Source organism: Bacteroides salyersiae WAL 10018 = DSM 18765 = JCM 12988, assembly GCF_000381365.1.
GTDB classification, from domain to species: Bacteria; Bacteroidota; Bacteroidia; order Bacteroidales; family Bacteroidaceae; genus Bacteroides; species Bacteroides salyersiae.
Genome location: NZ_KB905467.1, coordinates 989,667 through 1,105,009 on the forward strand (window position 1 = coordinate 989,667; position 115,343 = coordinate 1,105,009).

Below are 115,343 nucleotides of genomic sequence, written 5' to 3' on the forward strand. Positions count from 1 at the left end.
TATTAATTGTACCGTTATGGAATTGAAACAATTGACCTAAGGTTATAAATATACCTAGTAATGTAGTATTAATTGTACCGTTATGGAATTGAAACTAATAATTGGCAGCAGTACCCATTGCACAGGCATCGTATTAATTGTATCGTTATGAAATTGAATCATGTGAACCGTAATTTTGTTGGAACAGAGTGTTGTATGTTAATAGCACTACCATGAAATGAGATTTTATAGATATTAAATGAAAGGGTGATCTACATCACATTGTGAGCGCTTTAAATACCGGTTCTGCCTTTTGTATTTCTGATTCAAATCCAAACCAGTATCCTGCTTGTCCTTCTTGATTGGCGGGCAGGAAACATAAGCGTAATGTCTCTTTGTACTTGCCATAAATGGTTATCCACGTTTCGGGAGGGATTTGTCGTTTCGTTTTTACTTTTTCTGCCGGAAGTTTCTTTAGTGACATGCCCGCTTCTATCCAAGCAATGCTGACCTGTGTCTGATAGGCCGGATAATTTTGCTTACAGAATTCATACAAAATCAATCCTCTTTTTTCCAAGCTCAGTGGTTGGTCTATCAAGCCGATTTGCATAAGGTGATCCAGAAAATGATGCAAGAAATGTTCGTTTTCCAACATCAGTGTCCGAGTGATGTTTTGCCAGGTAGGAGTATTATAAAAGCCATCCAGTAAGCGCGAGAGCACACGGGCTGTTTGTAATTCGTCTACACTGATTTCTCTTGTTTGTAGGACTTCGTAGGGAGGAAGAGGAGCATATTGAATGCCGAGTTCTTCGGCTCTTCGCCGCATTTCCGTTCCGGGAAGCAATTTCAATGATTCCAGTTGAATCTCTCCTGCACCGTATTCAGCCAGAGTATGTATGTCTTCGAAAATTTCAGAAAGATGATATAGAGGCAATCCGGCAATGAGATCGGCATGAGTCTCCATATTGTGCAAAGAACATAGATATTTCAATCCGTCTAAAGCATCGGATAAGCGTCCCATTCTACGGCTCTGTTCCAGTACTGGTTCGCGCAAACTTTGGATACCGGCTTCCAAGTGTAGCAAACCTTTAGGAAGTCCGGCCAGTTCTTTTTTCAATTCTTCGGAAAGTAAAGCGGGATGTATTTCCAGATGAAAACAGATATCCGGTGAAAACTCAAGAAACAGGTTTAGTAGTTCTTTGGCCCGCTTGTTGTTGTAGTTGAACGTACGGTCGAGTACACGGACATTCTTTATTCCATGTCGGTGAATTTCCATCAAGCGTTCACGGATTGTTTCTATTGGAAGTGTTCGTACCGGCTTCTCTCCACCGCTTACACAGAAAGCACAAGTGTTGAAACATCCTCGTGTTGTCTCTAATTGTACGAATGGTTTGCTCCAGTTAAAGAAACTGCTCTTTTCCGGCGGGATGAGATGAACAAAGTTCATTACACGGGCAATACCGTTGTCGTGATACAGATTTTTCTTGTCGAGGTAGCATAGTCCAGTGACTGTATCCCATTGTTCCGGTTGATTTTGATATTGTAACCATTGAGGAAATACTTCTTCACCTTCTCCCCGGAATACACAATCGACAAAAGGATTTTTACGTAGAAAGTCTTCATTGTCTCCTAAAAATTCCGGACCTCCCAGAGCGATGCGGCAATAAGGTAGTAATGCTTTGGCCCTTGAGAGAATGTGTAACAGTTGCTCATGATTGAATAACCAGTTGGTTGCTGCTATAATATCCGGATGGTGATGATAGATACTGTTTGTCACCATTCCTACGTTTTCATTGATGGTAGCTGAAACGATTTCCCATTCGAAGGAGTCGTTGGTAGCCATCTGTGCATGTAGTGCCGGTAGCGCCAATGAGGAGTGAGCATAAGAACTGTTTAAGTCGAGCCAAAGAATTTTCATGTAAAAAGTTTAACGTTTATGGCTGCAAAGATAAGAAAAAGCAAGCTTTATTTACATACAGTAGATTAAAAACGCTATATTTGTCGATGTATTATTAACAAAAAAGTATAAGAATATGAAAAGATTAAACTGTACAAGATTGGCATTGTTATTATTGATATTAGTGCTTGGCTTAGGAGCTTGCGGTGACGATATTTATTACACGGACGATTATTTGCGTAACAGCGATGAAAAGTTATGTAATAAAATATGGACGGAAAAGTATGAAACTGATAATGATACGGAGTACTGTGTGCATCAATTGGAATTTACTCCAGACAGAAGTGGACAGGAAAGATTTGAATATTATCGGTTGGGGGAGTCGCTTCCTGCGCGTACTCTGACTTATACTCTTAGTTGGGAATGGATAGATCAGGAAATGGAAGGGATTAAGCTTAACTATGGTGCAGGCAAAGTACATTATTTTGAGAATGTTTGGGTGCGCCAGAATTATCTTTCCGGTAAATTGGATGGAGTTGAGGTGACATTTAGAAAGGAATAGGAAAAGAATATGAAAGTATTGAATCACATAAAACTGTTACTGGTATTGACGGTGGCTATTTTGAGTTTCTCGTCTTGTGAGCAAGATGACGAATCTATTTATTACTATATTGTAGATCGTACTTGGGTGGGCGATCTGGGTTTCGCGGTAGGCCCTTATAATGTGGAAAGCGGCATTACTTTCAAAGGAAACGATTATGCCATCGATGAGCAGTATTATTATGCCGATGGTGGTGGAGGAAGAGCGGCTACTTTACCTGTTCGCTGGTGGATAGACATGGGAACTTTGTATCTGGATTATGGACGGGATCATCCTATGTTGGAAATAAGAGGTGTATATGTCAGCGGCCGATTCCTGAACGGGGAACTTTATGCCGATGGTACATATGAGTTCAGTGTCTCCTTAGAAATGGATAATTAAAATCGTGTGAGTATGCCAATAGGTATCTTGCCATATATAATGATAATGCCCCGTAACACGTTTTGCTACGGGGCATTATCATTATATATATGGGTATTTCATTTACCGCTTCTTATTTTTTCAGAAACAGTTTCTTGAATGCCGGCGGATATGTAGTTTCGAATTCCATCAATTCGTTGGTCACCGGATGATAGAAGCAGAGTTTGAATGCATGAAGGGCAAGGCGTCCGATAGGATTCGGAGTGTTTTCTCCGCCGTATCTACCGTCACCAATGATAGGATGTCCTAAGTCTTGCATGTGTACACGAATCTGATTCTTGCGTCCTGTTTCCAGATCCAATTCCATCAATGAATATCCGTTAGCACGTTTGATTGTGTGATAATGAGTGACTGATTTCGAACCGCCATCATCATATTTGCTGGAGCTTACGTAGAGTGTACGATCGGTCAACCAAGAGGTTACCGTTCCATGATCTTTTTCCATTTCACCAGCAACTACTGCTACGTAGCGACGGTCTGTCACGATATCATGCCAATATTCACGTAAGGTATGCTGTGTCTTTTCATCTTTGGCAAACATCATCAATCCCGAAGTGTCTCTGTCCAGACGATGTACGATATATATACGGTGGTGCTTTCCCGAACGTTGCACATACTCGTTGAGAATGGTATATGCCGTACGTTCTTTCTGTCTTTCCGTATTGACGGACAATAGTCCTTCCATTTTCTCCACCACGATGATATAGGCATCCTCGTAGACGATCTTTAGCAAGCGGTTACTGAATTCTTTCCGGCCTTTGTCCTTGCTGATTTCTATTTTCATGCCCGGTTGCAACGGAAAATTGAATTGTGTGGTGATAACCTTATCAACGTATACGATACGTTTACTCAACAATGATTTCAACTTAGTGCGGCTGGCATCCGGCATTTTGCTGGCGAGGAACTCCATCAGTTCCATAGGCTCTTTTACCGTATATCCCGTATATTGTGCTTTGGCTTTTTCGGCTGCACTTCTTTTTGTTTTTTTCTCTTTAGCCATATTTTCTCTTTTATCTGAGTTCGAGTAAAACGACATTCTCAACATGGTGTGTATGTGGGAACATATCGACTGGTTGTACTGCTTTTACTTTATATTTCACGTCCAACAACTGTAAGTCACGTGCTTGTGTAGCCGGATTACAACTAACATATACAATTCGTTTTGGTTCGGCAAAAAGGATAACATCTACTACATCCTGATGCATTCCGGCACGTGGAGGGTCAGTAATGATAACATCCGGACGACCATATTCATTGATGAACTCTTGGGTCAGCATGTCTTTCATATCTCCGGCAAAGAACAAGGTATTGTCTATCCCATTGATTTCGGCATTCACTTTGGCGTCTTCTATGGCTTCGGGTACATACTCGATACCGATCACTTGGCGAGCTTGGCGGGACACGAAGTTGGCAATGGTTCCCGTACCCGTATAAAGGTCGTACACCAATTCGTTTCCTGTCAGTCCGGCAAAATCACGGGCTATCTTATACAGATTGTATGCTTGTTCGGAGTTGGTCTGGTAGAATGATTTCGGACCGACTTTGAAGCGCAATCCTTCCATTTCTTCGAAAATGTGGTCATTACCTTTAAAAACGTAGACATCCAGATCATTGATGGTGTCATTGCATTTATTATTAATAATATATAGCAGAGAAGTAATTTCCGGGAATGTGTCTGCCACGTATTGCAGCAGTTGCTTAAAGAGCGTCATTTCACTGTCTTCTACGATCTTGCAGATAATAATAACCATTAGCTCACCCGTAGAAGAGGTGCGGATAATCATATTGCGAAGCATGCCTTCTTGCGAGCGCAGATTGATGAAAGAGTAGTTGTGCTCGTAAGCATAATCACGTACCGCATTACGGATACGGTTGGATATATCATTCTGTAACCAGCATTTCTCAATAGCCAGCACCTTGTCGAATGCTCCGGGAATGTGGAATCCTACAGCATTCATCTGGTCGTATTTCACTTCTTGTTTTACTTCTTCGTATGTGAGCCAGCGTTTGTCCGAGAAGGTAAATTCCAATTTATTCCGATAGAATTCGGTTTTGGCGGAACCCAATATCGGAGAAATTTCCGGCAGTTCGATTTTTCCGATTCTTCTCAGGTTATCTTCCACTTGTTTCTGCTTGTATTTGATTTGCTCTGCATAGGGAAGCACTTGCCACTTACAACCACCGCATATGCCATAGTGCTGGCAGAAAGGAACGGCACGTGTTGAAGAATATTCGTGGAAATTCACAGCTTCTGCTTCGGCATATTTATTCTTTTTGCGTTTGATTTGCAGATCTACCACATCACCCGGTACTACATAAGGAACAAAAATCACCAGGTCGTTTACTTTTGCTATGGCTTTTCCTTCGGCAGCCACATCCGTAATTGTTACCTTCTCTAATAAGGGAAGTTCTTTTTTCTTTCTTGCCACTTTTACACCAATCTAATAAATTATTTCGCAAAAATAGGTATTTTTTCGGGATTTCTCTCTATCAGATGAAATAATAAAGATTGCAATGTCGAAATTGCATTTTAATAGAAACTTTTTTCATGAAAAGTTTTCTGGTTTGTGAAATATACTTAGATTTGCGAACAGAAAAAATCACAATTAGATAACTTTAAATACGTATTATGGACAAAAAAAGAGTTTATACCTTTGGAAATGGCCAGGCGGAAGGCAAGGCCGGTATGAGAAATCTATTGGGTGGTAAAGGTGCCAATCTTGCAGAAATGAATCTTATCGGGGTTCCTGTTCCTCCCGGATTTACAATCACAACAGACGTTTGTACCGAATATTATGAATTGGGACAAGATAAAGTCGTAGCTCTCCTAAAAGACGAAGTAGAAAAAGCCATTGCAAATGTAGAAGTACTGATGAAGTCGAAATTCGGCGATATCGAAAATCCTCTGCTCGTTTCGGTCCGTTCCGGAGCGCGTGCTTCTATGCCGGGTATGATGGATACTATTTTGAATTTGGGCTTAAATGATGAGGTGGTGGAAGGATTGACCCGCAAAACCGGTAATGCCCGTTTTGCATGGGACTCTTATCGTCGTTTCGTGCAAATGTATGGCGATGTGGTATTGGGCATGAAACCTGTGAATAAGGAGGATGTCGATCCGTTCGAAGCTATCATTGAAGAGGTGAAACATGCTAAAGGTGTGAAATTGGACAATCAGCTTGAAGTAGAAGACCTCAAGGAACTGGTGAAGCGCTTTAAGGCTGCTGTAAAAGAACAGACAGGAAAAGATTTTCCGACATGTGCCTATGAACAACTTTGGGGAGCTATTTGTGCCGTATTTAATTCATGGATGAACGAGCGTGCCATCCTTTATCGTAAAATGGAAGGTATTCCTGATGAATGGGGGACTGCCGTTTCTGTACAGGCAATGGTATTTGGTAATATGGGCGATACTTCTGCTACCGGTGTTTGCTTCTCACGCGATGCTGCTACGGGTGAAGACCTGTTCAATGGCGAATATCTGATTAATGCACAGGGCGAAGATGTGGTGGCCGGTATCCGTACTCCGCAACAGATTACTAAAATAGGGTCTCAGCGTTGGGCTGTATTGGCCGGTGTGACAGAAGAAGTACGCGCCGCTCAATTTCCTTCTATGGAAGAGGCTATGCCCGAAATCTACAAACAACTGGATGCATTACAGACTAAACTTGAAAATCATTACCGCGACATGCAGGATATGGAGTTTACTGTACAGGAAGGTAAATTGTGGTTCCTGCAAACCCGTAACGGCAAACGTACCGGTGCGGCTATGGTGAAAATTGCCATGGATTTGCTCCATCAGGGAATGATTGACGAAAAGACCGCTCTAATGCGTGTTGAACCCAATAAGCTGGATGAGCTTCTTCACCCGGTATTCGATAAAAATGCTTTGAAACAGGCGAAAGTGCTGACTCGCGGACTTCCTGCTTCTCCGGGTGCTGCAACCGGACAGATTGTATTCTTTGCTGATGATGCTGCCGAATGGGCTGCCGGAGGTAAGAAAGTAGTAATGGTACGTGTGGAGACTTCTCCCGAAGACCTTGCCGGTATGGCTGTTGCACAGGGTATCTTGACTGCTCGCGGTGGTATGACTTCTCACGCTGCCGTAGTAGCACGTGGTATGGGTAAATGTTGTGTTTCCGGTGCCGGTGCTTTGAATATCGATTATAAGGCACGCACGGTAGAAGTAGACGGTGTTCTGTTAAAAGAAGGCGATTATATCTCGTTGAACGGTAGTACGGGTGAAGTTTATCAAGGTAAAGTAGAAACGAAAGCTGCCGAGCTTTCCGGTGATTTTGCCGAATTGATGGCTTTGGCCGATAAATATACGAAACTTCAGGTACGTACTAATGCCGATACTCCGCATGATGCAAAAGTAGCCCGTGATTTTGGTGCTGTGGGAATCGGTCTTTGTCGTACGGAACATATGTTCTTCGAAGGTGAGAAGATTAAAGCAATGCGTGAGATGATTCTGGCTGAGAACGCGGATGGACGTCGTAAAGCGTTGGCTAAAATTCTTCCGTACCAGCAAGCGGATTTTAAAGGAATCTTTAAGGCAATGGCTGGTTGTCCGGTGACTGTTCGTCTGCTCGATCCTCCTTTGCACGAGTTCGTTCCGCACGATTTGAAAGGACAACAGGAAATGGCAGATACAATGGGGGTAAGCTTGCAATATATCCAACAGCGTGTAGAATCGCTTTGCGAACATAATCCGATGTTGGGTCACCGCGGTTGTCGTTTGGGTAATACTTATCCGGAAATCACTCAGATGCAGACTCGTGCCATTCTTGGTGCTGCTCTCGAATTAAAGAAAGAAGGTGTCGAGACACATCCGGAAATCATGGTACCGTTGACCGGTATCCTTTATGAATTCAAGCAGCAGGAAGACGTGATTCGTGCTGAGGCTGAAAAACTCTTTGCAGAGGTTGGTGATCGTATTGATTATAAGGTAGGTACGATGATTGAGATTCCACGTGCTGCTTTGACAGCCGATCGCATTGCTTCTTCAGCCGAGTTCTTCTCATTTGGTACGAATGACTTAACACAGATGACATTCGGTTATTCTCGTGATGACATTGCTTCTTTCCTTCCGGTTTATCTGGAAAAGAAGATTCTGAAAGTAGACCCATTCCAAGTGCTCGACCAAAACGGTGTAGGCCAGTTGGTTCGTATGGCTACGGAAAAGGGGCGTGCGGTTCGTCCGGATTTGAAATGTGGCATTTGCGGTGAACATGGTGGTGAACCTTCATCTGTGAAGTTCTGCCATAGAGTAGGATTGAACTATGTAAGTTGTTCTCCATTCCGTGTACCCATTGCGAGACTTGCAGCGGCGCAGGCCGCATTGGAAGACTGATAATTATCGTTTATAATTATATCTTGGAGAGGGAAGCCATTAAAAACGGCTTCCCTTTTTTATTTATCTATTTCGAAGTTTTATAAAAAACTAACTAAAATATTGTTTAGTCAAAACTCTTGTTATATCTTTGCGCCCCGAAATAAATAGACACATGAACTTGCCTATTTTATGTTTAATTTAAAACAAAAGAAAAATGAAAAAACTGTTAGTGTCTTTGTTTGTAATGGTGGCAGCCTTGTCTGTGAATGCTCAAGATCTTTACATGGGTGGTGTATTTAATTTATGGCGTAATGGTGATGCCAATAGAACTAATTTTACAATTGCCCCCGAAGTCGGTTATAACCTTAATGAACAGTGGGCGGTAGGAGTTACGTTCTCTTATTCACACGATTATTTTGAGAAAATGAAAAGAAATAGCGTTGCTATTGCACCTTATGCACGTTTTTCTTATTATGAGAATAAGATTGTCAGACTGTTTATTGACGGTGGTCTGGGATTTTCAACCAATCGTATAAAAGGTGCTGATAAAGCTACCAATGGTTATGAAATCGGTTTGAAGCCGGGGATTGCTTTAAAGTTGAATAAGAATTTTAGTCTTATTGCTAAATGTGGCTTCGTGGGCTTCAGGGATGATTATTCGGTGACTGAAGACGGTTTTGGTATCAGTTTGCAGAGTGAAGACTTGAGCTTTGGTTTTCATTATGAATTTTAACAGACCGGTTTTGAAAGATTAAAGCGAAGATCCTTTATTTTCAAATCAGAAATAGGGAAGGGAGTTCCAATAAATAGGGAATTCCCTTTTCTTGTATGTAATATCTATTTGTTGTATAATTATTAACAATATGTTTGTTTTTAATGTATTTAAATAATATATTTGTAACATTGTTAACACAGAAAATGACTTTATATTAATTAAAAACATTAAAATTATGAAGAAAGGTATTTTATTAGTGATGTTCGCTTTATTGTCTTTAGCGGGTTTTTCACAAGTTTCCTGGAATGCTAAAGTCGGTATGAATATCAGTAACTTTACGGGTGATTTGGATGTGAGTGCTAAGGTTGGTGTTAAATTGGGGGTAGGGATGGAATATGCCTTTAACGATACGTGGTTGTTACAGCCTTCTTTGTTTTTGTCCCAAAAGGGGGCTAAGTTCAGTGCAACTGTTTCCGGTAATGAAGCTGAAGTAAAGTTCAATGCAATGTATTTTGAATTGCCGATTATGGCGGCAGCGCGTTTCAATGTGGCCAATAATACGAATATTGTGGTAAGCGCTGGTCCATATTTAGCTTGTGGAGTAGGAGGAAAAACTAGAACCAAAATGAGTATAAGTGGATCGAAGACGGATATCAAGGAAAAAACTTTCGGAAGTGACGCCTTTGATCGTTTTGATGCCGGTTTGGGAGTGGGTGTTGCAGCCGAGTTCGGTCGGATTATTGTAGGTATTGATGGTCAGTTTGGTTTAGTGAAACTGGCAGATCTGAACCTTGACTCTAACCCTAAAAATATAAACTGTGCTATTACTTTAGGATATAAATTCTAAATGGCCTAACTGCCTTGCTGACGCAACAAACTCCCGCTTCATTCATTAAGAGTAAAGTGGGAGTTCTTATATCGAATTGCTATAAATATCAATCAGCCAGCTTTTTCAACTTTTTAAAGTGTTCTATTACTGCCAGATAATCACGGTCACAACAAGCATCGAATTTATTCCAAACGTCTCCGAGTACTACGGCACCACCGAAACCAAAATCTTTTATTTCTAATATATTTTCTTCATTAATGCCACCGAGCGCCATTACTTTACAGTCGATAATTTTATCTTTCTGTGCTTGGCGTAGTTCTTCGGCTGTGTAAGTGGAGTAATAATTCACCTTCGAGATACTGTCGTAGATGGGACTCATGAATACATAATCGTAGAAGTGCTTTTTATTTTTCACCTCTTCTACCGAATGACACGAACAACTTACGTGCCCTGCATAGTCATGGGGCTCTTTAGGGTTTCTACTGTTTAAGTGGATTCCCATCAGATTGAATTCCTCTTTTAAGTAGAAATGTTCGTGCGTAACGATACGGTGATGAAATTTCTCCGGTATCAGCGTCAGCAGACGTTCTGAGTACATAGCAGGTGTTTCCGGTTTTCTAAGGTGTAGAATGTCCAGACCCTCTTCGAAAAGAGCAGTAATTATTTTGTCTTCTTCAACGAAGAAGGTGGGGGTGGTAACTACAATGAGCTTCATTTCTTTTGTTAAACAATTTGTTTAGCAAAGTTAGCAATTAACTATATCCGATGCCAACGTTTATAGTGAAAATATGTTAGATTGCCATGTCCGCAGGTCAATTGTCCATAATTTACCTGCCAAAACTTCTCCAAAACCACAGATTATTTTCAATACTTCGGTGGCTTCTACACTGCCTGTGATAGCAGGAGTAACCCCTAATACTCCTTTGGGCGGGGGAGGCATGCGTAGCATTTCTTCTTCATCGGGATAAAGGTCTCTGTATGTTTTGGGAGTATTTCCGTAGTTGAAAACGGATACTTGGCCTTCAAAGCCACAGATGGCTCCGTAGACGTAGGGTTTTCCCTGTTCTATGCAGATGTCATTGATCAGATAACGCGTGGCAAAATTGTCACACCCATCCACAACTATATCATAATCACTGATAAGTTCGCTTGCATTGTCTTTATTTAGGCGTCCCGGGCAGGAGTTCACAGTAATTTCGCTGTTGAGTGCGGTAAGATGCATAGCAGCACATACGGCTTTGAAATCTCCAAGTTCCTCTTCGGTGTATAGCACTTGCCGTTGCAGGTTACTGATACTTACTTCGTCATTGTCTACCAGTCCGATAGTACCTACTCCGGCACCTGTTAGGTAGAGAGCGATGGGTGATCCCAACCCGCCGACACCCACTATCAATACTTTGGCCGCTTTCAGCTTGGCTTGTCCTTCGTTTCCTATTTCGGGAAGCATGATTTGACGGTTATAACGCATATTCAAATGTTTTTATAGTTGATAATGATGTTGCATAGCTTAGATGAAAAGCTGTTGTAGTTTAAATGAAAAGTTACCGTAGTAGTTATCTTTTCTCAATTGTGATACGAGCGTCTCACAATTGAGCGACACGCGTATCATAGATGTGAGACGCTCGTATCACAATTGAGAAACAACTACTGTTCAAGCTTCTTTTGAGGTAAATGTAGAATGAATAGTGTTGATGTTACTATACTCTTTTCAGATTGTCGAAACTTTGATCCCAGTCTTTCCATACAGGCTCGCGACCGAGTTTTCTCAGATCTCTTTCCACTTCCACGGCTTTGCGGTCATCATTTATGTGAAACTGTTCCAGGGTTTGCGGATAGCTGTAATATCCGCCCGGCTCTGTTTTGCTCTCAGCACTCATGGTAGTTACACCTAATGTTGCCATATGATTACGTATCTCGGCACTTTCGCGGGTGGAGTAGGAGATATCTACATCGTGATCGAAGATGCGCATAGCAAAGGTCAACTGTGCTAATTCGCGGTCGTTCATGATGATGTTGGGTTGGAAACCGCCATTTTCCGAAGGACGCATCCGTGGGAAATTGACACTATATTTGGTTTTCCAATAATGTTTTTGAAGATAACGCAGGTGGTAAGCCATCATTGTAACATCCGTACGCCACTCTTCCAGGCCGATGAGCACTCCCATGCCGATTTTGTGTACGCCGGCTTGTCCCATGCGGTCGAAACCGTTGACGCGCCATTCGAATTTGGACTTCATGCCGCGTGGATGATAGGTTTTATAATTAGCCTTGTTGTATGTCTCCTGAAAACAGATGACACCGTTCAGTCCGTGATAGGTCAGTTCTTCATATTCTTCCGCTTTGAGAGGCATCACTTCTATCTGAAGGTTGCTGAAGTAAGGTTTAGCCAAATCTAAAGCGCGTGCTATGTAGGGCACTCCGGCGGCTGCCGGATTCTCTCCTGTTACCAGCAGCAGGTTCTCGAAAGGAGCGAGCCGTTTGATAGCTTTGTATTCGTTTATGATTTCTTCATCAGTCAATATGGTGCGTTTCATAGGATTGCTAATGTGAAAACCACAATAAACGCATGAATTGGTACATGAGTTGGTGAGGTACAAGGGAACAAACATGGAGATCGTCTTTCCGAAACGTTCCATTGTGTACTTTTGACTGAGTCGCGCCATTACTTCCAGATAAGGGGTGGCGGCAGGTGATATGAGTGCCATGAAATCGTTCACATCACAGTGTTCTTTGCCTAATGCACGACGTACGTCAGCATCTGTTTTGGAATAGATGGCTTTCGTCGTCTCCTCCCATGATATTTTTTCTAATTCTTCTGAAAACATATTGATTCTACTACTTAACTACTTAATTATTTGATCATTCAACTACTTATCTACTTGACTACTAAATTCTTCCCCTGACTACTTCCTCCCCATTTTTTTCAATGTGTTTCGGATAGCAGTAGTTACTCCTTTTGTGAAGAATTCCGTTTCGGCATTTTCCAGTATGATGCGTAGTTCACCCATTAGCTCCGGTTCTTTTTCGCAGAGTCGATAGGCCATCTTGATACATAAGGCTTGCACACCGATGCTTTCGGCAGGTGAAAACATACGGTCGAAACAGAAATTCAGCAGGGGAACCGATATTGGTTCTTGTATCGGAAGATTGAAAAGTATGGAAAGATATAGGCGTTTCGAACCGTCGTGTTTGCAAGTCAGCAATCGGTCGGTCAGTTCTCCGTATAGCGGAATGAACCATTCCGGATGTATCTCACTCAGTTTTTCACACACCCATAAGGCGCGCCATGATACCAGTGGCTTACTGTCGGAAGTCAGTTGGTATATGTCGGGGAAATATTCCGGATGGTAGTTGATTTCCTTTACCAATGGCTTTATATCTAATTCGGAAATATGCACCAACAGCATATTACGGAATTCGTCTATTCTCTCCATATTTGCTTTATTCTTCTTTTTTAGTATTTCTGAGTTCACGGCTCAGACGCATGGCACAGAAGTTGGGGCCGCACATGGTGCAATACTCTCCGTCTGTGTGACGTCCGGCATGAAAATAAGAAAAAGCACGTTCCGGGTCGAGTGAAAGGTCGAATTGATCTTTCCAACGGAATTCATAACGGGCTTTGCTCAATGCATTGTCGCGAACTTGTGCCCCGGGATGTCCTTTGGCAAGGTCGGCGGCATGGGCGGCTATCTTGTAAGTGATGACCCCTACACGTACGTCTTCCTTATCCGGAAGCGCCAGATGTTCTTTCGGAGTGACATAGCAGAGCATGGCTGTACCTAACCATCCTATTTGGGCTGCACCGATGGCCGATGTGATATGGTCGTATCCCGGAGCGATGTCCGTGACCAACGGACCGAGCGTGTAGAACGGTGCATTATGGCATTTTTCGATCTGACGTTCCATATTCTCTTTTATTTTGTGCATGGGCACGTGTCCCGGACCTTCGATGAATGCTTGCACATTCTTTTCCCAAGCACGTACAACGAGTTCTCCCATGGTGTCGAGTTCGGCAAACTGTGCTTCATCGTTGGCATCGTGGATAGAGCCGGGACGCAGTCCGTCGCCCAGTGAAACGGCTACATCATATTGTGCTAAGATGTCGCAGATGTCATCAAAGTGCTCGTAGAGAAAACTCTCGCGATCGTGCACCAGACACCATTTGCTCATGATGCTTCCGCCACGGCTTACGATACCGCAAAGACGTTTGTCGGCCAAATGCACATTATGGCGACGGATACCCGCATGAATGGTAAAATAATCCACTCCCTGCTCACATTGCTCGATCAAGGTATCGCGGTAAAGTTCCCAAGTGAGGTCTTCTACCTTACCGTTCACTTTCTCCAATGCTTGATAGATGGGCACGGTGCCTACCGGTACAGGGCAGTTACGGATAATCCATTCGCGCGTTTCGTGAATATTTTCTCCGGTGGAAAGATCCATAAGTGTATCTCCACCCCATTTACAACTCCATACGGCTTTTTCTACTTCCTCGTCAATACCGGAAGTAGTGGCCGAGTTACCGATGTTCGTATTAATCTTCACAAGGAAATTACGGCCGATGATCATTGGTTCCGCTTCAGGATGATTGATGTTGGCGGGTAGCACGGCACGGCCTTCGGCTATTTCCCGGCGGACAAATTCGGGTGTGATATAGGTTTCGATGCCCAATTCTTCGCAGTTCATGTTTTCACGGATGGCTACATATTCCATTTCCGGAGTGATAATTCCCCGTTTGGCATATGCCATTTGGGTGATGTGCTCTCCTTCCTTAGCCCGGTATGGCAGGGCGATATGTTCGAAACGGAGATGATCCAGACTTTTATCATCACGACGCATACGGCCGTATTCGGAAGTGATTTCGGGCAGTTGCTCCACATCACCACGTTTCAGAATCCATTCTTCACGCATACGGGGTAACCCCTTTTTCAAATCCACGGATATTTCGGGGTCGCTGAAAGGCCCACTGGTATCGTATACATATATTTTCGGGTTAGGGGTTATAATCTTTTCGTCGCCATTGAAAGTCGTACTGGGCACTTGCTCCACTTTACGCATGGCTACCCGTATATCGGGAAACAGTTTTCCCGATATATATACTTTCTCTGAACGGGGAAATTTTATCTTTTGTTCCATGTTATAAGCAATTGTTAATTAGTGATAAGTGATAGTATGTTATGATATCTTTTTAGCATGGAAGCCTATGAGTTAAGAAAAGCAGTTAATGGCGAACTGGCTTCGGCCATCAGGTTGTCGATTTGCATTCCCAATCCGGCTTCATAAGCCATGCGGCCCGCTTCAACTGCCTGTTTGAAGGCTTTAGCCATCTCTATCGGGTTACCGGCTACGGCAATGGCTGTGTTTACCAAACAAGCTGCTGCGCCCAGTTCCATTGCTTCGGCGGCATGGCTTGGTGCACCGATTCCGGCATCTATCACTACCGGAATATTAGCTTGTTCAATGATGATTTTCAGAAATTCTTTGGTTTGCAGACCTTTGTTTGTTCCGATGGGTGCACCGAGGGGCATTACAGTTGCCGCACCGGCTTCTTCCAATTGTTTGCATAATACAGGATCGGCCTGGCAGTAGGGAAGTACGACAAATCCCAGTTTTACCAATTCTTCGGTAGCCTTCAATGTTTCTACCGAATCCGGAAGCAGATAGCGCGGGTCGGGATGAATCTCTAACTTCAACCAGTTCGTTCCGAAAGCTTCGCGTGCCATTTGTGCGGCAAATACGGCCTCTTCCGCATTTCGTACACCCGATGTATTGGGTAACAACTGGATGTGCGGATGAATGATGTGTTTTAACATGTCATCCTCTTTATTATCCATATCTATGCGTTTCATGGCCACCGTTACCATTTCAGTACCCGATGCAAGTAAAGATTGTTCCATCAGCTCGTTTGAGTTGAATTTTCCTGTACCAAGGAATAGCCGGGAGTTGAATTCACGTCCCGCAATAATAAGCTGTTTCATGATTTATAATTTATGAATGATGATTTATAATAGGGAGGGAGATTAAAGGGGGATTGACAAGATCCGGGTGGTCTCTTCTACAGGGTTTTCGGCCTGCAGTATGGTACCGGATAAAGCAATACCGTTGACTCCTGTTCTCATGATATCCGGAATATCCTGATAAGTGATACCGCCGATGGCTACTACCGGAAGTTGTATTCCGGCCTGTTGCATCTGTGAAATGATGGAAGTGTATCCTTCTATTCCCAAGACAGGACTCAGGTTCTTTTTGGTAGTAGTGAAACGGAATGGACCTATACCTACATAGTCTGCTCCTGCACGATAGTGCATTTCTACATCCTCAAATGTATTGGCTGTTCCGCCAATGATGAACGCTTCGCCCAGCAGTTGGCGGGCTTCGGCTACCGGCATGTCTGTTTTACCCAAATGTACTCCGTCCACTTCCAGCTTTTGGGCCAATTCCACGTGGTCGTCCAGTATCAGAATGGCGTCATGTTCCTTACACATTGGTTTCAATTGTAGGGCAACGGCTTCCACTTCTTCCAGTGGCGCTTCCTTCATACGCAATTGTATCCATTTGCACCCGCCTTCAAGTGCCATGCGGGCAGAATCCAGATAAGAATATTTCTCGGTATGGTGAGTAATAAATTGCAGGCTGATCATAGTCTATCCTCCGCAAGCAGCTTTAATTATAACCAGATTGTCATTCTCGTGGAGTGTGAAACTGTCCCAGTCCGTACGCGGAATCATTTTGTTATTCGCTGCAATGGCAATGCCCTGAGTAGGAAGTTCCAATTGTACGGTGAGTTGCGTAATGGTAGAAGTATCGGCTATTTCCACTTCTTTGTTGTTAACTTGTACTTTCATCGCTACAAAATTAGGTTTATTGATGATAACGAAAGTAAATACAAAGAGAGTGCTATTAATATGGAGAGCGGTAATGAAGTAACACAATCCCTACGTCAGTACTAACTGCATCAGGTTCCAGGGTATGATCTCAGCCCGTCTTGCCGGGCACCCCTTTGTCTTTACGGCGGCAAAGTAAATGAAAAAGAAGCAGAAAAAAAATAAAACGAATACTTTTTTATTGTATTTCTGTGTTTTCCTCTTCCCGTTTTTTTATTGGATGCGAGAATACGAAGCGGGTTCCGTTTTTATAATTGCGGTCTATCCAAATGTCTCCACCCATCTGCTGGATGGTCAGTTTGCAGATAGAAAGCCCCAGTCCGGTACCTTGTACAAATTCGTTTAACTTCACAAAACGGTTGAATACGAGCTCTTGTTTATCGTCCGGTATGCCACATCCGGTATCTGTGACCGAAAAGAGGACGTAGCCGTCTGTCTCGTCTATTTCGAAACTCAGTATGATGCTTCCGCCTTCGGGAGTAAATTTCAGTGCATTGTTCAACAAGTTGATAATGACTTGCTGAAGACGGAGCGGGGCGGTATAAAGCGTATATGATTCGAGGGGAGAATCGAAACGGACTTCTGTATTTACTGCCTTGTTCTGGTTGGTTAACATTACCATATTTTGGCAATGACCGATGAGATCATACCATTCATAATCGAACTGTAGCTTGCCGGATTCCAAGCGGGAGACATCCAGCACATCATTAATGAGTTGGAGTAACAGATCCGAATTGGTCTGAATAATCGAGATGTATGTTTTTTGCTCTTCGGATGCTTCTATCGTACTTGTCAGCAGACTGGAGAAACCTACGATCGCATTGAGGGGAGTACGGATTTCATGACTCATGTTCGAAACAAAGGCGCTTTTCATCCGATTGGCTTCTTCTGCGCGTTCTTTGGCATGACGCAGTTCGATTTCATTGTCTTCCAATTTTTTCTTGTCTGTTTCCAGTTGTTTTGCCGATTCTTCCAAGTTATTTTTTAGAATTCTGGTTTTGAAGTAATAGTACAAAGAAACGAACAATCCGAGTAATAGGGTACAAAAGATGCCGGTAACAACCCTTACTCCGTTTTTATAAGTTTCAAAGAAAGTAGGTTCTTTATTAATGATAACAGCCCCTTCCGGTAGCTCTTTGTTTTCAAATCCCAATTCTTTTAATACTTTTGCATCGAACACATACCGGCATGGTAATGTGTTCAATTCCGGTTCGGGGTTTTCTTTCAAATCTAATATCCGATAAGCCTTTTCACCCATTTTCAGACCGATGTCCTCGTAATCGGGGACGTATCCTCCGATGGCCCAGTATCCTATTCCGGTAGCTGTCAGACTGAATACCGGCAGTGTCGGATTGGTATGTGAGAAAGCATACACCGAATTGTTGATGTAGGTCATCTTTTGCATATCTACCCGCCATATACCGAGTAGGGCGACAGAGTTGTCCGGCAGATTGTGTACCTTTTGTGCCGCCATGTCTAAGGTGAGTCTTCGTCCGTCGATGAAAGTGGTACCTATTTCCGGATATTTCTCCAATTCCTGTTTGACGTAAATCAATTGAGCTAGTCCGTTGTAGGTGTTATCGGAGATAAAGGCAAGATGTGCCATTTCCGGATAGAAATTCCTTATCAGGTGTATGTCACGGTCTACATGATATTTATAAGCGTAACATGCTTTCACGTTAAAACCTTTCATGCGTTCCAGCAAGTCGATACTGGCGGGGAGATAGGTACTGGCATTCGTTTCTTTGGAAGGCAGGTCGAAACTATGGCGGGGAGCCATGGCGCATAACACCGGTATTTTTTTATATTCTTCTTCCTCCAATGAAAAATAGCCGCTCCATGCTTCTCCGCCAAGCAGTATGATCAAGCTTACCTTGGGATGCTTGTCTATGATGTTTTTTACTATTTTCGGCCATCTCCAGGCATGTTCCAAACTGATGGCATTCATGTTCTCCACTACAGCCGGACAGGTACCTCCCAATTTTTGATAAGTCGTGATACAAGAGTTTATGTTATCATAAGTGTGCTTGCTGTCCGAATTGTAGGAAGTAATGAACAATATTTCCTCTTTGGAATTGATAATTTCCTGTGCATGGCTGTAGGGCGAATGTAGAGGAAGAATAATTCCAATGATAGCAAAAGTACATAGTAATTTTTTTCTATTCTTGTTCAAAGGAAGATGGTCTAATTTAGTTAGTCGATACAAATATATAATTTATATTTGTAAAAATGAGTTAGCGGATGAGTATTTCAGTGTGTCCGCATATCAATTATTTAATAATGAATACTCTTATTGTCTGGCAGAACAGCATTGAAACATAGATTAGATAAAAAAAACGCCATCTTAAACAAGACGGCGTTCTCTAATGAATTAAATAAAAAAGGGTTTATTACATTCGTTTGTCAACTACTTCCCAATCTATGATATCCCATAAAGCGTTTACATGATCTGCACGGCGATTCTGGAAATCAAGGTAATAAGCATGTTCCCACACATCAAAGCCCAATAGCGGTTTCAAGCCTGCACGTACCGGATTACTTCCATTAGCTTCTTTGGTGATATGTAACTTGCCGTTTTTGTCAACAGACAGCCAAGCCCATCCCGAACCGAATAAGCCTACTGCGGCGGCATTAAATTCCTTCTTGAAATTTTCAAAACTTCCGAAGTCACGTTTGATCGCTTCTGCCAACTTACCCGATGGCTCTTTCTTTGAAGGCTTCGGTGCAAATTGTAAGAAATATAATGTATGGTTCAGTACTTGTCCGGCATTGTTGAAGATAGCTCCATCCGGAGCTTTCGCTACAATTTCTTCTACTGTTTTGCCTTCAAATTCCGTTCCGGGTACCAGGCTATTGAGGTTGTTTACGTAGGTTTGTAGATGTTTACCATAATGATAATCTATAGTTTGCTGACTGATTACAGGTTCCAGCGCATTGTTTGCGTATGGAAGTTTAGGCATTTCGTAAGTCATGGTCATAAATATTAAAGACATTAATAATGTATTCATAATGTTTGGTTATTATGTATATATCCTATTAACATATGAAAAGCCGTAAATGTTTAGAGCCTGCTTAATTTTTGCTCACATTGTTTTGAGAAAAAATTAGGCAGGCTCTTCTAATCGTGATTAAAAACGGGCGTTCTTTATTTGACTACTTTCTGTTCTGTTATTTCCGGATTGTTTTTTGCTGTTTTACGTATCCATTGTCCGGTTTGGTCATATTCATAATACATGTCACTATCTATTTGATTGCCATATTCGTCGTACATAAAATACTGCGAGCAGATTCTTTTTTCATTATTGACCAATATTTGTGTGGAGACAATTTTTGTCAGATAGCCGTATTTGTCGTATTCATATACATCTGTTCGCGAACTGATTTGTGTAGGCAACGGATTCTTGGGGAGTGGCAATACGTATTGTGATTTTACTTTTTCTCCTTTGCTATCATACTGATGTACCGTCGATGAGAGCATTACGTCTTTATGATATTCTTTCTCTTCTATCAGTTTTCCTTGCCGGTTGTAACTTCTCAATATCAGTTTACCATCTGTGTATTTCAATGAATCGCTTTGCACCGTCCCTCCGGCATTGAATGTCCGCTCTCTTTTGTATATCTCTTTTTTGGTTTTCGTATTTATCTGTATTTCTTGTGCACATCTGTCTTGTGCATCGTAAAAAAATGATGTGTGAAATTGCATATTGCCACTGGTAATATCGATACCGGCAGGTTTCCCGTTTGGCAAGTAGGAATATACTTCCGTAGTAATTTTATTATTCAGCTTTGCTTCCGATTTCATCAACATCCCTTTTTTATAATATTTCGTAGAGGAAGGAGTAATCCATACTACCGAGTCTTCGAATTGACTGCGCAGTTCATGTGCTTTGTCACGAAATTCTCTATACTTATGGGTCAGGAGAAATCCTTGGATTAGTTCCAGTTTACTACTACTGTTTATCTCCGGTTTCATCAATTCGTAATCCACACTGTCTTTGGTATATTCCAATTCTACAGTGTGTTTTCGCTTGCCTTCCTCCAGATAGACGGCATTCTCATACTCGTCAATACATTGTTTTTTAGATGCGAGTGCTCCCGCCTGTTGTATCATGGAAAAAAGATAATCATCATACAGCGCACGTACTTCCGGAGTATATTTACGGTTGGACATTCCGTTGTAGTAACGGTTTAAGGTTATATTATCGAAGAAGTTTTTAAAATTGGCATGGGTCGGTGCACGTTTCACGCTGTTGTATAGTAATTGGTTATACTCACTCATGAATTGCACTTTATACTTACCTTCCGGAAATTCATTGAAGTAGTTTTCACATTTGGCTGTGCTGCTTTTCTCCTCCAGATCCTTCATTAATGCATCTTCTCTTGTTTTATAGAAAATATCCATTTGCGCCTGTGGAATCGGATATTTACCATTTTTGGCCCCTTCTATCAGTTGTTTACTCAATGAAAGCTTATCATTTGAAGCGTCCAGAATTTCTGTTATTACACTGTTTGTCCGGTCTCGCAGAGGGCCAAAATCAATTTCTGTCTCGTTGCAAATAGCCGGCAGACTTCCTTTGACGGCTTTAGCATAAGCAGGATAGTAATCAATGGCGCTTTTACTGTCCGGTTGAGTCCATAGGCGAGTCATGATATCCATTAGTTCTACCTCGGCGGCAAATGTCTGGGCTGTTTTCTCGTCCAGTTTCTCGCGGCCTTTTTGAAATTTTTCGATTTCATTATCACTCAAGAACTTCAGGAGTTTTCCAACGCGGTCCTGTTTTTGTGCCATGAGTTGTGATGTTCCTATTGTCATGCTTATGATGAAGATGGCAACTAAAGAGAGACTCTTTTTTATCATACTTGTTTTCTTTGAGGTTAAGTCACAAAAGTATATAAAATTCTATATATTGTCAAATGAATGTTATAAATTTGCCGCTATGGAAAGAAACTACCTCGAAGAACTGAACGAAAGTCAGCGTAATGCGGTGCTTTACAATGACGGGCCATCACTTGTGATAGCAGGTGCAGGTTCCGGTAAGACACGTGTACTGACCTATAAAATAGCCCATTTGTTAGAGAATGGATATAATCCATGGAATATTTTGGCACTTACCTTTACTAATAAAGCTGCACGTGAAATGAAAGAACGTATCGCCCGTCAGGTAGGCGAGCAGCGTGCCCGTTATCTTTGGATGGGAACGTTCCATTCTGTTTTTTCGCGGATTCTTCGTGCCGAAGCCCAGCATGTCGGATTTACTTCACAGTTTACTATTTATGATTCGGCTGATAGCAAGAGCCTTTTACGTTCTATCATCAAAGAGATGGGGTTGGATGAAAAGACCTATAAGCCCGGTATGGTGCAGGCGCGTATCTCTAATGCCAAGAACCATCTGGTTTCTCCTTCCGGTTATGCAGCGAATAAGGAAGCCTTTACAGAAGATCAGGCAGCCAAGGTTCCTGCACTTCGCGATATCTATCGTCGTTATTGGGAACGTTGCCGCCAGGCAGGAGCTATGGATTTCGATGATTTGCTTGTGTATACCTATATATTATTCCGTGATTTTCCGGAGGTACTGGCACGTTATCGTGAGCAATTTCGCTATGTGTTGGTAGATGAGTATCAAGATACGAATTATGCCCAGCACAGTATCGTGCTCCAGCTTACCAAAGAGAGTCAGCGTGTATGTGTGGTAGGCGACGATGCTCAGAGTATTTACTCTTTCCGGGGAGCGGATATTGATAATATTTTGTATTTTACGAAGATTTATCCGAATACGAAAGTGTTCAAGCTGGAACAGAATTACCGTTCCACTCAAACCATTGTTTGTGCTGCCAATAGCTTGATTGCGAAGAATGAGCGGCAGATACGTAAGGAGGTGTTTTCCGAAAAGGAAAAGGGAGAGGCTATTGGTGTGTTTCAGGCTTACAGTGATGTGGAAGAGGGGGATATTGTGACGAATCAAATAGCGGCTTTGCGTCGTGAGCACGACTATTCTTATTCCGATTTTGCTATTTTGTATCGTACGAATGCCCAAAGCCGTATTTTTGAAGAAGCTTTGCGTAAACGGGGAATGCCTTATAAAATTTATGGCGGACTTTCATTTTATCAGCGTAAAGAGATCAAGGATGTGATTGCTTATTTTCGTTTGGTGGTAAATCCTAATGATGAGGAAGCTTTCAAGCGTATCATTAATTATCCTGCCCGTGGTATTGGTGACACTACGGTAGGAAAAATCATAGCGGCTGCTACGGAGAATAATGTCAGCTTATGGGCTGTTCTTTGCGAACCTTTGACTTATGGTCTTACTATTAATAAAGGTACACACAATAAATTACAAGATTTTCGTGGACTTATAGAAGAGTTCATCTCTACACAAAGCGAGAAGAATGCTTATGAAATAGGTACGGAAATTATTCGTCAATCCGGCATTATCAATGATGTCTGTCAGGATAATCTGCCCGAAAATTTAAGTCGCAAGGAGAACATAGAGGAATTGGTTAACGGTATTAATGACTTTTGTGCTGTCCGGCAGGAAGAAGGGAATCCCAATGTGTCTTTAACCGATTTTCTTTCGGAGGTTTCTTTACTTACCGATCAAGATTCCGATAAGGAGGGAGACGGTGAAAAAATAACTCTTATGACCGTTCATTCTGCTAAAGGACTTGAATTTGGCAATGTGTTTGTGGTGGGAATGGAGGAAAATCTTTTTCCAAGTGGGATGGCCGGAGATTCTCCCCGTGCGATGGAGGAGGAGAGACGACTGTTTTATGTAGCCATTACCCGTGCCGAAGAGCATTGTTTTCTTTCATTCGCCAAAACCCGTTTCCGTTATGGAAAGATGGAATTCGGTACCCCGAGTCGTTTCCTTAGGGATATCGATACTCGTTTTCTAAAATTGCCGCATGAAGCCGGATTGGGAAGGCAGATAGATGAAAGTGCCGAACGTTTCCGTCGCGAACGTCCCAAAGTACAACTTATTAATCCAACGTTGTCTCCGCGTAATTTGAAGAAGATAGACCCGACAGTTTCTTCTGCGGCTGGTACTGTGTCATCTGTCCGTTCATCCGGAACGCCGGCTGCTGTTGGTGGAGCTTTGCCTGTATCTGTGCAGCCGGGACAACAAATCGAGCATGAACGTTTCGGGTTGGGAGAGGTGCTGCAAGTAGAAGGAAACGGTGATAATGCCAAAGCTACTATTCGCTTTAAAAATGCAGGTGAGAAGCAACTATTATTGCGCTTTGCACGTTTTAAAGTTATAGGGTGATATTTCATAATTACCGCTTGCCGTACTTTTTTTGCGGGAAGCACAAAATAAGTGAGCCATGAAGAAGCTAATTGTTTGGATGATTTTGTCCACTTTTTTATTGAGTGGTTGTGTTAGCGGACGTATGTCCGGAAATCCCGGAGCCGTTGTGGCGGGAGCTTCTATTGGAGGTTCGGTGGGAAGTGCTATCGGTGGTCTTATCGGTGAGAATAATCATGGATGGAGAGGTGGTTATCGCGGTTCGGCTATCGGTACTATTGTAGGAACCGTTGCCGGTGCTGCTATCGGGAATGCCGTATCGACACCTCGTAACAGGGAAGAGGGTTATGTGGAAATAACGGAGAAACGATATAATTCCAAACCTCAGTCTCAGCGTCCGGCACAGATACCGGATTTGAGGATACGGAATATCCGTTTTATCGATACGAACCGTAATCATGTGATTGATGCCGGTGAAAATAGTAAGGTGATTTTCGAAGTGGTGAACGAAGGACGTACTCCCGTCTATGATATCGTACCTACGGTTGAAGAGATAACCGGGATGAAGAATATTTATATTTCTCCGTCAGTGATGATAGAAAAGATAGCTCCCGGTGAGGGGATACGTTATACTGCTACCGTATATGGTGGCGAGAAATTGAAAAATGGTGAAGTAGTGCTGCGTGTTACGGTAGCTGCCGGAGATTATTCCGAATGTGATTGGCAGGAATTTTCATTGCCGACTCAGAAAAGGGGGAGATAAATAGTGCTTGTTTTTGCTTTATTGTACTGTTTTGGAATTGAAATAGCGATTATGAGAAATATTGGAACTTCGTTCAGCACATTTTAATTGTACCGGATGGGAATCCGGACATTCTTATAAATGCAGATGGATGTACATGATCATAAGTGTTCAATTTGACCTTTGTATTCATCTGCATTTATAAGAATTTTAGTGTAATGGCTATTTTATTAGCTTTTATCAGGAGTACTTACCAATTGTTTCCGGAATTTTCCGTTCCAATGAGTCTTTCTACTTTTTGTCTATATAGATTTGCTCCTTCCGCTATGTTTTTTGCAGCATCGGTTGTTCCCATGCCGTAGGCTATAATCGGTGTCTGCCACACCATACCTGCGTGTATAGCACCTACTTGATAAGGTCGTAGTAATTCGTCTACGGTAAAGCGATTTCTTCCTCCACTCCGGTATGCTTCAAACTCTGAACCGGTAGTGGTTACTACCATTAATGGTTTTCCTGCTACTGCAGGTGTTTTTGCCAGATAGGTAAATACCTCATCTTGCCATTTCTTCAGTAGCGACGGTGCGGACATCCAATAAAATGGGAATTGATAGATAACAGCAGCAGCGTGTGAAATGATTTTACTCCATTCGTCCACATTGAAAGTACTTTCATTGTGCAGTTCGTACAGATTATATACAGCCACTTCGTCCATGTCCTTTACAGCATCCGTTAATGCCTTGTTTGCTTGTGACTCTTTCATGTTGGGATGCGCCAGGAGAATCACTACTTTCTTTAAATCTTTATCCATAACGTTTTCTTAATTTTTTGTGAAGAATCAAATCATTTCGTAAAGGTAGGAAATATTGGAAAACATTACGTACTTTTGCATCATTATTCTATCTACTAACTACTAAATTTTATATTCCGATATGATAGACTTTACCCGATTTCCTTCTCCTTGTTATATCATGGAAGAAAAGTTGTTGAGAAAGAATCTGAATCTGATAAAAAGTGTGGCCGATAGAGCAGGAGTAGAAATCATCCTTGCTTTCAAATCTTTTGCTATGTGGCGTTCTTTTTCTATATTCCGTGAGTATATCGCACATTCTACGGCGAGTTCTGTATACGAGGCCCGGTTGGCTTTAGAAGAGTTTGGAAGTAAAGCACACACTTATTCACCGGCATATACTGAGTCGGATTTTCCCGAGATCATGCGTTGTAGCAGTCATATTACTTTTAATTCTCTGTCACAGTTTCGGTGTTTTTATCCCTTGGTTGTAGCTGAGGGAAAGAATATCTCTTGCGGCATTCGTATTAATCCCGAATATTCTGAGGTTGAAACGGAATTATATAACCCTTGTGCTCCCGGTACCCGTTTCGGCATTACTGCCGATTTGTTGCCTGATATTCTTCCGGAAGGGGTTGAAGGTTTTCATTGTCATTGCCATTGTGAATCTTCTTCTTTCGAACTGGAACGTACTTTGCAGCATCTTGAAGCGAAGTTTTCCCGTTGGTTTCCGCAGATAAAGTGGCTGAATTTAGGGGGAGGGCATCTCATGACCCGTAAAGATTATGATACGGAACATCTTATTCGTTTGCTTCAAGGGCTGAAATCCCGTTATCCTCATATGCGTATCATTCTTGAGCCCGGTTCGGCCTTTACTTGGCAGACGGGGGTATTGACTTCCGAGGTTGTGGACATTGTAAAGAGTCGTGGTATTAAAACTGCCATACTGAACGTCAGCTTTACTTGCCACATGCCCGACTGTCTTGAAATGCCTTATCAACCTGCGGTGCGCGGAGCGGAAATGGGAAATGAGGGGCCTTATGTTTACCGTCTCGGCGGTAATTCCTGTTTAAGCGGCGATTATATGGGATTGTGGAGTTTTGATCATGAATTGCACATCGGTGAACGGATTGTATTTGAAGATATGATACATTACACGATGGTCAAGACAAACATGTTCAATGGCATTCATCATCCTGCCATTGCATTGTGGACAAAAGAAGAAACAGCCGAAATATACAAAGAGTTTTCTTATGAAGATTACCGTGACAGAATGAGTTGATAATCAAATAAATTATTTTTCGGAGTGGGTAAAGAATATATTTTCTTGCGAAAAAAGTATGCAGAATGTTTGCACGTTTAGAGAAAATCCCTACCTTTGCAACCGCAAACGAAAAATGCGGAAATAGCTCAGTTGGTAGAGCATAACCTTGCCAAGGTTAGGGTCGCGAGTTCGAGTCTCGTTTTCCGCTCTCTTTGAAATATTGGAAATCCTTTCTTTGCCCAGGTGGCGGAATTGGTAGACGCGCACGTTTCAGGTGCGTGTGTCGAGAGGCATGCAGGTTCGAGTCCTGTTCTGGGCACAAAGAAGTGGAGAAGTTCAGAAATAAATAGATTTGGAGAGGTGGCGGAATTGGTAGACGCGCTACTTTGAGGGGGTAGTGACAGTTATGTCGTGGGAGTTCGAGTCTCCTTCTCTTCACATATATTGAAAAATGCGGAAATAGCTCAGTTGGTAGAGCATAACCTTGCCAAGGTTAGGGTCGCGAGTTCGAGTCTCGTTTTCCGCTCACGTTCTTTGAACTACAAGATATAAGAAAGGCCCAGGTGGCGGAATTGGTAGACGCGCACGTTTCAGGTGCGTGTGTCGAGAGGCATGCAGGTTCGAGTCCTGTTCTGGGCACAGTCTTTTGGAGATGATGAATTGATGAGAGACTTTAATTGCGGAAATAGCTCAGTTGGTAGAGCATAACCTTGCCAAGGTTAGGGTCGCGAGTTCGAGTCTCGTTTTCCGCTCAAAAGCAAGCGAGGACATTTCGGTTTAATCGAAGTGTCCTCGCTTTTTTGTTCACCCAGACATGGGGGGAATATCGGATCAACGTAATAACGAGTCATAAATTAGAGTGCTAATTTGTTATTGTTTTGTATAAGTTGTATTTATAGTGTCTTTTCTGAGATTTTGCTGATAGAAATATAGATAATATTGATAATTGATTTTGTTACCTTTCCTTACATTTGTCTTTATGAAAAAAGAGGTGATAGAAAAGTTATGATTAAGTGGTGGGTAGCTATGATAGAAATGCCAATCTTTAATAAACCCTAAAAACTAACCTTTAGTTTTAACTTTATAATGACTCTTTACTCTAATCTTTAAATAGCGCAAATCATCTGATAAAAATATCTAATACGAATTCATTGAATATAAATAGGTATATAGGTTGCTTTCAGGCTCTTTTAATTTATTGCATATTGCAAATGGCATATGCGACGATGGAGGTTAAGGCACAGTCCGGTAAGTTGGTATTTGCCGGACGTGTTCTTGACGAAGAAACTCAGGAACCGATACCTTATGCCGCTGTTCAGATCTATGCAATGCCCGATAGTACGTTTATCACCGGAGGAGCAACCGGAGAAGACGGGTGTTTTTCTCTTACTGCTTCTGTTCGTAGGTCGGGAAAGATATCCGTTCATGTGTCCTATATCGGTTATGCAGCCGTTAATCGTGTATTTGATAATAAGGATTGGAAATTGGGTGATATTTGTCTGGCTCCCGATGGTTTCATGTTAGAGGAAACTGTTGTAACGGGCAAAGCGCCAATGGCAGTTACCGAGAATGATACTACTGTGTATAACTCTTCCGCATTTCGTACTCCTGAAGGTTCCATGCTCGAAGAACTTGTGAAGCAACTGCCGGGTGGAGAGATCACTTCGGATGGAAAATTAATGATTCAGGGTAAAGAGGTGAAAAAGATATTGGTAGATGGTAAAGAGTTCTTTTCAGATGATCCGCAGGCTGCTTTGAAGAATCTCCCTGTGGAGATGGTGGAGAAATTGAAAGCCTATGAGCGTAAGTCCGATCTGGCACGCCTTACGGGGATTGATGACGGCGAAGAGGAGATGATTCTTGATCTCTCTGTAAAAAAGGATATGAAGAAGGGTTGGATGAACAATTTTCTTGGCGGCATGGGAAGCAAGAGCCGCTATGAAATAGCTAATACCATGAATCGTATCCGGGAAACTTCACAACTCACCGTCATTGCAAATTGGAATAATACTAACAATCAAGGCTTTTCGGAATTACAACAGGAATCCTCCAATGCCACGGGCAATACACGCAGCAGGGCCGGCTTGACGACTTCTCGTTCGTTGGGAGTTAACTTTAGTAAAGATTTTGGGAGTGTGAAGTTTCGTTCGAATGTGCAATATGCCGGTACGGACCGAAAGGAAGAAAGTAGTACGATGACCGATAATTTTATGAAAAAGGAAAAGTCGATCACGAATAGTACGAATAGTACGCGAAATAAAAACGACGGAATTACGGGGAATGCATATTTGGAATGGAAAATAGATACAGTGACTAATCTGATCTTTCGTCCAACTTTCCGTTATTCTGCGGCGGAGCGTCAGGGGGCCGGTTATCAAAAGAGTTGGGCGGATGAGGAGGAACTGAATGAAAAAGAATCCTCCAACTGGTCGGAAAGTTCACAATACAATCTGGCACTGATGTTGCAAATAAGCCGTAAATTAAACCGTAGAGGACGTAATGTCGCCTTGAAACTTGATTACGGGGTCAATACTTCCTCATCTGACCGGCTTAACTATGCCACTACACGCTATTTTAAAAACGGGACAGAAAAGGTGCTGAACCAGAAGATAGAAAATCAAACAGACGGTGATAACTATCGTATTCAGCTTGTATACGTGGAGCCGTTGCCATGGGCACATTTTCTTCAATTTCGTTACAGTTATCAACATCGGACGTCCAATTCCGATCGTAAAGCTTACAATTGGAATAAAGAATTAGAAGATTTTACAGAAGACCCTGATACACTTAACAGTAACTGTTTTGAAAACCAATATTCCAATCATCTGGTGAATCTGTCTGTACGTACTTCACAGAAAAAATATAATTATAATGTCGGAGTTGATCTCGAACCACAAAAATCGGTCAGTGACAATTTTCTGTTGGATGAACTTAAGTATAGCCTTCCCCGGAGTGTTCTCAACTTTTCACCGACAGTGAGTTTCCGATATAAGTTTTCCAAACGTACCCGTTTGCAGATTACTTATCGCGGTAAGAGTCGTCAACCTTCCGTTCGTGATCTCCAACCTGTTGCCGATCAGACTAATCCGTTGAATATCCGTATGGGTAATCCGTCGTTGAAACCATCGTATACCAACACTTTTAATCTCAATTATAACACTTACAATGTAAAACACCAACGAAACATGGTGTTGCAACTGACTGCCGAGAATACATTAAACAGTGTGACCAATCAGGTGACTTATGACAGTGAGACCGGAGGACGGACGACTCTACCCGTCAACATGAATGGTAACTGGCAAACACAGGGCTCTTTTTCATTAAGTACCCCGTTTAAGAATAAACACTGGCTGATACGTACGTATTCGATGCTCCGCTATAGTAATAAGAATGGTTATACTACGCTTAATAAAGAAGAACCTCAGAAAAGCTCTGTCCGTCATTTAACAGCTCGTGAAAGACTTACTCTGACCTATCGTACGGAACAGTTCGAGGTGGGGGTGCGAGGTTCCGTACTTTATAATAACTCTTATAATAATGTAAGAAGTATCCGTACAAAGACATTTGATTATCAGACCGGAATGAATGTTCAGTGGTATTTTCCTCTCGGTTTTGAGTTGTATAGCGATGCGGTTTGGAATTTGCGTGCCGGATATGGTACAGATGAGGGGAATGATTATCTGATGTGGAATATGCAAATTTCCAAGTCTTTCTTTAAGCGAAAACAGTTGCTGCTGAGATTTAAAATCTATGATATTTTGCAGCAGGAGAATGCATTGATGCGTACCATTACAGCAACTGCTATACGGGATACGGAATCGAATGTATTGGGAAGCTATTTCATGTTTCATGCTATTGTCAGAATAAATAAGATGGGAGGGAAGGCGAAACGCCGATGAGTCAGTTCCTTCTTTTTCCGTTTCAGTCTCCGATTTTCCACTTCAGTATTTTTTTTCCTTCTATTTTGAAAATGACCTTGTATGTTTGCCGTAAAAATATGTAGGTAATGAATATGGAGGTAAAGAAATTTGTTTGTCTTTTTCTTGTTGCCACTTTGGGTATTTCATGCAGTATGGGTGAAAAAGACAAGAAGGAAGAAAGGATGTCGGTCAGGGTTTTCTGTGCCGAGAAAGCTGTCAGCGAAGGAGAAAGGGAATTCACTTTCTTGTCGCAACCTTTTAAGTCTACGGAGTTATCTTTTCGGGTAGGCGGCCCGATATTGGATTTTGATGTCCGATCGGGGCAGTTTTTTCGTAAAGGTGAGTTGATTGCAGCGATTGACGATCGCGATTTCAAAGTTCGTAAGGAGAAAGCGGAAGCTGTATACCATCAGGCAGAGACTGAGTTTAAGCGTGTTGCAACATTATATGCAAAAGAGAATATTTCTGCCAGCACATATGAGAAAGCAAAGGCGGATTGTGCTATTGCCCGGGCTGCTTATGAGACGGCTGCCAATGAGTTGGCAGACACCCGCTTATTGGCACCTTTTGACGGATATGTGCAAGAGGTGAATATAGAGCGTTATCAAGATGTACGTGCATCCCAATCTGTTGTCAGTTTTATTGACCTATCGCGTTTGAAGATAGAAACGTATATTCCCGAAAATATGGCTGTGGCATTGCAACGGCAACCGGACGGCCTTTTCGGATATAAACTGAAATTTCGTTTTGATGCTTTGGGAGATAAAGTGTATGCTACCGATGATGTACAGGTGTCCAAGACTACTACTACGAATAATCTATCCTTTATTCTGACTGCCATTCTTGACAATCGGGACGATAAGCTACCGGGAGGTATGAGTGGCACGATGTCAATCACTTTTCCGGAAGATTCGATACAGGAAGAAAGTCCGGTTTTTATCCCTCAACTGGCTGTGTGTCATCGTCCTGCGACGGGCACCTTTGTATGGAGATTGACAGAAAGCAATCGTGTAGAGGCTATCCCTGTGACGATTGGCAATCTGAAGAGAGACAATAAAATAGAAATCCTGTCAGGGCTTACTACGGGAGATAAAGTTGTGCTGAGCGGACATAGTTTTCTTTCCGAAGGACAGGAAGTAAATATTATCAAATAGGCAGGCAATATGAAGAAGATGGTAGCATTCTTTTTAAAGAACCGGGCTTTTGCTATGTTGATTTTATTTTTGGTGTTGGCGGGCGGTCTTTATTCGTACTTTAAAATGGGAAAACTCGAAGACGCTCCTTTTACTATCAAGCAGGCACTCGTAACTACTGCATATCCCGGTGCGTCACCGCACGAAGTGCAGACCCAAGTGACCGATGTATTGGAGGAAGCGATTCAATCAATCGGTGAGGTGTATTATTTGAAGACGGACAATCGGGCAGGACTTTCAAAAATTACAGTCTATGTGAAAAAGGAGATTCGTGCAGACGAGATGCAGCAGTTATGGGATAAACTACGGCGTAAAGTAGGTGATGCACAGTCTAAATTGCCTGCAGGGGCAGCCACTTCGGTGGTAAATGATGATTTTGGCGATGTACTTGGCGTGTTCTATGGTTTGTGTAGTGATAAACATTCGTATCGCGAACTGGAAGATCAAGCTAAAAATATAAAGAACGAATTGCTTAAAATCAAGGATGTGGCCAAAGTAGAGATATTCGGTATCCAGAATCCGGTGATCGAAGTGTTGTTGCAGCCCTCGCTTATGGTTCAAACCGGAATTACCACAGCCGATATAGCCCGTGCATTCGAGAAACAGAATAAAGTAGTGGATGCCGGTGCTGTTGAGAATGGAGATAACCGTCTTCGTATCGAAGCACGTGGTAGTTTTACCAATCTGGAAGAAATCGAAAATCTGACTATTGTTTCAAAAACCGGTGAGTATTTCCGGCTCAAAGAGATAGCGATGATAAGCGAGAGTTATGCACGTCCTGCCCGTAATCTGATGAAGGTCAACAATACCCCGGCTTTAGGTATTGCCATTTCTACCGTTTCGGACGGTAATGTGGTGAATATGGCTGCTCTTGTGAAAGAGACAGTGGAGCGTACGAACGTGGAGATGCCCGATGGCTTCGAATTGCTGACAATCTATGATCAAGGTTATGAATCGGCTGTCGCCAATGACGGATTTATACTTAATCTGATCATTTCCGTTCTCACTGTCGTGGCGGTATTGCTCTTCTTTATAGGATTTAAAAATGGTATTCTGATAGGGAGCGGACTGGTATTTTCTATTTTTGCCACTCTCATCTATATGCATGCCAACGGAATTGCCTTACAACGCATGTCCCTGGCGGCAATCATTATTGCTATGGGAATGCTTGTAGATAATGCCATAGTGATATTCGACTCGGCTCTGATGAATATGGAGCGTGGAATGCGTAAACGCAACGCCATTATGAAAGCGGTATCCGGTACGGCAATACCTCTGCTTGCTGCTACAGTCATTGCTATCCTTACATTTATGCCGGTTTATCTTTCTCCCGATATCACAGGCGAACTGCTTTCGTCTCTTTTTATTGTGATAGCCGTTTCTTTGTTGTTCAGTTGGATATTTGCCATTACACAGAATGCATTGTTCATTGAATTGTTTGTAAGGCGTCCACGTCCGGAAGAATTAAAAAGTGAACTCTATCAAGGGAAGATGTACAACTGGTTTCGAAAAATGTTGGAACATGCCATCCGTCGGAAATATATTTTACTGGGGGTAATGGTTGGTTTGTTACTTCTTTCGGGGTGGGGATTCCGTTTTATCCCGAAACGTTTTACGCCGCAACTCAATAAGCAATATTTTACCATTGACATGTGGATGCCCGAAGGTACAAAGATAGAGCGTATGGAAGCGGCTACGAGAGAGGTGTCTGATTTTCTGGAAAGTTTTGAGAACACCCGGCAGGTATCTACTTTTATCGGACAGACACCGCCGCGTTTTTATCTGGCCAATGCTGCTTTCGGCCCTCAGCCTAACTATGCACAATGCCTCGTAGAAGCCTATTCGCCCGAAAAAGCCCGTGAATTACAGGCTATACTTCGTGATACGGTAGGGAAGCAGTTTCCGGATATCTTTATGCGGGTAAACCGCTTTGAATTGAACACCGTACCACAGGCTTTGATAGAAGCCCGTTTCTGCGGACCAGATGAGGCGGTATTGGACTCCTTGACGGAATTGGCACTTAGCGTGATGCGTCGTAATCCGAAAGTTGCTAATGCCCGTAATGAATGGGGGAACATGGCGATGATGGTGCAGGCAGACTACGAACCGGTGAAGGCCGGGCGGTTGAGCATCGGTAAAGATGATATGATAGAGGCAACCAAAGCGGTTGGTGATGGTATTTCGGTAGGTATTTACCGTGACAATGAGAAGAAGGTACCGGTACTTTTGAAATCGGATGTATCCGGCGAGATGAATCTCGATCGTTTGGGCGATCTTGCCGTGTGGAACGGAGCACATTCGGCACCATTGGCACAGGTGACAAAGGATATATGTATCGGGTGGGAATTTCCATTGGTTCGTACCTATAACCGGCAATTGTCTATGGCTGCCATGTGTGATGTAAAACCAGGGCATACAATGGCGGAAGTACATTCCGAAATAAAAGAAGAAGTAGAGGCTATACAGCTTCCCGAAGGATATACTTTTTTCTGGGATGCACAGTATAAGACGCAGAAGGAAGGAATGGCGGCATTGACAAAATACTTTCCGTTGGCGCTATTGCTATTGGTACTTATTCTTGTAGCTCTGTTCCGTAATTATCGCCAACCGTTGATAACGTTTCTTGTATTACCTCTGTCGGTGACCGGGGTTGTGTTCGGTCAGTTGGTTACAGGTACTGAGTTCGGGTTCTTCAGTATTGCCGGTTGGCTGGGGTTGTTGGGGATGATTATAAAAAATGTTATTGTGTTGCTGGATGAAGTAAACGTACAACTTCGCGCAGGAATAAAACCTTATACGGCTATTATTGAATCTACCGTTTCACGTGTACGTCCGGTGCTGATGGCTGCGGTAACTACCATATTAGGTATGGTTCCTCTTTTGTTCGATGTTGTATTTGCCGGGATGGCTGCGGCAATCGTGTTTGGTTTGACGTTTGCCACGCTGCTTACTTTGTTTGTAACCCCGGCACTATATGCTGTGTTTTATAAAATAAAGAAAGAGTCATGAGAAGAGAGAATAATAGGGTATTTTTGTTAGCCATGTGGATGATGTTTTTCGCTGTTTCTGCCTTCGGGCAGGATAGCGGCTTGCTGAATCGTTACCGTAGCCGTGCATTGGAGTATAACCAAGATGTGAAGGCTGCCGAAAAAAATATTGCATTGAGTAAAGAATACGAAAAATCAGCCAAAGCAGATTATAAACCGAAACTTTCTGCCGGTGCCAATTTTGATTATACAGGCAATCCCATAGAGTTGTCTTTGGATTTACCTTCATCGGATAATCCAGTACGGTTTGAGGGTAGGCATTTGAAGTATGGAGCTTCGGTTTCACTGACCCAGCCCTTGTATACGGGTGGACGTATTCGTGAAGGAGTGAAAAAGGCACAGGCGGAAGGTCGTTTTGCCCTTAACCAAGCCGAAATGATAAAGGCGGATATCAGTTATGAAGCCGATCTGCGTTATTGGAATACAGTAGCGCGCGGAGAGATAGTAGATATTGCCTGTCGGTTTGCCCGGTCGGTAGAAAAATTGGTTAAAGTGGTGCGCGAGCGGGTAGAGGTGCAGTTGGTAGATCGCAATGATTTGTTGATGGCAGAGGTAAAATTGAACGATGCCCGTTATCAATTGATGCAGGCGGAGAATGGTTACGAGGTGGCTCGTATGTCGCTCAATTCTTTTGTCGGTGAGGATTTCGAATCGGTGCTTCCGGTCGATACGCTGGTGGTTCCTATCTATTCGGTAGGTACTTTGCCGGGCTATATGGAACAGGCAACGGGCAATCGTCCGGAATTGCGTATGGCACAGGATAAAATCTCAATACAGGAGTCGGTACGCAAGCTGAATCAGGCACAATTTCTGCCACAGTTTTATGTCGGGTTGGATGGCAGTTATAGTTCTCCGGGGTATAATTTCAAGGCGGATCTCGATCCGAATTATGCTGTGTATGCAAAGGTCAGTATCCCATTGTTCGAATGGGGAAAACGCCGTAATGAAAAACGGGCGGGAGATTACAAAGTAGCTATTGCGAGAGATAATTATAATAAAGTGAAAGATGCCGTGAGTCTTGAGGTGCAATCAGCCTATTATAACTATGTGCAAGCCGTAGAACGTGTCACTCTCACCGAAAACTCTCTGGCAAAGGCATGTGAAAATGAGGAAATGGCATTGGAACGCTATCGCGAAGGTAAAATTTCAATTGATGGGGTATTGGATGCACAGATGTTTCATCAAACGGCGCAGATGAACTTTGTACAATCACGTTTGACAGCTCAGATAAGCTATTCGAATTTTGTCCGGGTGTTAGGGGTGGACTCTGTTAAGGAATAAAATATGATACTGATAAAAGCTTGGATAATCTGTTGAATGGGATCTCCCGGTTTGTAACAAAGGCCGGGAGAATGCCGTTTTATCAAGTTGCGGCGGATAATCTTTTGTAGGTACTGGCTTTTATTGGATAGATTAATTATCTTTGTTGATGAAAAACGTGCGACAGGTAAAAATGGTCAAAACTTCTCACTCTCGATACATCCGATTGCTGAATGTCCTCCTCTTTTCCGGATTGGGATGTTTTTCATATTTGTTGTTGGCACTTTATTCCGATCTGCCTAAACGCGATGATTTGGATTTCTCTTCATTGAGCTTTATGATCGGAGTAATGTTGGTTTTCAATGCGATGGGTTTTTGTCTTATTCTGATAGACTCTTGGTTGAAACGTGGTTTTCTTTTCTTTGTGGAGAGACGCAGGAGGGTGTTCTTGTATTATGCCGGTTTGGGGATATCGCTGTTGCTGATGAATTATCTGTTATTTGTAGGATTGAAGTGGATGGCGGATGTAGATCGGTTGTTTTATATTCGCTGGTCGGGAATACGGCTTCTTTTACTCGTTTGGTTGGTGGAGATGGTGATTGTAGGATTGACGGCTGCGAATAATTTCTATCGGCATACTATCGTGCTTTACAAGCGGAATATATATCTGAAAGAGAGTTCTGTCGAAGCGCAATATCAGGCTTTGCAAAGCCAGTTGAATCCGCATTTTCTGTTTAATAGTCTTAATACGCTGATATCGGAGATAGGGTACAATCCGGAGAATGCCATCTTGTTTACACAAAATCTATCGGATGTATACCGATATATTCTTCAATGCCAGCAACAGCGTTTGGTTACGCTGGGCAGTGAACTGGAGTTTCTCGATTCGTATGTATTTCTGCACCGCGTCCGGTTAGGTGATTGCATTACGGTAGATTGCCGGTTGGATGAGTCGTTGTTGGAATATAGACTTCCTCCGTTAACGCTTCAATTGCTTGCAGAGAATGTGATAAAACACAATATCATATCCCTAAGGCAACCCATGGTTCTGTCCCTTTCTTCGGAGGATGAAAATTGGTTGGTAGTGAGTAATAGTGTTCGTCCGAAGAAGTCGGTACAACCTTCGGGGATGGGATTGAAGAATCTTGCTTCCCGTTATCGTTTGGTGTGCGGGCAAGAAATTATTATAGAAAAGACTACTGAATTATTTACCGTTAAAATCCCTCTGCTGTATGAATAATAATCCTGTTGTCATCCGCGCAGCTATCATTGAAGATGAGATACCTGCCGCTCGTCTGCTCAATCATATGTTGGCAGAACTTCGTCCGGAATGGGAGATACTTTTGTTACCCGGAAATATAGAAGAAGCTGCGGAGTGGTTTAGTGAAAATACGCATCCTGACCTTCTCTTTCTGGATATCCAATTGACGGATGGCAATTCGTTTCTTTTGATAGAGAAGGCTTGTCCGAAAAGCATGATTGTGTTTACAACGGCTTTTGATACTTATGCTGTTCGTGCTTTTACAGTCAACAGCATCGATTATTTATTGAAACCGATTCATCGGGAACGGTTGGCGGAAACATTGGATAAATTTGATCGACTGCATACCCGATATTCCGTGGATGGATTACCTCATCAGGAGGAAATGCTGGAGGTGTTGCGTTCGCTTTCCAATCCGATAAAACGTTATCGTACTCGTTTTCTGGTTTCCGTAGGGGAACGATTGGTAACATTGCCGGTAGGAGATGTGGCCTATTTTTATTCGGAGAACCGGGTAACATTTGCCGTAACCAAACAGGGAAGAGAACATATTGTTGATTTTTCTTTGGATAAATTGAGTGAGCAGCTAAATCCGGATTACTTCTTTCGTACCAACCGGCAGACACTGGTCGGGATAGATGCCATCCGAAAAATCGAACCATATTTTCAGAATAAAGTAGTAGTGGATGTAATACCACCATTCAAAGATAAAATATTGGTTAGTAAGGAGAAAATAGCTTCATTTAAAGTATGGCTTAACTATTGATGCTTGTTTTGCCATTTCTGATATAATATTTAAAGCCTTTGCGACAACACTGCAAAGGCTCTTTTATTTTTTCGGTTAGCTTTGCTGCTGTGACAACATCAATGAAAAATAAACCGTTTAGACAATTTGAATGATGAAATCTATTACACGAAAAACACCTATATTTTGGTTCGTTTTATGTTGTTTGGGGATAAATGTGCAGGTTACTTCTGGCCTGCTTCCCTGGGTACAGAAACCAGACTCTTTATTGTTGCCTTCCGGAACGACGTACCGCTATACTATGGATACTCCCGAAGGAGAAGGATTGGTTCCCACTCTGTTTTCCGTTAATGAGCTATTGGAATGTTTTGCAGAGACAAACGGAGTCCCTTGTCGTTTGGTGGATTCCCGTGGGATGCAAAGGTATGGCGGGTTACCACAAGACGGTGATCGTATGGAATTGCTTTCTCCGGAAGGGAAGATCATCCGCCGATGGGCGATAGGGGTGAAACGTGCGGCTTTACCGGCACGATTACATTTAGACCGGACACGAGCGACAGTGAATGTACCGGGAATACTGACGCTTGATTTATCATAGGCGATACCAATTGTAATCTGTTCCAGATAGGATCGGAAACTGCTGATGATATTCAGGATTTATATATAGATAACATCTATGTACTCGGAACATTGGAATAAATAGAATAATTTACATTATATTTGGATATTCAAATAGGATAACTACAGTAGGCCTAACAAACAGAAATGTAAACCTATTCAGTTATTGAAAATTGTTGAGTGAACTAATACAGTAATAACAACCGAAGCTGCCAACTAAATCCAGTACACATCACTCTTTTATTAGATAAATATATTATTACTGCAAAATCTTATTCTGTAATTGAAAACATCCGGATGTTTTAACTGATAACATCCGGATGTTTTGCATAACAACACCCGGATGTTTTGTATCTAAGAAATTAATCTTTAATAGTGTACACTACACTCTATGATGTGTAGATGTATAATGATAGCAGAATGTAAACTTACAGATATTACTTTTTATCTTTTATTGATAAGTTACTGCATACGGTCACTTTATAGCTTTATGATTAATTTACCAATAGGATGAGGTTATTGGAGGCAATCCCATTTTGTAAAAAGGCAAAAGATGGTTATTACAAAAAATGATAATGTGGTAATATATGTAATATTAATAAAAATAACATAGATGATTATGGTTATGGTGCCTTATAAAGAGAAGGATACAAATGCTGTTTCAATATGGAAAGATCCCGGAATATTTTCAAAATAGGGTATATGTGACATCTGATTTTGAAAAAGTCGGGTTGTTTTGAACAGATGTTTCTCTGTTAATATCATTAAATTGATTAATATGTATCTGTATAATATCATTTGCAGACTATTTTCAGAAGGTTATACATCTGATATTATATATAAAATTCTTTATCCTAACTTATTCTCTAATAAGAACATCTTTTGAATGATGGATTTTATTTTTTCAACTAATATGTTAAATAACAAGAAATATTCATTTAAGTATGTAGAATATCTTTTTTTAAAAAGAATGAGATTTTATTATAATAAACTGATTCTTATTATATTAATAATATAACAAATTTTATATTAAGGATTTATTTTTATGATACAAAAGCATATACTTTCTTTTTCCTTTTTTTTATTGTAGTTTTTAACTACTTTTGCCTGTCTTGATTAATTTTAGTAACATTCTAAACTATTATTTGTATAAACCATGAAAAAGAATTTACGTCTTTGCTTTTCTCTTTTATCGTTTTTATTGATGGGAGGAGGTATGCATGCTCAAAATGCGCATAAACCTTTTGATGTTGATTTATGGCAAGGAGGAATGCCTAATACTAACGGTAGAGACAGTGCGCCTTTTGACGAATCGAAAGGCAATTTTAAACCGTCGATTCGTGTATTTCTTCCTGCTCCGGAATTATCTACCGGTCGTGTGATTGTAGTTTGTCCGGGTGGGGGATACAGTGGTCTTGCATATCATCATGAAGGTTACGATTGGGCACCTTATTTTAATAAGCAAGGTATCGCTTTAGTAGTTTTGAAATACCGTATGCCGAAAGGCGGATATAAAGAAGTACCTTTTTCTGATGCTGAGGAAGCTTTAAGGGTAGTAAGGGATAGTGCTGACATCTGGAATATAAATCCGAATGATGTTGGTATAATGGGATTTTCTGCCGGTGGACATCTTGCTTCCACTATAGCAACGCATTCTGCGTTTGACGTACGTCCTAATTTCCAGATTTTATTTTATCCGGTTATTACGATGGATAAAAAGTATACCCATATGGGCTCGCATAATAACCTTTTAGGAAGCGATGCTTCTGCTGAGCTGGAAGAACGATATTCTAATGAAAAACAGGTAACAAAGGATACGCCACGGGCATTTATTGTATATAGTGATGATGATAAGTCAGTGCCTCCGGCAAACGGAGTGAATTATTATTTGGCTTTGAATGCGAACGGTGTGCCAACTACATTGCATGTATATCCTTCCGGTGGTCATGGATGGGGAATACGAGAGAGTTTTCTATACAAAAATTTAATGTTGGATGAGCTTTCTGCTTGGCTGAATACTTTCAAGTCTGAGTATAAGACTGTAAAATAATTAAATAAATGCACAATTATGATACAAATAATGAAGTTGAACGGAACGGATAAGCAATTGTATAAGCTTGTAGCCCCGTTGGTTATGGATCCGGAAGTACTGAAAATGAATAATAATTATCCTTTTAAAACAACGGATAAGTTTGTCTGGTTTGTTGCTGTAAGCGGGAAAAAAGTGGTTGGTTTTATCCCGATAGAACAAAGAGGAAATGTTGCTATAATCAATAATTATTATATAGATAAAGACCAGGAAGAGGCTTTTTCTTTTTTACTTATCGATGTGGTTTCTGCTTTTGCCGGTGAAAAGTCCCTTGCGGCTGTTGTTCAGACCGAGCACCAAGAGACGTTTGAGAAACAGGGATTCACTGTTGAGAAAGTTTGGAAACGCTATGTAAAGATGTGGAGGGATGAATGAAAAAGGAAATTGTTACTAAAAATGTGTATGACTTGGCGCAAGAGCGTTTGCGTATGATTTTTAATGAATTCGATAATGTGTATATTTCTTTTTCGGGAGGAAAGGATAGCGGTGTACTTTTGAATTTATGTATTGACTATATAAGGCGTAATAATTTGAATATACGCTTAGGTGTGTTTCATATGGATTATGAGATACAGTATAAGATGACTATCGACTATGTAGACCGCATGCTTGAAGCCAATAAGGATATTCTTGATGTGTATCGTGTGTGCGTTCCTTTCCGTGTGGCAACTTGTACCTCCATGTACCAATCTTTTTGGCGTCCATGGGAGAAGGGAAAGAAAAATCTTTGGGTACGTCCTATGCCCAAAGATGCTATGACTGAAGAACATTTTCCTTTTTATAATGCTCAAATGTGGGATTATGAATTTCAGATGCGTTTTGCCAAATGGATACACGATAAGAAAGACGCAGTACGTACTTGTTGTCTTATCGGCATACGAACTCAGGAAAGTTTTAACCGTTGGAGGTGTATTTATCTGAATCGTAAATATCAGATGTACCATACCTATCGATGGACTTCAAAGGTGGCAAACGATGTTTATAATGCTTATCCCATTTTTGATTGGAAAACGACGGATGTATGGACAGCTAATGGCAAATTCCGTTGGGATTACAATATATTGTATGATCTGTATTACAGGGCGGGCGTAAATTTGGAACGTCAGCGTGTAGCGAGCCCTTTTATTGGGGAGGCCATCGAAAGTTTATCTCTTTACCGGGCTATCGATCCTAATACTTGGGGGAAGATGGTAGGACGTGTAAATGGAGTTAACTTTACAGGTATGTATGGTGGAACGCATGCTATGGGCTGGCAATCTATTAAATTGCCTGAAGGATACACTTGGAGAGAGTTCATGTATTTCCTGTTATCTACATTACCGGAACGTGCGCGGAAAGGATATCTTAGAAAATTGTCTGTCAGTGTTAACTTCTGGCGGACGAAAGGCGGTTGTTTAAATGATAATACAATACAGAAACTGATTGCTGCAAAGGTACCTATAATTGTGATGGATAATAGCAATTATAAAACATCGAAGAAGCCTGTGCGTATGGAGTATCAGGATGATATCAATATTGCTGAATTTAAAGAAATACCGACTTATAAGCGTATGTGCATTTGTATTCTTAAAAATGATCATGCGTGCAAGTATATGGGATTTTCGCCGACGAAGGAAGAGATAAGTAAGAGGAGTCAAATAATGGAACAATATAAAAATATTCTGCAATGAGTAATAAAAAGAGTCCGGTGTACGATGTGAAGGCTGTACCTGTAGAGAAGGTGGTGGCCAATGATTATAATCCAAATATAGTTGCTCCTCCTGAAATGAAATTGTTGGAGTTGTCAATTTGGGAAGATGGATTTACGATGCCTTGCGTGTGCTATTATGATAAGGAGAAAGATTTGTATATCTTGGTGGACGGTTTTCACCGGTATTCGGTATTGAAAACTTCCAAGCGTATTTATCAGCGTGAAAATGGCTTATTGCCAATTGTAGTTATTGATAAAGATTTGTCCAACCGAATGAGCTCCACTATCCGTCACAACCGTGCGCGTGGAACCCACAACATTGAATTGATGTGCCATATTGTTGCTGAATTAGATAAGGCCGGTATGTCCGATCAATGGATAATGAAGAATATAGGGATGGATAGGGATGAATTGTTGCGTCTGAAACAGATTTCGGGATTAGCGGATTTATTTGCGAATCGCGAATTTAGTATTCCGGAAAAGGAATCGCCAGTTGATGCCAAGGCAACTACGGTTGTGTAGGATTTCGTATAAATAATAGTTTGAGCGGAGCCCTGTATTGTCAAAAATGCGGGGCTTTGTTTTGAATAATGAAATTTGATATTGTTTTTTTTATCTGTGTGCTGCTTTTTATCATTGAATTCTGTTTTTTGTTCGTAATTAGCGCATCACTTTCTCGTTTTTCCTCGATGAAAGAACAAGAACAGGTTTTAAAGTTCAACGGAATATTCGATATTTGTAATACATAAATATTAGTAACATAAAGAAACACGAATGTCCTAAACAAGTGTACTGTTTTGAGTGTTATGGGCATATTGATTATAGACAACCAGTTAATAGTTATATAGAGGCCCGACAGAGGTTTTGTATTCTGATCGGCAAAAGTATGAGACAGTCGTTTGATGCTGTTTTGTTTTAGATGCAGATTCCGCAGGCTATATGGATTTTGATAGAAAAATTAATATAGTCTGTGGATTTTGTTGTTTATACCACACATATGTAATATAATAATATCGGATAAAATTTACACACGAATTGGAGAGGGTATGAAAAAAAAGAGGAAGAGAGTTGCATCACTGCACCTCTCTTCCTACATCACTGAATAGAGAATTACGGAGAATTATAATTGTTCAATAATATTTTTTTGTTCTTCCATGAACGTGATACGCTGTACTTCTCCGCTTTCGGAGATAAGGGTTGAATGTCGTTTTAGCGATTGTATCCAGTTTTTTTGCAAAGTACATATTTGTGAATTTTGCGAGTCCATTGAGTTGATTGAATATACTCTAAATAGACTGATTTGGAAATCTCCTTTTTCAATGTAAGTATATGTTGCTTCAAAATTGATATTCGACAGATAGATGGCTACCTTATTGCCGTTGCTAAACTCACCTTTTACCGACATTTGCTCAAATTCGTGAAGCAGTGAGAGAAGCTCGTTCTTTAATTCTTTTACATCGTCTGCAGAAATCAAATTTAGCCCGGCAAAGTATCTTATTTCTTTTATAAAAGAAGAAAATATGTTGCTATCCCATATGAAACAAGTCTTTTTACACTGTTTTACTGTTTCATTCAACTTCTTGTGTACGGTTACCACTTTTTCCGGAACTTGCATTTCGGCCAAGGAATGGGGCGTTTTTATTTTCCCGTTTTGATATACCCATCGGCATAAGCGGAACTTGGACAGATGTTCATATGAAGAATAAAGAGTGAAAGGAATAACATTAGCGGCCGTATATATGTTGGTACTGTCATCGTTTTTTACATAATTGAAAATTCTCAGATAGCGTTCCAGTATTTCGTAATAACTATCTATCGGATCCGGTGAATTCTGTAGATTCAAATCGAATGTTGCCCGGTTGGATAAATGGTTACCTACTATCTGGTCAATGGATATGCCTAATTTATGAGAAATCAATGCTACTTCGTCAAAAGTGAAGGCGACTTCTCCGCGAAGCCTGCGATATACGGCTTCTTTTCCCATACATAGTGTGTTGGTCAAGAAATTGGCAAGTGTTTCTTTGGGAGCGATACGCTCTCTCATTTCATTGATGAGTTCCGTTACTATACTGTTCTTCATGTGTTCCTTTCTTATTCGTTATATTACGTTTGTAGTATAAAATATAGAGTGATCTATTATTTTATGCAAATATAAAGCTTCCTATCAAGAATTTAGTACGGTATGCAATGTAATGGAGTAGTGATTTATTTCTGATTCAGTGGTTTATGGAAATGTTATTTGTTGAAAATGAAATAAATCCGATAGGTATATTTGAAGTTTTCGTTTTCTGCAAATACACATACCGGACCTTTTAAAAATCATTGATTTACTGTATATTATAATGTGTCGATAATCTCTCTTTGTTCTTTGAAAAATTGTATGCGTTGCATTTCTCCACTTTCAGAAATCAGGGTAGAGAACTTTTTCAACGACTGAATCCATTCTTTCAGACTTTTGTGCATTTCCACATCTTGGGATGTGATGGAATTGATAGCATAAATTCTGATCATGCTCAATTGGAGATTACTGCTTTCAATATAGCTGTATGTTGTCTCAAAATTAATATTAGAGATGTATATATTGACTTTATTTCCACTATCGAATTTACCTTTTCTGGCCAATGATTCCAATTCGTTCAGTAGGAGTAGCAGATCTTCTTTGATTTTTTGTTTGTCTTCATCGGTTAAAAGATGGATACTTGAGAAATACTCCACATCGTTCACCATATGTGCAAAAATACGGTTATCCCATATATAGCTTGTGGTATGGATGTGCTCTGCGGCATTCACGAATTCTTTTTGAATATCTTGAAGTTTGGCAGGAATTTCCAGTTCATCAAAATGTTTGCATTTAATGTTCTCGTTCTGATACATCCATTTGAATAAACGGAATTTTGATAATATGTCATGTTTCAGATATAATGTTTGAGGAAGCATGTTAGAAGATGTAGCCAGTTCGGATGTCACGTCGTCTCCCATGTTTTTCAATAAACCGATGTATTTGTTGATAATCTCGTAATATGTTTCGAATGGATCGTCATGGTGTACTACATTCATGTCGAATACTGCATTGTCTTTGAAACTGATACCTACTATCTTATCGAGTGATACTCCCAATTTTCTGGAGATAATTGCGGCTTCTGTCAATGTGAATGGTACTTCTCCGCGCAATCGCCGGTATACTGCTTCTCTTCCGATGAACAAAATATCTATTAGCACGTTTGCTAAATTGCTGTTTGCCGGTATTTTCTCTTTAATGGCTTCTATGAGACCTGTATTTAATTCGTTTGTTATCATAATCATGTCCTTTTTCTTATATAAACAAATAAAAGAGGGGGATGTTTCTGAAATCGCAACTATTTTCATTTTCAAGATTGCTTAAAGGTGGATATTTACTTGTTTAGGGAGGTGATTTTCATTTAGTGTGCCAAGTGAAAGTAAGGAATAAATTTGGAGCCATAATCTTATCTGCAATAGTTTTGATTACGTGTGAAATGCTACCGGATTATTCATTAAAAATAATATGTATATATATTTGCATAATTTAGGTAAATCGCATACTTTTGTCAGAATATAAAGCGGAACTTAATAATATATGAAAAGAATATTGGTTAGTGGAGGTGCCGGGTTCATCGGATCACATCTTTGTACTCGGTTAATTAATGAAGGGCACGACGTTATTTGTCTGGACAATCTTTTTACCGGATCTAAGAATAATATCCTGCATCTGATGAATAATCATCATTTTGAATTTGTTCGTCACGACATAACCCTTCCTTATTATGCGGAGGTTGATGAGATTTATAATTTGGCTTGTCCTGCGTCTCCCATACACTATCAGCACGATGCCATTCAGACGATGAAAACATCTGTGATGGGGGCTATGAATATGTTGGGATTGGCAATGAGGGTGAATGCCAAGATTATGCAAGCCTCTACCAGTGAGGTGTACGGTGATCCGATAGTACATCCGCAGCCGGAAACTTATTGGGGAAATGTGAATCCTATCGGATTCCGTTCTTGCTATGATGAAGGAAAACGATGTGCAGAAACTCTCTTCATGGACTATCACCGCCAGAATAATGTTCGCATAAAGATCATCCGTATCTTCAATACATACGGGCCGCATATGCTTCCTAATGACGGACGTGTTGTTTCCAATTTCGTTGTGCAGGCTTTACAAAACAATGATCTTACTATTTATGGTTCGGGTGAACAGTCACGAAGTTTTCAATATGTAGACGATTTGATTGAAGGGATGATCCGGATGATGGATACGGATGATGACTTTACCGGACCGATAAATCTTGGAAACCCTAATGAATTTTCTATCCTTGAACTGGCGGAGAAGGTAATCGCAATGTCCGGTTCGAAATCTAAGATTGTATTTAAGCCTTTGCCGCACGATGATCCCAAACAACGTCAGCCGGATATAACTTTGGCTAAAGAGAAACTCGGTTGGGCTCCTACGATAGAACTTGATGAGGGGCTTAGGCATATGATCGAGTATTTTAAAGATTATAAAATATAAAACCAGATAAAGCATATAAAGATGAACATGGAAATAAACCCTTCAGAATATAAAATTCTCATTGTGGATGATGTAATGTCGAATGTATTGTTGCTGAAGGTGCTTCTTACCAATGAGAAGTTTCAGATTGCCACAGCCAGTAATGGCCGCCAGGCGATAGATCAGGTAGAAAAGGAAAAACCCGACCTTGTTTTATTGGATGTGATGATGCCTGATATGAGCGGGTTTGAGGTTTCTCAGCAACTGAAAGCCAATCCGGAAACTTCGGAGATTCCTATCATCTTTCTGACTGCCTTGAACAGTACAGCCGATATTGTGAAAGGCTTTCAAGTAGGAGGCAATGATTTTATCTCGAAGCCTTTTAACAAGGAAGAGCTTATCATTCGTGTTACTCACCAGATTTCGCTGATTGCTGCCAAACGAATCATTGTGGCACAAACCGAAGAGTTGCGGAAAACAATCACTGGGCGTGACAAGCTTTATTCGGTGATAGCTCATGATCTCCGCTCGCCGATGGGATCTATTAAGATGGTACTGAATATGCTTATACTCAATCTGCCGAGCGAAAGCATCGGAGAAGAGATGTATGAGTTGCTCACAATGGCCAATCAGACAACAGAAGATGTGTTTTCTTTGCTCGACAATTTGCTGAAATGGACTAAGAGTCAGATCGGTAAGTTGAAGGTGGTTTATCAGGATGTAGATATGGTGGAGGTTACGGAAGGGGTAATCGAAATTTTTTCTATGGTAGCAGGACTGAAGAAAATAGGAATTCGTCTGGAAGCTCCCGAACGTTTGGGAGTATATGCCGATATTGATATGATTAAAACCGTCATCCGTAATTTGATCAGTAATGCCATTAAGTTCAGTAACGAAGGGACGGAGATATTGGTGATTGTCCAGGAACAAGATGATATGGCTGTGGTTAGTGTGAAGGATAGCGGTTGTGGTATCGATGAAGAGAACCAGAAGAAACTATTGCATACAGATACTCATTTCAGTACATTCGGAACCAATAATGAAGAGGGGTCCGGACTGGGGTTGCTTCTTTGCCAGGATTTCGTGATAAAGAATGGAGGTAAGTTGTGGTTTACGTCTGTAAAAGGCGAGGGGTCTACATTCAGTTTTTCTATTCCGTTGAAGAAGTAATAAAAGGATTTACACCTTATTAATATATGGATAAATACCCCGAAGTGTGCATTAAGTGCGCTTCGGGATTATTTTTATATAATGCATTTGTATGAAACGCAGGCTTTGTTATCTGATATTGTGGATATTTATGGTGGCTTTGGGGTTGGGCTCACGTTCGTTTGGTAGCCATTTGCCCACTTTTGTGGCGGAGTATGCAGGAGATACCCTTTGGGCTGCGATGGTTTATTTTGGCATTGGCTTTCTGTTTCCTTCCGTCCGTTTATTACGGAAAGCATTGGCTGCTTTGCTGTTTTCTTATTGTATTGAGATAAGCCAGCTCTATCAGGCCGGTTGGATAAATGCCATCAGAGGGACTACTTTGGGAGCATTGGTTCTGGGGCATGGTTTCCTTTGGTCGGATATGGTCTGCTATACGGTGGGTGTCGGTTTGGCTGTGTTGATAGATTTTTATACTTTTGCGCCCGGTTTTAACGCACGGAGAAAATAAGAAATTATGGATATCTTTTGGAGTACGATTGCAGGGTATAATTCTTCTACCTGGTTCTTGCAGTTAATTATTGTCATTGCCGGTGTTTTCCTGACAGGATTACTGTTGAAGAAACCGACGCCCCGGGTGAAACTTGCAATGAAACTTTATCTTCTGTTTCTATATCTGTGGATTGCAGTAGTATATTATTATATTTATTGTGCAGAGCGTAGTTATAACGGTACAATGGCTCTTTTTTGGGGAACGATGGCTGTTATATGGATATGGGATACGGTAACAGGCTATACCACGTTGGAGCGTAGTCGGAAGTATGATGTTTTAGCTTATATCCTGTTGGCCATGCCTTTCGTTTATCCGTTGCTTTCGTTGGCGCGCGGACTGACTTTTCCGGGTATTACCTCTCCTGTGATGCCTTGTTCGGTGGTAGTATTTACTATCGGACTTCTGTTGCTGTTTGCCCGTAAAGTGAATATGTTTCTGGTGCTGTTTCTCTGTCATTGGTCACTTATCGGATTGTCTAAAACGTATTTTTTTCATATCCCGGAAGATTTTCTGTTGGCCAGCGCTTCCGTGCCTGCATTATATCTATTCTTCAAGGAATACTTTCTCAATAATCTGCACAAGGATACCGAACCTAAGGCAAAATTGATCAACCTGTTGCTTGTCTCTGTCTGCATTGCGCTGGGAGTGTTGTTGACTGTGACCATGTTTTTGGAACTGACTCCACTGGAGAAATAAACCTTTTTTGTCAAGAGCAGATTTACGTATTCTTAACTGAAAAGGAAACTTTTCTTACTGAATGTTCTGTTACATCTCCACATGCCGGTATTTGCACTGCAACAAATAATGAAATGCATCGCAACATTACTTGGTATTCATCGTGACATGCCGTGTTATTTTCCATAAGTACCGTTCTGAAGTGTCGTAAGCATGCTGTTGAGAGACTTTATGAACCGGGAGAATATAAAAAAAGGAGAAAACTTCTGCTTTCTCCTACTTGTGTAGTCTGCCTGAAACTACTTTATGATTACAGCTACAAATATAGCCTTTTCCCCGGTCGAAGCCAAGCAAAAGATCATTTCTTTTTGAAGAATCGTGTTGTTTCGGTGCAGTCTCTTTATTTTATCTCGTAAAAAGAGCGTAATGCATATCGAATGACTTTGCCCGGTATCCATCCTTTGAATCGTGCAAATGCTACTTGCGTCCACGGCCCGGTCAATGTACGGAAAGGCGGGTTCTTTTTTTCTATTAATTTGCAGATAGCTGCTGCCAGTTTCGATGGCGGACATCCGTTTGTTTCGGCTTCTTCTATGATTTTTAAAGTCCGCTTGAAGCGTTCTCCATAATCAGGGCATGCCAATGTAGCAGGAGAGATGTTCCGGCTGGCTGTAAATCCGGTATTGAAATCTCCGGGTTCCACTACGCATACTTTGATGCCGAATGGATATACCTCCATAGACAATGCTTCACTATATCCTTCTATGGCGAATTTTGATGCCGAATAGAAACCCTGATAGGGTACGGCTATCCTTCCGGCAATAGAACTGATATTGATAATTTTCCCCTGCCGTTGTTTTCGCATAATGGGTAACACTGCTCTACACATGCGTACCATACCCATGAAGTTTGTATCCATCTGCGAAGAGATCTCTTCATCGGTAGCCATTTCCAGTGCACCGCCAATTCCCATACCGGCATTATTTATCAATACGTCGATATGTCCCTGTTCCTCCATGATACGGTTCACTGCACTGCGAACAGAATTTTCATCGGTAACATCTGCTATAAGCATTCTTATCTGTCCGATATTTCCGTTGGCTATTCTCCGGCTTGTACCATAAACTACGTACCCTTTTCCGGCAAGTGCTTGTGCCGTTACCTTTCCGAAGCCTGAAGAAGCGCCGGTGATGAGTATTACTTGTGTTCTCTCCATGAATTAATCTGATTTTCCAGAGAGCAAAGATAAGGATATTCTACACAAGTGGGCGGATATATTTAAGCTTTTAGAGGGATACTTCGTAAGAGTTTCTTTCGGTATACCCATACTGCAAGTGCGAAGTAGACAGTTGTCTGTATCCATAATGTGATGTATTCCGGTCGGATATCCGCCATGTCGCCTCCCATTGAGTTCAGTTTCACAAAAGCGAGTGTGCCCGGAGCGGCCGGTAAGATGTAATGTGCTGCCCGCCAATACCAGGGCATCAGTTCCATCGGATAGGATACACCGGAGAGGAAAATTAAGCCTACCGAAAAGAAGGCGATCATTAACAAGGGAGCTTCCGAATCGGTGAAATACCATGAAGCGGCCAGCCCGAAAAAACTGGTTGCTAACAGATAGGGGATAAGCATGATAAGGATATCCCTGCCGCTGCCGATATTCGGGATGCTGAAAAAATGTGGTAACAAGCCTAATAGAAAAAAGGCAAAGACGGCATACAGGCTGCAATAAACAAACGTTTTTCCGGCAACGATGCGTGTTGCCGTTCCCCAACTGTGACCGAAAGGAAGATAGGCACGGACACCTTTGTTCTGGTATTCGTCTCCCGTCACCATGCCGATAACCATTAGCAGCGTTTGGAAGATGATGACCATCATTACTGCCGGAATAAGGTAAGAGCCATATCCTTCGGTGTAGTTGTATAGTGCCGTACCGGATACATTGACAGGCTTTGCCAGAGCTACCGCTATCAATCCTTGCGGAGGAAGGAATACGGCACCGTCCGGACGATAGGCATCGTTTATGGCAAGCATGACTCTTGATGACGCTTCCTGCAAAGCTTCGAAATAGAGAAAAGCGTCTGTTGTGGCGTATAAGGAGAATACAGCTTCCTCTCCTTGAAAAACGCGGTCTTCAAAGTTATGTGGGAGGTAGAGTATTCCTTGTACTTTTCCTTGTTTCATCCATTCTTGCGCTTCGTGATAATCCATGGCTTGGGCATAGATTTCTACTTGTGGAGTGGCACTCAGCCAACGGATATATTGCCGGCTTAGACTGCTGTGAGAGTTATCTACTACGGCGACAGGGGCTTTGGTTACGATGTTGGGCGCATACATATAGTTGTAAAGCAGTCCGTACACGAAAATACCCCCCATCAACACCAGCAATACGGCATAGCTGGTGCTGATAGCGCGGAATTCGCGTGTAATAATGAATGCTATTTGTGAGAGTTTATTGGATGTTTTCATATTTGTGACTGATTATAGCTCGTTTCAAATGGGGAATCATTGCCAATGCCAACAGGGGGAAGACGCAGAGGATCACTGCCGAAGGCCATAGATAGACAAAGCCGCCTCCGGAATAGAGCATGGTTTGTGTGATCTCTGTGAAGTGTCGTACCGGAAAGAGATATGACGCGTCGCGTACCAACGGATACATATTGGGCACAGGGAAGGTGACACCGGACAGGGTTGCCCCTAATGAACCTACCATAGACACAATGCTGATAATGAGTGCTACGGCCGGGAAAAGGGAAAAGATGAAAAGTGCCAATGCCTGTGTGGCGATGACAAAGAGAACGGTCATTGCATTCATCAACAGCCAACTGCCATGAAAAGGAATATGCAGCATGCCGAACATGACGTAATTGCCGAGCAGGGCAATAAGGCTGAAAATAACAGTATAAGGCAGGAGCTTGCCTGCTATGGCGGTAACCATATTCCCGCCGGCAGTTTCCAGCCAGTTGTCTCCTGTGCGGAATTTAATTTCGCTACCTACGGAATAGACTGTAACGAGTAGTATCAGTACCTGAAACAGCACAAAAAAGAAAGGCTGGCTCAGGTAAACCGAGTAGTCCAGCGAGGGATTGTAAATCGGATGATCACTGGCCTGTACGGGCAAAAGGAATGTCTCTATCTGCTGTTCGCTTACTCCTAATGCCACTGCCTGCATGGCTATGGGCGATAAAGCGACCGGTGCCAGTGAAGTTTCGAAAGCTGCCATCAGTTCGCCGCCTACCGAGAGTAGTGCATAGTGATAATAGTAGGAGAGGGTGGCATCTTTACCTGTTATGGCATCCTGTTCAAAGCGGGGAGGGATGGAGAGGTATCCGTATATCTCTTTACGTTGTACAGCTTCCCGGGCGGCAGCTTCGTTGACAAAATGACGGGTTACTTTAAAAGTAGGAACGGCAGACAGATTTCTCACTATGGTTCGTGAAGTCGCCGTATTATCTTGGTCTACAATGCCGATGGGGATATTCTCCATTTGCCCGTTTCCGAAGATGGTGGCCATGAAGAAGAGGGTGAACAACGGAAGTACGATGCAAGTACCGAAGTAAAGGCGTCGTGAAGTCATCCGCGTCCACTCACGAAGCAGAACGGCAGTTAGCCGGGAGTGGGAAGCAGGAAGTCGGAAGTCGTTTGCCATACCGGTCCTCCTTATTCCAATGTTAATAATACCGACATTCCCGGGCGTAATCCGTCTATTGTCTGGGTAGGGCGCGCGTGTATTTCGAAAGTTTGCAGGTCATAGCTGCCTGTCTGCTTGGTCGATTTCCAGGTGGCGAAGCTGCCCAACGGGCTGATGTAATATACCTCAAACTCTACATTTTTCCGGGCGATTGCAGGAACATCGGCTACGAACTTTCCACCGATACGGAAGTTCGGCATCAAATCCTCGCGGACGTTCAATACGGCATGTACGTCGCTCATCACTACCAGATTCATGATCGGCGTTCCCGGAGCTACCAGTTCGCCACGTTTGGGAAAGATGGTAGCTATCTGCCCGTCTTCCGGTGCTGTGAGCCGTGCGTCCATTAATAGGGAGGTAACTTCGTCTACTGTGCTTCGTGCCGCATTTACCAAGCTTCGTGCCGATGCTTTATCTTCGCTCTGTGCACCATCTACGGCCATCTGATACTGTTCATAGGCAGCGCGCTCGGCGGCAACGGCGGCTTTGTACATTGCTTCTACTTCATCTTTTCGTTGTGAAGTAACCACACTGTCTTTATATAGGGTAAGTATCCGGTCGTAGGTCGTTTTGGCCAGCGTCAGGTCACTCTTTGTTTTATTCCAGAGTTGCTGTGCCGTGGCAATGATCTGTCGGCGGGTTCCTGCGTCTATCTTTTTGTTTTGTTGCACTGCTACCTGCTCCAAAGCGTCTACTTGGCGGTATTTGGCTTCTATCGTAGGGCTGTTTATTACCACAAGAGTATCGCCCTGTTTCACCCAGTCGCCTTCGCGCACCAGGAATGTGTCGATACGTCCCGGTAACTTTCCACTGATACGTATTTCTGTTGTTTCCACTTGACCTTGCAGTACAAGCGGTTGTTTACGCATCAGTATCATGCCAATGGCCGTGAACAGCAGGACAGCTACGAGAACAATAATAAAAGCGATGCTCAGGCTTTTTCTGTTTGAGTGTTCTCCGTTTTCTTTAGGGGGGAAAGCAGAAGGAGTCATCTCCTTTTTAGTATCTTCTGTATTCATATTTTCAGGATGGGTTATATTGTTTTTATTCATATGGATTATTTTTATTTCATATCTTCCGGAAGCGGAAGGGAAGTTGGAATAGTAGAGGCATAGCGGCTGAATTGTTCCGGCGTTCCGCACAGCGCCAACAGGTTCATTAGTGCTACATCATATTCGTAATAGGCGGCAAGTCTTGCCACTTTCACTTTAGATAACATTGTTTCTGCATCGATCACTTCGGTAGAAGTAGCCATTCCTTCCGTAAATGCTTTTTTACGCATCCGTACCAGTTCCTCACTCAGTTCGATGGTAGTATTCAAGGCCCGTACATTATCTTGGGCCTGTTGCATCTGGCTGTATAGTTTGTCTACTCCTATGGCAAGGTCGTCTTTGGCCTTTGCCTGTCCCAATGCCAATGTCTGGCTTGTCAGTTTCGACTGCCGGATTCGTTTTTCACGTTCCAGTCCGTCGAAGAGATTCCATGTGAAACCGACTCCTACCATCGTACGGGGCAGGAGATTACTCTGAATCCCGTGCGAGTATAATGTCTGTTTGCCGAAAAGGGCGATATTGGGCATATATCCGCTTCGGTCGATCTTCACTTGTTGTTTCGCTATATGCTCCTGAAGATTTAGCTGGTTGACGAGATAGTTACTGGTGTTTACTGCAAGTATGAATTCCATTTTGGGTGGAAGTGAGTCGTTGATGAACAGGGGAGAAGAAGGTGCGATGTTACCGTTTTCTCCTTCCATGTTGAGCAGTGTTTTCAAAGTGTTCTGCACTACGGTTTCTTCTTTTCGTGCGGCTTCCAGTTCCCGCTTTGCTTCATCCATATTGACTTGTGCGAAGAGTCGTGCCGCCTTGTCGATCATTCCGGTGGCTTCTAATTTTAGGGCATTCTCATAATGTTTAGTTAACCCGTTGTACGTCTCTTCGCGTACGGCAACGACTTGTTGCGCCAATCTTAGTCCATAATAACTTTCGGCGAGCAGTGTACGTTGGGCGGCATCCACCTGTCCGCGAGTTTCGCGTGCCAAGTCTACCATTGTATTACCGATCTTGCTGGCATGAAACCGTTTTCCACCGGCAAAGAAAACCCATTCGGCAGTAACATCGACCGTTGTCAGGTTACGCGGAGCCAAAGGGAAGATTAGCGTATTGGCTCCTATCTGATCGAGAATGCCACTGATGATCTGATCATCAGGAATGATGCTGTGCACAAAATCTTTTGCCGGATCTGTAAATTGTGATAGCGGTTGTTTGACCTCTATCTTTTCCGACATATGTACAAATGCCCCGGTAGATTGTACACTCGGATACCAGAAAGCATTCAGCTTTCCTTTCTCGCTTTTAGCTATTTCCACTCCTTTATCTGCAATCTTTAAGCTTTGGTTGCCGGTATGTAACAACTCCAGTGCTTCTTCAAAACTAAGAGATTGCTTTCTATCCGGGATGGCCTTTTGGGTAGTGTTGTAAGCACCCTGCGCCATCATTACCGGCATAGACAAACTAACTGATAATAAAATAAAGAGGATTCGTTGGTTTAGGTTCATATCATTATTCGTTTATTCCATTTGATTATTTCGTGAAGATTCTAACAGATGAGGAAGAGGATTGTTCGCAAAAAAAGAAGACTTCATCTATCGGTCTCATAGAAAGTAATTTAATCCACGGTCTTATATGTAGAGATTTATTTCCGACTTTTTTCTTTTATTTTTTTTCCGTATATGTATTGCTTTTTACAAAACAATGTTTACCTTTGTCACCGTTTTAAGAATGATAATTAAAACATATTGCGGCAGTAGCTCAGTTGGTAGAGCATCAGCTTCCCAAGCTGAGGGTCACGAGTTCGAGTCTCGCTTGCCGCTCCAAAAAGCAATAAGCCATAGATCGTATCTGATTTATGGCTTTTATTATATCTACAACAATCATGAATACAGAGTTGAAAGAACGGCTTATGCTATTGGCGGAACGTTATGAAACGCCTGCTTTTATCGTAGAAGACCCTATCCGGATACCCCATCGTTATCACTCTCAGACAGACGTTGAGATTTCAGCACTTGTCACCTCCTGGATAGCTACCGGAAACCGGAAAGCGATTATTAGAAGTGCCGACCGGATAGATTGTGCAATCTTCAAGAATGCTCCTTATCAATATATAATGAGTAAAGAATGGAGAATGTATGCCGGACAGAAAAGAAGTTTCTATCGTTACTATTCTTTCGATGACTTTTATCTGTTGTGCGATACACTGTATACTGTTTACTCACGAAAGCTGACATTGGAAGACTACCTTTATGAATCGTTTGATACACTTTCTCCTTTACAGAGATTACAGTCTGTTTTCGGACATATCAATGGTATGCCCGAGATGTCCAGTACTTCCGAAGCTAAAAAGATGTGCATGTTCCTGCGGTGGATGATCCGTCGGGATTCTTGTGTCGACTTTGGTCTTTGGCAAAGGTTTCATCCCTGTGAACTGATTGTTCCGCTCGATACACATGTTCACCGTATAGCGATGGATTTAGGATTGACTCAGAAACGCAAATGTATCCGGACAGCTTGTGATATTACTGATATTTTGGCACAAATCTGGCCCGATGATCCCGTAAAAGGAGATTTTGCTTTGTTCGGTTTCGGTATAAACGAATCTGTAAAGTGATAGAAGTACGGTTATATAATAGTTTTTCACTGACAAAAATAATGCAGAACAATAGGTAGAGTTCTGTCTATTTCGTATTTTTGCACCCTGTTTTAACGAATCAAGAAAACTTTAAATAAAAATATAATGGCAAAAGAACTGAAAGACCTTACCAAACGCAGCGAGAATTATTCGCAGTGGTACAATGATTTGGTGGTAAAAGCGGATTTGGCAGAGCAGTCTGCTGTGCGCGGATGTATGGTGATTAAGCCTTACGGATACGCTATTTGGGAAAAAATGCAACGTCAGCTGGATGATATGTTTAAAGAGACCGGTCATGTGAATGCTTATTTCCCGTTATTGATCCCGAAATCTTTCCTTAGCCGCGAAGCTGAACATGTGGAAGGCTTTGCCAAAGAGTGTGCGGTGGTTACTCACTATCGTCTGAAAAATGCGGAGGATGGATCGGGCGTTGTGGTTGATCCGGCTGCTAAGCTTGAAGAAGAGCTGATTATCCGTCCTACTTCGGAAACAATCATCTGGAATACTTATAAGAACTGGATACAGTCTTATCGCGACCTGCCTATCTTGTGCAACCAGTGGGCAAACGTATTCCGTTGGGAAATGCGTACGCGTCTTTTCCTTCGCACGGCTGAATTCTTATGGCAGGAGGGGCATACGGCACATGCCACTCGTGAAGAAGCCGAAGAGGAAGCAGTAAGAATGTTGAATGTATATGCCGACTTCGCCGAGAAGTACATGGCGGTTCCTGTTGTGAAAGGTGTGAAATCGGCTAACGAGCGTTTTGCCGGTGCACTCGATACATATACCATCGAAGCGATGATGCAGGATGGAAAAGCCTTGCAGAGCGGTACCTCTCACTTCTTAGGACAAAACTTTGCCAAAGCATTCGATGTTCAGTTTGTTAATAAAGAGAATAAATTGGAATATGTTTGGGCTACTTCATGGGGTGTTTCCACTCGATTGATGGGTGCGCTTATCATGACTCATTCTGACGACAACGGATTAGTGTTACCTCCACATTTGGCACCTATACAGGTAGTTATTGTTCCTATCTATAAGAATGAAGAACAACTGAAACAGATTGATGCTAAGGTGGCAGGTATTGTTGCTGCATTGAAATCATTGGGCATTTCGGTGAAATATGACAATGCCGACAATAAGCGTCCGGGCTTCAAGTTTGCCGATTATGAACTGAAAGGTGTGCCGGTACGTCTTGTGATGGGTGGCCGTGACTTGGAAAACAACACGATGGAGGTAATGCGCCGCGATACTCTTGAGAAAGAAACCATCTCTTGTGAAGGTATCGAAACTTATGTAAAGAACCTTCTTGAAGAGATTCAGGCAAACGTTTATCAGAAAGCTTTAAAACATCGTGAGGCGATGACGAGAACCGTAGAGACTTATGATGAATTCAAGACCGAAATAGAAAAAGGCGGCTTTATCTTGGCTCATTGGGACGGTACTACTGAAACAGAAGAAAAGATCAAGGAAGATACGAAAGCAACTATCCGTTGTATTCCGTTTGACGGTGATAAGACTCCGGGTAAATGTATGGTTACCGGTAAGCCTTCGGCATGCCGCGTGATCTTTGCACGTTCTTATTAAAAGATATTTTATTTCAATTGAGTGCCGGTCGCAGACGAATGGATGCGACCGGCATTTTCTATTTGTATATGTTTTGATTTCGTTTTATGTTTTTGCTTGAAGCAATACTTGAACTTTAAGAATAAAAATTCTGTAATTTCAGCTTTATTTCAGAAACTTCCTTTTTCTTTGTACATAGATCTATAAATATGAAGTAGCCTTATGAAGATATTAATAGTTGAAGACGAGCCTGCATTGCGTGAACTCATTCAACGTTCGTTGGAGAAAGAGCGTTATGTGGTGGAAGTCGCTGCCGATTTTAATTCTGCTTTATGCAAGATAGAAGATTATGACTATGATTGTGTTTTACTCGACATTATGCTTCCGGATGGTAGCGGACTCGACCTGCTTGAAAAGCTGAAAGCTATGCATAAGCGCGAGAATGTGATCATCATCTCAGCGAAAGATTCTTTGGAAGATAAAGTGTTGGGACTGGAATTGGGGGCGGACGATTATCTGCCTAAACCTTTCCATCTGGCAGAATTGAATGCACGTATTAAAAGCGTTATCCGCCGCCAGCATCACGATGGAGAGATTGATATCTGTTTAGGAAATATCCGTATTCTTCCGGATAAGTATCAGGTACTTATCAATGACAGGGAGGTGGAACTGAATAGGAAAGAGTATGATATCCTGCTGTATTTTATCAATCGTCCCGGCAGATTGGTCAATAAGAATACGCTTGCCGAATCTGTTTGGGGAGATCATATCGATCAGGTGGACAATTTCGATTTTATCTATGCGCAAATAAAAAATCTTCGCAAGAAACTGAAAGACGCCGGGGCTACTGCCGAAATAAAAGCGGTTTACGGATTCGGCTATAAAATGATTGTAGAATAATTATGAAACTGATTTATCGCATCGTAATTCGTATCTCCTTGCTCCTGATACTTGTATTAGGTGTTTGGGCTGTGTTTTTTTATATGGCCATGATGGACGAGGTGAACGATGAAGTGGATGATTCGCTGGAAGATTATTCGGAAGTTATCATTATCCGTACGCTTGCCGGAGAGGAATTGCCTTCGCAAAATACCGGCTCGAATAACCAATATTACCTCAGAGAAGTTACTGAGGAATATGCAGATAGTCGTGAAGATATTACCTATAAGGATTCTATGGTTTATATTGTAGAAAAGGGTGAAACCGAACCGGCGCGTATTCTTACTACCATCTTTAAAGATGATGAAAGCCGGTTTTATGAATTGACGGTATCTACTCCAAGCATTGAAAAAGAGGATTTGACTGCTGCGATACGTAATTGGATGATTTTTCTTTATGTAGCCTTGCTGCTTGTCATAATCGTAGTGAATGTCTGGGTGTTCCAGCAAAGTATGCGACCTTTATACGTCTTGTTGCATTGGCTGGACGGCTACCGGATAGGAAGTAAGAATAAACCTCTGGAGAATGACACACAGATCACTGAATTTCGTAAACTTAACGAAGCGGCTATCCGGAATGCAGAACGTAGCGAGCAGTTGTTCGAACAGCAGAAGCAATTCATCGGCAATGCTTCTCATGAGATACAGACTCCGCTTGCCATCTGCCGGAATCGTTTGGAGATGATGATGGAAGATGAATCGCTTTCCGAATCTCAGTTGGAAGAACTAATGAAGACTCACCAGACTTTGGAACATATCACAAAGTTGAACAAATCACTGTTATTGCTTTCGAAAATAGACAACGGACAGTTTACGGAAACCGTAGAACTGGAACTGAACGAGCTTTTAAAGCAATATTTGGATGATTATAAAGAGGTATACGCCTATCGGGAGATTCAGACGGAGGTAGTGGAAAAGGGCGTTTTCCGTGTACAAATGAACGAGTCCCTTGCTACTATTCTTGTAACGAACCTTTTGAAGAATGCTTTTGTACACAATGTAGATGGCGGTCATATCCGGATAGAAATCACATCGCATCGTTTTACATTCTGCAATAGTGGGGTAGAACATCCTTTGGATAGTACGCATATTTTTGAACGTTTTTATCAAGGTACCAAGAAAGAGGGTTCCACAGGGCTCGGGCTGGCTATCGTCGATTCTATTTGCCGACTGCAGAACATAGGATTGAAGTATTATTTTCAGAACGGTGAACACTGCTTTGAGATTTCGGAAGAACAGATTTAAATATATGAAGTAGATTATGATAATGTCGACAAGCTGGAATCCGTGGCATGGTTGCTTTCTGTTTTCACCAAACCGGTGCCAAGTTACTGAAAGATGGAAAACTATATCGTATAAAACGATACTATCAGATATCGCAGGCATGGAAAGCGGGCATAAACTACAGGATAGGAAGAGATGGTAAGCCGGAAGGGGGTATAAAATAAACTGATAGAAAATTCTAAGAAGAAAATTTTAAAAAAGCCCTTGGATTTCAAAATCTTTTCAGTTTCTCATCTCATCTTTGTATCATAATTAAATATTTAAAGAAAAACAATATTAAAAAAGACGATTATGAAAAAGTTACTTCTTTTATTAGTGTGCCTGTTCACCTTTCAGGCTGTTGTGAAGGCAAATGATGATAAACCGATTAAGGTAGCACAGTTGCCACAATCGGCTCAACAGTTTATTAAATCGCATTTTGGTAATAGTAAGGTTGCCATTGCTAAGATGGAAACGGATTGGCTTGACAAGAGTTATGATGTTATTTTTACGGATGGCAATAAGCTGGAGTTCGATAAACAGGGGAACTGGAAAGAGATTAACTGTAAATACAGTGCTGTCCCGGCAGGTGTAATTCCGGCTCAAATTCTTAAATATGTGTCTGAGAACTATCCGGATGCCAAAGTATTGAAGATAGAACGGGACAAAAAAGATTATGAGGTGAAACTGTCCAATAGATGGGAATTGAAATTTGACCTGCAATTTAACCTGATCGATATTGACGATTGAATTCCGGAAACGATGAAGATGAAAGTGATATTCGATTCGACAGGAAACATTGTTTGACCTCTGTAATTAAAGAATATAAAGAAAGGGGATGTGTCTATTGGGCATATCCCCTTTCTTGTAATAAAAACTGCGACAATAATCTGCTTTCATTAACAGAAAACAGGTAGTTATCAGATTTATTTTTTTTACTTTTGTAGAAAACATTGTTCGTTGCATTTCCTGGAATTTCAAGAACAGGATTATGTTATTACGAACACAAAAAATAATTTTATGGAACAAAAAACAAACACTCTATCTGTGCCGTACAGCTATGCCCGTTGTTATAACGAGCAATGTCGGCAAGCCGAAAACTGCTTGCGGCGTATGGCAGCTTTGTATGATACGGCCGATTATCCGTTTATCACCATTCTCAATCCGGTTCGCTTTCCGAAAGCGGATGGGAATTGTTCTTATTTTCAAAAAGCGGAGAAGGTGCGTATGGCATGGGGAGTCAAAGGATTACTTGATAAGATCCCCTATGAAGATGCAGTCAGTATTAAACAACAATTGATCGGACATTTCGGCAAAACCAAATATTATCGTTTTTATCGGGAGGAACGGTATCTCACTCCTAAAGAACAGGCTTATATCCGGCAGGTGTTTTGTAATAAAGGGATTACCGAAGAACCGCCTTTTACCCGTTACACGGATGAATATATGTGGTAGATAATGCTCATGACATTCCGGATAAGTAAGAAAAAGTAGTAGATACGATCACTTGATTGGTTTCAACGTGTTGAAACCGTTCGTTCCATATGGATGAAACTAATTGTTCCATCTATATGGAACCAAGCGTTTCATTATTATGAAACAAGTCGTTTCAACGTATTGAAACCGACCTTTTCAGTAGACCGAAACGATCGTTGCTTTATTTGAAACGAAAACTCATGTATATGCAGAAAGAAATGTACGTAGTACAAGCCCCGTGAGTATGGCAATTGTAAAACTGGCCAATGTTCCTATTAAAACATATTCTGTTGTTTTTATTTCCTGTCCTTTACTTAATTCCCCAAAACGGAAGATCGATTTTGCAGCCAATAGAAAACCGATCGCTTCGTTAAATCCTACTAAAATAAAGGTTAAGATAAGGCAGCGTTCCAGATATCCAATCCACTGTCCGGCATTCTGAAGACTGGTAGAGTTCATACCGGGTTCTCTCCATTGCCGGGTGAAAAGGGCCAATAACAAGGAAGTGGGTTTTAATATAAGGAGATAAACTGTCAGTATCGCCCACCATTTGGGAGAAGCGAATAGAATATCCGACACCTCTGCCATTTCGCTCCATATGCTATAAACACCCATCCACAAAATACAGATAACGAGCAGATGGAGTATTTGGTCGATAATAAATGCGTGAAGACGGTCATTGAAATAGCGGATTTTAATATAGTCTATGATGAGATGGGTGACAAAGATTACTAAAGGGATCATCCAGTTACTCCACATCCCTGCGAATAGATACGCCGTTATGGCTTGCACTAAGCTGTGAGAGAGATGATATGTCCACTTGTGAACAGTACTAAGCCGTCTTTTCTTTTTCTTTATTATTTGGAAACCTCGTTTGCCATTTGCCATTCCTTTGCTTTGCAGTATAAAATCTGCTAAGAAATGTGCAAAAATCAGGCGAAACAAAAGACCTAAACTACTTAATTCCATCTGTTTGAATTTTGGCTGTTATTATTTGTTTGCACCTGTCCAGATAAGGCCTGATAAGATATTCTTTACCGGCAATGATACGTTTGCTGATATTTTGTGGAGAGGTATTCAGGTCGGCAGCTATCTCTTTTTGCGTTTTTGAATGAATTAATGAAGCATAGATTGCCTGTGCCTGTGCCACACTCCATTCAGAAACAATATCATCGGCAAATGCCGTACTTACTTTTAATTCGTCATTCATGTTTTGCCAAGGAGTACGTATGGCAAGCTTTCGTTTCCCTAATTCGTCAAATTCCCATCCCGAATTGCGGAAAGCTTCACCATCGGATTCGGTGACGCTCTCTTCTTGTGAGAAGTTCACACTTCCTAATCCTAAGGCCAGGCGTGCATCCCATTTTATTTCACTGCCTTCCGGAGTACTTTTTTGTAGTCCGGCGCGGATAAGTATAGCTATTCTTACTGCTTCATAGGGATTGTCAATAACAATCTGGAAACTGTCCCCACGGAAAATCTCCAGTTTCATTTTACTCCATTTCTCCATTTCGTATACTGTGTTACGAATGGTATCTAAAACCAGTTGTTTGTTTTCCGGCTTTATTCGGGTGGACTGGATAATGTCTCCGGTAATGACTCCTTTTATTTTCATAGGTTTATGATTTTATTCTTCCGGAGCAAAGATAAGACTATTTCTGAGAAAACAACCAAAAACGGTTGATTTTATAAAAACAACCAAAAACGGTTGATTCTTAAAAAACAACCGGAGATGATTGATTCTTTAGTGCATCTGTATGTGGGTAAAAACTTTTAAAAGGAAAATTTAAAGAGGCTCTTAATATTACTGCACTCAATTAGGAATTTTTGTTATCCATAAAATCAGCATGTTAAATATACCGGAATTCATTCATTATATTTTATCTTTGTGCCCTTAGAGAATTAAAATATTGAAAGTATGAATTTGTTTATGAATCTCTTGTGGCTCCTGCTTGGAGGCATATTTACGGCTGTTGAGTATTTGATATCCAGTCTTTTGATGATGATAACGATTATCGGTATCCCTTTTGGTCTGCAAACCCTCAAAATGTCTTTGCTGGCATTGTGTCCATTTGGAAAAGAGGTTAGGAGTTGTCCCGATTCGGGAGGTTGCCTTAGTATATTGATGAATATTCTTTGGATATTTTTGGGAGGTATATGGATAAGCCTTTCGCATCTTGCCTTTGGCATCTTGCTGAGTATTACGATTATAGGATTGCCTTTTGGCATACAGCATTTCAAACTGGCCGGATTGGCACTGACCCCATTTGGAAAAGAGATCGTGGATAAATATAAATAATCATGGATGAATGTGGCAGCTAATGGCACTTACATTCATCCATGATTTATTGAATAGACAGAATAACGTAACTTTTGATATTCTGCCATCATTTTGAACCAATATCCTTTTTCTTACTTAAGGGCTTCGATTACTTTAGGCATCATTGTCCAGATGGTGTTTTCATCTTGTGCCGTGAAGAAATTACCGTCAATTTCTGATTTCTCATCTGTTGCTTTACCGTTTTGGATGGCCGGCTTTGCCAGTGGGTGTACAGATAGTTTTTTACCATTGGTAATTCCTGTGAAATCAAACATCATTGCTGCCGCACAATGTCCTATCATTAGTTTTCCTTTATCTCCGAATGCTTTGATAACTTCCATCAGATCGATATTGTATGGTTTGTTTGCATTTTCCTGAAATACGGGAACAGCGTCACCACAAGAAAACACGAGTGCATCATATTCGTCTTCATGGCCTTTTAGATTGGCTATAACATCGTCTGCCCACAAACTGATACCGGAGTTACTCTTTATCTCTTTGGTTTCTGCTACTGCATACACTCTGTACGGAATTTCATTCTCAAAAAATGCTTCCAGATACTGAAACAAACCGAATCCGTTTACCGGATTTACTGCTAATACTGCAACTTTCTTTGCCATAACGTAAAATATTAAGTGAAACAATAGTTATTTTTAGTAAGTTTATTACTTTTGTGTTGCAAATATAGCTTTACTTGTTTATGTAAACAAGAACGTATCTCAGAATAAGGAACTTACATGGAAGTAACCATTGCTGAGCATCAGAAGAATAGAAAAGATTAAAAAAATGAAAAATTTTCATCCTACGGGAAATTGTCCGGTGCGTGACGTACTGAGCAGGCTGGGCGATAAATGGTCGATACTTGTTCTTGTTACTTTGAATGCAAATGGGACAATGCGGTTTAGTGATATTCATAAGACAATTGAAGACATTTCACAACGCATGCTTACCGTTACTCTCAGAACATTGGAAAGCGATGGACTGGTGGAAAGGAGGATTTATGCGGAAGTACCGCCACGTGTAGAATACAACCTTACGGATACCGGACGTAGCTTGATTCCACATGTAGAGGCTTTGGTGGACTGGGCATTGGAACATATGGCTGTTATATTACAAAATAGGGAGAGCAAAGAACCTTTTCGTGTTGTGGAACGATAATAGTCCAATCATCCGGCACAAATATATGGCTTATAAATGCACCGGATGCCGGGTTATTTACAATTACTCTATTGTTACGCGCTGAAACTGGTCTTCAATATAGATTGTAGCTTGGTTGCTTCGGAATTTTAACAGAATATATTCCGGATCTTTCACTCCTTGCGGGAAAAATTTGATAAACCAGTTTTGCCAGTACTTTTCTTTTGATTCCGCATCGTCAATGACTTCCACTTCTCCGGTCAGGACAACACTGTCACCGTCGGAATAATAACATAGTCCTGCTTTCGCGTTTGCACGGAATTCCGTTGTTTTCAGTGATGAAGCACCGGTAGACATCCAGATAGTGGATAATCCTTCTGATGCTATCCGGACAATGGGGACAGGGCGTGGATAACCTTCTGCATTCATTGACGACAAAACTACAACCTCACACTTTTGCAATAAAGAAGCTGCTTTCTCTTTGATCTTTTCCATTTCTTTTAAGTATTTGTTGATTTACATATTGGTTATTGTTCTTCGCGTAATCTCTTTATTTTGGATAGTGCATCGTTATCTGTGTCGATGGAATCGCTTTTTTGAACTTCTTCTTGTTTCCTTTCCATTCTTTTTTTCCGGTTACGGAGTTTCCATTTATTCCAGAAGAATAGCTCATTCCATTTATTGAAATCTTTCTTATACATTACTCCGACACCTTGTGTCGTCAAGTTTGTTTTGGTGTAGTAGTGGTCGTTGGTTTCATTGTATGCTTTCAGACGTACATCTCCCGAACGTGTCAACAACCATTCTGCTTCGAAGTCACCTACAAAGTTTGTATTTGCCATTGGGTTATCTCGATATCCGAAATTTCCATTGATAATCAATCGGTTGTTAAGCAACTGTCCGGAAAGAATTCCTTCCACTTCCATATCCGTCCAGCCTTTTTCTCCGGTACTGAGATTGGTTCCGATATTCCAGTTGTTATTATCGATAATTTGCGATAGCATATTGTTCAACTGTCCCGACAGGGTAGAGGACAGTACGGATGACATCATATCGGAACTTTGCCGTTCGCCGGTATTGTTTTCCATATAGAATTTGCCAATACCCAATAGGTAAAGTATTTGCATGTTCATTTGCTCGTCTGTACTGAGGTAGTTACGCACCAATGCCTGTACTTCATCACGTTCGTTTGGTAACTCGATTCCTAATTTTATGGTAGGGCGTAGAAGAATGCCATTCAGATTCATCATGCAATTTACGCGGACATTGGGCTGTTGGATGATGGTAGAGGCATCCGGTATTAAGTCGTTCAGCGAAGCCGATGGCACAGTGTATGAAGCCTGTATATCTAATGTTGCATCGAGTGGGGGGCCATTGAAAGTGATTGTGCTTCCTTCTTTGATAATGAAGTCTTTGCGTATCACTTCTTGAAGACTGAACTTATAGATACCCTGTTGGATATGATAATTACCGAACATTTTCATGTCTCCTTTATTATAAAACTCCATACGGATGTTACCTGAGCCGCGCCCGCTGATATAATCTCCTGCTACAGGATCCATAATAATTTTCATAGTTGCGTCCGGAGTTGCGTCGACCAAAATGTTGAGACGTATATCGGTTTGTGACTCTTTTTTCTCTATTTTCTGTTGTACCTGCTCATAGAAAGAGACAAGCTGAACAGAATCTTGTATACTGCGTCGTGGTGTTTTATCTACAAATTTAATAAACTGGTTGTTTGTAGCCGAAGCAACGGTTCCTGTACTATATGTAAAGTTTGTATTCCGATTGGTAGTCATGGCTATATTGGCATCCAATCCGTCTTGTGCATTGCCTGTGAGAAGCGCGTTACCGGTTGCGTATACCGTTCCGTAAAAAGGAAAATCGGGTGACTCTTGCGTATTCATCACCAGCATGTTATTGACTTGGATATCGAATTGATATTTTATGTTTTTGAAATGTTCGTAATGAAGATATCCGTTTAATTTTCCCTGATGTCCTTCCATGTCGGCGATATGTATATTATCAAATGTAATGCCTTCCGGAGCCAAACGTATCGTGTCTTTAAGGGCAAATGACGTGTTGAGTATATCGAATTTCATAGAAGCGTCTGTCATCACTGCACCATCCAATGTCAAACTTTTGAATTTGCCATAAAAATGGACTTTACCGCTGGCACGTCCCCGGACATCTTGCGCTATTGATCGCATATAATGCTCCAGGAATTTGATATTCAGGTTGTTTGCGTCAATATTGAGATCCAGTCCGCTTGTCGGTTTGATGGGATAAATGAATCCGTTTACATGAGTCTTGGAAATATCTTTTTCTTGGATGTGTGCATCGAGATAAATACCTTTCTTCTCATTATCCCAGGCGCCATAGATATCCAGGTCACCCAATAATCCTCCGTTTAGGGTAAAGTTCATAATGGATAGACGTGTGTCGAGCACCGGTTTTTTCAATACGCCGCTGGCATAAGCCATACCTGTGGCATCTCCTTCGAAATTCACATCGTCCGAGATGCGTGCGATATCAAATACATAACCGATATTAATATCTTTCAAGTTTACTTTTACCGTGTCTTCCGGGTTGTCTGAGATGTGTCCGTCAACGCGTATATAACGGTCGGCATGGCTGAAGTAGAAGTCATTGATATCGATTTTACCCGAATCCACCACTACTTGTGAGGGGTGTACCTGCCAAATGGTATCATTTAAAATTACATCTGTCGGTTTTATGTCTACCAAGGCTTTCAATAAAGGCTTTTCACCTTCTGTACGCAGGAATTGTGCCATAGCAGCCAGTTGCCCGCTATAGGTGACGGCGGCATTGTTTCCCCAATTTATGGTTGTGTTAACTTGATCATCTTTGGCTTGTGCTTCTAAAGAGATATTGACAGCTCCGTTCTTTTTTTGGCTGGTAAAACGTACTTTTCCCATGAACTGATCGGATGGGTTCTCGCAAAGCAGTAATCCTGATTCCAAGAAATTGTTTTTGTATTGTAAACGTGGGAAATATCCTTCTACCCGAATACGCCGCATCCGGTCATTGACATATCCCTTTATAGTGGAATGGGTATATATCTTTAAAGGAATATCAAAAATGCTCGATAAAATATCTACATTGAAAATATGAATGTCGAAACTGAAATTGTTATCTGTTTCGATCTGTTTTTTAGGAGGCAGAATGAGTGAGGGGATGTAACTGCGCATGATATTCATAATACTTACCGGCAATGTAGGATATAGAAAACGCCCCTCTACATTGGCCGTCATAAACTCCGAGGTCAGTGCGAGTTTATTGATACCTGCTTCCTGCGTTGCTGCTACATGAAGGTTTTTCATGAAATACTCTTTCTCCGGAGCGGTAAACTGTAAACTGTCTATGTCGATATCTCCATTCATCTGATCGATGGAACCGCCTTTGAAATTTGCTGTGACTTTTACAGAGAATTCGGTATCCTCATATTTTTGTGTCAGATTCAGTTCGTGTGGGCGAAGATTCTTAATGGAAGCTTGAAAGTCGAAAGTCGGAATTTTCTCCACCAAATTGATACTGCCATTTACTGCCACTGAACCGTTTTCGTCATTTAGTTCCGCTTTCCCATTGAATCCGCCATGTTTGTACTCTCCGTCGAGTGTTATATTTTCATATTTATAGTTACTGTATTCGATGGCTGCTATCAGTCCTTTCAGTATGATGGATGGCCGTTGTCTGTCATAATGAGCACCTTTTACATCAAGATTGAATGTAACTTCTCCCAATTTGTTGTTATTAAGCAGTTTGCCCAGCTTGAAATCAATCGTCTTAATGGCTCCCGAATATGCGAACAGACCTTTCTCTTTATCCGAACTGAGTTTAAGGTCGGTCTTGACTGTCCCTATGTCTGTATGAAATAAGCCGTATGTAACAAGGTCAGTGAAGTATCCGGATATTTCACCTCGGAAAGATAGGTTGCCCAAGCGTTCTAATATAGGAGGGACCCCGTTATATTCTTTGTTTAAGTTGCGTACGAGGAATCCGATACCGTTGCTGTTGGCCGACAGTTTGGAGAGGTTACCGAAAATGAAAGCGTCTTGCGGATGTGACAGATCTTGCAAAGAAACATCTCCTTCTACTTGAAACTGATTTCCGGCATTAATGGCCAGTTTGGAGCAGTTTAACTGATTGATTGTGCCGTTTACATCCAAATCCAACTCTATTTTCTCTTTGAAATTGGATAATGCAGGAACAAATGGTGAAATATCTTTTAGTGTGACATAAGAAGGTAGTGTTCGGAAAGTGAACCGGACATTATCGGTGAATTGTTTAAATGCTCCTAAGCTATCATAATCGAGGTGTATGGTATCCATTTTTAAAGAAGTACCGGGCAGGTCGATAGAAAAATTGTCTATAGACATTTTTTGGGCGTTGGCTACCAGCTTTAAACTTAACTTCTTGAGCTCAAATCCGGATTGCTCATCCACGCTTAATCGTTTAATGGAGGCATTGATCGAATCGTTTTGTAACGCTTTCAGCGAAATATTAGCTATGATATTTTGTAATCGTACATGTTTGGAGTTGAATTTTCCCGGAGTTTCTTTTTCGGAAAATACATCATATGCCAATTTGCCGCGTCGAATCAATATGGAATTAATGCGCAGGTCGATATTTTTCTCTTTTTTAATTGTATCCTGCGATGCAAATGCATCAAGAACGAATTTAAAGTTAGGAGGTGAGTCTGGTGTTTTTTTGTTCAGGTTGATATTGAAGCCGAATAGTTGTACACTGCTGATTGTGATTTTTCCCTTGAAAAGGGGAAGTATTTCAAATTTGGCAGAAAGACGGGCAACTTTCAACATTTCTTTTCCCGATTGGTCATCGAGCAATACGTCATCTATGATGATACGGTTCAGTAGTCCCATATCTATTCTTCCAATGGTCAACTCGGTACCCATAACATGAGAGAGCTCTTTTGCTACAAATACAGCAGACTTTTGCTGAACAAATGGTATGTTCAACAAAAGAATTACTCCGATATATACTCCCAGTACGATACCGAGCACCCAACGTACAGTCTTTTTCAGCGTTCTGATAAGCGGTTACTTTTATTTAGCGAACAAAAATATAAAATAGTTCGTTATGAATCCTACTTTTATCATTACTTTTGCACCGTTTAAATATCAAAAAACTATGAGTACGATAATATTGGGAATCGAGTCTTCTTGTGATGATACGTCGGCAGCCGTTATCAAGGATGGATATTTGCTGTCGAATGTAGTCTCCAGCCAGGCCGTTCATGAAGCGTATGGCGGTGTGGTACCCGAACTTGCTTCACGTGCGCATCAGCAAAATATTGTTCCGGTTGTACATGAGGCATTGAAGCGGGCAGGGGTGACAAAGGAGGAATTGAGTGCTGTGGCCTTTACTCGTGGTCCGGGATTAATGGGATCACTGCTTGTGGGAGTTTCTTTCGCAAAAGGGTTTGCACGTTCGTTAGATATACCGATGATTGATGTTAATCATCTGACAGGTCATGTATTAGCTCATTTTATTAAAGTGGAGGGTGAAGAAAATAAACAACCAGGTTTCCCTTTTCTTTGTCTGCTGGTTTCGGGTGGAAATTCTCAGATTGTGTTAGTGAAAGCCTACAATGATATGGAGATTTTGGGGCAGACAATCGATGATGCAGCCGGTGAAGCCATTGATAAATGTTCGAAAGTAATGGGGCTTGGTTATCCGGGAGGTCCGATTATCGATAAGTTGGCTCGTCAGGGAAATCCCAAAGCATTTACTTTTAGCAAACCTCATATTCCGGGATTGGACTATAGCTTTAGTGGATTGAAAACTTCGTTTCTCTATTCGCTCCGTGATTGGATGAAGGACGATCCGGACTTTATTGAACATCATAAAGTTGATCTTGCCGCTTCGCTGGAGGCAACCATTGTGGATATTCTAATGGATAAACTTCGCAAGGCTGCAAAACAATATAAAATAAACGAAGTGGCTGTAGCCGGTGGCGTGTCTGCTAACAATGGATTGAGGAATGCTTTTCGTGAACATGCTGAAAAGTACGGTTGGAAGATATTCATTCCGAAATTCAGTTATACTACCGATAATGCGGCTATGATTGCAATTACCGGATATATGAAGTATCTGGATAAGGATTTCTGTTCAATGGAACTACCGGCATATTCGCGCGTTACCTTATAATATATAGTGAAGTATGTTTGCAGAAATTATCACAATCGGTGATGAGCTTCTTATAGGGCAAGTTACGGATACAAATTCCGCATGGATGGGGCGTGAGTTGAATAAAGCCGGTATTGAGGTAATTCGGGTTGTTTCGGTCCGTGATCGTGCGGAAGAAATAACCGAAGCCGTAGACGATGCGATGAAAAGGGTTGATATCGTACTTGTGACCGGTGGTTTGGGACCTACTAAAGACGATATAACCAAACAGACGTTGTGCACTTATTTTGGAACGGAACTGGTTTTTAGCGAAGAAGTATTTGAAAATGTGAAGCGGGTATTGGCAGGAAGAATCCCGATGAATGCATTGAATAGGAGCCAGGCAATGGTTCCAAAAGATTGCATTGTGATAAATAATAGGGTAGGCAGTGCTTCTGTCAGCTGGTTTGAAAGAGATGATAAAGTATTGGTTTCTATGCCGGGAGTGCCACAGGAAATGACTACTGTAATGAGTGAAGAAATTATTCCCCGTTTGCGCGAGAAGTTTGACACGGATATAATTATACATAAGACATTTACCGTAAAGAATTATCCGGAATCGGTTTTGGCAGAAAAGCTGGAATCGTGGGAAGTGGCTTTACCGGAATGTATAAAGTTGGCCTATTTACCGAAACCCGGCATCATCCGGTTACGATTGACAGGACGTGGAAAACAGAAAGAGGAAGTACGGATGTTGATGGATATGGAAGCAGGTAAATTGGAGGAGCTTTTAGGGGATGATATCTTTGATGAAGACGATACGCCTTTAGAAATCCTTGTAGGAAACTTGCTGAAAAAGAAGAATCTGACCGTATCCACCGCAGAAAGCTGTACCGGAGGAAGTATTGCTGCACGATTAACTTCTATCCCGGGAAGCTCCGAATATTTTAAAGGTGCTGTTGTGGCCTATTCCAATGAAATTAAAGAGGCATTGCTACATGTGTCGACTAAAACTCTTGAGAAAAGAGGTGCTGTAAGCGAAGAAACAGTAGTCGAAATGGTAAAAGGGGCGATGGAAACGCTAAAAACAGACTGTGCGGTTTCAACTTCGGGAATAGCAGGTCCCGGGGGTGGAACAAGGGAAAAACCGGTAGGCACTGTTTGGATTGCTGCTGCTTATAAAAATAAAATTCGAACAATGAAGCAAGAGACCGATCGGGGAAGAGAAATGAATGTGGAAAGAGCAGGAAATAATGCCCTTTTGTTACTTTTAGAGCTTCTGAAATGAAGAAAATATGTATTGTATAACGAATTATTTTCGGATTTACTTGTTTTATATCTATAAAAGTGCTTACTTTGCGCTCTGTTTGAAATAAGTATAGATAAAAACTATAAAAATAAGATAGAAATGTCGAAGATTTGTCAAATTACCGGAAAGAAAGCCATGATTGGCAACAATGTTTCACACTCAAAGAGAAGAACTAAGAGAACCTTTGATTTGAACTTGTTTAACAAGAAGTTCTATTATGTAGAACAGGACTGCTGGATCAGCTTGAGCCTTTGTGCTGCTGGTTTGCGCATTATTAACAAAAAAGGATTGGACGCTGCACTGAATGATGCAGTAGCTAAAGGGTATTGTGATTGGAAAACCATTAAAGTGATTGGCTAAACGTAGAGGAGAAAACTGATTATGGCAAAGAAAGCAAAAGGTAATAGAGTACAAGTGATTCTGGAATGTACAGAACACAAGGATAGCGGTATGCCGGGAACATCTCGTTATATCACAACGAAAAATAGAAAAAATACCACAGAAAGACTTGAGTTGAAGAAATACAACCCGATTTTGAAGAGAGTAACAGTTCATAAAGAAATTAAATAATATAGAGAATAACCCATGGCAAAGAAGACAGTAGCAAGTTTGCACGAAGGATCTAAAGAAGGTCGTTCTTATACTAAGGTTATCAAAATGGTTAAGTCTCCGAAAACTGGTGCTTACATTTTTGATGAACAGATGGTTCCTAACGAAAAAGTACAAGACTTTTTCAAGAAATAAGATAAAGTTGCAGTTTACTGCATAAAAAATCCTCTCATGAATTCATTGAGAGGATTTTTTTATGCGTTATTGGGTAGATTTTTTAGTTTTTCATTACTTTATTATATCTTTGTAGCATAATGTATTATACAAATAGTAAGTATCATGGGATTTTTTAGTTTTTTCTCGAAGGAAAAGAAGGAAACTTTAGATAAAGGATTATCTAAAACCAAGGAAAGTGTGTTCAGTAAGATAGCTCGTGCAGTAGCAGGGAAATCTAAAGTGGACGACGAAGTGTTGGATAATCTTGAAGAGGTGCTCATCACTTCCGATGTAGGTGTAGAGACTACACTGAACATTATTAAACGTATCGAAAAGCGTGCTGCAAGTGATAAATATGTAAATACTCAGGAACTCAATACAATTCTTCGTGATGAAATTGCTGCATTGTTGACAGAGAATAATTCAGAAGATGTTGCTGATTTTGATGTCCCTATTGAAAAGAAACCATATGTGATTATGGTAGTGGGAGTTAATGGTGTTGGGAAGACGACTACCATAGGTAAATTGGCTTATCAATTCAAAAAAGCCGGCAAGTCGGTCTATTTGGGGGCTGCTGATACGTTCCGTGCTGCTGCGGTAGAACAGTTGGTTATTTGGGGTGAAAGGGTAGGTGTGCCCGTAATTAAACAAAAGATGGGCTCGGATCCGGCTTCTGTGGCTTTTGATACATTAAGTTCGGCTGTTTCCAATAATGCTGATGTTGTAATTATTGATACGGCAGGACGTTTGCATAATAAAGTGGGATTGATGAACGAGCTGACTAAGATTAAGAATGTAATGAAGAAAGTCGTTCCGGATGCGCCGAATGAGGTATTGCTTGTGTTGGATGGTTCTACAGGGCAAAATGCTTTTGAACAGGCAAAACAGTTTACATTGGCTACTGAAGTAACGGCTATGGCAATAACCAAGTTGGACGGAACGGCCAAAGGAGGAGTTGTAATCGGCATTTCCGATCAGTTTAAGATTCCGGTGAAATACATCGGATTAGGTGAAGGTATGGAAGATCTGCAAGTATTTCGTAAAAAAGAATTTGTTGATTCCTTGTTTGGAGAGAATGCATGAAAAGAAAAACAATAGATATAATCACTTTAGGGTGTTCTAAAAATTTGGTAGATTCGGAGCAGTTGATGCGTCAATTGGAAGAAGCCGGATATAATGTGACTCATGACGCTGAGAAGCCGGAAGGAGAAATAGCAGTAATCAATACTTGTGGTTTCATTGGTGATGCAAAGGAAGAATCTATTAATATGATTTTGGAATTTGCCCAGGAGAAAGAGGAAGGAAACTTGGAAAAACTTTTTGTGATGGGCTGTCTTTCAGAACGTTATTTGCAAGAGTTGGCGATCGAGATTCCGCAAGTTGATAAGTTTTATGGGAAATTTAATTGGAAAGAGCTTTTACAAGATCTCGGTAAGGCCTATCATGATGAATTGTATATCGAACGTACGCTGACCACTCCTGAGCATTATGCTTATTTGAAGATATCGGAGGGTTGTGACCGGAAATGTTCATATTGTGCCATTCCTATCATAACCGGACGTCATGTTTCACGTCCGATGGAAGAAATTCTGGAAGAAGTGAAGTATTTGGTTTCCAGAGGGGTAAAAGAGTTTCAGGTAATAGCTCAAGAATTGACCTATTATGGGGTCGATTTATATAAAAAGCAGATGCTTCCGGAATTGATAGAGTGTATTTCGGATATTCCGGGAGTAGAGTGGATTCGTTTGCATTATGCTTATCCGGCACATTTTCCCACTGATTTATTCCGCGTGATGCGTGAACGTGATAATGTGTGTAAATATATGGATATTGCTTTGCAGCATATCAGTGATAACATGCTGGAACGGATGCGTCGGCATGTGACGAAAGAGGACACTTATCGATTGATAGAGCAATTCCGCAGGGAAGTTCCCGGTATTCATCTGCGCACGACTTTAATGGTCGGACATCCGGGAGAAACAGAAGTTGATTTTGAAGAACTGAAGGAATTTGTTCGTAAGGTTCGTTTCGATAGAATGGGGGCTTTTGCCTATTCGGAAGAAGAGGGGACTTATGCCGCAAAGCATTATGAAGATTCTGTTCCTGCCGAGATTAAGCAGGCTCGTCTGGATGAACTGATGGATATTCAGCAGGGGATTTCGGCTGAGCTAAGCGCTGCAAAAGTCGGTAAGCAGATGAGGGTTATTATCGATCGTGTCGAGGGAGATTATTATATAGGTCGTACGGAGTTTGATTCGCCGGAAGTTGATCCGGAAGTGTTGATTGACCGTTTGGATGGAACGCCGCTTATTATTGGTAACTTTTATCAGATTGAGGTGGTTGATTCCGATGATTTCGATCTTTTTGGTAAGGTCGTTTGAAAGAAAAATCCCGAAGAATTTGTATTTTTGCTCAAAAATGACTAATATAGCGTCGAACTTTTAAAACTTCAAGATTTGAATAATAAAGATTTTACTTCGGAATTGTCGCGCAGGTTAGGGTATACAATAAAGGATACGTCTGAATTGATGTCCTCTTTGTTGTCGGATATGACTCAGGAATTGCAAGAAGGGAATGTAGTAACGATACAGGGCTTTGGAACTTTTGAAGTAAAAAAGAAAGCAGAGCGTATAACGGTTAATCCGACAACCAAGCAACGTATGCTCGTTCCTCCCAAATTAGTGTTAGCATATAGGCCGAGTGGTCAGCTAAAAGAAAAGTTTAAATAAAAAAGACTCTCTCTTATGAACGAAAGACTATATCTGCAGAATTTTGTCGACCTGTTATCAGAAAAGCATGGCATGAATAAGAAAGATGCCGAAAAATTCGTCAAAGAGTTTTTTCTTTTGATAGAAGAAGCTTTGGAGAGAGAGCGGTCTGTGAAGATCAAGGGTCTGGGGACTTTTAAATTGGTAGAGGTAGAAAGCAGGGAAAGTGTTAAGGTTAATACAGGTGAACGGTTTCAAATAGAGGGATATACCAAAGTGTCATTTGTTCCGGATACTTCATTACGTGATATTATTAATAAGCCTTTTGCTCATTTTGAAACAGTGGTTTTGAATGAAAATACAATTTTGGAAGATACTCCGATCGCTGAGTCTGATGATGAAGATGTAATAGAAGAAACTGTATTGCTGAAAGAGGAAGAGGGAGAAGAAGAGATGGTTATGGCAGAGGGTGAAGGTAATCCGTCTGTGGAATCGGTAAGGTATGTTGATTTATCGTCAGAGACAGTTGCGTTAGCGGAAGAGGAAACTTCATTGACCGAAGAGGTGAATGGAAGGGAGGAAATATCTTCGGAAGAAACGAAAGCTGACGAAGTTCCTGTAGGAGAAATGTTGACGGAAGCCCCCCCTGCACAGGAGATGCCGACTGTGGAAAGTGCATTGCCTGTAGAATCGATGAGGAAGGAAATCTTTTCTAATGATATTGAAGAAGGGGTTGTAGTGCTTATGAATCGGCCTTCGGAACCGTTGAGAGAGAAAGCGGATACAGTAGACTCTTCTCAGCCGATGGAATCTCCTCAGCCGACAGAATCTAAATTATCTGCAGAAGAGATTATTGCACGTGAATTGGCTACTTCGACACCCGTTTCGGCTCATGAAAGACAGATAAAAAAACATAGTAAATCCAAACATAAAAAAGGAGAAAAGTCACCTGTCCCTTATTTGATAGCGATAATTGTTATTGTTTTATTGCTGTGCGGAGGTGCTTTGCTTTTTATTTATTATCCTGATTTGTTTGAATCTGCCGATAGAATAGAAAAACTGGAAAAGCCTGTTAATGCCGTTAAACCTGTTCCTGTAGTGGCGATTCCTCAAGATACGATAATTGAGAAAGACACTGTTGGCGAAGTTGTTTCTCCTCCTACGGTAAAAGAAGAACCGGTAGTTGTTCCGGAACCTAAAAAAGAAGTGGAAGTGGTGAAAAAAGAAGATAAATCGGTTACTAAACCGGCACCTTTCAATCCCGATTCTGTAAATTATATAATTACGGGAACAAAAGCCACATATACAATAAAAGAAGGGGAAACACTTACCAGGGTTGCTCTACGCTTTTATGGAACTAAAGCTCTGTGGCCATATATAGTAAAATATAATCCGGATATTATAAAAAATCCGAATCATGTCCCATATGGCACAACGATTAAGATTCCAGAATTGGTTAAAAAATAAATAGATCGAATCATTTGCACCCGGATGCGGTATTACGCTGATTATCCGGGTGTTTTTATATATGTATATGAAATGTTATGAAACCAATAAACCGTATAAAAGTACCTTAATCTAAAGGTTTCGCATTGTTTTTTAATAAAAATTAGTTGCAATGGTTAATTATATAGCGTACTTTTGGAATCGAATTAAAAAGCCTTACAGAAACTAAGGACTTTATTATGATTTTGTGGTAATTAAACAATAAAATATTAAGTATTTATGGCTGAATCAATTGATATCCGCGAATTGAACGAACGGATTGAAAGACAAAGTGCTTTCGTTACCAATCTTACAACAGGCATGGACCAGATTATAGTTGGTCAGAAACATTTGGTGGAATCGCTTCTGATCGGACTGTTGTCTGACGGACATGTGTTGTTGGAAGGTGTGCCGGGTTTGGCAAAGACATTAGCAATTAAAACATTGGCGTCTCTGATTGATGCACAATACAGTCGTGTACAGTTTACGCCGGATTTGTTGCCTGCCGACGTTATCGGTACAATGGTTTACAGTCAGAAAGATGAATCATTTCAAGTAAAGAAAGGACCTATTTTTGCAAATTTTGTATTGGCGGACGAAATTAATCGTGCACCGGCAAAAGTACAGAGTGCCCTGCTTGAAGCAATGCAGGAACGTCAGGTGACAATCGGTAAACAGACTTTTCCTCTGCCGGAACCTTTCTTGGTATTAGCTACTCAGAACCCGATCGAACAAGAAGGTACTTATCCGCTTCCGGAAGCACAAGTCGACCGTTTTATGTTGAAGGTTGTGATTGATTATCCGAAATTGGAAGAAGAAAAATTGATTATCCGCCAGAATATTAATGGCGAGAAATTCAATGTGAAGCCTATCCTTAAGGCTGACGAGATTCTTGAGGCGCGTAAAGTGGTCCGTCAGGTTTATTTGGATGAGAAAATAGAACGTTATATTGTTGATATTGTGTTTGCAACCCGTTATCCGGAGAAGTATGATCTGAAAGAATTGAAAGACATGATTGGTTTTGGTGGTTCACCCCGTGCTTCTATCAACTTGGCTTTGGCTGCCCGTACATATGCATTTATCAAACGTCGTGGATATGTGATCCCCGAAGATGTGCGTGCGGTAGCTCATGATGTGCTTCGTCACCGTATCGGTTTGACGTATGAAGCGGAAGCAAGCAATATGACTTCTGATGAAATAATCAGTAAGATACTGAATAAGGTTGAAGTACCTTGATTTTAATTGAGTGATGAATAACTCCCGATTTTCAAATCTCAATTTTAAATAGATGGAAACAAGTGAAATATTAAAAAAAGTTCGTCAAATTGAAATAAAGACACGCGGATTGTCTAACAATATTTTTGCAGGCCAATATCATTCGGCTTTCAAGGGTAGGGGTATGGCATTTTCCGAAGTGCGTGAATATCAGTTTGGTGATGATATTCGCGACATCGACTGGAACGTAACGGCGCGTTTCAACAAACCTTATGTTAAGGTATTTGAGGAAGAACGTGAACTGACAGTGATGTTGATGGTAGATGTTTCCGGTAGTTTGGAGTTTGGTACTGTTAAGCAGATGAAAAAGGATATGGTGACCGAGATTGCTGCAACATTGGCATTCTCGGCCATTCAGAACAATGATAAGATAGGTGTTATTTTTTTCTCTGATCGAATAGAGAAATTTATACCTCCGAAAAAAGGTCGTAAACATATTCTTTATATTATTCGCGAATTGATTGATTTCAAACCTGAAAGTCGTCGTACGAATATCCGTTTGGCATTGGAATATCTGACGAATGTAATGAAAAGGCGATGTACAGCTTTTATCTTGTCTGATTTTATAGATCAGGAGAGTTTCAAAAATGCAATGACGATTGCTAATCGGAAGCATGATGTAGTAGCTGTTCAAGTCTATGACCGACGTGTCTCAGAGCTTCCTCCAATAGGATTGATGAAGATAAAAGATGCTGAAACCGGACATGAACAGTGGATTGATACGTCATCTAAGGCTGTGCGTCAGGCACATCATAATTGGTGGATAAATAAACAGAGTGAATTGAGTGAGACATTTACGAAAAGTAATGTGGATTCTGTTTCTGTGCGTACTGATCAGGATTATGTAAAAGCACTACTCAATTTGTTTGCCAAACGAAATTAACGGAAGAAGATGAATAGAAATAGTTTTCTAATAATATTGTTGTTTTTAATATCGGGCAGAGTTGCTGCGCAATCTGTTACGGTGGAAGCCAAGATTGATTCTTTGCAAATTCTTATTGGAGAGCAAGCTAAGATACAATTGCAAGTGGCAATGGATGCTAAGCAACGGGCTGTTTTTCCTGTCTATTCCGATACGTTGATAAGTGGAGTAGAAGTGATTGAGACGGCTAAACCGGATACACAGTATTTAAATGACAGACAGAGGTTGCTGATAACACAGGAATATACTGTTACTTCATTTGATTCGGCCCTTTATTATCTGCCCCCTATGGTTGTGACAGTTGACAATAAAGAGTATAAATCAAGGGCATTAGCATTAAAAGTTTACTCGATGCCTGTCGATACTTTGCATCCGGAAATGTTTTTTGGGCAAAAAGCTGTAATGAAAGCTCCTTTTGCTTGGGAAGATTGGTATGGATTGATCGGATGTTCGTTTCTTGCTTTACCTTTGTTGGCATTGCTTATTTATTTTATCATACGTATTCGCGACAATAAGCCGATTATTCGTAAGATAAAGGTAGAACCTAAACTACCGCCACATCAGGCTGCCATGCAAGAGATAGAGCGTATTAAGGCGGAGAAGGTATGGCAGAAAGGAAGGTCGAAGGAATATTATACAGAATTGACAGATGCTATTCGTACATATATAAAAGATCGTTTTGGTTTTAATGCATTAGAAATGACTTCTTCTGAAATTATAGATAAGCTGTTGGAAATGAATGATAAGGAGGCAATCTCTGATTTGAAAGAATTGTTTCAAACGGCCGATTTGGTAAAGTTTGCCAAGCATGATCCGCAGATGAATGAAAATGATGCGAATTTAATTAATGCTATCGACTTTATTAATGAAACAAAACAGCCGGAAGAAGAAAATCAAAAGCCGCAACCAACGGAAATCACTATTATAGAGAAGCGTTCTTTGCGTGCTAAGATATTGCTTATATGTGGAATTGTATTACTATCAGTTGCTCTTGTAGCTACTTTTGTATATATTGGAACACAGCTCTATGATCTTTTTGCATAAGTGGAGTAATTTCAATTGTAAATAGTAAATCGTAAAATCGTAAATAGAATGGTTTTTGCCAATATTGAATATTTATTTTTGCTACTGTTGCTTATACCTTATATCGTATGGTATATTCTAAAGTGGAAAAAGAGTCAGGCGACGCTTCAGATTTCGGATGCCCGAGTATATGCGCATACACCCAAAAGTTATAAAAACTATTTGCTTCATGCACCGTTCGGACTTCGTATCATAGCGTTAATATTGATCATTCTGGTACTTGCCAGACCTCAAACAACAGATAACTGGCAGAACAGCGAGATTGAGGGGATCGATATTATGCTTGCTATTGACGTATCTACCAGTATGCTGGCAGAGGACCTAAAACCGAATCGGTTGGAAGCTGCTAAAGATGTAGCTGCCGAGTTTATAAATGGTCGTCCGAATGATAATATTGGTTTGACATTATTTGCCGGTGAAAGTTTCACACAATGTCCTTTAACAGTAGATCATGCTGTATTGCTGAATTTGTTTCAAAGTATTAAGTGTGGAATTGTAACCGATGGGACGGCGATTGGTATGGGTATTGCTAATGCTGTGACACGTTTGAAAGATAGTAAAGCTAAATCAAAGGTCATCATTTTGTTGACTGATGGTACGAATAATAAAGGGGATATTTCTCCTTTGACTGCTGCTGAGATCGCTAAGAGTTTTGGTATTCGTGTCTATACGATCGGTGTTGGTACGAATGGTATGGCCCCTTATCCATATCCGATAGGAAATACAGTGCAATATGTAAATATGCCGGTGGAAATAGATGAAAAGACATTGACTCAAATTGCGGGAACTACAGATGGAAATTATTTCCGTGCTACCAGCAACTCTAAATTGAAAGAGGTTTATGAAGAAATTGATAAACTGGAGAAAACCAAATTGAGTGTCAAAGAATACAGTAAGCGTCAGGAAGAATATCGTTGGTTTGCATTAGCAGCTTTTCTGTGTATATTACTCGAGGTATTGCTGCGCAACTCAATACTTAAGAAGATTCCATAACATAATATAATGTGATTTCAAGCATAAATTGTAAATCGTAAAATAGTAAATAAAAAGAGATGTTTCGATTTGAAGAGCCTACATATTTATATCTGTTGCTGCTATTACCGTTGTTAGCTGCTTTTTACTTGTATTCTAATTATAGGAAGCGGAAAGCGATTCGCCGGTTTGGTGATCCGATGTTAATGGCACAACTTATGCCTGACGTCTCTAAATATCGTCCGGATGTAAAATTTTGGTTAGTTTTTGTTGCAGTTGGGCTGTTTGCAGTGTTATTGGCACGTCCTCAGTTTGGTTCCAAGCTGGAAACGGTGAAACGTAAAGGGGTTGAAGTAATCATTGCACTCGATATATCAAACTCTATGTTGGCACAAGATGTTCAACCGAGTCGTTTAGAGAAGGCTAAGCGATTAATATCCAGATTGGTAGATGAAATGGAGAATGATAAGGTGGGAATGATAGTTTTTGCTGGTGATGCTTTTACACAGCTTCCTATTACAAGCGATTATATTTCTGCCAAGATGTTTTTAGAGTCAATTAATCCTTCTTTGATATCTAAGCAAGGAACGGCCATTGGCGCTGCTATAAATTTGGCTGCCCGTAGTTTTACTCCTCAAGAGGGAGTAGGGCGTGCTATTGTTGTCATTACTGATGGTGAAAACCATGAAGGAGGGGCAGTAGAAGCAGCGAAGGCGGCAGCAGAAAAGGGGATTCAAGTTAGTGTTTTGGGAGTAGGACTTCCAGACGGTGCTCCGATTCCTGTTGAAGGTACAAATGATTATCGCCGTGATCGAGATGGAAATGTAGTTGTTACTCGTCTCAATGAGGCTATGTGTCAGGAGATAGCTAAAGACGGTAAAGGTATTTATGTACGTGTTGACAATTCGAATTCTGCGCAGAAAGCTATAAACCAAGAGATCAATAAAATGGCGAAATCTGATGTCGAATCAAAAGTGTATACTCAATTCAATGAGCAGTTTCAGGCTGTTGCATGGATTATATTGCTTTTATTGTTAGCCGAAATGTTGATATTGGAACGTAAGAATCCGTTGTTTAAGAACATTCATTTGTTCTCTAATAAGAAGTAATTATGCTTATGTCAAGAAGTAAATATATTCTGTTTGCCGTGTTTGCGTTATTGGCGGCTGGTGCATCTGCACAAAAGGCAGAGAGAGATTATATCCGTAAGGGAAACCGTTTCTTTAATGATAGTGTTTTTGTAGATGCTGAGGTGAATTACCGGAAGGCATTGGAGGCAAATCCTAAATCTACTGTCTCTATGTATAATTTAGGAAATACGTTGTCTCAACAACAGAAGTTTAAAGAAGCTATGGAACAATACGTAGCTGCTGGTAAAATTGAAAAGGATAAGATGAAGCTGGCGCATATTTATCATAATATGGGAGTTTTGTTTCAAGCTGGAAAAGATTACGGACAGGCGGTAGAAGCCTATAAAATGTCATTGCGGAATAATCCGAAAGATGATGAGACGCGTTACAATCTTGCTTTGGCACAGAAATTGTTGAAAGATCAACAACAAAATCAGCAAAACCAAGATCAAAATCAGGATCAGAACAAAGATAATCAGGAAAATAAGCAAGATCAAAAGCAAGACCAGAATAAACAGAATAATGATCAAAAGCAAGATGATCAGCAACAACAGCAACCTCCGAAGCCGGAAAAGAAAGAGAATGAGATGTCGAAGGAGAATGCTGAGCAGTTACTTAATTCGGTGATGCAGGATGAGAAAGAGACCCAGGATAAGGTTAAGAAGCAACAACAGGTAATTCAGGGAGGGCGTCTCGAGAAAGATTGGTAATAATAGAATAAGATAATAAAAACTTCAAAGGAAATGAGAAAACTGATTTTCTTATTGATAACATTGGTAACAGTGAACACTAATGTGTTTGCCGATAGCAAAGTGTCGTTTGCCGCATCTGCACCTGATGTAGTGGTGGTAGGAGACCAGTTTAGGCTGACCTATACAGTGACAACACAGAAAGTGAGAGATTTTCGTGCACCCTCTATCAAAGGGTTTGATGTACTGATGGGCCCTACCCGGAGTACATTCAGTAATACCCAGATCATCAATGGTGCAATGTCTTCAGAAAGTGGGATAACTTTTACTTACATTTTGATGGCAACAACAGAAGGAGATTATTCGATTCCCGGTGCTACGATTACAGCAGATGGAGATCAGATGGTCTCCAATTCGGTAAAAATAAAAGTGCTTCCGCCTGATCAAAACACGGGTGCTGCAGGGGCAACTCAAGGAAATGCTGCTTCGGGTAGATCGGCATCTTCTTCAACAAGTGTATCCAATCAGGATCTTTTTGTTACGGCAACGGCCAGTAAAACTACAGTTTATGAGCAAGAGGCTTTGTTACTGACTTATAAGATCTATACGCGTGAATCACAATTGGGATTTGATAATGTTAAGTTGCCGGATTTTAAAGGATTTCATTCTCAAGAGATAGAACGTCCTGCCAATGCTAAATGGTCTCAGGAACATTATAAGGGAAGAAACTATTATACTACTGTATATCGTCAGTTTGTGTTATTTCCTCAACAGTCTGGAAAATTGGTTATTGAGCCAGCACGTTTTGACGCTTCAATAGCAAAAGCTGTTAGGAGTGCAGATCCTTTCGATGCATTTTTTAATGGAGGAAGTAATGTAGTAGAGGTAAAGAAGACACTTACTACACCTGCTATAACAATTAATGTAAATGCACTTCCTTCAGGGAAACCTGCCGACTTTTCCGGTGGTGTAGGAGAGTTTAATATAACTTCTTCTATCAAAAGTAAGGAAGTAAAAACTAATGACGCAATAACCTTGAAACTGGTTATTTCGGGGATAGGAAATCTTAAATTACTTTCTAATCCGGAAGTTAAGTTCCCGGAAGATTTTGAGGTATATGCTCCTAAAGTAGATAGTCAGGTTCGTTTAACACCTAATGGATTATCAGGTAACCGTGTAATTGAATATTTGGCAATTCCCCGTCATGCTGGTGATTATAAAATTCCTGCCGTGACGTTCTCTTATTTTGATATTAAATCAAAATCTTATAAAACATTGAGAACGGAGGATTATGAAATAAAAGTGGAAAAAGGAGCAGGTAATGCAGACCAAGTGATTGCAAACTTTACAAATAAAGAAGATCTGAAAGTTTTAGGTGAGGATATTCGTTATATAAAGTTGAAAGATGTAACATTGCAACCTAAGGGCAGTTTCTTTTATGGTTCATTTGTATATTGGCTGTTTTATATAATTCCTGCTATAATTTTCATCGTATTGTTTATTGTTTATCGTAAACAGGCTGCAGAAAATGCCAATGTGGCTAAGATGCGCACGAAGAAAGCTAATAAAGTTGCTACAAAACGCATGAAGTTGGCAGGTAAATTGCTTGCGGAGAATAAAAAGGATGCGTTCTATGACGAGGTATTGAAAGCTTTGTGGGGATATATCAGCGATAAACTGAATATTCCGGTATCACGTTTGTCTAAAGATAATGTGGAAGAGAAGCTAAGAAACTATGGGGTGAGCGACGAATTGATTAAGGAATTCCTGGATGCTTTGAATGAATGCGAGTTCGCACGTTTTGCTCCTGGAGATGAAAATCAGGCTATGGACAAAGTTTACACCTCCTCTTTGGCGGTGATGAGTAAAATGGAAAATTCAATAAAACATTAAATTAGAAGAGATTAACATCATGAAAAAAATATTGTTTTTTGCATTTGGGGTATGGATATCGATTGTCTCTTTCGGACAAGGGCAGGCTGTGAAAGATAGTTTGCAGGCCATAGTAGGAGATTCTATCGGTAACAGTTTACAGCAGATTTCTTCCAGTTTAGAAGATGCCACAAAGGCCGAAGGAGACAGTGCATATATGAAGAACGATTATGCTTCTGCTATTCAGATTTATGAAGCATTGTTGAATCGGGGGGAGGCAGCTGATATATATTATAATCTTGGAAATAGTTATTATAAGGCTGGTGATATTGCTAAAGCTATATTGAATTACGAACGTGCGCTGTTGCTTCAGCCGGGTAATGGTGATATTCGCGCGAATTTAGAGATTGCCCGTTCAAAGACGGTTGATAAAGTGGAGCCGGTTCCGGAAATATTTTTTGTATCTTGGACTAAATCATTGATTAATAGTATGAGCGTTGATTCTTGGGCTGTTTGTGGAGTTGTTTGTTTCATATTATTGATTGTATCTCTTTATCTTTTTATCTTCTCTAAGCAAATTGTGCTAAAGAAAGCAGGTTTTATAAGTGGCATTGTTTTTCTGGCTGTAACAATACTGGCAAATGTGTTTGCAAATCAGCAGAAAGATGAGTTGACGAATCGTAATAGTGCCATTGTGATAAATCCCAGTGTAACAGTACGTAGTACTCCAAGCGAAAGTGGAACAAGTTTGTTTATACTTCACGAAGGTCATAAAGTGGGTGTAAAAGACGGTTCAATGAAAGATTGGAAGGAGATACGTCTGGAAGATGGAAAAGTAGGTTGGGTACCAGCTTCTGCTATTGAAATTATTTGAAAATATTGATTTTGTTATATTGATAAAAATCCTCGCATAGATATCTTGTGCGGGGATTTTTTTATTTATCAGTCGCTAAATGCCCCCATTTTTCTAAATTAAGAAAAAAAACAAGTAAATAGTTTGTTTTATCTTTTTTTTTCCTTAAGTTTATAGCGTGATACTGATTCACACTATTATTAACCATTAAATTTATGTGACATGAGGACAATAACATTCAATGAACTTCGTAAGATTAAAGATTCATTGCCCAGCGGTAGCATGCATAGAATAGCTGATGAACTTGGTTTGCACGTCGATACAGTGCGAAACTTTTTCGGAGGACATAATTTTAAAGAGGGTAAGAGTGTCGGAATACATTTAGAGCCCGGTCCGGACGGTGGCTTAGTGATGATTGATGATACTACCGTACTTGACCGGGCTCTTCGCATTCTTGATGAATTGAATATGAGTATGCAAAAGGAAGAGGCTACCGAATCTGTACAGGCATGATGAAATGATATATACTTGTAGAATCCCAATTGAATTAAAAACAATTGGGATTTCTTATTTGTTAAATTCACATATACAATGAAATTTTATGGAAGACAAATTAGTAACTTTGGCCATTCTGACTTACACAAAAGCTCAGATATTGAAGAATGTTCTTGAAAACGAGGGCATAGAGACTTATATCCATAATGTGAATCAAATTCAGCCTGTCGTTTCATCCGGGGTAAGATTACGCATTAAGGAAAGTGATTTACCACGGGCGCTTAAGATAACCGAGAGTTCTGTATGGCTTGCTGAAAGTATAGTAGGAGAGAAGACTCCTAAAGTGGAAGATGATAACGATAGTAGAAAGATTCTGATTCCTGTGGATTTTTCTAATTATTCGATAAAGGCTTGTGAATTCGGTTTTAATTTCGCTAAAGCATATGGAGCTGAAGTATTGTTATTACATGTCTATTTTACGCCTATATATGCGTCGTCATTGCCTTATGGCGATGTGTTTAACTATCAGATCAGTGATGAAGAAACGGTAAAAACTATTTTGCAGAAAGTACATTCGGATTTGAATGCTTTGGCAGATAAAATAAAGGAGAAAATAGCGTCTGGTGAATTTCCTGATGTAAAATATACTTGTGTATTACGCGAAGGAATACCTGAGGAGGAAATTCTGAGATATTCTAAAGAACAACGTCCACGTATCATTATAATGGGTACTCGTGGTAAGAGTCAAAAAGATATTGATTTGATTGGTAGTGTTACTGCCGAAGTAATAGAACGTAGTCGTACAGCTGTATTGGCTATTCCGGAAAATACACCGTTTAAAGAGTTCGGTGCTGTAAAAGAAGTTGCTTTTATAACCAATTTTGATCAAAGAGATTTAATTGCCTTTGATTCCTTTATAAGCGCTTGGAAACCTTTTAATTTCGTTGTTTCTTTGATCTACTTAGCTGATGCAAAAGAAGTCAAAGATACTTGGAATGAAATAAAACTTGCCGGTATTAAAGAATATTTTCAAAAACAATATCCGGAACTTGAAATCCATTATGATGTGGTGAAGAATGACGATTTTCTTAAAAGTTTTGATGAATATATCAAAACGAACAAAATCGATATCATTACATTGACTTCTTACAAACGGAATATATTTGCTCGTTTGTTTAATCCAAGTATTGCTCGAAAGATGATTTTTCATTCTGATACACCATTACTTGTTATTAACGGATGATCGGAAGAATAAAAATAGCTCATCTATAATTATGGAATAATCGTAATTATGTTTAATATATAAAGGCAACTTATTCTTTTCAAATAAGTTGCCTTTATAATTTATGTAGATTGATACTTTATCAAATACTCCTGTTATAGAAAGTTATGAGTAATTTTGAATGAAGATGACCAAAAAAGGCCAATGCAAAATCAGTTGCATCGGCCTTTCTTTTTATTTTGAAGAAATCTTTTTGAAACTGTTATTTGTCATTCATTATTTTTTCAATTTCATCAAATTCCGTTCCCATGTTTAAGTTGTAGTAAACTCTATAAAGCCCCGGTGCCCATAAATCTTTTTGATCGGGTTTTAAGTCTCTTGCTTTTTCATAATAAGGTTTAGCTTCTTCATAGAATTTCTTGATAGTAGCTTGTGCCTCTGCGTACTTAGGATCGTTTACATCAGTAGTAGACTGGTCAGCAAAATCCTGAGCTTTCATTAAAAGCACCAAACCTAAATTAGAATAAGCTTCTGCATATTGAGGATCTACTTCAATTGTCTTTTTATAGAAGTCAATAGCTTGATCATATTCTTTCATATTGTGATACAAGTATGCTTTTACATACAGATATAGCTTGTTGTTAGGGTCTTTAGTCAACATGTCATCAGCAAATTGCATTGCTTTTTCAGGCTGATTTGAACTACTGTAATAGTCAACAAGATTTGCGAAGAAATATTGGTTTTCGGGGAATTTTAAGATACCTTCTTTCAAAGATTCTACCCATTTTGCTGTATCACCTTTGGCTTTCAAAGCGTCTGCCCATAACTGCATGGCAACTGAACCATTGTCTTTGTCCTTAATAGCAATTGGAGCATATTTCAAGATAGCGTCTCTATCCTCTACCCCATTAGCCGCCAATGTAGCATAATAAGCAATCTGTGGTAATAAAGTATCTGTAACTGCCAGATTTTCTTTTTCCAACATAGGATAAGATGCTGATTCTACGTAAGTTCCGAAGAATTTCAAAGCTTCTCCACTTTTGTTAAGGTTAAAGTACTGGATACCGCCATTGATCAGATTCGGACGTTCTACCATCATAGAAGCGGCGTTTGCTTTTCTGTATTTGTTTTTAACCTTACCTTTTTCATTGGGGATTTCAGCCAATTCGTCACATTTCAAAAAGTACTCATACATTTTCAGGATACTGTTGTATGCTTTTAATGTATCATAAGGTTTTCTTAAATAGGCATTTTCCATCTCCTTTTCATTGATTCTCTTTTGGATTAAGCCTGCTACATCCCATGTAGCTGCATCGTCCTTAGTTTCAGGATTAGTCAATGCTCCATTAATCAGCTCTTCGGCTTTCTTAAAATCCGGTTTTACTTCGTTAGCTATGCTTTTGGCTTCTTTTACGCTCTTTTGTTGCGCGAATACAAAACTCACAGCCATTAGTAGAACCATTGAAAATAATACTCTTTTCATGATTGTTGTTTGATTAATTATTAATATTACGTCTATTCTTTATTTTCATCATTTTCTGTATTATCGGGAGTGTCGGGTATCTCTGTATCTGGGATATCCGCAGGATCAACTGCTATTTGTCCTTCTACCTCCTCAGTAGGAACTTCATCCTCAAGACTTTCTGTGGTAACTTTACATACCGATCCGATTTGGTCATTACGCTTTTCCAGATTTATCAGACGAACTCCCTGGGTTGCACGCCCCATAATGCGTACGTCGGCAACTTTTAGACGGATGGTGATACCGGACTTATTTATAATCATCAAATCATTCTCATCTGTTACGGACTTGATAGTTACCAATTTACCTGTTTTTTCGGTAATATTCATCGTTTTCACACCCTTACCACCACGATTTGTTTTGCGGTAGTCTTCTATTTCGGAACGTTTACCATATCCTTGTTCTGAAACTACCATCACTGACTCTGTCTCAAGGTCTTTGATACAAATCATACCTACTACTTCGTCTTGTCCGTCATTATCAAGCGTAATACCACGAACACCGGTTGCTGTACGTCCCATAACGCGAACTGCTGCTTCGTGGAAGCGAATAGCACGTCCGTTGCGGTTGGCTATGATAATTTCATTATTACCGTTTGTCATACGGACTTCGATTACACGGTCGTCTTCACGGATCGTGATGGCATTTACACCATTCTGACGAGGACGAGAGTATTGTTCGAGCAGTGTTTTTTTAATCACGCCATTCTTTGTACAGAACAGTACATAATGACTGTTAATATATTCTTGATCGCTCAAGCTCTTTACACGCAGGTATGCATTTACGGCATCGTCAGAATCGATATTCAGCAGATTTTGGATGGCGCGTCCTTTTGAGTTCTTCGTTCCTTCGGGGATTTCATATACTTTTAGCCAGTAACATTTACCTTTTTGAGTAAAGAACATCATTGTATTGTGCATTGTTGCCGGATAAATATGCTCGATGAAGTCTTCGTCACGGGTTTCCGTACCTTTTGAACCTACTCCACCACGATTTTGAGCACGGAATTCAGTAAGCGGGGTACGTTTTATATATCCCATATGAGAAATGGTGATAATCATTTCATCATCGGCATAGAAATCTTCCGGATTGAACTCTTCGGATGAGTAGACAATTTCTGAACGACGTCCGTCACCGTATTTAGCTTTTACTTCAATCAGTTCATCCTTAATAACTTTGCGACATACTTCATCATCAGCAAGAATACTTTCCAAATATGCAATTTGATTCATAATCTCTTCATATTCGGCATGTAACTGATCTTGCATCAGTCCGGTAAGTTGGCGTAAACGCATTTCTACGATAGCACGTGCCTGTATTTCCGTTAGTTCGAAGCGGCTCATTAACCCGGCAATGGCATCATTCGGAGTTTTTGCAGCACGAATGATACGGATTACTTCATCGATGTTATCTGAAGCAATGATCAGGCCTTCAAGAATATGGGCACGTTCTTTTGCCTTACGCAAATCGAACTGTGTACGACGGATGACAACATCACGTCTATGCTCTACGAAGTATTTAATTAAATCTCTTAAATTCAAAGTCTTAGGACGTCCGTGTACCAATGCTACGTTGTTAACTCCAAAAGATGTTTGCAATGCTGTCATCTTATAGAGTTTATTTAATACTACACTGGCATTGGCATCTCGTTTGATATCGATAACGATACGCATACCGTCACGGTCAGATTCGTCATTTGCGTTCGAGATGCCTTCTATCTTCTTATCGTTTACAAGATCAGCGATGTATTTTATCAGCTCGGCTTTATTTACATTGTATGGAATTTCGGTAACAACGATTTTATCATGTGTTTGTCCTGTTTCGATTTCGGCTTTAGCACGCATTATAACGCGACCACGTCCTGTCAGATAGGCTTCACGAACGCCGCTTATGCCATATATATATCCGCCTGTCGGGAAGTCGGGTGCTTTAACGTAGTTCATGAGTTCTTCTACCGTGATTTCCGGATTATCAATGTAAGCATCGCAGGCATCGATAATCTCAGACAGGTTGTGTGGAGGCATGTTTGTAGCCATACCTACAGCAATACCGGAAGCACCGTTAATGAGAAGATTTGGGATACGTGTCGGCATTACAGTCGGTTCATCCAATGTGTTATCGAAATTTCGATCAAAGTCGACAGTTTCCTTGTAAAGGTCTTCCATCATGGCTTCTCCCAACTTGTTCAGTCGTGCTTCTGTATAACGCATGGCAGCAGGGCTGTCACCGTCAACGGAACCGAAGTTTCCCTGACCATCTACTAACGGATAACGCATTGCCCACTCTTGTGCCATACGTACCATGGCCAAATATACGGAAGAATCTCCGTGTGGATGATACTTACCGAGTACTTCACCCACGATTCTGGCGGATTTCTTATAAGGTTTATCTGACGTATTACCCAATTCCATCATACCGTAAAGTATTCTACGGTGAACGGGCTTAAATCCATCTCTAACATCCGGAAGGGCACGCGAAACAATGACCGACATGGAGTAGTCAATGTAAGATGACTTCATTTCCTCCTCGATGTTAATCTTTATAATTCTGTCTTGTTCAAGCATTTAAAAAGATTATTAATTATACATTTATGGCTTATGAAAAACCACGCTAAAGTACTACTTTTTCGTGATATACAAAAGTTTTCCAGCATAAACTTTTTGGCGATCCTTATATCTTGCTCAAGCTTAGAGATATGTAGGATTATTGTTTTGTCATACAAACAGATTTATCTTCTTAATAGTTCACTAAATATATATCTAATGTTTATTATATCAATACTTTAGATTTCTCAAATCTTATTCTGTGATTGAAAACATCCGGATGTTGTTGTACAAAACATGGGGATGTTGTTGGATAAAACATGGGGATGTTGTTGAGCAAAACATGGGGATGTTTTTATTCTATGTTTTATTAATTAATAGAGATGATAAAATGAATTGTTCTATCCGGCTCTTGAAGATTATACATCTACAATATATAAATAAGGTATATAAGGATGCATCTTTTTTGGCACGGCATTTGTTATTATAATAAATAAAGCAAATATTGTGTATAAAATCGTGTGTTATGCGTATATTTGCGAGTGATTAACACCTTAAGAAGGAAGGAATAAAGTATGAATAATCAATTCTCACAAAGAGTTTCCGACATTATCGTCTTTAGTAAAGAAGAAGCGAACCGTTTGAGAAGCAGGTATATAGGTCCTGAACATCTGCTATTGGGAATGCTTCGTGACGGTGAAGGGAAAGCTATCGAGATATTGTCCAAACTCAAAACAAATCTGACCGACATAAAAAAGCAGATTGAAACAATACTGAAAGCGGATGCAGATGATTTTCTGTTGCCCGATGCGGAAGTGCCATTGTCTAACGGAGCGGCAAAGATACTTAAAATGTGTATTCTCGAAGCTCGTTTGATGAAGAGTAATGTAGCTGATACGGAGCACGTTTTGCTGGCTATCTTGAAAGATCGTAATAATGTGGCTGCTTCTGTGCTTGAAGCTAACCAGGTAGATTATAAAAAAGTGTTTGAACAATTATCGTTACAACCGGATATTAATGCCGGTATGGGATTTACCGAGGATGACGACGATGATGAAGAAATGGGGGCATCCCGTTCGGGGGATACTCGTGGTTCGGAAGAACGTCAGCAACAGGCACAGACTGCATCCAGAAAGCCTGCCAATGATACTCCTGTGCTTGATAATTTTGGTACGGACATGACAAAAGCGGCAGAAGAAGGCCGTTTAGACCCGGTTGTAGGACGTGAACGGGAAATTGAACGTTTGGCGCAGATTTTGAGCCGGCGTAAAAAGAATAATCCAATATTGATTGGTGAACCGGGTGTCGGTAAATCAGCCATAGTAGAAGGTCTGGCACTTCGTATCATACAGAAGAAAGTGTCACGTATCTTGTTTGATAAGCGTGTGGTAGCATTGGATATGACATCGGTTGTTGCCGGCACTAAATATCGTGGACAGTTTGAAGAGCGTATTCGTTCTATTCTCAATGAATTGCAGAAGAATCCGAATGTAATTCTGTTCATTGATGAAATACATACCATTGTGGGGGCCGGTTCTGCAGCGGGTTCCATGGATGCTGCCAATATGCTGAAACCGGCTCTTGCCCGTGGTGAGATTCAGTGTATAGGTGCCACTACTCTTGATGAATATCGTAAGAATATAGAGAAAGACGGTGCGTTGGAGCGTCGTTTTCAGAAAGTTATGGTAGAGCCTACGACAGCCGAGGAAACACTTCAGATTCTTCGGAATATCAAGAGTAAATACGAAGATCATCATAACGTGAATTATACGGATGAAGCATTGGAGGCGTGTGTCAACTTGACAGACCGCTATATCACAGATCGTAATTTTCCGGATAAAGCTATCGATGCTCTTGATGAAGCCGGTTCACGCGTACATCTTACTAATATAAGTGTTCCGAAAGAAATTGAGGAGCAAGAGAAACTGATTGAAGAAGCGAAGAGCAAGAAGAATGAGGCGGTGAAATCGCAGAATTTTGAACTTGCTGCCAGTTTCCGTGATAAGGAAAAGGAACTTACTGTCGAGCTTGACCGTATGAAGCAAGCATGGGAAGAACAATTGAAAGACAATAGGCAAACGGTTGATGCCGAAGAAATTGCAAATGTCGTTTCTATGATGTCCGGTATTCCTGTACAGCGCATGGCACAGGCGGAAGGCATTAAGTTGGCCGGAATGAAAGAATCTCTTCAGTCTAAAGTGATTGCTCAGGATACTGCTATCGAAAAGTTAGTGAAAGCTATATTGCGTAGCCGCGTGGGACTGAAAGATCCTAATAAACCTATTGGAACCTTTATGTTTTTAGGTCCTACGGGTGTCGGTAAAACTCATTTGGCTAAAGAACTGGCAAAATACATGTTTGGTTCTTCGGATGCATTGATTCGTATCGATATGAGTGAATATATGGAGAAGTTTACCGTTTCCCGTCTTGTCGGAGCACCTCCGGGGTATGTAGGATATGAGGAAGGCGGGCAATTGACGGAAAAAGTACGTCGCAAACCATACTCCATTATCCTACTCGATGAGATAGAGAAAGCACATCCTGATGTGTTTAACCTTTTGCTTCAAGTGATGGATGAGGGACGCTTAACTGACAGTTATGGCAGAATGGTCGACTTTAAAAATACGGTTATCATCATGACTTCGAATATCGGTACGCGTCAATTGAAAGACTTTGGTCGTGGAGTTGGTTTTGCTACTCAAAATCGATTGGATGACAAGGAGTTTTCTCGTAGTGTGATACAGAAAGCTTTAAACAAGTCTTTTGCTCCTGAATTTCTGAATCGTGTGGATGAGATTATCACTTTCGATCAGCTTTCTTTGGAGGCCATAACGCACATTATTGATATCGAGTTGAAAGGTTTGTACGATAGAATCGAATCTATTGGTTATAAGTTGGTTATTGAAGATGAAGCTAAACAATTTATTGCAACCAAAGGATATGATGTACAGTATGGAGCTCGTCCTTTAAAGCGTGCCATACAGACATATCTGGAAGACGGATTGTCAGAACTTATCATATCTTCCAAACTAACCGACGGAGATATGATAAGAGTGTCTCTGAATAAGGAGAAAGGTGAACTTGAAATGAAGAATGAAGCGAAAACTTCAGAATAAAATTCTTTATAATGCGTCAAAATGTCAGATTCTCGGATCTGGCATTTTTTTTGTCCTTATGTTTCATGAAACATCATTGTACAATATATTAATCCGATAAATTAAAAAATATACGTTATTATGCAAAAAGGTAATATTGGGGTTACAACAGAGAACATTTTCCCTATCATTAAAAAGTTCTTGTATAGCGATCATGAGATTTTTCTTCGTGAATTGGTTTCTAACGCTGTCGATGCTACCCAGAAACTGAATACATTGGCTTCTATCAGCGAATTTAAAGGGGAATTGGGCGATCTTACCATTCATGTCTCTCTTGGTAAAGATACCATTACTATCTCCGACCGGGGTATCGGTTTGACTGCTGAGGAAATTGATAAATATATCAATCAGATAGCTTTTTCCGGTGCTAATGATTTCTTGGAAAAGTATAAGAACGACGCAAATGCGATTATTGGGCATTTCGGACTTGGTTTCTATTCTGCTTTCATGGTTGCCAACAAGGTAGAGATTGTCACCAAGTCATATAAGGAAGGTTCACAAGCTGTGAAATGGACTTGTGACGGTAGTCCGGAATTCACTTTGGAAGATGTGGATAAAGCCGATCGCGGTACGGATATTATTCTTTATATCGACGATGACGCCAAAGAATTCTTGGAGGAATCCAGAATATCTGAATTATTGAAGAAATATTGTAAATTCCTCCCGGTTCCTATTGCATTCGGTAAAAAGAAAGAATGGAAAGACGGTAAGCAGGTGGAAACTTCTGAAGATAATATCATTAACGATACCACTCCATTGTGGACTCGTAAACCGAGTGAACTTTCGGATGAAGATTACACGAAATTCTATAGAGAGCTATATCCGATGTCGGACGAACCTTTGTTCTGGATTCATCTGAATGTAGATTATCCATTCCATTTGACGGGTATTCTTTATTTCCCGAAAGTGAAAAGTAATATTGAATTGAATAGAAATAAGATTCAGCTTTATAGCAATCAGGTGTATGTGACTGATTCTGTAGAGGGAATTGTACCTGATTTCTTAACGCTTCTGCATGGCGTAATTGATTCTCCGGATATCCCGTTGAATGTTTCGCGTTCTTATCTGCAGAGTGATTCAAATGTGAAGAAGATTTCCACTTATATCACCAAGAAGGTCTCCGATCGTTTGCAATCCATCTTTAAGAACGATCGTCCTCAGTTTGAGGAAAAGTGGAATGATTTGAAAATATTTATCAATTATGGAATGTTGACGCAGGAGGATTTCTATGAAAAAGCGTCAAAATTTGCCCTTTTCACCGATACGGATGGTAAGCATTATACCTATGAAGAGTATCAGATGCTGATTAAAGATAATCAGACAGATAAAGATGGAAATTTGATTTATTTGTACGCTAACAATAAAGACGAACAGTTTAGCTATATCGAAGCTGCTAAAAATAAGGGATACAATGTATTGCTTATGGATGGTCAATTGGATGTCGCTATGGTGAGCATGCTTGAACAGAAATTCGAGAAATCTCGTTTTACTCGTGTGGATAGTGATGTAGTCGACAATCTTATTGTGAAAGAAGACAAGAAGGGTGACGCATTGGAAGCTAATAAACAGGAAGCCCTGTCAGCCGTGTTCAAGAGCCAGCTACCTAAAGTGGATAAGACTGAATTTAATGTAATGACGCAGGCTTTGGGCGAAAATTCCGCTCCTGTGATGATCACTCAAAGCGAGTATATGCGTCGTATGAAAGAGATGGCTAATATACAGGCCGGTATGAGTTTCTATGGCGAAATGCCTGATATGTTTAATCTGGTATTGAATTCAGACCATAAACTGATTAAACAGGTATTGAGTGAAGAAGAAATAGCTTGTGCTGCTGACATTGTACCTTTACAGTTGTCTATTGATGATGCTACCAAGCAGCGTGATGCGTTGCAAAAGAAGCAAGAAGGTAAAAAAGAAGAAGATATCCCTACTTCTGAAAAAGACGAGCTGAAAGATGTGAATAAGAAATTGGATGAACTGAAGATCAAAAAAGAAGCTGTTTTTGCCGGATATGCAAGTAAAAATAAGGTAGTGCGTCAGTTGATAGATTTGGCTTTGTTGCAAAATAACATGTTGAAAGGTGAAGCTTTGAACAATTTCGTGAAAAGAAGCATAGAGCTTATTTGATTCGCCCCTTTATAATTCGTAAATAAATCCAGAAGAGCATTGCGCGCTGAAAAGCGTGGCAATGCTCTTTTTTATTCTAAATCTTTTAGGGAATGCCGATTAATTCGAAACTATTGCATATATTTGAAGGATAAATAATAAAACAAATAATAGTTTCATTCGAGATTATGAGAAAAGCTTTAGTGCTTATTACTTTTTTGCTGTTGTTGCCCATGTGGGTACAGGCCCAGAAAGTGGGGCTTGTGCTGAGTGGCGGTGGAGCTAAAGGGCTGACGCACATTGGCATAATTCGCGCTCTTGAAGAGAATAACATTCCTATCGATTATATAACAGGTACTTCTATGGGAGCTATTGTCGGGTCGTTGTATGCTATGGGGTACTCACCGGACGATATGGAGGCTTTGTTGAAGTCAGAAGATTTTAAGCGTTGGTATTCCGGAGAGGTAGAAGAGGAATATATGTATTATTTCAAAAAAAACTTGCCAACCCCGGAATTTCTAAATATCCGCCTTTCTTTTCGTGATTCATTGAAGATTAAGCCGCAGTTTTTGCCGTCAAGCGTGGTAGATCCTGTGCAGATGAATCTTGTCTTCATTGATCTGTACGCCCGGGCTACAGCTGCTTGCGGAGGGGATTTTGATAAACTGTTTATTCCGTTTCGTTGTGTGGCTTCCGATGTGTACAACAAGAAACAGCTTGTAATGAAGAGAGGCGATTTGGGTGATGCGGTTCGTGCTTCCATGAGTTTTCCATTTATGTTTAAGCCTATTGAGATAGATAGTGTGTTAGCGTATGACGGTGGGATTTATAATAATTTTCCGACGGATGTGATGCGTGATGATTTTCATCCGGATATTATCATCGGTAGTGTAGTTGCCACCAATCCTACAAAACCCAAAGAAAACGATCTGATGAGTCAGATCGAGAATATGGTCATGCAGAAAACCGATTATTCCATTCCGGATTCGGAAGGCATTGTGATGACTTTTAAGTACGATGATGTCAATCTGATGGACTTTCAGAGAATTAATGAGCTACATGATATTGGGTACAACCGTACGATGAGTATGATGGATTCTATCAAAAGCCGTATCCATCGAAGGGTAAATTTGGATAATATACGTTTGAGAAGGCTCGTATACAAAAGTAATTACCCGGAACTCCGGTTTAAAAATATACTGATTGAAGGAGCTAATACCCAGCAACAGGCCTATATTAAGAAAGAATTTCATGCTTCGGATGATAAGGAATTTACTTACGAAGATGTGAAACGTGGTTATTTTCGATTACTTTCGGGAAATATGATTTCCGAGATCATTCCTCATGCGGTTTTTAATCCGGAGGATGATACGTATGATCTTCATTTGAAGGTTAAATTGGAGGATAATATTTCCGTCCGTATCGGTGGCAACGTTTCTACCACGAGTTCTAATCAGATTTATCTGGGGCTTAGCTATCAGAACTTGAATTATAATGCAAAAGAGTTCACTTTTGACGGGCAACTCGGTAAAATTTATAATAATGTGCAGTTGATGGGGAAGATAGACTTTGCTACCAGTATTCCGACCTCTTATCGTTTAATAACTTCTATCAGTACATTCGATTATTTTAAGAAAGAGAAACTGTTTTCTCGAAATGATAAACCGGCGTTTAATCAGAAAGATGAACGTTTTGTGAAATTAAAAGTGGGATTGCCTTTTCTTTCAAATAAGAGGGCGGAATTCGGTGTAGGTGCAGCAAAAATACAAGATCGTTATTTTCAGAAAAACGTGATTGATTTTGATAAGGATAAATACGATAAAAGCACTTATAGTCTATTTGGTGGTTCAATCAGTTTTAATGGAAGTACGTTGAATTCGCGGCAATTTTCCACTCAAGGAGCTCATGAAGAGTTGGTTGCCCAGATATTTACCGGGAAAGAGTGTTTTTATCCGGGAGAAAGTTCAGATAATAAGAAGGCGAGTGAGGAACGGCATTCTTGGCTACAATTGTCGTATATGAAAGAGAAGTATCATAGAATGGCCGAGCATTGGACACTTGGGTGGTATTTGAAAGCACTGTATTCTTCGAGGAACTTTTCGGAAAACTACACGGCCACTATGATGCAGGCTGGGGAATTTGCACCTACGGCACACGGACAACTGATGTACAACGAAGCGTTTCGTGCCAATCAGTTTGTGGGAGTCGGTGTACGGCCCATTTACCGTTTTAATCAAATGTTTCATGTACGTGGGGAATTTTATGGCTTTATGCCTATTTTTCCAATTGAAAGAAATTCTATTAATAAGGCATATTACGGAAAGGCTTTTTCACGTTTTGAATATTTGGGAGAAGTATCGGTTGTTTGTCAGTTGCCGTTCGGGGCGATTTCTGCTTATGTAAATCATTATAGTTCACCGAAAAGAGAGTGGAATGTGGGATTGACGCTTGGTTGGCAGCTCTTCAATTATCGCTTCTTTGAATAATTTTCAAGAAAAAAAGAGGGTTAAACGCTTGCTACTTTCAAAAAAGTACGTATCTTTGCACCCGTTAAACAAAAAAGAAGGTCGCGTAGCTCAACTGAATAGAGTAGCTGACTACGGATCAGCCGGTTACAGGTTTGAATCCTGTCGCGATCACAAAGTCCTCTGCAATTTATTGTGGGGGATTTTTGTTTTTCTCGCCTTTTGTGTTATTTTTGAACTTTATTTGGGATCATTTCTTTTTGTAACTAATGTAATGGCGCATAGTAAAAACCGTAATCTGTATTAATGGAAATAGTTTTCAAAACCTCTGTAAGAATCAGGTATGTACTTTGGCTGCTGTATGCTCTTCTTTTAGGAATAGGAGTTTTTCTTGTTTATAAGGATGGGAATTATGGAGCCGTTTTGACATTGGTGTGGATGCTTCCGCTTTATTATTGGAATCAGATACAATACAGGCTTTCTGATACTTCGCTGACAATAAAACAAGGGGGAATTGGATGGCATTCGAATACGATTCCATGGAGTGCTGTCACTAATGTATCCACTGTAAGAAAAGGATTTAGGATAGACTATGTTAAGTCTGATGGTAAAAAAGGATTTTATATCGTTCGTGAAAACTATATCGATGATGCCGGAGAGATGCGGAAGTTGATAGAAAAGCAAGTTTGTTTGAATGGAAAAGTAGAAGAATCATGAAAAAACTGCCGAATCAATCAAGGCTATTGATGCGGCAGTTTTTTTAAGCTTAGCATTTGATATTTAATTCATTCAGCACTTTACGAATTGCTTCAAAAGTCGTGATTCTTGTGGGGACAAGTGGTAACCGCAATTTGTTTTCAATCATTCCCATTGCATTCAGCATTGATTTTACTCCTGCCGGATTGCCATCCACAAACAACAGGTTGAATAATTCGGTAAATTTATGATGAATAGTGAGGGCATTTGCAAAATCTCCTTGAAGAGCCAAACGGGTCATGCGACTAAATTCGCGTGGAAATGCGTTTCCTATGACCGATATGACACCAACGGCACCCAAAGTGATCAATGGGAAGGTAATACCATCATCGCCCGAAATAACGTCAAAATTAGCGGGTTTGTTTTTGATGATGTCGTCCATTTGCGAAATGTTTCCGGATGCTTCTTTGATGGCGATTACATTTTTGAAATCACGGGCGATACGCAAGGTTGTCTCTGCTGTCATATTGACCCCTGTACGTCCCGGAACATTATACAATACGATGGGTAATTCGGTGGCTTCGGCAATAGCCTTGTAATGTTGATAAATACCTTCTTGTGATGGTTTATTGTAATAAGGAACTACTGATAAGATCGCATCGACTCCGGTGAAATCATCGTTTTTCAGCGTTTTGACGATGGCACGGGTGTTGTTTCCGCCCACTCCCAGCAGAATGGGTATTCTTCCGTTGACACGATCGATAACCATCTTCTGGATTTTCTTTTTTTCATCTTCTGTCAGTGTAGGAGTTTCGGCCGTAGTACCCAGCACACACAGAAAATCTGCATTATTCTGCAGCAGGTAGTCTACCATTCGCATTAATGCATCGTAATCAACGCTCTCATCTTCTTTGAAAGGAGTAATCAGTGCTACCCCCATTCCTTTCAATTTCGTTTGTATCATGAGTATTAATAATAATCTCTAAATATTTTGGACGCAAAAGTACTAATATTTTCTATTTTCCCGGCAAAAATAATATATAAAATAAGATTCTTGCAGAAAAATGCTACGATATGAGCTTTAGAAATTCCTCTTCGTTCATAATCTTAACTCCTAATTTGTTCGCCTTTTCCAGTTTGGCCGGTCCCATATTTTCACCTGCCAGAATGAAACTTGTCTTGGCAGAAATACTGCCTACATTCTTACCGCCATGTTTTTCTATGAGGTCTTTGTATTCATCCCGCGAATGGTGGGTAAAGACTCCGCTGATAACGATGGATTGCCCTGCTAACTTATCGGTGTATCCGCTTAAATCTTCTTCCGTACGATACAGTTGTAAGCCGGTTTCTCTCAGTCGCCTTACAAGTTCCCGATTTGATGCGTTCGAGAAATAATTTAGAATACTTTGCGCAATCTTTTCACCGATTTCATCAATGCTTATTAGGGTTTCCAAGTCTGCGTTTTCCAGTTCTTCTACGTTTTTAAATGCTTTGGCTATTTTTTTTGCCACAGTCTCGCCCACAAAACGGATACCTAATGCAAAGATGACACGTTCAAAAGGAACCTCCTTGCTTTGATTGATGCCATTAATGATGTTCTCAGCCGATTTTTCTCCCATTCGGTCGAGACCTTTTATATCATCGGCCGTAAGTCTGTACAAGTCGGCGGTGTTTTTTATCAGTCCTAACCGATAGAACATGTCTACGGTCTCCGGCCCGAGCCCGTCGATATTCATAGCGCGCCGGCTGATAAAATGTTCAATTTTACCTTTTATCTGCGGAGGGCAAGCTGTTTCATTGGGGCAATAATGGGCGGCTTCACCTTCGTATCGTACCAGTTTACTACCGCATTCGGGGCAATTTGTAATGAATTTCACTTTTTCTCCGATCATGAAGGAACGTGCGGAAGTGTCTACTCCTGTGATTTTAGGAATGATTTCTCCGCCCTTTTCCACATATACCATGTCGCCGATGTGAAGGTCGAGTCCTTCAATGATATCTGCGTTGTGTAGTGATGCACGTTTTACGATCGTGCCCGAAAGCTGTACCGGATCTAGGTTGGCTACCGGAGTAACAGCTCCTGTTCTTCCTACTTGGTAAGTTACAAGATTCAGCCGTGTAAGAGCACGTTCTGCCTGAAATTTGTATGCAATGGCCCATCGGGGGGATTTGGCAGTAAAGCCTAAATTTTTTTGCTGTTTCAGACTGTTTACCTTGAGTACGATACCATCCGTGGCAACCGGCAGGTTTTTCCGTTCTACATCCCAATATTTTATATAATCAAATATTTCCTCTAACGTGCGACATTTACGCATGGCATTCGATATTTTGAATCCCCATTTTGCTGCTTCCTGTAAATTCTCATAATGTCCGTCGTATGGTAAATTCTCTCCGAGCAGGTAATAGAGATAAGCATCCAGCTTGCGGGAAGCTACGATAGAAGAATTCTGTAATTTCAGTGTACCTGAAGCGGCATTTCTCGGATTGGCAAATAACGGTTCTTCGCGTGCTTCTTTTTCCCGGTTCAACTCTTCGAATACATCCCATGACATGAGAATTTCGCCTCGAATTTCGAACGATTGCGGATAATTGCTGCCATGAAGCACAAGCGGAATAGTACGGATTGTTTTTACATTATCGGTCACGTCGTCTCCTTTTTCTCCGTCACCACGGGTTACTGCACGCACCAGCTTGCCGTCTTCATATGTGAGTGAAATGGAGGTTCCATCGTATTTCATCTCACAGCATATCTCAAAATCTTCATTCAAAGCCTTTTTTACTCTTTCATAAAAATCGGTCACTTCGTTTTCCGAGTATGTATTTCCCAAAGACAACATTGGGTATTTATGTGGTACTTGCGTAAAATTCTTATTAAGGTCGCTACCTACACGCATTGTAGGAGAGTTATCGTCTTTATATTCCGGATAGGCTTGTTCCAGATCCTGTAATTCGCGCATCATGTCGTCGAATTCTTTGTCTGAAATCTCCGGAGTATTCAATACGTAATAATTATAATTATGCCGGTGAAGTTCGGCACGAAGTTCTTCTATTTTTTCTTTTACAGTCATATTTCTTGGATTGTTTCAGGCAAAAATACGGGTTTATCTTTGAATATTTGTAATTTTGCGGAAAATTAAAAGACTATGCGTATTGATATAATAACCGTTCTTCCCGAGATGATTGAAGGCTTTTTCAATTGTTCGATTATGAAACGCGCTCAAAACAAGGGCCTTGCTGAAATTTATATTCATAATCTTCGTGATTATACCGAAGATAAATATCGGCGTGTAGATGATTATCCTTTTGGCGGTTTTGCCGGTATGGTGATGAAGATCGAGCCGATTGAGCGTTGTATCAATGCCTTGAAAGCAGAACGTGACTACGATGAGGTGATATTTACTACTCCCGATGGTGAACAGTTTGACCAGAAAATGGCAAATACGCTTTCGCTTGCCGGAAATCTCATCATTCTTTGCGGACATTTTAAAGGGATTGATTATCGCATTCGCGAACATTATATAACGAAAGAAGTCAGTATCGGAGATTATGTGCTGACTGGTGGGGAATTGGCAGCGGCGGTAATGGCGGATGCTATCGTGAGGATTATTCCCGGAGTCATTTCAGACGAACAGTCTGCACTTTCCGATTCTTTTCAGGACAATTTATTGGCAGCTCCGGTATATACCCGTCCGGCAGAATATAATGGATGGAAAGTACCCGATATCCTTCTGTCCGGTCATGAAGCTAAAATTAAAGAGTGGGAGTTGCAGCAATCATTAGAACGTACCCGGAGATTACGACCAGATTTATTAGACGAATGACAGATGTATGAAAAAACGAAAGCGTTGCTCGGGAAAAAAGCAATGCTTTCGTTTTTTAGGTCTACTTGAACCTTGCATGGTTCGTATACTTGAGGATGTCAAAAAATAGATTGTTTTCTATGTTTGTTTTCGGATTTCCATTCCCTCTTATTTTAAAGGCATAATGACAGTTTTCTACATTAAATGCTGCGAATGGTTATTGTATGTTTACGATTATACCTCAAGTGCACCGATTATTTCATTAACTGATTTATATCCGTGTCTGTCTAAGTAATTATTTATACCATCGGCAACTTTCACTGTAATAGCTGGATCTATGAAATTGGCTGTGCCGATTTGTATGGCTGACGCACCTGCAAGCATGAATTCTATCGCATCTTTCCAATTCATGATACCTCCTAATCCGATGACAGGAATATTTACTGCTTTGGATACTTGCCATACCATGCGTAACGCTATCGGTTTCACTGCTGCGCCGGACATGCCCCCTGTTATTGTAGAAAGTATCGGACGTTTGCGTTCTGCATCGATAGCCATACCGAGCAATGTATTAATTAGCGATACGCTATCTGCACCGCTTCCTTCTGCCGCGCGGGCTATTTCAGTGATGTCTGTTACGTTCGGAGACAATTTTACGATAAGTGTCTTTTTGTAAGCAGAACGTACGGCTTTCACTACTTCGGCAGCTCCTTTGGCAGTAACTCCAAAAGCCATACCTCCCTGCTTTACATTGGGGCATGAGATGTTCAATTCTATAGCAGGAATTTTGTCAAGTTCATTAATAATTTCTGCTGTTTTTACGTAGTCTTCAATGGCTGATCCGGAAACATTCACAATCATATTGGTTTGAATGTCTTTAATACGCGGATAAATGTGTTCGACGAAGTAATTTACTCCCTTATTTTGCAGTCCCACAGCATTTAACATGCCAGAAGGAGTTTCTGCCATACGTGGGTATGGATTACCTTCACGTTTGTGAAGAGTAGTCCCCTTTACAATAATACTGCCTATTCGCGCAATATCGATAAAATCGGTAAACTCTTCACCGTATCCGAATGTTCCGGAAGCAGTCATTACCGGATTCTTCATTTGTAATTCGCCTATTTTTACATTTAAATCTGCCATAATAGTTTATTTATATTAAATACGGGACCTTCTTTACAAACACATAAATGTCCTTCATCGGTATTTTCAACACAACACAGACAGGCACCGACTCCACAAGCCATCCTGTTTTCTAATGAGACTTCACAATTGATATTATTACTTTTGGCATATTTTGCTACGGCCATCATCATAGGTTTAGGACCACAAGTGTAAATCTGCTCAAATTTCACTTTATCTAATATGGAATGTTGGGTGACATATCCTTTTTCTCCGTGACTTCCGTCTTCGGTAGTCGTATATACTTCTCCGTAAGCTGCAAACTCATCCAACTGAAGCAGATCTTTATCAGTTCGTGCTCCCAAGAGGAAGGTGGGCTTGTTTCCGCTTTTAGCCAGTTGCTCCCCTAAATAAAGCATGGGGGCTGTTCCTACGCCTCCGCCTACCAATAGGAGCTTATCAGATGGGTTTTCAGGCATTGTAAAGCCATTTCCCAATGGAAGTACGACATTGATTATTTCTCCATTGGCAACTTCTGCCAAACGGCGTGTGCCGTCGCCTACAAGTTGTATTAGAAACCATACTTCATTTCGTTGTCTGTCTACATAATTAATAGAAATGGGGCGGCGAAGAAAGGTAGTTGGTGAACCATCTACCCGTATTTCTGCAAATTGTCCCGGTAGCATTTCGGGAAGTGGTGACTGAGAAGCCAATTTCAGCAGTGCATAGTTGGCATGCAATTTGAGATTCTCAGTTACTGTCAGGTCTAAAATAAATTTTTTCATGTATTGAAGCTAAATTCATATTCCGACTGCAAAGATACGGGAAATTGTGCAAACAGACGTTTTTACTTCCTATTTTTCCGGTCGGAATGTTTCATAAGTATTATCATCAAAGAAAATTCTTATTTCTGTGATTTTTCGTGGAGGTCTTTCTTTGTAGATAATCTCTTGTTTTACAATCTCTTTAGTGGCGTTTGAGGGCTTTTCTAATGCCATTTCCTTACGATTTTCCAAAGCATTCGTGTTGATGGCCGGATTTTTTGGATTCTCAGAGGCAAATAGAGGATAATCCAACTCTGGTGAATCGATATTTTGCTCTTCGTCGGTCATATTTCCTTTTCCCGTCAGTAACCAGTCGAGGCTAATATGATTATATTTCTCATGCAGTCGCATAATAAAGTCAGTACTCGGATATTTGTTCCGATCACCTAAAGTATGGGAGATTGTGGCCTGAGCTACACCGATGCTTTCTGCAAATGCTGCGGCTGTCATTTGCTCATGTTCCATGATCATTTTGATTCTGTCTTTGATGTCCATCTCTTTCTAAATATTTACAACTATATATTCTATGAGTATATTCACAAATGTATAACAAATTTCTTGTGATTACAAAGGTAAACAAATGAAATTACAATAGCAAATTTCAAAAGAGAATATTTGTGTATTACAATCGGCATATCAATGTTTACAATTGGAATCTATAATTGGAATCTTTAATGTAGAGTGCTATTTTCTTGTTAAAGTATATATTTATATACATGATGTATATAGTTGATAATAAACATATTGTATTCGTATAATATGTATTATATGCAAGTCTTTACAAATGTTTGTAGATTATTTTATCTTTATTTGGAGTTATAATTAAAGAAGATTGTTTATTCCATTGGAATATCGTATATTATAGTGTATTATGTGAAATGTTAACCACTCTCCTATTACGATGTTGAATGATTGTTTGTTTTTGTAATATCGAACAATTTACATTATTGAATGCTTATTTTGTATTATATATGTAAATGTTACACATGTAAATATTGAAAATGTGAATCTATATATATTACATTTGTGAATAGATATCTTTTTAAAGCTTTTAATTTACTGTATTTAATCGTTTGATATATTTCATTTTTTATTTACGATTATTCTTTAATAATTTCAAATTAAAAATCTTCGCAATATTTGTACATAATAATCCCATGGAGTGGTATTTTTTTGATTCTACAGAGGGTATTTCTCTGTTAAATATCTGATTAATAGTCTATTAGTCTACTTTTCCCGTATCGTATAAAGAGTGCAAATAGAAAAAAGGGTGCAAATGGTGAGATATTGTAGCAAAATGCTATAATTACTGATCTAAAAATCCAGTTAATTTTGGGAAAACTATGGATTTTTGCAGAATAGACTGTTTTTGATCATGTATTTGGGTGAGGAGCTTTACTTTTATCTTTTTAGTTTTTCTTTATGCCCCTTTTTATTTGTCCCTCTATAAAGAACTATTCGTTCCCTCATAAGGGAACGAATAGAACATACTTGGTTTATTTCTTACTTTATTAAACTTCTTTCTAAGTTTATTTTATACTAAACATGTAATTGAGTGCCGTATTAATACTGATTTCGGTTCATTGGGCGAATGTGTATATATATCGTGATAGGGGGATATGTGGTACGGAGATAATGCAGGAAACTGTAAGATATTATGATAAATATATATAGATGTCTGATTGTATTTGTATCTCCCAACTCTGAAGGAAAGAAGCTGGGAGATTAGAGTGTATAGTTTGTTGTAAACGGCCTGCAGAAGTCTTTCGGATAATTGATTAAAGGGCGTATATGCGTAGTTTTATCAATGTAAAATTTTAAACACCAACTCTCGGAGGATGTCTCCGTCGTTCATGGAAGCGTTGTTTATTCCCTTCGATTTTGCATCGGCATATCGTATTTCTCCAATGATTTGCATGGTCTTCACACCATTATATCGGCGCATGGCAGTCAGGTAATCACGGGCAGCCCAAGGTGATTTTAATCCTAACCAAGAGGCTACTCCCTGTTCTGTTTTTTCGGGAGAGTAATAAGCCAGCATCAGGTTTGAATAGAAATTGAAGAGTAATGAAAGTGTCATCTGTATAGGATTGGTTTTAGGATTTTCTTCAAAGTATTTTATTATTTTATTTGCTTTGAGAACGTCTTTTTCAACCAATGCGCTACGCAGTTCGAAGTTATTATAATCTTTGCTGATGCCTATGTTTTTTTCTATTTGTTCGGGAGTGACCCGTTTTTGTCCGTTAGGCAGGGTGATAATGAGTTTCTCTAATTCTCCGGTTAACCGACTTAAATCGGTTCCGACAAAATCGGCCAGCATAGCTGTAGCTTTGGGCTCCATATCAATGCCCTTACGTTTCATATAAGAGTTGATAAAAGCAAGCAATTGTGAATCTTTAATTTTCTTAGACTCGAAAAGAATGCCCGCTTTTTCTACTTCGGCTGCTAACTTTTTTCGTTTATCCAGTGTGCCGTGCTTGTGACACACGACAAGAATAGTAGAGTTTAAAGGCTTTTGTAGATAGTATGAAAGTTCTTCTATGTTGCGGATTGCCTGTGCTTCTTTTACTACCACTACTTGATATTCAGACATCATAGGATAACGTTTTGCGGCATTTATAACAGTTGCCACATCTACATCGGCTCCATATACTACGGTCAGGTTAAACTCCTTTTCAGTCTCTGTCAGTACATTTTCTGTGATATAATCGGCTATGAGGTCGATATAATATGATTCTTCTCCCATCAGGTAGTAGATGGGACGATATTGCTTAGCTCTCAGTTCTTTGAGGATATCATCGCAACTCAGTTCTTGTTTTGCCATATTAGTGAAAAGGGCTTTACCAGTCGAATTTCAAATGTTTTACTGTTTTTTTCTCATCAATGATCATACGCAGAGAAGCGATACCGATTTTGACATGCTCTTCAACGTAGTTTTGGGTAACGATGTTATCGCTTTTGTCGGTTTTTACACCTTCCGGTATCATCGGTTGGTCGGATACCAGCAGCAGGGCTCCTGTAGGAATATGATTGGCAAAACCGCAACTGAATAAAGTAGCTGTTTCCATATCTACGGCCATGGCCCGGGTCTTTTTCAGATATTCTTTGAAGTCTTCATCGTGCTCCCAGATCCGACGGTTGGTAGTGTAGACTGTGCCGGTCCAATAATCGCGGGCATAGTCACGTATGGAAGAGGACACGGCACGTTGTAGCATAAATGCCGGCAGTGCAGGTACTTCCGGTGGGAAATAGTCATTGGATGTTCCTTCGCCACGGATAGCGGCAATAGGTAAAATGAGGTCTCCTATTTTATTTTTCTTATCAATGCCTCCGCATTTTCCTAAAAACAGGCAGGCCTTGGGATGGATAGCGCTCAAAAGGTCCATGATGATGGCGGCATTGGGGCTTCCCATGCCAAAATTGATAATTGTGATACCTTCTGCGCTGGCAGAGATCATATTGGCGTCGCGCCCCAAAATGGGTACATTGAATTTCTCTGCAAATATTTCTACGTATTTGTTGAAGTTGGTCAACAGGATATACTCTCCAAAATCTTCCAGGTTACGTTTTGTATAACGGGGTAGCCAATTAGCTACGATTTCTTCTTTTGTTTTCATAAGATTCATTAAATTTGTGCTCTCTCTGCAGGGAGCCATTATTTAACTTACAAAAATACAAAATGTTATCGTTAAACTTGCCAGTATATGATACTAAAATTACGTCACGAAATGGAAAAAATGTTATTTTCGACGTAATTCGTAAACGATATGTTGCCTTAACGCCCGAAGAATGGGTACGTCAGCATTTTGTTCACTTTCTTATTGCACACAAGGGATATCCCGTATCCTTAATGGCCAATGAGGTACTTCTTAATTTGAATGGGACGAAAAAGAGATGTGATACTGTACTATATAGGCGTAATCTTACGGCGCGGATGATTGTGGAATATAAGGCACCTCATATTGAGATTACGCAGGCTGTATTTGATCAGATTACACGTTATAATATGGTGTTGAAAGTAGATTATCTTATTGTAAGTAATGGAATGCAGCATTATTGTTGCAAAATGGATTATGAAAAGCAGAGCTATACCTTTTTGGAGGATATTCCGGATTATGGTTTAATAAATGATTAATAATGATTCAATGTGCCAATATGCCAATGTGCCAATTAGCTGCGCTATCATTGCACTGCGCAGCCAATTGGCACATTGAATCATTATTAATCATTATTTAAACCGTTCCTGTAATTTCTGCATCAGTTCATAGAAGTTCGGTATGTAGACGGTGGCTAATAAAGTATTCATAGCCATACCGAAAACTACTGCCGCTCCAAGGGCAATACGACTTTCTGCTCCCGCACCGGATGCGAATAGTAATGGCATCACACCTAATACGAACGCAAAAGAGGTCATTAATATAGGTCTTAAGCGGACATGACCGGCTTCATAAGCAGCGTCTCTGATTGAATTTCCTTCCGCCCGGAAATCACGGGCAAATTCCACAATCAAAATCCCATTCTTGGCTGAAAGGGCAATGAGTAGGATAATACCGATCTGGGTATATATACTTACCGGAGTTCCCATTACAAAACAACCGATCATGGCACCGAGTAATGCAACAGGCAATCCCATAATGGCGGCTACCGGGCTTGTCCAGCTTTCATATTGTGCAGCAAGTACAAGGAAGGCCACTAATAGAGCCATCAAGAAAACGATAGTAGTGGTGCTTCCTGCCTGTGTTTCTTGATAGGCAACAGAGGTCCATTCATAACCGAACTCCTCTCCTAAATGCTGACTGACAAGTTCTTGCATTTGCCGGATAGCTTCACCGGAGGAGGCTCCCGGTGCAACATTGCATGTGATGGCCGCTGTCTGGTACATGTTGTAACGGTTTATCTGGTTCTGTCCCAGTTGTTCTTCCACATCTGTGAATGAAGAGAACGGGACCATTTGACCTTGAGCATTCGGCACGCTGAGTTGCAGTACATTGTCAATGACTTTTTGTGCTTGGTCACCAGCTTCAATTTTAACTTGATAGATACGTCCGAATTGTACATAGTCGTTCACATAGGCTGCTCCCATATAATAACCTAATGTGGCAAATACCTGATTTAGCTGAATGCCCATGAATTGTACTTTATCACGGTCGATATTCAGAAAATACTGGGGTACGTTGGCCTGATACTGGCTGCTGATAGAAGCTAATGCAGGTTTGGTGCGATAAGTATTGAGAAGCGTTCCGATAGCTTGCTGCATTTCTGTCGGCCCCAGGTTACGGTTGTCTTCAAGCTGTAATTGTAAGCCTCCGGTAGCTCCCAGGCCCGGTATTGCAGGAGGAACCATTGCGAATATCTGTCCTTCCTGTATGCTGTATGCCATTTCATTGAAACGTTTTACAACGGCGGCGGCAGTATGGTTTTTCCCCTTTCGCTCACCCCAGGGTTTTAGTACGACAAAGTATGTGCCCGCATTGCTTTGTTCACCTCCCATGATAGAGAAACCGGAAATACCGATATAATTTTTCACTTCGGGATAGGTGTCGAGAATGGCGTTAATCTGTTTGCCTACGGCCTGTGTACGTTCAAGGCTGGCTGCCGGAGGAAGTTGTACGACAGCAATGAAATATCCGTCATCCTCGTCCGGAACAAAAGTGGACGGCCATTTTACGAACAAAAAGATGGCTATCAAAGTAAATGCACCGTAGGATACTAATGCTGCTACAGGGCGTTCGAGCAACCATTTTACGATACGGTCATAAACTCCTTGAGTTTTGTCATATACTTTATTGAATCCTTTGTATATGAAGAAGTTGGATGGCTTACTCTTTTCCAGAAACAAAGCGCAGAGTGCCGGAGTCAACGTTAATGAGTTAAAACCGCTCAGCACAGTGGAAGCTGCAATGGTAAGGGCGAATTGTTTATACAATTGTCCGGAGATACCGCTTATAAGAGTGGTTGGAATGAATACGGCCAATAATACAAGCACTACCCCGACAATAGGACCGGTGATCTCTCCCATCGCTTTGGTCACTGCGTCACGGGGAGAATATTGTCCTGTTTCGAGTAGTCGCGAAGCATTTTCTACTACCACAATAGCATCATCCACCACTATGGCAACGGCCAGTATCAGCCCGAAAAGGGTCAGTGTGTTGATGGAGAAGCCAAGAGCGGCCATTACAGCCAGAGTACCGATGAGCGATACCGGAATGGTAATACACGGTATGATAACCGCTCTCCAATTTTGAAGGAAGAGGAAGATCACGAGCACTACCAGTAAGGTGGTCTCGAGAAAGGTGACGAGCACTTCGTCAATCGAAGCATTGATCACATCGGTGGTATCCAGCGTGACATTGTATTCTATTCCGGAGGGAAAATTCTGCGCCAGTTCTTTCATTTTCTCTTTTACCCCTTTAGATACGTCCAGAGAATTGGAGCCCGGTTGCTGATAAATGGCAATGGCTGCCGTAGGATGTCCGCGCAGCTGGGATACGACGCTGTAGGAAGCAGACCCCAGATCGATGCGTGCTACATCTTTCAGGCGTAGCATTTTTCCTTCCGATTCGCTGCGTAAAATGATGTTGCCGAATTCATCCGGTGACGAAAGGCGTCCTTTTACGCTCAATGTATATTGAAAAGCGTTCACATTATCTTTTCCGATGGGTTGCCCTACGGTTCCTGCGCTTACTTCCATATTTTGGGCCTGGATAGCTTGATAGACTTCGGCGGGTGAGATGCCACGGATACGCATAGCTTCCGGGTCGAGCCAGATTCGCATAGAGTAATCTCCGGCTCCCATCACGTTGACGGCTCCCACACCCGGAACACGGGTCAATTGGTCTACAAGATTCAGTTTGGCATAATTGGTCAGATAAAGGCCGTCGTAAATAGAATCTTGTGCTGTCATGGTGAGGAACATGACGATATTGGACGACTGTTTCTGTACAGTTACCCCTTGCACCACGACAGGTTCCGGAAGGGACGACTGAGCTACGCTGACCCGATTCTGCACCTGTACGGTAGCCATGTCTATGTCTGTACCCACGGCAAAAGTAATGGTTAGCGAATAGGCTCCCGATGAAGATGAAGTAGATGACATATAGAGCATCCCGTCCACTCCGTTCACTTGCTGTTCGATAGGAATACCGACTGTTTGCGCCACGGTTTCGGCGTTGGCTCCGGGATAGACGGCGGAGACCTGTACCGTCGGCGGCGTGATGTCCGGGAATTGCGCCACGGGCAATATATTGAGTGTCACCAAACCCGCAACCACGATGATAAGCGCCAGTACAGTAGCAAATATGGGGCGGTTGATGAAGAATTTTGAAAACATAGTGCTATATATTTAAGTTATTAATCAGTCCACAGGATGTATTTTCATACCATCCCTTACTTTCATCAATGCTTTTGTCACATATCGCTCTTGGGGAGAAAGGCCGTCGGTTACTTGCCGGAGGCTGTCCCCTATCAGTTGCCCTATGGTGATATGCCGGTAACGGACTATGTTCGAATCATTTACAACATAAAGGTATTTACCTAATTGATCCGTCCCGATCGATGCGGAATTGACAAGGATAGCTTGTTTCTGCTCGCCGTACGGAAGGGTTATACTGACGTATAGCCCGCTTTTGAGTATACCTTCCGGATTATCCAGATTGGCCCGTACGGTGAGAGTTCCTGTATTGAGATCTACATTAGGAGACAGATAGTCTAAAGTGGCCGGATAGGATTGCCTGCCATCTTTCCCCAAGTTTACGGTGACTGTGCGCGGGAGCTTTGAGGTCTCGGTTCCGTTTTGGGGAGAGCTGCTCATAAGCATCGATAACCATTGATTATCAGCTACATTAAAATAGGTATACATACGGTTGTCTTTGTACAGGGTAGCCAATGTGACGGGTTGTGCGGTACCGCTTATATAGCTGCCTATATCCATGGTATTCCGGCTGATCGTACCGTCGAAGGGTGCATGGATGTAGCAGTATCCCAAATTGGTGCGTGCAGTGTTCAGTGCCGCTTCGGCATTGCTGACGGCCGCTGTCGTTTCTGCTACATCCGATTCGGCTTGTAATACCTGTATCCGGCTGACGGCATCGCTTTTCAAGGCTTCGCGCATACGGGTATAATTGTTACGGGCATACGTCAGTTGTGCCTGAGCGGTTTTTAAAGCCGCTTCCGCTTTCGTCACATTGTCTTTATAGATGGTAGGTTCGATAACGAAAAGCAACTGTCCTTTCTTAACCCGGCTGCCCGGGGTGAAAGAGGTGGATTGTAGTGTGCCGTTCACACGTGCTACGAGGTTGACAGTCTGCTCTGTAGTCAGATAACCCGGATAATCCTTGGTCAATGTGATGTCCTTTATGAGTGGGCTGGCTACGCTGACTTCAGGTGTGTACATAGCGGCAGCTCCGGCGGTCTCTTTTTTCTCCCGGCAAGCAGTAAGGAGCGGCAATGCGAGGAGGATATACAATAATTTTTTCATTGTTATGGTAGGTTTAGTTATTTTAGTTGTTCCAGCCACCCCCTAATGCCTGATACAAGGCAATCAATTGCAGCAGAGAATTCCCCCGTGCCTGTACCAGCTGGTTTTCGTAGCTCAGCAATGATCGTTGTGCATCTAAGACGTTTTGGAAAGGGGTGAGTCCCTGCTTGTATAAATCGAGAGAGAGGGTGAGCGTTTCTTGTCCTTGATTGCGTACTTCCC

The 115,343-nt window shown here is 40.8% G+C and carries 94 protein-coding genes, 8 tRNA genes, 1 pseudogene and 1 riboswitch (1 of these 104 only partly in view); of the genes and pseudogenes, 64 read left to right on the top strand and 39 right to left on the bottom strand.

All coding sequences use genetic code 11. The features are described 5' to 3' along the window. Positions 1 to 256 precede the first annotated feature (256 nt). Positions 257 to 1,897, bottom strand: coding sequence for a B12-binding domain-containing radical SAM protein (locus HMPREF1532_RS15390; protein ID WP_005931467.1), 1,641 nt, complete (start codon positions 1,895 to 1,897; stop codon positions 257 to 259). A gap of 115 nt (positions 1,898 to 2,012) precedes the next feature. Between HMPREF1532_RS15390 and HMPREF1532_RS15395 the strand changes: the two genes are divergently transcribed. Together HMPREF1532_RS15395 and HMPREF1532_RS15400 are read left to right on the top strand one after the other, a co-directional pair. Beyond that, positions 2,013 to 2,438 carry a hypothetical protein gene (locus HMPREF1532_RS15395; RefSeq protein ID WP_005931469.1) on the top strand — a complete coding sequence of 142 codons (426 nt, stop codon included), beginning with the start codon at positions 2,013 to 2,015 and terminating at the stop codon, positions 2,436 to 2,438. Positions 2,439 to 2,447: 9 nt separating this feature from the next. Further along, a complete protein-coding gene (locus HMPREF1532_RS15400; protein ID WP_005931472.1) occupies positions 2,448 to 2,858 on the top strand; it encodes a hypothetical protein in 411 nt (136 codons plus the stop codon). A gap of 112 nt (positions 2,859 to 2,970) precedes the next feature. On the opposite strand, the gene HMPREF1532_RS15405 is transcribed toward HMPREF1532_RS15400, so the two are convergent. Together HMPREF1532_RS15405 and rlmD are read right to left on the bottom strand one after the other, a co-directional pair. Continuing rightward, positions 2,971 to 3,897, bottom strand: coding sequence for an RluA family pseudouridine synthase (locus HMPREF1532_RS15405; RefSeq protein WP_005931476.1), 927 nt, complete (start codon positions 3,895 to 3,897; stop codon positions 2,971 to 2,973). Between the two features lie 10 nt (positions 3,898 to 3,907). Further along, positions 3,908 to 5,326, bottom strand: coding sequence for a 23S rRNA (uracil(1939)-C(5))-methyltransferase RlmD (gene rlmD, locus HMPREF1532_RS15410; protein WP_025819149.1), 1,419 nt, complete (start codon positions 5,324 to 5,326; stop codon positions 3,908 to 3,910). 200 nt (positions 5,327 to 5,526) lie between these two features. On the opposite strand from rlmD, the gene ppdK reads away from it, so the two are divergent. From ppdK to HMPREF1532_RS15425, 3 genes are all read left to right on the top strand, one after another. After that, entirely contained in the window at positions 5,527 to 8,247 is a 2,721-nt protein-coding gene (gene ppdK, locus HMPREF1532_RS15415; RefSeq protein ID WP_005931483.1) for a pyruvate, phosphate dikinase, read from the top strand. 196 nt (positions 8,248 to 8,443) lie between these two features. After that, the gene (locus HMPREF1532_RS15420) at positions 8,444 to 8,962 is read left to right on the top strand and encodes an outer membrane beta-barrel protein (RefSeq protein ID WP_005931486.1); all 519 of its coding nucleotides are present in this window, start codon (positions 8,444 to 8,446) and stop codon (positions 8,960 to 8,962) included. A 217-nt stretch (positions 8,963 to 9,179) separates the two neighbouring features. Then, positions 9,180 to 9,791, top strand: a complete 612-nt coding sequence (locus tag HMPREF1532_RS15425; protein ID WP_005931489.1) for a porin family protein — start codon at positions 9,180 to 9,182, stop codon at positions 9,789 to 9,791. 88 nt (positions 9,792 to 9,879) lie between these two features. Here the strand turns inward: HMPREF1532_RS15425 and HMPREF1532_RS15430 are convergent, their stop codons facing one another. The 11 genes from HMPREF1532_RS15430 to HMPREF1532_RS15480 all read right to left on the bottom strand — a co-directional run bounded on the left by HMPREF1532_RS15430 (position 9,880) and on the right by HMPREF1532_RS15480 (position 21,515). Further along, on the bottom strand, positions 9,880 to 10,488 hold the full coding sequence (locus tag HMPREF1532_RS15430) for a thiamine phosphate synthase (RefSeq protein WP_005931492.1): 609 nt from the start codon (positions 10,486 to 10,488) through the stop codon (positions 9,880 to 9,882). A gap of 60 nt (positions 10,489 to 10,548) precedes the next feature. Further along, positions 10,549 to 11,241 (bottom strand): HesA/MoeB/ThiF family protein, encoded by a 693-nt coding sequence (locus HMPREF1532_RS15435; protein WP_005931495.1) that lies wholly within the window; start codon positions 11,239 to 11,241, stop codon positions 10,549 to 10,551. 229 nt (positions 11,242 to 11,470) lie between these two features. Next, entirely contained in the window at positions 11,471 to 12,598 is a 1,128-nt protein-coding gene (gene thiH / locus HMPREF1532_RS15440) for a 2-iminoacetate synthase ThiH (protein WP_005931498.1), read from the bottom strand. A 78-nt stretch (positions 12,599 to 12,676) separates the two neighbouring features. Beyond that, positions 12,677 to 13,207, bottom strand: a complete 531-nt coding sequence (locus HMPREF1532_RS15445) for a hypothetical protein (RefSeq protein ID WP_005931500.1) — start codon at positions 13,205 to 13,207, stop codon at positions 12,677 to 12,679. Positions 13,208 to 13,214: 7 nt separating this feature from the next. Then, on the bottom strand, positions 13,215 to 14,909 hold the full coding sequence (gene thiC, locus HMPREF1532_RS15450; RefSeq protein ID WP_005931501.1) for a phosphomethylpyrimidine synthase ThiC: 1,695 nt from the start codon (positions 14,907 to 14,909) through the stop codon (positions 13,215 to 13,217). Positions 14,910 to 14,974: 65 nt separating this feature from the next. Next, positions 14,975 to 15,751 (bottom strand): thiazole synthase, encoded by a 777-nt coding sequence (locus HMPREF1532_RS15455; protein ID WP_005931503.1) that lies wholly within the window; start codon positions 15,749 to 15,751, stop codon positions 14,975 to 14,977. 42 nt (positions 15,752 to 15,793) lie between these two features. Continuing rightward, positions 15,794 to 16,414, bottom strand: coding sequence for a thiamine phosphate synthase (locus HMPREF1532_RS15460; RefSeq protein WP_005931505.1), 621 nt, complete (start codon positions 16,412 to 16,414; stop codon positions 15,794 to 15,796). A gap of 3 nt (positions 16,415 to 16,417) precedes the next feature. Beyond that, on the bottom strand, positions 16,418 to 16,618 hold the full coding sequence (gene thiS, locus HMPREF1532_RS15465) for a sulfur carrier protein ThiS (RefSeq protein ID WP_005931506.1): 201 nt from the start codon (positions 16,616 to 16,618) through the stop codon (positions 16,418 to 16,420). A gap of 70 nt (positions 16,619 to 16,688) precedes the next feature. Next, positions 16,689 to 16,783: riboswitch (TPP riboswitch) on the bottom strand. Between the two features lie 52 nt (positions 16,784 to 16,835). Continuing rightward, entirely contained in the window at positions 16,836 to 18,830 is a 1,995-nt protein-coding gene (locus HMPREF1532_RS15470; RefSeq protein WP_005931508.1) for a sensor histidine kinase, read from the bottom strand. A 217-nt stretch (positions 18,831 to 19,047) separates the two neighbouring features. Next, positions 19,048 to 19,665, bottom strand: coding sequence for a superoxide dismutase (locus tag HMPREF1532_RS15475; RefSeq protein WP_005931510.1), 618 nt, complete (start codon positions 19,663 to 19,665; stop codon positions 19,048 to 19,050). A gap of 137 nt (positions 19,666 to 19,802) precedes the next feature. Further along, positions 19,803 to 21,515 carry a hypothetical protein gene (locus tag HMPREF1532_RS15480; RefSeq protein ID WP_005931512.1) on the bottom strand — a complete coding sequence of 571 codons (1,713 nt, stop codon included), beginning with the start codon at positions 21,513 to 21,515 and terminating at the stop codon, positions 19,803 to 19,805. Between the two features lie 79 nt (positions 21,516 to 21,594). Here HMPREF1532_RS15480 and HMPREF1532_RS15485 point away from each other — a divergent pair, with 79 nt between their 5' ends. Both HMPREF1532_RS15485 and HMPREF1532_RS15490 read left to right on the top strand, forming a co-directional pair. After that, complete coding sequence (locus HMPREF1532_RS15485; RefSeq protein ID WP_005931514.1) at positions 21,595 to 23,922, top strand: ATP-dependent helicase; 2,328 nt, start codon at positions 21,595 to 21,597, stop codon at positions 23,920 to 23,922. A 58-nt stretch (positions 23,923 to 23,980) separates the two neighbouring features. After that, entirely contained in the window at positions 23,981 to 24,664 is a 684-nt protein-coding gene (locus HMPREF1532_RS15490) for a glycine zipper family protein (RefSeq protein WP_005931517.1), read from the top strand. Positions 24,665 to 24,893: 229 nt separating this feature from the next. Here HMPREF1532_RS15490 and HMPREF1532_RS15495 read toward each other — a convergent pair whose 3' ends face one another. Further along, complete coding sequence (locus tag HMPREF1532_RS15495) at positions 24,894 to 25,451, bottom strand: NAD(P)H-dependent oxidoreductase (RefSeq protein ID WP_005931520.1); 558 nt, start codon at positions 25,449 to 25,451, stop codon at positions 24,894 to 24,896. Between the two features lie 121 nt (positions 25,452 to 25,572). On the opposite strand from HMPREF1532_RS15495, the gene nspC reads away from it, so the two are divergent. From nspC to HMPREF1532_RS15585, 18 genes and pseudogenes are all read left to right on the top strand, one after another. After that, positions 25,573 to 26,712, top strand: coding sequence for a carboxynorspermidine decarboxylase (nspC, locus tag HMPREF1532_RS15500; RefSeq protein WP_005931524.1), 1,140 nt, complete (start codon positions 25,573 to 25,575; stop codon positions 26,710 to 26,712). Between the two features lie 117 nt (positions 26,713 to 26,829). Continuing rightward, positions 26,830 to 26,902, top strand: a tRNA-Gly gene (locus tag HMPREF1532_RS15505). 29 nt (positions 26,903 to 26,931) lie between these two features. After that, positions 26,932 to 27,013, top strand: a tRNA-Leu gene (locus HMPREF1532_RS15510). A 35-nt stretch (positions 27,014 to 27,048) separates the two neighbouring features. Continuing rightward, positions 27,049 to 27,132 (top strand) — tRNA-Leu (locus HMPREF1532_RS15515). A gap of 15 nt (positions 27,133 to 27,147) precedes the next feature. Further along, positions 27,148 to 27,220, top strand: a tRNA-Gly gene (locus HMPREF1532_RS15520). A gap of 31 nt (positions 27,221 to 27,251) precedes the next feature. Next, a tRNA-Leu gene (locus HMPREF1532_RS15525) sits at positions 27,252 to 27,333 on the top strand. Between the two features lie 40 nt (positions 27,334 to 27,373). After that, a tRNA-Gly gene (locus HMPREF1532_RS15530) sits at positions 27,374 to 27,446 on the top strand. Positions 27,447 to 27,905: 459 nt separating this feature from the next. Next, positions 27,906 to 30,593: an outer membrane beta-barrel protein gene (locus HMPREF1532_RS15535; RefSeq protein WP_244266433.1), complete on the top strand. Its 2,688-nt coding sequence runs from the start codon at positions 27,906 to 27,908 to the stop codon at positions 30,591 to 30,593. 107 nt (positions 30,594 to 30,700) lie between these two features. Beyond that, positions 30,701 to 31,768, top strand: a complete 1,068-nt coding sequence (locus HMPREF1532_RS15540) for an efflux RND transporter periplasmic adaptor subunit (RefSeq protein ID WP_005931530.1) — start codon at positions 30,701 to 30,703, stop codon at positions 31,766 to 31,768. Positions 31,769 to 31,777: 9 nt separating this feature from the next. After that, on the top strand, positions 31,778 to 34,816 hold the full coding sequence (locus tag HMPREF1532_RS15545) for an efflux RND transporter permease subunit (protein ID WP_005931533.1): 3,039 nt from the start codon (positions 31,778 to 31,780) through the stop codon (positions 34,814 to 34,816). After that, positions 34,813 to 36,135: a TolC family protein gene (locus tag HMPREF1532_RS15550; protein WP_005931539.1), complete on the top strand. Its 1,323-nt coding sequence runs from the start codon at positions 34,813 to 34,815 to the stop codon at positions 36,133 to 36,135. Before HMPREF1532_RS15545 ends, HMPREF1532_RS15550 begins: the two co-directional genes overlap by 4 nt. Positions 36,136 to 36,283: 148 nt before the next feature. Beyond that, positions 36,284 to 37,354 (top strand): sensor histidine kinase, encoded by a 1,071-nt coding sequence (locus tag HMPREF1532_RS15555; RefSeq protein ID WP_005931542.1) that lies wholly within the window; start codon positions 36,284 to 36,286, stop codon positions 37,352 to 37,354. Next, positions 37,347 to 38,141: a LytR/AlgR family response regulator transcription factor gene (locus HMPREF1532_RS15560; RefSeq protein ID WP_005931545.1), complete on the top strand. Its 795-nt coding sequence runs from the start codon at positions 37,347 to 37,349 to the stop codon at positions 38,139 to 38,141. Before HMPREF1532_RS15555 ends, HMPREF1532_RS15560 begins: the two co-directional genes overlap by 8 nt. Positions 38,142 to 38,271: 130 nt before the next feature. Next, positions 38,272 to 38,718 (top strand): hypothetical protein, encoded by a 447-nt coding sequence (locus tag HMPREF1532_RS15565; protein WP_244266434.1) that lies wholly within the window; start codon positions 38,272 to 38,274, stop codon positions 38,716 to 38,718. 1,290 nt (positions 38,719 to 40,008) lie between these two features. Further along, positions 40,009 to 40,776: pseudogene (locus HMPREF1532_RS15570) on the top strand (alpha/beta hydrolase); the annotation flags it as partial. A 30-nt stretch (positions 40,777 to 40,806) separates the two neighbouring features. Continuing rightward, a complete protein-coding gene (locus HMPREF1532_RS15575; RefSeq protein WP_005931558.1) occupies positions 40,807 to 41,202 on the top strand; it encodes a hypothetical protein in 396 nt (131 codons plus the stop codon). Then, complete coding sequence (locus HMPREF1532_RS15580; RefSeq protein WP_005931560.1) at positions 41,199 to 42,497, top strand: DUF3440 domain-containing protein; 1,299 nt, start codon at positions 41,199 to 41,201, stop codon at positions 42,495 to 42,497. The genes HMPREF1532_RS15575 and HMPREF1532_RS15580 overlap by 4 nt, the downstream gene beginning before the upstream one ends. Beyond that, positions 42,494 to 43,039, top strand: coding sequence for an IbrB-like domain-containing protein (locus HMPREF1532_RS15585; RefSeq protein ID WP_005931563.1), 546 nt, complete (start codon positions 42,494 to 42,496; stop codon positions 43,037 to 43,039). Before HMPREF1532_RS15580 ends, HMPREF1532_RS15585 begins: the two co-directional genes overlap by 4 nt. A 598-nt stretch (positions 43,040 to 43,637) precedes the next feature. Here HMPREF1532_RS15585 and HMPREF1532_RS15590 read toward each other — a convergent pair. Together HMPREF1532_RS15590 and HMPREF1532_RS15595 are read right to left on the bottom strand one after the other, a co-directional pair. After that, positions 43,638 to 44,597, bottom strand: coding sequence for a hypothetical protein (locus HMPREF1532_RS15590; protein WP_005931567.1), 960 nt, complete (start codon positions 44,595 to 44,597; stop codon positions 43,638 to 43,640). 257 nt (positions 44,598 to 44,854) lie between these two features. Further along, complete coding sequence (locus HMPREF1532_RS15595) at positions 44,855 to 45,814, bottom strand: hypothetical protein (protein ID WP_025819152.1); 960 nt, start codon at positions 45,812 to 45,814, stop codon at positions 44,855 to 44,857. A 298-nt stretch (positions 45,815 to 46,112) separates the two neighbouring features. Between HMPREF1532_RS15595 and HMPREF1532_RS15600 the strand changes: the two genes are divergently transcribed. From HMPREF1532_RS15600 to HMPREF1532_RS15615, 4 genes are all read left to right on the top strand, one after another. After that, a complete protein-coding gene (locus tag HMPREF1532_RS15600) occupies positions 46,113 to 47,048 on the top strand; it encodes a UDP-glucuronic acid decarboxylase family protein (protein ID WP_005931571.1) in 936 nt (311 codons plus the stop codon). 21 nt (positions 47,049 to 47,069) lie between these two features. Further along, positions 47,070 to 48,197, top strand: a complete 1,128-nt coding sequence (locus HMPREF1532_RS15605) for an ATP-binding response regulator (RefSeq protein WP_005931573.1) — start codon at positions 47,070 to 47,072, stop codon at positions 48,195 to 48,197. Between the two features lie 91 nt (positions 48,198 to 48,288). Next, positions 48,289 to 48,687, top strand: coding sequence for a ribosomal maturation YjgA family protein (locus HMPREF1532_RS15610; RefSeq protein ID WP_005931575.1), 399 nt, complete (start codon positions 48,289 to 48,291; stop codon positions 48,685 to 48,687). A gap of 6 nt (positions 48,688 to 48,693) precedes the next feature. Continuing rightward, positions 48,694 to 49,425, top strand: coding sequence for a DUF6064 family protein (locus tag HMPREF1532_RS15615; RefSeq protein ID WP_005931577.1), 732 nt, complete (start codon positions 48,694 to 48,696; stop codon positions 49,423 to 49,425). Between the two features lie 379 nt (positions 49,426 to 49,804). Here HMPREF1532_RS15615 and kdsR read toward each other — a convergent pair whose 3' ends face one another. The 5 genes from kdsR to HMPREF1532_RS15640 all read right to left on the bottom strand — a co-directional run bounded on the left by kdsR (position 49,805) and on the right by HMPREF1532_RS15640 (position 55,589). Beyond that, positions 49,805 to 50,620: a 3-ketodihydrosphingosine reductase gene (kdsR, locus tag HMPREF1532_RS15620; RefSeq protein WP_005931580.1), complete on the bottom strand. Its 816-nt coding sequence runs from the start codon at positions 50,618 to 50,620 to the stop codon at positions 49,805 to 49,807. Between the two features lie 62 nt (positions 50,621 to 50,682). Continuing rightward, a complete protein-coding gene (locus HMPREF1532_RS15625; protein ID WP_005931582.1) occupies positions 50,683 to 51,873 on the bottom strand; it encodes an ABC transporter permease in 1,191 nt (396 codons plus the stop codon). Then, positions 51,857 to 53,053: an ABC transporter permease gene (locus HMPREF1532_RS15630; protein WP_005931583.1), complete on the bottom strand. Its 1,197-nt coding sequence runs from the start codon at positions 53,051 to 53,053 to the stop codon at positions 51,857 to 51,859. The genes HMPREF1532_RS15625 and HMPREF1532_RS15630 overlap by 17 nt, the downstream gene beginning before the upstream one ends. An 11-nt stretch (positions 53,054 to 53,064) precedes the next feature. After that, positions 53,065 to 54,087: an HlyD family secretion protein gene (locus HMPREF1532_RS15635; protein WP_085930809.1), complete on the bottom strand. Its 1,023-nt coding sequence runs from the start codon at positions 54,085 to 54,087 to the stop codon at positions 53,065 to 53,067. 71 nt (positions 54,088 to 54,158) lie between these two features. Then, positions 54,159 to 55,589 carry a TolC family protein gene (locus HMPREF1532_RS15640; protein ID WP_244266441.1) on the bottom strand — a complete coding sequence of 477 codons (1,431 nt, stop codon included), beginning with the start codon at positions 55,587 to 55,589 and terminating at the stop codon, positions 54,159 to 54,161. 302 nt (positions 55,590 to 55,891) lie between these two features. Between HMPREF1532_RS15640 and HMPREF1532_RS15645 the strand changes: the two genes are divergently transcribed. The 7 genes from HMPREF1532_RS15645 to HMPREF1532_RS15675 all read left to right on the top strand — a co-directional run bounded on the left by HMPREF1532_RS15645 (position 55,892) and on the right by HMPREF1532_RS15675 (position 62,001). Further along, positions 55,892 to 55,967 (top strand) — tRNA-Gly (locus tag HMPREF1532_RS15645). Positions 55,968 to 56,026: 59 nt separating this feature from the next. Beyond that, positions 56,027 to 56,758, top strand: a complete 732-nt coding sequence (locus HMPREF1532_RS15650) for a TIGR02757 family protein (RefSeq protein ID WP_005931591.1) — start codon at positions 56,027 to 56,029, stop codon at positions 56,756 to 56,758. A 126-nt stretch (positions 56,759 to 56,884) separates the two neighbouring features. Then, positions 56,885 to 58,366, top strand: coding sequence for a proline--tRNA ligase (proS, locus tag HMPREF1532_RS15655; protein WP_005931595.1), 1,482 nt, complete (start codon positions 56,885 to 56,887; stop codon positions 58,364 to 58,366). Positions 58,367 to 58,567: 201 nt separating this feature from the next. Beyond that, entirely contained in the window at positions 58,568 to 59,245 is a 678-nt protein-coding gene (locus tag HMPREF1532_RS15660; protein ID WP_005931598.1) for a response regulator transcription factor, read from the top strand. 2 nt (positions 59,246 to 59,247) lie between these two features. After that, positions 59,248 to 60,528, top strand: coding sequence for a sensor histidine kinase (locus HMPREF1532_RS15665; RefSeq protein WP_005931601.1), 1,281 nt, complete (start codon positions 59,248 to 59,250; stop codon positions 60,526 to 60,528). 330 nt (positions 60,529 to 60,858) lie between these two features. Then, a complete protein-coding gene (locus HMPREF1532_RS15670; RefSeq protein WP_005931604.1) occupies positions 60,859 to 61,296 on the top strand; it encodes a PepSY-like domain-containing protein in 438 nt (145 codons plus the stop codon). Between the two features lie 270 nt (positions 61,297 to 61,566). Continuing rightward, a complete protein-coding gene (locus HMPREF1532_RS15675) occupies positions 61,567 to 62,001 on the top strand; it encodes a DUF6078 family protein (RefSeq protein ID WP_005931607.1) in 435 nt (144 codons plus the stop codon). 219 nt (positions 62,002 to 62,220) lie between these two features. Here HMPREF1532_RS15675 and HMPREF1532_RS15680 read toward each other — a convergent pair whose 3' ends face one another. Further along, complete coding sequence (locus HMPREF1532_RS15680) at positions 62,221 to 62,991, bottom strand: DUF3307 domain-containing protein (RefSeq protein WP_005931609.1); 771 nt, start codon at positions 62,989 to 62,991, stop codon at positions 62,221 to 62,223. Beyond that, positions 62,978 to 63,637, bottom strand: coding sequence for a hypothetical protein (locus HMPREF1532_RS15685; protein ID WP_005931612.1), 660 nt, complete (start codon positions 63,635 to 63,637; stop codon positions 62,978 to 62,980). The genes HMPREF1532_RS15680 and HMPREF1532_RS15685 overlap by 14 nt, the downstream gene beginning before the upstream one ends. 303 nt (positions 63,638 to 63,940) lie before the next feature. Here HMPREF1532_RS15685 and HMPREF1532_RS15690 point away from each other — a divergent pair, with 303 nt between their 5' ends. Beyond that, the gene (locus tag HMPREF1532_RS15690; RefSeq protein WP_005931615.1) at positions 63,941 to 64,321 is read left to right on the top strand and encodes a YccF domain-containing protein; all 381 of its coding nucleotides are present in this window, start codon (positions 63,941 to 63,943) and stop codon (positions 64,319 to 64,321) included. A gap of 113 nt (positions 64,322 to 64,434) precedes the next feature. Here HMPREF1532_RS15690 and HMPREF1532_RS15695 read toward each other — a convergent pair whose 3' ends face one another. After that, on the bottom strand, positions 64,435 to 64,962 hold the full coding sequence (locus HMPREF1532_RS15695; protein WP_005931618.1) for a DJ-1/PfpI family protein: 528 nt from the start codon (positions 64,960 to 64,962) through the stop codon (positions 64,435 to 64,437). Positions 64,963 to 65,128: 166 nt separating this feature from the next. Between HMPREF1532_RS15695 and HMPREF1532_RS15700 the strand changes: the two genes are divergently transcribed. After that, a complete protein-coding gene (locus tag HMPREF1532_RS15700; protein WP_005931621.1) occupies positions 65,129 to 65,500 on the top strand; it encodes a winged helix-turn-helix transcriptional regulator in 372 nt (123 codons plus the stop codon). A 63-nt stretch (positions 65,501 to 65,563) separates the two neighbouring features. Here HMPREF1532_RS15700 and HMPREF1532_RS15705 read toward each other — a convergent pair whose 3' ends face one another. After that, a complete protein-coding gene (locus HMPREF1532_RS15705; protein WP_005931623.1) occupies positions 65,564 to 65,974 on the bottom strand; it encodes a pyridoxamine 5'-phosphate oxidase family protein in 411 nt (136 codons plus the stop codon). A gap of 32 nt (positions 65,975 to 66,006) precedes the next feature. Then, positions 66,007 to 70,416: a translocation/assembly module TamB domain-containing protein gene (locus HMPREF1532_RS15710; protein ID WP_187373833.1), complete on the bottom strand. Its 4,410-nt coding sequence runs from the start codon at positions 70,414 to 70,416 to the stop codon at positions 66,007 to 66,009. A gap of 235 nt (positions 70,417 to 70,651) precedes the next feature. Between HMPREF1532_RS15710 and tsaD the strand changes: the two genes are divergently transcribed. The 19 genes from tsaD to HMPREF1532_RS15800 all read left to right on the top strand — a co-directional run bounded on the left by tsaD (position 70,652) and on the right by HMPREF1532_RS15800 (position 88,430). Beyond that, entirely contained in the window at positions 70,652 to 71,671 is a 1,020-nt protein-coding gene (tsaD, locus tag HMPREF1532_RS15715) for a tRNA (adenosine(37)-N6)-threonylcarbamoyltransferase complex transferase subunit TsaD (RefSeq protein WP_025819155.1), read from the top strand. Positions 71,672 to 71,684: 13 nt separating this feature from the next. Beyond that, on the top strand, positions 71,685 to 72,917 hold the full coding sequence (locus tag HMPREF1532_RS15720; RefSeq protein ID WP_005931632.1) for a competence/damage-inducible protein A: 1,233 nt from the start codon (positions 71,685 to 71,687) through the stop codon (positions 72,915 to 72,917). 120 nt (positions 72,918 to 73,037) lie between these two features. Then, positions 73,038 to 73,298 carry a 50S ribosomal protein L28 gene (gene rpmB, locus HMPREF1532_RS15725; RefSeq protein ID WP_002560154.1) on the top strand — a complete coding sequence of 87 codons (261 nt, stop codon included), beginning with the start codon at positions 73,038 to 73,040 and terminating at the stop codon, positions 73,296 to 73,298. A gap of 21 nt (positions 73,299 to 73,319) precedes the next feature. Continuing rightward, entirely contained in the window at positions 73,320 to 73,508 is a 189-nt protein-coding gene (gene rpmG / locus HMPREF1532_RS15730; RefSeq protein ID WP_002560155.1) for a 50S ribosomal protein L33, read from the top strand. 15 nt (positions 73,509 to 73,523) lie between these two features. Beyond that, positions 73,524 to 73,682, top strand: a complete 159-nt coding sequence (locus HMPREF1532_RS21015; RefSeq protein WP_002560156.1) for a DUF4295 domain-containing protein — start codon at positions 73,524 to 73,526, stop codon at positions 73,680 to 73,682. A 144-nt stretch (positions 73,683 to 73,826) separates the two neighbouring features. Next, positions 73,827 to 74,786, top strand: a complete 960-nt coding sequence (gene ftsY, locus HMPREF1532_RS15735; protein ID WP_005931635.1) for a signal recognition particle-docking protein FtsY — start codon at positions 73,827 to 73,829, stop codon at positions 74,784 to 74,786. Further along, positions 74,783 to 76,084, top strand: coding sequence for a 30S ribosomal protein S12 methylthiotransferase RimO (gene rimO / locus HMPREF1532_RS15740; RefSeq protein WP_005931636.1), 1,302 nt, complete (start codon positions 74,783 to 74,785; stop codon positions 76,082 to 76,084). Before ftsY ends, rimO begins: the two co-directional genes overlap by 4 nt. A gap of 75 nt (positions 76,085 to 76,159) precedes the next feature. Continuing rightward, complete coding sequence (locus tag HMPREF1532_RS15745; protein WP_005931638.1) at positions 76,160 to 76,432, top strand: HU family DNA-binding protein; 273 nt, start codon at positions 76,160 to 76,162, stop codon at positions 76,430 to 76,432. A 15-nt stretch (positions 76,433 to 76,447) separates the two neighbouring features. Next, the gene (locus tag HMPREF1532_RS15750) at positions 76,448 to 77,878 is read left to right on the top strand and encodes an HU family DNA-binding protein (protein WP_005931640.1); all 1,431 of its coding nucleotides are present in this window, start codon (positions 76,448 to 76,450) and stop codon (positions 77,876 to 77,878) included. A gap of 258 nt (positions 77,879 to 78,136) precedes the next feature. Next, the gene (locus tag HMPREF1532_RS15755; protein ID WP_005931642.1) at positions 78,137 to 79,132 is read left to right on the top strand and encodes an AAA family ATPase; all 996 of its coding nucleotides are present in this window, start codon (positions 78,137 to 78,139) and stop codon (positions 79,130 to 79,132) included. Between the two features lie 52 nt (positions 79,133 to 79,184). Next, on the top strand, positions 79,185 to 80,054 hold the full coding sequence (locus HMPREF1532_RS15760) for a DUF58 domain-containing protein (RefSeq protein WP_005931644.1): 870 nt from the start codon (positions 79,185 to 79,187) through the stop codon (positions 80,052 to 80,054). Positions 80,055 to 80,063: 9 nt separating this feature from the next. Further along, on the top strand, positions 80,064 to 81,137 hold the full coding sequence (locus tag HMPREF1532_RS15765) for a membrane exported protein (protein WP_025819156.1): 1,074 nt from the start codon (positions 80,064 to 80,066) through the stop codon (positions 81,135 to 81,137). 48 nt (positions 81,138 to 81,185) lie between these two features. Further along, positions 81,186 to 82,169 (top strand): vWA domain-containing protein, encoded by a 984-nt coding sequence (locus tag HMPREF1532_RS15770; protein WP_005931649.1) that lies wholly within the window; start codon positions 81,186 to 81,188, stop codon positions 82,167 to 82,169. 59 nt (positions 82,170 to 82,228) lie between these two features. Next, positions 82,229 to 83,257 carry a VWA domain-containing protein gene (locus HMPREF1532_RS15775; protein WP_005931652.1) on the top strand — a complete coding sequence of 343 codons (1,029 nt, stop codon included), beginning with the start codon at positions 82,229 to 82,231 and terminating at the stop codon, positions 83,255 to 83,257. 8 nt (positions 83,258 to 83,265) lie between these two features. Further along, entirely contained in the window at positions 83,266 to 83,988 is a 723-nt protein-coding gene (locus HMPREF1532_RS15780) for a tetratricopeptide repeat protein (protein WP_025819157.1), read from the top strand. Positions 83,989 to 84,021: 33 nt separating this feature from the next. Next, entirely contained in the window at positions 84,022 to 85,860 is a 1,839-nt protein-coding gene (locus HMPREF1532_RS15785; protein WP_005931659.1) for a BatD family protein, read from the top strand. Positions 85,861 to 85,879: 19 nt separating this feature from the next. Beyond that, the gene (locus tag HMPREF1532_RS15790; protein ID WP_005931663.1) at positions 85,880 to 86,713 is read left to right on the top strand and encodes a tetratricopeptide repeat protein; all 834 of its coding nucleotides are present in this window, start codon (positions 85,880 to 85,882) and stop codon (positions 86,711 to 86,713) included. Between the two features lie 201 nt (positions 86,714 to 86,914). Then, on the top strand, positions 86,915 to 87,205 hold the full coding sequence (locus tag HMPREF1532_RS15795) for a hypothetical protein (protein ID WP_005931668.1): 291 nt from the start codon (positions 86,915 to 86,917) through the stop codon (positions 87,203 to 87,205). An 88-nt stretch (positions 87,206 to 87,293) separates the two neighbouring features. Further along, entirely contained in the window at positions 87,294 to 88,430 is a 1,137-nt protein-coding gene (locus HMPREF1532_RS15800; RefSeq protein WP_005931671.1) for a universal stress protein, read from the top strand. A 241-nt stretch (positions 88,431 to 88,671) separates the two neighbouring features. Here HMPREF1532_RS15800 and HMPREF1532_RS15805 read toward each other — a convergent pair whose 3' ends face one another. Next, complete coding sequence (locus HMPREF1532_RS15805) at positions 88,672 to 89,892, bottom strand: tetratricopeptide repeat protein (RefSeq protein WP_005931673.1); 1,221 nt, start codon at positions 89,890 to 89,892, stop codon at positions 88,672 to 88,674. A 32-nt stretch (positions 89,893 to 89,924) separates the two neighbouring features. Then, positions 89,925 to 92,495, bottom strand: a complete 2,571-nt coding sequence (gyrA, locus tag HMPREF1532_RS15810) for a DNA gyrase subunit A (RefSeq protein WP_005931677.1) — start codon at positions 92,493 to 92,495, stop codon at positions 89,925 to 89,927. A gap of 554 nt (positions 92,496 to 93,049) precedes the next feature. On the opposite strand from gyrA, the gene HMPREF1532_RS15815 reads away from it, so the two are divergent. The 5 genes from HMPREF1532_RS15815 to HMPREF1532_RS15835 all read left to right on the top strand — a co-directional run bounded on the left by HMPREF1532_RS15815 (position 93,050) and on the right by HMPREF1532_RS15835 (position 100,917). After that, positions 93,050 to 95,590, top strand: a complete 2,541-nt coding sequence (locus HMPREF1532_RS15815; RefSeq protein ID WP_005931680.1) for an ATP-dependent Clp protease ATP-binding subunit — start codon at positions 93,050 to 93,052, stop codon at positions 95,588 to 95,590. Positions 95,591 to 95,710: 120 nt separating this feature from the next. Further along, on the top strand, positions 95,711 to 97,756 hold the full coding sequence (htpG, locus tag HMPREF1532_RS15820; protein ID WP_005931682.1) for a molecular chaperone HtpG: 2,046 nt from the start codon (positions 95,711 to 95,713) through the stop codon (positions 97,754 to 97,756). 167 nt (positions 97,757 to 97,923) lie between these two features. Continuing rightward, positions 97,924 to 100,221: a patatin-like phospholipase family protein gene (locus HMPREF1532_RS15825; protein ID WP_005931684.1), complete on the top strand. Its 2,298-nt coding sequence runs from the start codon at positions 97,924 to 97,926 to the stop codon at positions 100,219 to 100,221. 79 nt (positions 100,222 to 100,300) lie between these two features. Continuing rightward, positions 100,301 to 100,374: transfer RNA gene (locus HMPREF1532_RS15830), tRNA-Arg, on the top strand. Positions 100,375 to 100,506: 132 nt separating this feature from the next. Then, positions 100,507 to 100,917, top strand: coding sequence for a hypothetical protein (locus tag HMPREF1532_RS15835; protein WP_005931687.1), 411 nt, complete (start codon positions 100,507 to 100,509; stop codon positions 100,915 to 100,917). 49 nt (positions 100,918 to 100,966) lie between these two features. Here the strand turns inward: HMPREF1532_RS15835 and dapA are convergent, their stop codons facing one another. Next, positions 100,967 to 101,860, bottom strand: coding sequence for a 4-hydroxy-tetrahydrodipicolinate synthase (gene dapA / locus HMPREF1532_RS15840; protein WP_005931690.1), 894 nt, complete (start codon positions 101,858 to 101,860; stop codon positions 100,967 to 100,969). A 103-nt stretch (positions 101,861 to 101,963) separates the two neighbouring features. After that, positions 101,964 to 103,964 carry an NAD-dependent DNA ligase LigA gene (gene ligA / locus HMPREF1532_RS15845; protein WP_005931692.1) on the bottom strand — a complete coding sequence of 667 codons (2,001 nt, stop codon included), beginning with the start codon at positions 103,962 to 103,964 and terminating at the stop codon, positions 101,964 to 101,966. Between the two features lie 75 nt (positions 103,965 to 104,039). On the opposite strand from ligA, the gene trmD reads away from it, so the two are divergent. Then, positions 104,040 to 104,717 carry a tRNA (guanosine(37)-N1)-methyltransferase TrmD gene (gene trmD, locus HMPREF1532_RS15850; protein ID WP_005931694.1) on the top strand — a complete coding sequence of 226 codons (678 nt, stop codon included), beginning with the start codon at positions 104,040 to 104,042 and terminating at the stop codon, positions 104,715 to 104,717. Between the two features lie 213 nt (positions 104,718 to 104,930). On the opposite strand, the gene HMPREF1532_RS15855 is transcribed toward trmD, so the two are convergent. The 5 genes from HMPREF1532_RS15855 to HMPREF1532_RS15875 all read right to left on the bottom strand — a co-directional run bounded on the left by HMPREF1532_RS15855 (position 104,931) and on the right by HMPREF1532_RS15875 (position 110,262). Further along, the gene (locus tag HMPREF1532_RS15855; protein WP_005931696.1) at positions 104,931 to 105,842 is read right to left on the bottom strand and encodes a dihydroorotate dehydrogenase; all 912 of its coding nucleotides are present in this window, start codon (positions 105,840 to 105,842) and stop codon (positions 104,931 to 104,933) included. Further along, complete coding sequence (locus tag HMPREF1532_RS15860; RefSeq protein ID WP_005931698.1) at positions 105,830 to 106,606, bottom strand: dihydroorotate dehydrogenase electron transfer subunit; 777 nt, start codon at positions 106,604 to 106,606, stop codon at positions 105,830 to 105,832. The genes HMPREF1532_RS15855 and HMPREF1532_RS15860 overlap by 13 nt, the downstream gene beginning before the upstream one ends. Before the next feature lie 69 nt (positions 106,607 to 106,675). Next, complete coding sequence (locus HMPREF1532_RS15865) at positions 106,676 to 107,140, bottom strand: helix-turn-helix domain-containing protein (protein WP_005931700.1); 465 nt, start codon at positions 107,138 to 107,140, stop codon at positions 106,676 to 106,678. A 1,309-nt stretch (positions 107,141 to 108,449) separates the two neighbouring features. Continuing rightward, positions 108,450 to 109,469, bottom strand: coding sequence for a DNA polymerase III subunit delta (gene holA / locus HMPREF1532_RS15870; protein WP_005931704.1), 1,020 nt, complete (start codon positions 109,467 to 109,469; stop codon positions 108,450 to 108,452). A gap of 16 nt (positions 109,470 to 109,485) precedes the next feature. Next, positions 109,486 to 110,262, bottom strand: coding sequence for an AMP nucleosidase (locus HMPREF1532_RS15875; protein ID WP_025819158.1), 777 nt, complete (start codon positions 110,260 to 110,262; stop codon positions 109,486 to 109,488). Positions 110,263 to 110,324: 62 nt separating this feature from the next. On the opposite strand from HMPREF1532_RS15875, the gene HMPREF1532_RS15880 reads away from it, so the two are divergent. Then, positions 110,325 to 110,780, top strand: a complete 456-nt coding sequence (locus HMPREF1532_RS15880; protein ID WP_005931708.1) for a type I restriction enzyme HsdR N-terminal domain-containing protein — start codon at positions 110,325 to 110,327, stop codon at positions 110,778 to 110,780. Positions 110,781 to 110,873: 93 nt separating this feature from the next. On the opposite strand, the gene HMPREF1532_RS15885 is transcribed toward HMPREF1532_RS15880, so the two are convergent. The 3 genes in view from HMPREF1532_RS15885 to HMPREF1532_RS15895 are tightly spaced (at most 24 nt apart) and all read right to left on the bottom strand, a layout consistent with a single transcriptional unit that may run on beyond the window. Further along, positions 110,874 to 113,975: an efflux RND transporter permease subunit gene (locus tag HMPREF1532_RS15885; protein WP_005931710.1), complete on the bottom strand. Its 3,102-nt coding sequence runs from the start codon at positions 113,973 to 113,975 to the stop codon at positions 110,874 to 110,876. 24 nt (positions 113,976 to 113,999) lie between these two features. Continuing rightward, positions 114,000 to 115,121, bottom strand: coding sequence for an efflux RND transporter periplasmic adaptor subunit (locus tag HMPREF1532_RS15890; protein WP_005931711.1), 1,122 nt, complete (start codon positions 115,119 to 115,121; stop codon positions 114,000 to 114,002). A 22-nt stretch (positions 115,122 to 115,143) separates the two neighbouring features. Beyond that, positions 115,144 to 115,343, bottom strand: partial view of an efflux transporter outer membrane subunit gene (locus tag HMPREF1532_RS15895; RefSeq protein ID WP_005931713.1) — the final stretch only. It continues 1,195 nt past the right edge of the window; the window shows 200 of its 1,395 coding nt (coding positions 1,196-1,395); its start codon lies beyond the right edge, outside the window; it ends in the stop codon at positions 115,144 to 115,146.

Excerpts from the sequence above, each read along its gene's own strand:
- HMPREF1532_RS15390 (WP_005931467.1), bottom strand. The coding sequence starts at position 1,897 with ATGAAAATTCTTTGGCTCGACTTAAACAGTTCTTATGCTCACTCCTCA.
- HMPREF1532_RS15395 (WP_005931469.1), top strand. The coding sequence starts at position 2,013 with ATGAAAAGATTAAACTGTACAAGATTGGCATTGTTATTATTGATATTA.
- HMPREF1532_RS15400 (WP_005931472.1), top strand. The coding sequence starts at position 2,448 with ATGAAAGTATTGAATCACATAAAACTGTTACTGGTATTGACGGTGGCT.
- HMPREF1532_RS15405 (WP_005931476.1), bottom strand. The coding sequence starts at position 3,897 with ATGGCTAAAGAGAAAAAAACAAAAAGAAGTGCAGCCGAAAAAGCCAAA.
- ppdK (WP_005931483.1), top strand. The coding sequence starts at position 5,527 with ATGGACAAAAAAAGAGTTTATACCTTTGGAAATGGCCAGGCGGAAGGC.
- HMPREF1532_RS15420 (WP_005931486.1), top strand. The coding sequence starts at position 8,444 with ATGAAAAAACTGTTAGTGTCTTTGTTTGTAATGGTGGCAGCCTTGTCT.
- HMPREF1532_RS15425 (WP_005931489.1), top strand. The coding sequence starts at position 9,180 with ATGAAGAAAGGTATTTTATTAGTGATGTTCGCTTTATTGTCTTTAGCG.
- HMPREF1532_RS15430 (WP_005931492.1), bottom strand. The coding sequence starts at position 10,488 with ATGAAGCTCATTGTAGTTACCACCCCCACCTTCTTCGTTGAAGAAGAC.
- HMPREF1532_RS15435 (WP_005931495.1), bottom strand. The coding sequence starts at position 11,241 with ATGCGTTATAACCGTCAAATCATGCTTCCCGAAATAGGAAACGAAGGA.
- thiH (WP_005931498.1), bottom strand. The coding sequence starts at position 12,598 with ATGTTTTCAGAAGAATTAGAAAAAATATCATGGGAGGAGACGACGAAA.
- HMPREF1532_RS15445 (WP_005931500.1), bottom strand. The coding sequence starts at position 13,207 with ATGGAGAGAATAGACGAATTCCGTAATATGCTGTTGGTGCATATTTCC.
- thiC (WP_005931501.1), bottom strand. The coding sequence starts at position 14,909 with ATGGAACAAAAGATAAAATTTCCCCGTTCAGAGAAAGTATATATATCG.
- HMPREF1532_RS15455 (WP_005931503.1), bottom strand. The coding sequence starts at position 15,751 with ATGAAACAGCTTATTATTGCGGGACGTGAATTCAACTCCCGGCTATTC.
- HMPREF1532_RS15460 (WP_005931505.1), bottom strand. The coding sequence starts at position 16,414 with ATGATCAGCCTGCAATTTATTACTCACCATACCGAGAAATATTCTTAT.
- thiS (WP_005931506.1), bottom strand. The coding sequence starts at position 16,618 with ATGAAAGTACAAGTTAACAACAAAGAAGTGGAAATAGCCGATACTTCT.
- HMPREF1532_RS15475 (WP_005931510.1), bottom strand. The coding sequence starts at position 19,665 with ATGAATACATTATTAATGTCTTTAATATTTATGACCATGACTTACGAA.
- HMPREF1532_RS15480 (WP_005931512.1), bottom strand. The coding sequence starts at position 21,515 with ATGATAAAAAAGAGTCTCTCTTTAGTTGCCATCTTCATCATAAGCATG.
- HMPREF1532_RS15485 (WP_005931514.1), top strand. The coding sequence starts at position 21,595 with ATGGAAAGAAACTACCTCGAAGAACTGAACGAAAGTCAGCGTAATGCG.
- HMPREF1532_RS15490 (WP_005931517.1), top strand. The coding sequence starts at position 23,981 with ATGAAGAAGCTAATTGTTTGGATGATTTTGTCCACTTTTTTATTGAGT.
- HMPREF1532_RS15495 (WP_005931520.1), bottom strand. The coding sequence starts at position 25,451 with ATGGATAAAGATTTAAAGAAAGTAGTGATTCTCCTGGCGCATCCCAAC.
- nspC (WP_005931524.1), top strand. The coding sequence starts at position 25,573 with ATGATAGACTTTACCCGATTTCCTTCTCCTTGTTATATCATGGAAGAA.
- HMPREF1532_RS15535 (WP_244266433.1), top strand. The coding sequence starts at position 27,906 with ATGGCATATGCGACGATGGAGGTTAAGGCACAGTCCGGTAAGTTGGTA.
- HMPREF1532_RS15540 (WP_005931530.1), top strand. The coding sequence starts at position 30,701 with ATGAATATGGAGGTAAAGAAATTTGTTTGTCTTTTTCTTGTTGCCACT.
- HMPREF1532_RS15545 (WP_005931533.1), top strand. The coding sequence starts at position 31,778 with ATGAAGAAGATGGTAGCATTCTTTTTAAAGAACCGGGCTTTTGCTATG.
- HMPREF1532_RS15550 (WP_005931539.1), top strand. The coding sequence starts at position 34,813 with ATGAGAAGAGAGAATAATAGGGTATTTTTGTTAGCCATGTGGATGATG.
- HMPREF1532_RS15555 (WP_005931542.1), top strand. The coding sequence starts at position 36,284 with ATGAAAAACGTGCGACAGGTAAAAATGGTCAAAACTTCTCACTCTCGA.
- HMPREF1532_RS15560 (WP_005931545.1), top strand. The coding sequence starts at position 37,347 with ATGAATAATAATCCTGTTGTCATCCGCGCAGCTATCATTGAAGATGAG.
- HMPREF1532_RS15565 (WP_244266434.1), top strand. The coding sequence starts at position 38,272 with ATGATGAAATCTATTACACGAAAAACACCTATATTTTGGTTCGTTTTA.
- HMPREF1532_RS15575 (WP_005931558.1), top strand. The coding sequence starts at position 40,807 with ATGATACAAATAATGAAGTTGAACGGAACGGATAAGCAATTGTATAAG.
- HMPREF1532_RS15580 (WP_005931560.1), top strand. The coding sequence starts at position 41,199 with ATGAAAAAGGAAATTGTTACTAAAAATGTGTATGACTTGGCGCAAGAG.
- HMPREF1532_RS15585 (WP_005931563.1), top strand. The coding sequence starts at position 42,494 with ATGAGTAATAAAAAGAGTCCGGTGTACGATGTGAAGGCTGTACCTGTA.
- HMPREF1532_RS15590 (WP_005931567.1), bottom strand. The coding sequence starts at position 44,597 with ATGAAGAACAGTATAGTAACGGAACTCATCAATGAAATGAGAGAGCGT.
- HMPREF1532_RS15595 (WP_025819152.1), bottom strand. The coding sequence starts at position 45,814 with ATGATAACAAACGAATTAAATACAGGTCTCATAGAAGCCATTAAAGAG.
- HMPREF1532_RS15600 (WP_005931571.1), top strand. The coding sequence starts at position 46,113 with ATGAAAAGAATATTGGTTAGTGGAGGTGCCGGGTTCATCGGATCACAT.
- HMPREF1532_RS15605 (WP_005931573.1), top strand. The coding sequence starts at position 47,070 with ATGAACATGGAAATAAACCCTTCAGAATATAAAATTCTCATTGTGGAT.
- HMPREF1532_RS15610 (WP_005931575.1), top strand. The coding sequence starts at position 48,289 with ATGAAACGCAGGCTTTGTTATCTGATATTGTGGATATTTATGGTGGCT.
- HMPREF1532_RS15615 (WP_005931577.1), top strand. The coding sequence starts at position 48,694 with ATGGATATCTTTTGGAGTACGATTGCAGGGTATAATTCTTCTACCTGG.
- kdsR (WP_005931580.1), bottom strand. The coding sequence starts at position 50,620 with ATGGAGAGAACACAAGTAATACTCATCACCGGCGCTTCTTCAGGCTTC.
- HMPREF1532_RS15625 (WP_005931582.1), bottom strand. The coding sequence starts at position 51,873 with ATGAAAACATCCAATAAACTCTCACAAATAGCATTCATTATTACACGC.
- HMPREF1532_RS15630 (WP_005931583.1), bottom strand. The coding sequence starts at position 53,053 with ATGGCAAACGACTTCCGACTTCCTGCTTCCCACTCCCGGCTAACTGCC.
- HMPREF1532_RS15635 (WP_085930809.1), bottom strand. The coding sequence starts at position 54,087 with ATGACTCCTTCTGCTTTCCCCCCTAAAGAAAACGGAGAACACTCAAAC.
- HMPREF1532_RS15640 (WP_244266441.1), bottom strand. The coding sequence starts at position 55,589 with ATGATGGCGCAGGGTGCTTACAACACTACCCAAAAGGCCATCCCGGAT.
- HMPREF1532_RS15650 (WP_005931591.1), top strand. The coding sequence starts at position 56,027 with ATGAATACAGAGTTGAAAGAACGGCTTATGCTATTGGCGGAACGTTAT.
- proS (WP_005931595.1), top strand. The coding sequence starts at position 56,885 with ATGGCAAAAGAACTGAAAGACCTTACCAAACGCAGCGAGAATTATTCG.
- HMPREF1532_RS15660 (WP_005931598.1), top strand. The coding sequence starts at position 58,568 with ATGAAGATATTAATAGTTGAAGACGAGCCTGCATTGCGTGAACTCATT.
- HMPREF1532_RS15665 (WP_005931601.1), top strand. The coding sequence starts at position 59,248 with ATGAAACTGATTTATCGCATCGTAATTCGTATCTCCTTGCTCCTGATA.
- HMPREF1532_RS15670 (WP_005931604.1), top strand. The coding sequence starts at position 60,859 with ATGAAAAAGTTACTTCTTTTATTAGTGTGCCTGTTCACCTTTCAGGCT.
- HMPREF1532_RS15675 (WP_005931607.1), top strand. The coding sequence starts at position 61,567 with ATGGAACAAAAAACAAACACTCTATCTGTGCCGTACAGCTATGCCCGT.
- HMPREF1532_RS15680 (WP_005931609.1), bottom strand. The coding sequence starts at position 62,991 with ATGGAATTAAGTAGTTTAGGTCTTTTGTTTCGCCTGATTTTTGCACAT.
- HMPREF1532_RS15685 (WP_005931612.1), bottom strand. The coding sequence starts at position 63,637 with ATGAAAATAAAAGGAGTCATTACCGGAGACATTATCCAGTCCACCCGA.
- HMPREF1532_RS15690 (WP_005931615.1), top strand. The coding sequence starts at position 63,941 with ATGAATTTGTTTATGAATCTCTTGTGGCTCCTGCTTGGAGGCATATTT.
- HMPREF1532_RS15695 (WP_005931618.1), bottom strand. The coding sequence starts at position 64,962 with ATGGCAAAGAAAGTTGCAGTATTAGCAGTAAATCCGGTAAACGGATTC.
- HMPREF1532_RS15700 (WP_005931621.1), top strand. The coding sequence starts at position 65,129 with ATGAAAAATTTTCATCCTACGGGAAATTGTCCGGTGCGTGACGTACTG.
- HMPREF1532_RS15705 (WP_005931623.1), bottom strand. The coding sequence starts at position 65,974 with ATGGAAAAGATCAAAGAGAAAGCAGCTTCTTTATTGCAAAAGTGTGAG.
- HMPREF1532_RS15710 (WP_187373833.1), bottom strand. The coding sequence starts at position 70,416 with ATGGGTACCGAGTTGACCATTGGAAGAATAGATATGGGACTACTGAAC.
- tsaD (WP_025819155.1), top strand. The coding sequence starts at position 70,652 with ATGAGTACGATAATATTGGGAATCGAGTCTTCTTGTGATGATACGTCG.
- HMPREF1532_RS15720 (WP_005931632.1), top strand. The coding sequence starts at position 71,685 with ATGTTTGCAGAAATTATCACAATCGGTGATGAGCTTCTTATAGGGCAA.
- rpmB (WP_002560154.1), top strand. The coding sequence starts at position 73,038 with ATGTCGAAGATTTGTCAAATTACCGGAAAGAAAGCCATGATTGGCAAC.
- rpmG (WP_002560155.1), top strand. The coding sequence starts at position 73,320 with ATGGCAAAGAAAGCAAAAGGTAATAGAGTACAAGTGATTCTGGAATGT.
- HMPREF1532_RS21015 (WP_002560156.1), top strand. The coding sequence starts at position 73,524 with ATGGCAAAGAAGACAGTAGCAAGTTTGCACGAAGGATCTAAAGAAGGT.
- ftsY (WP_005931635.1), top strand. The coding sequence starts at position 73,827 with ATGGGATTTTTTAGTTTTTTCTCGAAGGAAAAGAAGGAAACTTTAGAT.
- rimO (WP_005931636.1), top strand. The coding sequence starts at position 74,783 with ATGAAAAGAAAAACAATAGATATAATCACTTTAGGGTGTTCTAAAAAT.
- HMPREF1532_RS15750 (WP_005931640.1), top strand. The coding sequence starts at position 76,448 with ATGAACGAAAGACTATATCTGCAGAATTTTGTCGACCTGTTATCAGAA.
- HMPREF1532_RS15755 (WP_005931642.1), top strand. The coding sequence starts at position 78,137 with ATGGCTGAATCAATTGATATCCGCGAATTGAACGAACGGATTGAAAGA.
- HMPREF1532_RS15760 (WP_005931644.1), top strand. The coding sequence starts at position 79,185 with ATGGAAACAAGTGAAATATTAAAAAAAGTTCGTCAAATTGAAATAAAG.
- HMPREF1532_RS15765 (WP_025819156.1), top strand. The coding sequence starts at position 80,064 with ATGAATAGAAATAGTTTTCTAATAATATTGTTGTTTTTAATATCGGGC.
- HMPREF1532_RS15770 (WP_005931649.1), top strand. The coding sequence starts at position 81,186 with ATGGTTTTTGCCAATATTGAATATTTATTTTTGCTACTGTTGCTTATA.
- HMPREF1532_RS15775 (WP_005931652.1), top strand. The coding sequence starts at position 82,229 with ATGTTTCGATTTGAAGAGCCTACATATTTATATCTGTTGCTGCTATTA.
- HMPREF1532_RS15780 (WP_025819157.1), top strand. The coding sequence starts at position 83,266 with ATGTCAAGAAGTAAATATATTCTGTTTGCCGTGTTTGCGTTATTGGCG.
- HMPREF1532_RS15785 (WP_005931659.1), top strand. The coding sequence starts at position 84,022 with ATGAGAAAACTGATTTTCTTATTGATAACATTGGTAACAGTGAACACT.
- HMPREF1532_RS15790 (WP_005931663.1), top strand. The coding sequence starts at position 85,880 with ATGAAAAAAATATTGTTTTTTGCATTTGGGGTATGGATATCGATTGTC.
- HMPREF1532_RS15795 (WP_005931668.1), top strand. The coding sequence starts at position 86,915 with ATGAGGACAATAACATTCAATGAACTTCGTAAGATTAAAGATTCATTG.
- HMPREF1532_RS15800 (WP_005931671.1), top strand. The coding sequence starts at position 87,294 with ATGGAAGACAAATTAGTAACTTTGGCCATTCTGACTTACACAAAAGCT.
- HMPREF1532_RS15805 (WP_005931673.1), bottom strand. The coding sequence starts at position 89,892 with ATGAAAAGAGTATTATTTTCAATGGTTCTACTAATGGCTGTGAGTTTT.
- gyrA (WP_005931677.1), bottom strand. The coding sequence starts at position 92,495 with ATGCTTGAACAAGACAGAATTATAAAGATTAACATCGAGGAGGAAATG.
- HMPREF1532_RS15815 (WP_005931680.1), top strand. The coding sequence starts at position 93,050 with ATGAATAATCAATTCTCACAAAGAGTTTCCGACATTATCGTCTTTAGT.
- htpG (WP_005931682.1), top strand. The coding sequence starts at position 95,711 with ATGCAAAAAGGTAATATTGGGGTTACAACAGAGAACATTTTCCCTATC.
- HMPREF1532_RS15825 (WP_005931684.1), top strand. The coding sequence starts at position 97,924 with ATGAGAAAAGCTTTAGTGCTTATTACTTTTTTGCTGTTGTTGCCCATG.
- HMPREF1532_RS15835 (WP_005931687.1), top strand. The coding sequence starts at position 100,507 with ATGGAAATAGTTTTCAAAACCTCTGTAAGAATCAGGTATGTACTTTGG.
- dapA (WP_005931690.1), bottom strand. The coding sequence starts at position 101,860 with ATGATACAAACGAAATTGAAAGGAATGGGGGTAGCACTGATTACTCCT.
- ligA (WP_005931692.1), bottom strand. The coding sequence starts at position 103,964 with ATGACTGTAAAAGAAAAAATAGAAGAACTTCGTGCCGAACTTCACCGG.
- trmD (WP_005931694.1), top strand. The coding sequence starts at position 104,040 with ATGCGTATTGATATAATAACCGTTCTTCCCGAGATGATTGAAGGCTTT.
- HMPREF1532_RS15855 (WP_005931696.1), bottom strand. The coding sequence starts at position 105,842 with ATGGCAGATTTAAATGTAAAAATAGGCGAATTACAAATGAAGAATCCG.
- HMPREF1532_RS15860 (WP_005931698.1), bottom strand. The coding sequence starts at position 106,606 with ATGAAAAAATTTATTTTAGACCTGACAGTAACTGAGAATCTCAAATTG.
- HMPREF1532_RS15865 (WP_005931700.1), bottom strand. The coding sequence starts at position 107,140 with ATGGACATCAAAGACAGAATCAAAATGATCATGGAACATGAGCAAATG.
- holA (WP_005931704.1), bottom strand. The coding sequence starts at position 109,469 with ATGGCAAAACAAGAACTGAGTTGCGATGATATCCTCAAAGAACTGAGA.
- HMPREF1532_RS15875 (WP_025819158.1), bottom strand. The coding sequence starts at position 110,262 with ATGAAAACAAAAGAAGAAATCGTAGCTAATTGGCTACCCCGTTATACA.
- HMPREF1532_RS15880 (WP_005931708.1), top strand. The coding sequence starts at position 110,325 with ATGTTATCGTTAAACTTGCCAGTATATGATACTAAAATTACGTCACGA.
- HMPREF1532_RS15885 (WP_005931710.1), bottom strand. The coding sequence starts at position 113,975 with ATGTTTTCAAAATTCTTCATCAACCGCCCCATATTTGCTACTGTACTG.
- HMPREF1532_RS15890 (WP_005931711.1), bottom strand. The coding sequence starts at position 115,121 with ATGAAAAAATTATTGTATATCCTCCTCGCATTGCCGCTCCTTACTGCT.